Raw genomic sequence first — 115,343 nt, forward strand, 5'->3', positions numbered from 1 at the left:
CGCGGTGGAGCGGAAGGGCCAGGCTCGCGAACGTCGCGAGCGACGAAACGAAGAGAAGCGAGCGGAGCATGGGGCCAGTCCTCCATGACTTGTGAGCCGCCGCGGCCTGGACGAAGGAGCGACCTCGAACCGAGGAGCGCGCCCGAAACGTTCAGTTCGCGGCGACGAACCGCCTGCGTCGCATCGTGCGGACGCAGGACCGGACCACCGCTCTGGTTCTATCGACGACCGCCGGGGCCGGCGACCAGAGCGATTCTGCTCTCCCCCCGATGCATGCGGCATGCCGGCGTTTCCGCGTCGGGCACGCGAGCGACCCGCAGCGAGGGAAGAGGGAGAGTCTGGGACGGAATCGCGACCGTTGCAGCCCCCGCGGAGCGACCGATCTCTGCCGCTGAATTCGTGAAGAAATTCTGAAGCCGAGCGCTGTCGACGGCGAAATCGGGCTCGCGCGCCCCCCCGTTTCGCCCGCCGGTCCCCTGGGGCGCCCTCAACTTCGCCGCGCACACGCTTAGAAACGAGGCGCCGGAATAATCGTCACTCCGTCGCCGTCGCGGCTTCCAACTTCCATCGCTCAGGCGGCAGGTTGAAGGCGTGGACGATCACTTCGCCCGCCCGTTTTCCCGGGACCGTGAGGATGGCGCCGACCTCCGGATGCGCGGCACAGTAGGCCGCCGACTCGTCGATGCCCATCACGTAGAGCGCCGTCGCGACGGCGTCGGCGGTGGCGCCGTCCGGCGCCGTGACGGTCGTGCCGTAGATCCCCTTCGCGGGATAGCCGCTCCGCGGATCGAGGATATGTCCGTAGCGTTCGCCCTGGTGATAGAAGGACTGAAACGCCGCCCCGGAGGTGCCGAGCGCCTGATCGACCAGCGTCAGCACGCCCAGACGCGTGTCGGGACGTAGCGGATGCACGATGCCGATCGTCCAGCCGGTCGACTTCTCCTTTTCGCTGCCGCGCGCGACGACGCTGCTGCTCCCGCCCTGGAAGAGGAAGTCGTTCGAGCCCTGTCGCTGCAGAACGTCTGCCGCGCGATCGAGCGCGTAGCCTTTGCCGATCGCGCCCAGATTGATCTCGAGCCCTTCGATGTCGTAGGCGATCGTTCCCGCCTCGCGATCGAACCGAACGTGGCGATATCCGACCCTGCTTCGGGCTTCTTCCAGCGCGTCGGGCTCGGGCACGCGGCCCCGGCGATCGTGGAAACCCCACGCCCGGATGAGGGGCCCGGCCGTGAAATCGAACGCCCCGCCGGTCTGTTCGGCGAGAGCCAGTCCCCGCGCAAGAACCTCCGCCGTCTCCCCTTCGACGCGAGCCGGCGCACGGGCCGCGGTCCGGTTAATGCGAGTGACGTCGCTGTGCAGGCGATAGATGGAGAGCAGGTTCTCCAGGTGGTCGATCCGGTCGAACGCCTCCATCGCCCGGTCCGCCGCCTTGTCCCGCTTTACCGGATCGAGCAGGTGCTCCATCCGCAGCAGGAGCGTGAACTCGCACGCCATCGCCCGCCGGGCGACCTCCAGGTAAATCCCTTCGCCCTGGGCGCGGGTCGCCGTGGGGGGAGCCAGTTCCTCGGCCATCGTCCGGCCGATCCCCTTCATCGCCCCGCGCACGTTCAGCCCGGCGAGAAAGTCGCGACGATCGGACCGGCGGGAGGACATACGGAAGGACTTCCACGCAGCGCCCGAAGAATCGGTCGCTTTAGAGAGCGGTGACTTTCGCGACCGCAGCGTAAAGTACGGACTGCTCGACGAAAGGCGAAGTGACGATGGACGAACGCGACAATCCAATTCAGCGCCGACCGAGCAGCCCGTTCGTTCAACTGATCAAGCTTCTCTTGTTCGGATTCGCCGTTTCCCTTGCCTTGCTCCCGCTGGCCGGCGTGGCGGTACTCGCGCTTGAATCGCTCGGAGTCAGACTACCCGACAGCGACTGACGCCGTCTCAGCGAGAGACTATCTGGAACGTACGGCTGATAAGTTGGATTCGGGCCTCGACTGCGATACAGTTGCATTCTAGAGCGATCACGCCTCCGGACGAATGGACGCGCGGCCGCGGATGCTTCTCTTCGCCCTGTGTCTGACCGTCATGAATCGCCCCTCGTCACCATTTCTGGCCGCCGCGACGCTGGTCGCGTTCGCGATTTGCGGCGTTTCGACAGCCCAGGCCCAGCGTGGTCCGCGACCCGCTGCGCGCGCCGCGAAGCCGATCTTCAACGATCGCGAGGTGTCTCGCATCTTCTTCGACGACGTCTTCGCCGAGGGGCTGGAAGGCGAACGGCCCGCGAACCTGAGCGCCGGGCCGATGATCGCCGCGGGCGGACCTGCCGGGGGAGCGATCGCCGGCGCCGAATCGCCGGGGGGCTACTCCGGCGACTGGAAGAGCTTTCTGCCCGCCTCGGTGATCGAGGACGAACTGAAGGCGATCAAGCTCAAGGTCGACCAGGAAGTCACCATTCCCACCAAGTGGAACGGCGGGGGCTACCAGGAGGGTCGCCGCCACTTCTCGATGGCCGCGTCGATGTTCGGCATCATCACGGAGTACGACGGCGACGTGCGGTGGAAGAAGGAAGCGGCCTACCTGCGAGACCTGTTCGCGCGAAGCGCCGCGAACGCCAAGGTCGGCACGCCGCAGTCCTACAACGAGGCGAAGATCCGCAAGCAGGACCTGACCGACCTGGTCGGCGGAGCGACGATCTCGGTCTCCGGAAATCCGGAACCGAAGACCGACTGGGGCGCGACCGTCGACCGGGCGCCGTTGATGCAGCGGATCGATATCGGTCAGCAGGAAAAGCTCAACGCCGCCGTCGCCAGCGAAGCCGCCTTCAAGGCGAACAAGGAAGACCTGATGCACGAGGCGGCCATCTTCGCCGCCCTCGCCCAGATCCTGAAGCAGGAAACCATGCCCGACGGGACGGACGAGAGCTACGTCGAGTACTGCGACGAACTGCTGACCGGTTCGACGATGATTCTCGACGCGATCAAACTCGACAATTACGACCAGGCGAGCAAGGGCGCGAGCATGATCAACACCTCCTGCTCGAACTGCCACGACCTGTATCGCAACAATTAGCAGGTCGCTGCAAAGGGCAGCGAGCCTGCTCGCGAGCGGTCTTAGCCGCGCGACTTGCCGGGCGATTTCATCATCGTGGGATGCCCGGCGTCGGGCTTGAGCGGCCAGAGCTTGGCGATCCCCGCCTCCGCCGCTTCGACGCCGGTGACGTACTTCCCCGGATTCATCCACCGGGAGATCAGGTCTTCGTCCATCCCGAGATACTCCGCGAGGAGCACGTCGGTCGCCTGCTCGAAGGTGGCGAAGTGTCGCGCCCACTCGGCGGCTTCCGCGGGGCGGATATTCTCCTCGCTCTCCCACCGGCTGGGGTGAAACAGGAGGACGCTGAAGGGGGTGACGTACCGTTCGCTGCACGCCGCGAACGGCCAGAGAGCCGCCGAGGAGCATTCTCCCGTCACGATCGCCGTGGCGTTCAGCCGGCGGAACGTGATCAGGCTCATGATCGACACCCCCGCGTGGGGGGAGCCGCCGGGGCAGTCGAAGTAAAGAATGCACGAACCGCCGAACGGCACGTCCAGAATCTGCTCGCTGATCGATCCGCCATGTTCGGTCAGATCGCCCACGACCGCGATTTCGTGAATGTCCTGCATTTTCGCGCTTTTAGACATAATCCCCGCGTCAGTCCGAAGAGAGGGCGTCGCTCCGGTCGAAATCATTCAAGGAAAACCGGGGTTTTGTATAATAAAGCGGTCGTCGACGAAAGCCGCCGTCTGCTAACGGCTTCGGGCGAACCCGCTCGTGCCGTGCCGGCGTTCCCTCGGACCGCCTGACTTCTCCCCGTCGCAACGAACCCGTACCTACCGTCGGACGATCCGCATGGGCATCCGCGTCTTCTGCCCCAACGGGCACCGGCTGAATCTCAAGTCGCATCTGGCCGGCAAGCAGGGGATCTGCCCTCACTGCGGGATGACCGTCGCGATTCCGTCGCTGGATAAGGCGGAAGAGCTCGGCATGCTGAAGAATCCCCGCGCCGCGACGCGGGAGAAGGTCGGCGCCGGATACGCGGCGGGCGACGCCGGGTACGAGGGCCATCCGATGACGGCCACGCTGGCCGGTCCCGCTGAAGGAGGCGTCGCGGCCGCTTCCAGCGCGGGCGCTCCCTGCGAACCGAGTCTCGCCTCGCCCTACGCCCGGACGAACGGTACGCCGGGCAACGGCGCCGCAGGAAACGGCGCTTCCGCGACGCATCAGGAGGATAGGACCGCTGCGAGTCTTGACGATGGCGGAATCGAGATCCCGCTGAAAGGCGACGCCTCGCCCGCACCGGTGAAGCGAACCTCGTCGTCGGCGGTCGACGCTGCGGCAGCCGCAGCGGAAGCTGCGCCCTCCGCCGACCCGGCCGTGAATAAGGTCGACCCGGCCGCGAACGAGGTCGACCCGATCGCGGAGAATCCGCAGGCCGTCTGGTACGTGAGGACGCCGCAGGGGGGACAGTACGGTCCCGCCGCGGGCGACATCATGCGGAAGTGGATCGCGGAAGGTCGCGTTCAGGCCGACTTCTGGGTCTGGCGGGAAGGCTGGGCCGACTGGCAGAAGGCCTCGGCCTCGATCCCCAGCCTGCAGCGAACCGGTGCCGTCGCCGCGCCTGTCTCGCCGACGACCGGAGGCGTTCCGTCCGCCGCGAACGGTTCCCCGGCGGCTGCAATCGCGGCTCCTTCCCGTTCGAGCGTCTCCGCGCCTTCTAAACCTGGGGAGCCGAGCGCTCCTGCCGCGACGGAAGCCGCTCCCACGCCCCGGATCGCGCGAACCCGCCGCCGGGGCATTCATCCCCTGGCGATTCTCGCGGTCGTCGGTCTCGGCCTCGTCTGCCTGGCGCTCTTCGGCGTCCTCGTGGCGATGCTGGCAGGGGCGATTTAGAGCGTTTTACTCGCTACTTCCCGATGCAGAAGCGGGAGAAGATCCGGTCGAGCAAATCGTCGGTGTAGACGACGCCGGCGATCGAGCGGAGTTCCCACAGCGCTCCGCGAAGTTCGCTCGCGACCAGCGTCTCGTCGTGACCGGACGACGCTAATTCCTCGGCGCGTCGCAGCGCCTCGATCGCGCGGCTGAGGCTTTCGGCGCCGCGCAGGGCTGTGGCGGCGACCATTCCCGCGTCGCTCGCAGCAGGACCGAGCGCCAGGGCGACGGCTGCCCGCCGGAGCGCATCGACCCCTGTGCCGTCGCGGGCGCTCGTCTCGAATCCTGCGAAGGGAAGCGACGCTCCCGCCGGGGAGTCGCACTTCGTCCAGACGACCAGATCGTCGTCTCGCCGCTGGGCCCAGACAGCCCGTTCGGCGGGCGTCGGAGCCCGCGACGCGTCGAAGCAGAGCAGCCGCACGTCGGCCCGGCTCGCCTGTTCGCGCGACGCGACCTGGGACTGCCGGTCGATATCGTCGAGCGGCGTCTCGGACTGTCCCGCCGTATCGACGAACTCGACGGCGATCCCGTCGGCGACGCCGGCGGCGATGACCCAGTCGCGGGTCGTGCCCGCCTGACTCGACACGATCGCGGCGTCCTGCCCGGCCAGCGCGTTGAGCAGGCTGCTCTTTCCGACGTTGGGCGTTCCGACCAGAACGATCCGCGGGGTGCGTCCAGCCGCGCTGCGAAGGCGAATCTGCGAAGCGAGCGCCTGCAGGCGTTCCCGCGCGTCGCGAAGGCCGGCAAGCAGCGACGTTCGGTCGATGAACTCGATATCTTCGTCGACGAAGTCGAGCCCCGCCTCCAGGTGCGCGAGCAGTTCGAGCAGGTTCTCTCGCATCTCGCGAATCGGCAGAGCGATCCCGCCTGCGAGTTGAGAGAGCGCGGCGTCGAACTCCGCCTTGCCGCGGGAATCGATCAGCCCCAGCGTCGCCTCGGCCTGGATCAGATCGATCCGCCCGGCGAGAAACGCGCGGAACGTGAACTCGCCTGGCTGAGCCAGCCGCGCGCCGGCCTCGCGGAGCGTCGCGACCGCCTGATCGAGCAGCGCGGGAATCCCGTAGAGGTGCAGCTCCGCGGAAGGCTGACCCGTGTAGCTGCGGCGGTCGGGCCAGACGAAGATCCGCGCCTTCGCGAGCCCCCAGTCGGCGCCCAGACGGATGGTTCCTGGCCTGGCGCTTGCGCGAGCGAGCTGACCGAAGGGCTCGCCGTCATCCGCCGTGCAGGCGAGGTCGAGGGCCGCGAGCGTGCCGGGCCCGCTGACGCGAATGATTCCCCGTAGCGCCCCGCCCGGAGGCGAGGCGATCGCCGCGATCGTGTCGTCGACGTCTCCGAACATGGTCGATGCAGGGGTGGAGCCGGGCGTTGCCGTGTGCCATGCCCACGTCGCGATCGCCGCGTGGGCATGTTAGGTTCGACCGGCCCTTAGCATGCCCACGCTTCCTGCGGAGATGTGGGCATGGCACACGTAACAGCGACCGCTCGTAGAAGCCTGACTACCGGCGCGTCTTGGACCGGCGCGTCGTCCCGTACTTGCCGGAGGACTTGCTGGAACTCGGCTTGGCGGGCGTCGGTTTGGCCGGCGCGACGACTCCGGCGTCACCCTCTGCGGGAGCGACGGGCTTCGACTTGGGCAGCAGCTTCCGCTCGGTGATGCCCCACAGCGACGACGTGATGAAGTAGATGCAGAGCCCCGAGGGGACCTTGAAGAACATCACGCCGATGAACAGAGTCATGTAGCTCATCAGCTTCTGCTGCATCCGCGTCTGCTCGTCCGTCGCGGGGGGCATGAGCAGCTTCTGCTGCACGAGGAACAGCGCGACCGTCACGAGGGGCAGCAGATTGAAGTAGGGCCCCAGCCAGCCCGTGTAGCCGAACGCCCACTCGGGCCACGTGCCCCAGTACGCGAGCTTGTCCGGCGCCGCGAGGTTCGACGCCCACGAAAGCCCCGGGATGAACGAAGCGCCGCGAAGCTCGATATCGGTCGACAGCCCGCGATAGAGGCCCAGGAAGATGGGGATCTGGATGAAGATCATCCAGCAGCCGCTGAACGGGTTGTAGTTGTGTCGCTTGAAGAGTTCTCGCTGGGCCTTGCCGAGCTTCTCGTAGTCGTCCTTGTACTTTTCGCGCAGGGCCTTCATCTCGGGGCCCAGCTCCTGCATCTTCCGCGCGTTCATCGCCGCCTTGCGACCGAGCGGGAACATCAGCGCCCGCACGCAGATCGTGAGCAGCATGATCGCGAGCGCGTAGTTCCGCAGGAACGACTCGAAGAAGTGGAGCAGCCACAGCAGCGGTCGCGAGACCAGGCCGAACCATCCGTAGGAGATGGAGGCCTCCAGACCGTACGCGGTCAGGATCTCCGTATCCTTCGGTCCGAAGAACAGGCGATAGGAGCGCTCGAACGGTTCGGCGGCGGAAACGGCGAACGGCTGCGACGTGAGCAGGAAGCTCGTGTTCAGCAGCTTCTTCCGGTCGGCAACGACGTTGACGGTTCCGCCCGCCGCCTGAGCCTTGAGTTGGTAGAAGGGCGTCGGTTCGGTAACGCCCGACGGCAGCGCCGGCGCGGGGGGAACGATCCCGGCGAGAAAGTACTGCGAATCGATGGCCGCGTAATTCAGTTGCCCCAGCGGTTCGGTCGGCGAAGTGACGCCGGTGAAGACCACGTTTCCCGCGGCGTCCGCCGGATCGGACAGGTTGCCGAAGATCTCGGGAGCGCCGAGAAAAATGTGACCGGTGGCGACCGTGTCGTACGCCAGGTCCCGGGCGCCGAGCGCCGTGAACATGTGGGACGGGTGGATCTTGGTCAGGTACCACCAGCCTTCCGACGGAGCGCCGGTCGGCCCCTGCAGCACGAACGCCAGATTCGCCGCGGCGTCCCCTTCGGTCTCGACGCGAATCGTCATCTTCACGTCGTAGGCGGTCGACTTGGTCGCCCCGTCATCGGTCGGCTTCGTCGGGCGAAGCTCGTACGTTTTGACGACCGCGATCGGCTGATCGATCCCGAGGGCCTTTCGCTCGGCCGCGTTCAGCGCCAGCCGGAACGAGATCGAAGTCGCCGGGCCCGAGCCCTCTTGAGGAACGACCTCCCAGTTTCGATTCCGCATCGACTCCGCGGCGCGAACGACCGCGCGACGGCCTTCGATATCCTTGCCGTTGGCGAGATGCAGCAGGAAGGACGGAGGATCGTTGAGCGAGGTCTGTTCGTTCTTCTCGACGCGGACGACCTGCATCGGCGCCCGCGTGAGCGTCGCCTTGACCTTGGCGACGCCGGGCTTCCCCGCAGTCGTGCGATTGACGGTCAGCGTCACGACGTCCCCCGGCTTGGCCGCGCGGAGCGCCTTCTGCCAGTCGTCGACCCGATCGATCGCCTGATCGTTCCAGGCCACGATGACGTCGTCGACCTGCACGCCTGCGAGCGCGGCGGGCGTTCCGGCGCCGACGGTCCGGACGCGGACGCCTTCGACGGCGTCGTTGATCACGTCGAGATGGCCCAGGTAGGCGAGCGTCTCTTCCAGCTCGCGGTACTTGGGATTCGAGAGTTCGACCCGATAGACGGCTGCGCCCCGATTATCGAGCGTGACCAGAAACGGATACCCGCTCTTGGGATCGACCGACCCCATGGTCAGGAATTCCCGCGGAGTCGTGGGGGAAAGCAGAGCTTCGTCGCCGACGGCGGCCGGATCGGCCTCTTCGCCCGATTCGCCTTCGCTCGCTGCGTCTTCGCCGGAAGCGCCCTCGCTGGAAGCGTTGGGCGTCGCCTCGTCATCGGCGGGCGCAGCGTTCTCGGCGCCGGGCTGTTCCGGATTATCCGGCTCGTCGCCGTCCGCGACTTCAGCGTCTCGCCTGGCGACCTCCTGGTTCGCCGGCGGGAGGTTCTTCCGCGGCGGCTTGGGGAGCAGGTAGACGTCGATCAGCGCATAGACGCCGATGACGGCGATCGCGGAGACGATGAAGATGATGAAACGCTTTTCCACGAATCCGATTCTCTGCGGCAAAAGTTGCGCGGGGGTCGCTCTGTTCCACTGGCGCCGTGTGCCATGCCCACATCGCGAAGCAGGGTGGGCATGCGGTGTTCGGTCTCCAGGAAGCGACGTTCTAGGCCGGTTCCGTCGTCATTCGAGCGTTCGATCTCGCTCGTCCAGCATGCTCTCCAGCCTCTTCCAACCTACCCACGCTGCTGGCGCGACGTGCGCATCGTACGCACACCTGCAGCCCTCGAAGGTCGATCCCTCAGTGTCCTTCGCGAAGCCGGTCTCCCTGGGCGCGATCGATTTCGGGAATGGCATGGATCTTCGCGATCGTCTTCTCCCGGTCGTACTCGACCCGGCGATAGACGACCGACTCTCCGTCGAAGATGACGTAACAGGCGCGGGGGTCGCCGTCGCGCGGCTGACCGACGCTGCCGACGTTCACCATCCACTTGCCGTCGCCGTGAAAGCGATAGGGCCCCTGCAATTCCGATGAACGGGTGAACTGTCCCCGCAACGTGAACACGCCGGGGACATGGGTATGTCCCTGGAAGCAGAGTCGCTGGATGGCCTGAAAGATTTTGACGTATTTCGGTTTGCAGTGAACGTCTTCCGGGAAGACGTACTCGTTCAGCGGATTCCGTGCCGAGCCGTGGACGTAGAGCACGTTCTCTTCGCGGAGCGTTCGGGGGAGCTTGCACAGGAACCGCATCCGCGCGAGGCACGACTCGCGTTCCTGGGGACTGTCGTCCTGGGGAAGTTCGACCTGGGCCCTCGTCCAGTAGATCGCCTTCTCGGCGCCGGCGCTGAAGCCCTCGGGATCGAACAGGGCCGCGCTGTCGTGATTCCCCAGGATCGTGCGTGCGAAGGGGCGGACCAGGTCGACGCACTCGCGGGGGTTCGGTCCGTAGCCGACGATGTCGCCCAGGCAGTAGTACTCCTCGACGCCTTGCGACCGCGCATCGGCGAGCGCCGCCTCGAGGGCTTCGAGGTTCCCGTGAATGTCGCTCAGAATGGCCCGTTTCACGGAGAGAACTTCCCGCCTGCGACGACGCCCCGCGAGGGTGAGCCGTCCGGTGTGCGATCTCGTGCGGTCAGCGCACAGGGGCGGAAGTCATCTCCCGCCGAAGAGCCTGCTGCCGAGGTTGTCGTCCAGTTCCGGGGTGGCGTAAATCTTTCGCGCGGTCCGTTCGACGTCGTACTTCACGCGTCGATACGTGAGCGAACGGTTTTCGAGGATCACGTAGCAGGCGCGGGGGTCGCCGTCGCGCGGCTGACCGACGCTTCCCACGTTGACCATGAACTTCCGGTCGTCGAAGACGAAGTCGCCGTCGATTTCGTTGCCGTACTCGAAACAGTATCGCCCGTCGTCGTCGCAGAACACGCCCGGCAAGTGGGTATGTCCTTGGAAACAGATGTGTTCGATCCGGCTGAACAGCGCTTCCATCTTTCGCGGATCCATGACGTCCTGCGGAAAGACGTACTCGCTCAGCGGATCGCGGGCGGAGCCATGCACGAAGAGCATGTCCCGCTCCGTCACGGACTTGGGCCGTTCGCCCAGGTAGTCCCAGCGCTTGTCGACCGAGTGGCGTCCACCGACGGCCATGTCGAGTTGTTCCCGGGTCCAGAAGATGGCGTTCAGCGCCATGTCGTTGAACCCGTCGGGATCGAAGAGGGCGGCCTGATCGTGGTTGCCCAGGATCGTCACCTTGCAGCGATCCATCACCAGGTCGAGGCATTCGACCGGGTTGGGACCGTAGCCGACGATGTCCCCGAGGCAGTAGATCTCGTCCACCCCTTCGCGATCGGCGTCCTCGAGCACCGCCTGAAGCGCCTCGAGGTTGCCGTGGATATCGCTGATTAGGGCGCGTCTCACGAAGCGGAACTCGCGGCAGGGTCGGCGGATCGGGTGGCGTACGTCGGCGAACGCTGCATCTTATTCGGCCTATCGGCGCCGCTCAATGGCCGCAGCGCGGCCCGGCGGAGCGCTCCGGCGCCTGTTTCCGAACGCCGCATGCGCTTTCGTTTCGACCCGAACGGTTCGCGACGCCGTTACGAGCGGACTATCTGAACCGACTGCTTCGATCGAACTCCTTCGCGTGAAAAGTCTTCGCAGATCCCGCTTGCCTTTTCTCTCGCCTAATGCCCCAAGTCGGCCCTTTCCGATATCTCCCGCTAGGCCGCAAGCATGCAGGTTCGCGAGCGGCCTCCGTCATCAAGCTCGAAGCCGGCGATGCGCTGGCGCCCGGAGACTTCCCGAATCGGAGGTCTCGCGGTTCGGTCGAATCGTCCAGTGACCGCCGGTTTCGCCGGCGATCGACCTCGTGGACGAAGCCACGACCGGGTCGTCAGGCGCCGAAGCCGAAGCGCAAAGCCGCACCCACCGGACCCCCGCCTGGAGCTTGATGCGTTCCCACTTTCCCAGCCGAACGCGGCGCATCGGAGGATATACGGAATGAAACGAAACTGGTTAACCGCCTTCGTCGGAACGATGCTCTGGGGCGTCGGCGGTCTGTTCGCGGCAGGGGGCGTCGCCCCGCTGCACGCGTCGGAGCCCGCCTACTGCGTCTGTCCGTACTTCGCGGAGGACTTCGACAATACCTACGCCTTCGGATCCGACTGGTACTTGCTCGGGCCGGAATCGAAGGAGGCGGACGCCTTCCTCGCGGCGCTCGACGCCGCCGAAGACGCGGCGGAAGAAGCGAACAAGGCGAATCCTCCCCGGCGCGAGATCGTCCCCTCGCCCCTGCCGCTGGAGAAGGCGAACTGCCTGATCGACAAGTCGACGGGCGAGAGCTACGCCCGGTACCTGGTCGAACAGGTCTACAAGCTCTACTTCGCGGAGAAGGACGCTCCGTCCGTCGCGTCGAACGATGAGATCGTCGCCGATCCGACCGATGACGCCACGCTGCTCTGCCCCGCGGAGCAGGACTATCTCGACTGGCGCCTGGACGCCCTCGGATACGACGATGTCGCCCCCGCGGCGGACGAACCGGTGAGCGAGGCCCTCGCCTCCGAGGCGTCGCAGTCGATCGAGGCGATCGCAGCCTCGCAGTCGATCGAGCGGCTGGAACTGAAGCCCGCGCCGCAGGCGAAGTACGACTGGGAAGCCTACGAGTACGACTGGTGCGGGGCCGACGATCCCGCCTTCGCCTCGCAGGAAGAGAAGGTCGCCGTCGCCGAAGTCGAGGCGACCAAGGCCGAGAAGAGCGACGCGGAGACGAGCGCCGCCGAAAAGAGCTACGCCCAGGCCGAACGACTGAGCGCGTTCGAAGAGTACGCGATCTGGGAACAGAACTACGGCGACTGTGCCGAAGCGGCTGAAGCCTGGGCCGCGGTGCAGAGGCTGGAAGATCAGTTCGCCAACTACTGGGACAACGTCGTCCTGTCCGGCGAGATTTACGTCGCCCCCGCTGACCAGGCCGACTCCATCGCGTCGATCGTGCTGAACGGCTCGCCCTCGACCTGCACGCCGACGGTCAAGGCCACGCTGGTCCGGGACGAGGACTTCGCCGCGCCGGGTCAATACGTCGCGACCGTTCGCGAAGAAGCGAGCTATCCGCTCGAAATCCTCGCCTCCTACGGCAAGAACCTGAACCTGTCGGACGAGGCGGTCGCCCGCATCGCGACGAGCCGGGTCCAGGAAGCGACGGAACTCTCGACGCTGAACGTCGCGACGCAGCCCTTCTTCGCTTTCGGCGAGACGGCCCGCCGGGCGATCCGCGACCTGGTGCTGAGCGCCGACGAGCGTGCGACCCTTCGCCAGGTCGCCGGGAAGAACGGCCAAAGCACGCTGCGGTAACGCCGCGAACAGATGTTGCGAATAGCAGCAGCGCCGCGAAACGCTACACCCGCGATCGCCCCGCGAGACCCGGAAAATTCGCGCAGCGACGCGTTCCGAAATCCTCCCGAAAGCCGGCCGACACGATTCGGCCGGCTTTTTCGCGTGATTCCCCTTGCATCCGGAGGGGTTTGCGAGCGATGAGAAAGAATCGCGTCTTCCGAAGGCCCGGCGGCACAGTAACTGCTTTTGATCGGTGCCGCTGCCGCGCGTGAGGATGGTCGCGCGGTGTTAAGCTGGGGTAAACAAGCGGCGTCGGGGAATTTTTCTTGGCACGCTCGCGACCCTTCGGATAGACTTGGTTCTGTCCGCAAGTATCGTAAATACGCGGCATTGGAGACCCCGGACGGGGTTTTCGGGTACGCGAGGGGAGCCGGAAGGGCGGATCATGCCGCCTTTGGCGGATTCGCTCGCTGCCGGCGTGCCGATTCGATCGCTCGACGATGTCCCGCTGCCGAGATGCTCGGCGACGGGAGACTCGCAATCTTTTCCGTGCTTTGGAGCGGCTTGATGTACTCCCGACGCCGTTGGCTCTCGCTGGCGACTGCCTGCACGCTGGCGATCTCTTCTCCGGGATTCACGCTGTCGACGAACGACCTTCGGGCCGCTGAGCCGACCTCTTCGGGAGTTCCGGCACCTGCGCCCGGGACGCAGATGCGGTCCTTTCGCGGCGCCGACGGACAGCAGCATTTCGCGCTGTCGATGGTCGCCGGCGAAGCGGCCGGCGAGGCCGTCCGGACGGACGTCGCCGTCCTGTTCGACACCTCGGCCAGTCAGGCCGGGATCTTCCGCAACGACTCGCTCGCCGCGCTCAGGGCGATGCTCTCTGCGATGGAGCCCGGCGCGAAGGTCGAAATCTTCGCGCTCGACCTTCAGCCGGTTTCGATGACCGACGGCTTCGTCACGCCCGACCAGGCGGCTGAAGCGGGTCTGCGTCGTCTGGATCAGACCGTTCCGCTGGGCGCGACCGACGTGCGGCTCGGCCTGGAGCTGGCTGCCGACGCCCTGTCGCAGTCGCAGGCTCCCCAGAAGGCGATCATCTACATCGGCGACGGACTTTCGTACGCCGACGTCCTGCAGCCGGAAGAGTTCTCGGCGACCGTGGACCGGATGGTTCAGGAGCGGATCGCCGTCACCTCGTACGCCATCGGCCCGAATCGCGACGTCCACTTTCTCGCGGCCCTGGCCAATCACACCGGCGGTCTGATCTATCTGGACAGCGAACAGGCCGACGCTCCGATGCAGGGAGGCCTGGGTCTGGCCAAGTCGCTGGTCGGGACCGTCTACTGGCCGACCAGTCACAACCTGAACGAGCAGTTCGCCAGCGTCTATCCGTCGCGCGTCCCGCCCCTGCGGTCGGATCGCGATTCGATCGTCCTGGGCACGTTCGCGGGCGAAGGTCCGTTCGAGCTGTCGATGACCGTCGCTTCCGCCGCCGGCGAAAAGGAGCTGAACTGGACCGTCACGCCGCAGGATCACCCTGACTTTGCGTTCCTTCCCCGTGCGATCGAGATGGCTTCCGCCGACGGGGGCATGAGCCTTCCGACCGTCGGATCCGTCGGCCTCGGGGAAATGGCGTGGGTGATGAACAAGGAAGCGACGACGCTCGCGAAGCTCAGCCGTCAGGCGCTCGCCTCGGGCGACGAAGAGGCCGCGGGTCGTCTGGCCCAGGCGGCGCTCGAAACCGATCCGGAAAACCTCGAAGCGTCCGCCGTTCAGGGCGAAGTCCAGCAGACGAAGCCGGCCGACGCGGTGGTCTATCCCCTGCTGCAGCCTGATCCGTTCGGCGGCCCCGCCCCCGATAACGCCGATCCGTTCGGCTCGACGCCTGACTCGAACGCGGAGGCGGAAGTCGCCCCCGCGCCGAAGGCTGTCCCCGGCGCCGGCGGCGGCGTCGAAGGCGCGCCCGGTACGACCGGCAACCTTCCGACCCTTCCCGGACCGGGCGCCGCACCGGCGGCTCCCGGCGTTCCCGCTGCCGGAGTGGCGCCGAGCGTCCGCGTTCCTGCGGCTCCTCGCGCGGTTTCGTCCGCTCCCGGCGGTCTGCTTTCGAGCGTCGCCGAGGACCGTCTGGCGATTTCCGAACGAGCTTCCGCCGACATCGCGAACCGCCTGCGGCTCGCCCGCGACCTGATGGGCAGCGATCCGCAACTGGCGGTCGACGACCTGAAGCTGGCGCTGACCGACGTGGAACGCGCGGTCGACGTCGATCCCAGCGTGCGGGCCCAACTGATCGATCAGATCACGTCGGCGATCATCGACGCGCAGGCTCGCGTCGTCGTCGTGGACGACTCGCGGATGCGGGCCGAAGAGGCTCTCGCCGCGGGCGACGAACGACTCCGTCTGCTCGCCGCGTCGCAGCGTCAGCAGGAACGCGTGCAGCAGCTCTTCGAGCGCTTCAACGCCCTGATGGAAGAGCGTCAGTTCGCGGAGGCGGAAAACGCCATCGCCATCCCCCTGCGGGAACAGTTCCCGGATCTGCCGGCGGCGGAATCGGCCATGTGGTGGTCGCAACTCGCCGGCAACATCGACCGGAACGATCGCCTGCGTCGGGCCAAGCAGCGGAACTTCCTGGACGCGATGTACCAGGTCGAGCTGTCGCACATTCCCTTCCCGGACGAACCGCCGATCGTCTATCCGCCGGCGGAACAGTGGGAGCAGCTCACGCTGGCCCGTAAGCAATACAAGTCGGTCGACCTGGCGTCGCCGGGTTCCGCCGAAGCGGATATCATCGCCGCGCTCGATCAGGATACGAACCTCGACTTCCTCGATCAGCCGCTCGAAACGGTCATGGACGCGATCGAAGCGCAGCACGGCATCCAGATCGAACTGGACGAGGCGGGTCTCGAAGAGGCGGCGATCACCAGCGACGCCGAGGTCACCGTTCAGCTTCAGGGGATCTCGCTCAGGTCGGCGCTGCGGCTGATGCTCCGCGATCTCGATCTGGCTTACCTGATCCGCGACGAAGTGCTCGTCATCACGTCCCGCGATGCGGCGGAACTCGAAGTCGTCTCCCGGGTCTACCCGGTCGGCGACCTCGTGATGCCGACCAGCCCCATGATGCTGCAGGGCATGAGCGGCATGGGCGGCGGACAGTTCGGCGGCGCCAACATGAACGGCGGCGGCATGGGCGGCGGCGGCATGGGCGGCGGCATGGGCGGCATGGGCGGCGGCGGCATGGGCGGCGGCTTCGGCGGCGGCGGCATGGGCGGCGGCGGCTTCGGCGGCTTCATGCAGGTCCAGGATGACGCTCTCCGGCTGGGCGGCGACGCCGAGACGAAGCCTCTCCCCGCGGCTCCCGCGAAGAACGCTCCCGCTGGCGCTCCTTCCTCGAAGGCTCCCGCCGCGGCCCCGGTCGCGACCGCTCCCAAGCGGGCTCCGCAGGTGTTGACCGTCCGCATCGACGGCGGCGACGCGGCCCAGGCGTGGGACAACCTGTTCCTGTCGCAGCGACCCGATCCGGCTGACGTTCGTCAGACGGCCCGGCACCTGATGAAGACCAAGAAGTACGACGAGCTGGTCGGCATGCTGGAATCGGCGATCCGCCGCGGACAGCCGCAGCCCTGGATGTACGAGGCGATGGCCCTCGCCATGCAGGCGAACGGCTCTCCCGCCGCGGACCTCGAACGCGTCCTCATGTCGGCGATCGACTTCACCCGTTCGTACGACGACGCGGTCTTCGCCTCTTCGTACATGGCGAAGGTCGGGCTCGAAGCCCGGGCGCTGAAGACGCTGCAGGAAGCCTCCTACCTCGTCCCGGAACGGCCCGAAGCCTACCAGGTCGGCCTCGCCATCGCGGACGAGTCCAAGAATGACGAGGCCCTGCAGTGGGCCTGCTCCGGCCTGCTCCGTCAGTCGAGCGCCAGCTCTTCCAAGCAATGGCAGGATCGCGCACTTCGGACTGGTCTCGCTGCCGTCATGCGGCTGCAGAAGTCGGGCGACGTCAGCGGCGCGCGAGCTTTCGCCGCTTCGCTGAATGGGGCGCTCGTTCGCGACTGCTTCATCCGGGTCAGTTGGACCGGCGACGCCGACGTCGACGTCTTGGTTCAGGAACCGACCGGAACGATCTGCTCGCTGCATCAGCCGCGGACGCGGGCCGGCGGCGCCCTGCTCAAGGACGCATACGCCGTCGCGGGTCAGCAGCCGGTCGACGGCTATTCCGAGGAGTACGCCTGCTCCGAGGCGTTCCCCGGAATGTACCGCGTCTACATCAAGAAAATCTGGGGCGACGTGACCGCGGGCAAGGTGACGGTCGACGTCTACAAGTACTACCGCACGCCGCAGGAACAGCACGAGCGCCAGCAGATCTCCCTGGTCAAGGGCGACGCGATCGTGCAGTTCCGGCTCGAAGAAGGTCGTCGTCAGCAGGAAATGGCCGACGAAACGCTGATCGCGCACGCGACCAAGCATCAGGAAATCGGTCGCGCCATCCTGCTGCAGCATCTGGCCCAGGCGGAACAAAGCCGGACCAGCGCTGAGTACTACTCGGCGGTCGCCACCTCGGACGCCGCTGCCGCGGGAACGCCGGATTACGGAATCGGAAGCCGTCGCGCGGCCGGTTACCGTCCCGTCATCACGCAGATCCCCTCGGGTATCAACATGACCGCCATGGCGGTCGTGTCGGCCGATCGTCGCTACGTCCGAATCACGTCGATCCCGACGATCCAGAGCCTCGGTCAGGTGTCGACGTTCAACTTCGTCACCGGCGGCGGCTCCGTCCAGAACGGCGGTAACGCCAACGGAAACGCGGCGGCCAATGCGAACGCAGCGGCGAACGCCAACGCGGCGGCCAACTAACGGTCGAAGCTGAGCGTGCGAATCTTCGACTCCCGCGGGTCCGTCCGGCCCCGCGGGAGTTTTTCTTTGCGCTCGCGCAGGAACGGCGCCGACGCCCGTTCGAGCGGTCAGGCATCGGCGCATGAAAAAACGCCGCTCGGCCGGCGAGGCCCTACGGCGTTAACGTTCGATTCAGCGTCGAGACGGAACCAGGTAAAGCCGCGAGTCAAGACCTCGTTCTACTCAGGACTTACCTGGCTCGACTCTCATCGCCTGCGGCGGAGCGGAGGGCACGGGACTCGAACCCGCAACCGATTACTCGGCACTTCATTTCCAATGAAGCCGCTAACCATTCGCTTACCCTCCGGAACAACGAGACACCATCATATCCAGCCGGTTCGGACCGTCAATGCGACTGCGAGCGCAAGCGCAGCGATAGCCTGCGCTTGGGTCGCCGGACGACGTAGGCCGCCCCCGGAATCCCGCCCGGATCGCGGAACGCCTCGGACCACAGGAACCTGGGCCGAAGCTCAATCGAATGACCGCGCCCGTAAATTCCGGAAGTCGAGGTTCGTCGTCGGGTCGTGGGCCTGAAGCTGGATCGTACCTCGCTCGGTGCGCATGCCCTTTCGCGGGTTCGCGTCGGCGGGACGTTCGTCCGTCCAGTCGGTGACCTGCAATCCGTCGACCCAGACCGCGATCCGGGGACCCTCCGCGACGATGGTCTTGTAGAGCCACGCCTCGTCATCGGCCGGCACCCACCGGGCATCGACGCGGCGGAAGATGCCGCCCGTGCCGCAATCGACGGGCCGCGAGCGGTCGCCTTCCTTCACGGCGTTGTGAATCTGGCTCTCGTAGCCGTTCATCTCCTCGCCGGGGATGCAGCGAAAGAAGATGCCGGAGTTGAGCGCCGGGGCGTTGGTGCGGGCCTCCGCCTGCAAGACGAAGTCGCCGTACGCTTCCCGGCTTTCGATCCGCCCCTTGCCCCCCTCGACGTGCAACTCGCCCGCCTCGGTCAGTTCGAACTTCGCGGGGCCGTCGAACGTCTGCCAGCTCTCGTCCAGTTCGCCTCCCTGTCCAGCAACAGGGAGCATCGGCGTCAGTCCGAGCGGCTTCAGGCGAATGTTGCGGTAGGCGACCTCGCCCGAATTGTGCTGCAGCGCGACGCTGCCGGGCGGCAGAGGCTCGGGCGCTTCGTATTCGCTGGCGAGATTCCCGTTGAGGTAGACCGCGACGCGGCCCCCTTCGACCGAAATTCGATAGGCGTTCCACTGATCCGCCGGCGCGTCGACGGGACCCTCCGCCTTCACTCGCTGCACGATCGATCCGGTCGGGAAGGGATTGTCGGCCGGCGCGATGTTGATTTCGTACGCTTCGGTCGCCGGATTCGAGCGGAAGTCCCGCACGTGCAGAAAGACGCCCGCGTTCGTTTCCGCCGGCGCTTTCCATTCGAGTTCCAGTTCGTAGTCGGCGAACGGAACGGTCGTGCAGAGCAGACCGGCAGGCCCGTCGCTGACCACGATCGCGCCCTGGTCGACTCGCCAGTCGCAGTCGGCGATCGTCTCCCAGCCGAACAACGTCTCTCCGTCGAAGAGCGAGATCCAGCCTTCCTGCAGCAGGTCTTCCGGCAAGGTGATCGGATCGGTCAGCGGTCCGGCGGGAAACCTCTTCGGCCCCGTTTCCCTGGCGTTCGCCGCTTCCGCGGAAGGGGCGCCGGCCTCCTTCGCTCCGGCGTCTTCCGCCGTCAGCGTCGATGTCGCCGTCGACTGAGCAGACTCGGGCGAAGGCGTCGCTGCAGGAGCGGTTCCGGCACCCGGCTTCAGGGGCGGGGTCTGGCTGCAGCCGGCGATCGCGACGGCGAAGACGAGCGTCAGAACCGAGCCGCGAAGAGATCGCAGATCGGAGAGCATGGAAGCGAACATGCGAGGCGTTCGGAAGGCGGGCGGAGACGAGAGACCGCGAGCCTCAGCATACCGTTCGCGAGCCTCGCCGCCGAGAAGCGGGGCTTGCTCGCTTCGCACGAACGATCGCCTTCGTACGAGACACGGAGGGCTCACGCCCTCCGCTCGCCTGTGAGATGGGATCCTGTTACCGCCCCAGCAGTTCGAACGACTCGAGGACCTTGTCGCGGTGGCGGCTGCCGAAGACGAGGATCACGAGCTGCGTCATGATCTGGCGCTCGTCGGAGGTGAGGAAGGCTTCGCCGCCGCCCGCCTGGGCGATGCTGGCGAACTCGTCGAGCGGGCTCTCCCTGCGGCAGGTGACCGTGCTGACGATCCCCTTCTGCCGCACGTGAAACGCCGAGGCGACGCTCACCGCCGTGTCGACGTTCTCGCGGTGGGGCGGCGCGTCGCCGAAGAGCAGGATCACCTTCCGCGAGCCCTGCCGGAAGTCGTTGTTCTCGACCGCCCACTGCAGACCCTTTTCCACGGCTTCGGGGATGTCGCCGCCGCCGTTGGCGTCGATGCCGGCCAGATACCGTTTGATCTCGTCAACGTCGCTCGTCAGGGGGAGCCCCTTGACGTCGTAGCCGTCGTGAAGCGAATCGTCGCGATAGGTGCAGATGCTGATCCGCGTCTTGGGGATGAGCTTCATGAGAGCTTCGCCGATCCGTTCGACCTGGCTCTTCACCTCGTCGATTTCGCCCCCCATGCTGGAGGTGCTGTCGAAGACGATGACGATGTCGAGGCCGTCGCGACGAAGCTGCTGGACCAGCCCTTCCCAGCCGCCGCTCCCGCCGCCGCCGCCGCCGCCGCCGGTCGCGGAGCCGCCCATGCCGGCGCTGAAGCCGGTTCCGCCGCCGCTCCCCCCCGCGCTGAGCGTCGCGGTCGTGGGGCTCACCTCGAAGGCCGTGTCGGCGGAGACCGCCTCGACGGGCGCGATTTCCAGTTCCATCTCGGCCGAATCTTCCGCCGTGCTCTCCAGCGCCCCTTCGGCGGTGAACTCCATCCCGCCGGCGGAGTCGGACAGACCCGACCCGGGCAGCGATCCGATCAGCACGTCGTCGCCTTCGCCCGGCAGACCGTCGCCGCCGAACGAGAGGAGCCCGATCATCAGCACGACCGTCAGATGGAAGACGAGCGAGCCCATTCCCGAAATCGTGTTGTCGAAGAGCGTCCGCCAGTGGAGCCGGCGGTCGTCGAGTTCCTCGTCCGTCAGCACCACCGGCGCGCCGCAATGAGGGCACTGCACCCCCTCCGCGGCGAACTCCCGGGACTGGTGGAACAGGCGCTGACAGGTCGGGCAGACGATTTCCACGATACGTTCCGTTCGGCAGGGCCCCTGCGAAATCAGCCGCTGGCGACGGATTCCGGTACCTCGATTCTTTCCTTCGGGATCGGCATGTCAAGCGAAACCGCTTAGCGGGAGCCGTAAGGGCGTTACGACCGATTCTGCGGATCGCGACTTTCCGTTCTCGCTGGCTTGGGGCGCTCCAGACATTAGAATCGGTGCCGTCCCTATTTTCCCGCCTGCCTTGACTCGCCTCTTCTGGAGATTCGCCTCATGACGACCGCCCGTTGGACTTCTCGCTTCCTCCTGCTCCTCGCCGCGACGCTGGCGCCGGCGACCTGCCTGCGGGCGGAGGTCAAGCTGCCCGCGTTCTTCTCGGATCACATGGTCCTGCAGCGGGACGTTTCGCTCCCCGTCTGGGGCTGGGCGAAGCCGGGGACGAAGGTCGTCGTCGAACTTGCCAGCACCGACGGAAAAGGGGCGAAAGTCGAAAGCCAGGTCGGCGCCGCGACGGAAGGCCAGACCGAATCCCGCTGGGAAGTCGCTCTCCCGGCTCAGTCGGCGGGCGGTCCGCACGTGCTGAAGGTGACCGTCGGCGAAGAGGTCCGCGAGATTCAGGACGTCCTCGTGGGCGAAGTCTGGATCTGCTCCGGTCAGTCCAACATGGAATGGACCGTGAATCGCAGCGCGGGCGGACCGGAAGAGGCCGCCGCGGCGAACGATCCGATGCTCCGCCACTTCAAGGTGGCGCTGACCACGGCGACCGAGCCGAAGACGGACGTCTCCGGCGCCTGGACCGTCGCTTCGCCGGAGACCGTCGGAAACTGGACCGCGGCCGGCTACTGGTTCGCGAAGGAACTGCGGAAGGAACTCGGCGTCCCCGTCGGCCTGATCAACACCAGTTGGGGCGGCACCCGCGTCGAGGCCTGGACCAGCCGCAACGCGCTGAACGAGATCGCCGACCCGGGCGTCGTCGAACTGCTGAAGTGGTGGGACGACCGGACCGATCGTTTCGACGCGGCTGCCGAACAGGCCCGCTACGATCAGCAACTGCAAGACTGGGCCGTGAAGGCGGAAGAGGCGAAGAACGCGGGTCAGCCCGAACCGAGAAAGCCCCAGCCCCCCTACGATCCGTCGCGCGACCAGCATCGCCCGGCCTCGCTCTACAACGCGATGGTCGCGCCGCTCGTGCCGTTCGCCGCGCGCGGCTTCCTGTGGTACCAGGGCGAATCGAACGTCGGCCGCGCGGTCCAGTACCGCACGCTCTTCCCGGCGATGATCTCGAACTGGCGAGCGGACTGGAAGGACGAGAAACCCTTCTACTTCGTGCAGCTCGCCCCCTTCCTGTACGGCGGGCAGGATCCGGAACTGCTGGCCGAACTGTGGGAGGCGCAGACCCTCACGACCAAGGCGCTGCCGAAGGTCGGCCAGGCGGTCATCACCGACATCGGCGACCTGAAGGACATTCATCCCACGAACAAGGCCGAGGTCGGTCGGCGGCTGGCGCTGCTCGCCCTCGCGCACGACTACGGCAAGGACGTTCCCTTCTCCGGCCCCGCCTATCGCGAAGCGAAGGTCGAAGGCTCCGCCATCCGCGTCTCCTTCGATCACGCCGAGGGGCTGACGTCTCGCACGGGCGAGCCCCTCGATCACTTCCAAGTCGCAGGCGAAGACGGCAAGTTCGTCGCCGCCCAGGCGAAGATCGACGGCAGCGACGTGGTCGTCTCGTCGCCCGAGGTCGCTCAGCCGAAGTACGTCCGCTTCGGGTGGACCAACGTCGCGGAACCGAACCTGGCGAACGGCGCCGGCCTCCCCGCGTCGCCCTTCCGGACCGACGATCTTCCGGCGAAGACTGCCGGCAAGTTCACGCCGTAGGCGGCGAGAGAGAATCTCCTTCGGGTGGCACTGGCTCCGCCAGTGTTGCCTTGGCAAGAGGTTGAAAAATTTGGACGGCTCGCTTCCAGTTCGACACTGGCAGAGCCAGTGCCACCCGAGAGCAGCAGGGGTAGCTGGTTGCAATCGACGGCCTATTTAATTAAGGTCGTTAACTAATAGACTTCTTCTCGACGAAGGAACCTCTCCCATGCTTCGTCCGGCTGCTCTCGTTTTCCGGCTGACGCTTGGCGCAAGCCTGACGCTCGGCGTTCCGCTGTTCGCCCAGCGACCGCCTGCCGCGCCGGCGGATCCGCCCGCGACCGGTAGGGCCGGCGAGTGGAAGCCGGTCGAGGGCAAGCCCATGACGAAATGGGCGGCGGAGGTCTCGCCGGAGAACCCGCTGCCGGAGTACCCGCGACCCCAACTGGTTCGCGACGAGTGGCTGAACCTGAACGGCCTGTGGGACTACCGCATCGAGAAGCTGCCGACGGCGAACGACGGCGCTCAAGCCGAGCCCGTTCGCTCCGGCAAGATCCTCGTTCCCTTCCCCCTTGAATCGGCGCTCTCCGGCGTGGGCGGCAAGCTGCTGCCGGACGAGAAGCTGATCTACGAGCGAGAGTTCGAGATTTCCTTCACCGGGATCACGGATCCGACGACTGGCCGTCCGCTTTCTGGCCGTCGCGTGCGCCTGCACTTCGGCGCGGTCGACTGGAAGTGCAGCGTCTACCTCGATGACGAACTGCTCGGGACGCATGGCGGCGGCTTCGACCCGTTTCTTTTCGACATCCACGTCGACGCCTTCGGCATCGACGTGGAACCGGGACCCAGCCCGTACGGAACCCCGGTGTCGAAGAAGCGTCGCCTCCGCGTCGAAGTCTGGGATCCGTCCGACGCCGGTCATCAGCCGGTCGGCAAGCAGTCGCTGAATCCGCACGGCATCTGGTATACCGCCGTCTCAGGCATCTGGCAGACGGTCTGGATCGAGCCGCTGCCCAGCGTTTCGATCGACAGCCTCGACGTCGTGACGAAGCCGGCGGACGACGGGTCGTGGATCGCGACGATCACGCCGAAGCTTTCCGGAAACTCGCCGGAGGGCTGGGCGGTGGAGGTCGAGGCGACGGGCGCCACGCTTCACGAGCGAGAGAGCGCCACGTTCGAGCCAGGAGCCCTGAAGGCCAGCGCCGCCGCCGGTCAGCCGATCGTGCTGACGTTCGACGAACCGAAGCTCTGGTCGCCCGACGAGCCGTGGCTCTACGAATTCGAGGCTCGCGTGATCCCCGCTCGCGGTCAGGAAGCGAACGCCGCTCCGAAGTTGCAGCCTGTCGATACGGTGAAGAGCTACCTCGGACTGCGCGAGATCAAGCTCGCCATGGCCGAAGACGGGCACCGCCGCATGTTCCTGAACGGCAAGCCGCTGTTTCAGTTCGGCCCGCTCGATCAGGGATGGTGGCCGGACGGGCTCTACACCGCGCCGACCGACGAGGCGCTGGCGTTCGACGTCGAAATCACCAAGAAGCTCGGCTTCAACATGGCCCGCAAGCATGTCAAGGTCGAGCCCGCGCGGTGGTACTGGCACTGCGACCGGCTGGGCCTGCTGGTCTGGCAGGACATGCCCAGCGGCGACAAGCGGATCAATCCCGAACAGCCCGACATCACGCGCAGCGCCCAGAGCGAACTGGCCTTCCGCCGCGAATGGAAGCGAATCATCGACGCGCTCGACAGTCATCCGTCGATCGTCGTGTGGGTTCCCTTCAACGAAGGCTGGGGGCAGTTCAAGACGAACGAGATCCTCGCCTGGACGAAGAGCCTCGACCCGACGCGGATCGTCGACGGACCGAGCGGCTGGGCCGACCGGGGCGAAGGCGACATGATCGACATGCACAACTACCCCGGTCCCGGCATGTTCGACGAACCGGAGGGCCGAGCCACCGTGCTGGGCGAGTTCGGCGGGCTCGGTCTGCCCGTCGCGGGACATCTGTGGGTGGAACAGAACAACTGGGGCTACCGCACCTACAAGACGCCGCAGGAACTGGAAGAGAACTATCGCCGCGTGATCGGCGGCCTGCGACCGCTGATCGCCCGCGGGCTCGCCGCCGCGGTCTATACCCAGACGACCGACGTGGAGATCGAGGTCAACGGCCTGCTTACCTACGACCGCGCGGTCGTGAAGCTGCCCGAGAACATCCGCGAACTGCATCAGACGCTGTACGAGGCTCCGCCGAAGATCAGCGAGGTTCTGCCGACCTCGGAGAAGACGCCCCGCACGTGGAGCTACTCCTTCGACGAAGCCGCGCCGGAAGGCTGGCAGACGCAGGCCGCGAGCGGCGAATGGAAACAGGGCCCCGGAGGCTTCGGCACCGAAGCGACCCCGAACGCCGTCGTCCGCACGACCTGGGACGGTCCGCAGGTCCGCATCCGGCAGGAGTTCGAGTTGTCGGAGGTACCCGCCGGTCGTCTCGCCGTGCGTATGTTCCATGACGAGGACGCGACCGTCTGGCTGAACGGCAAGCAGATCCTGTCGGTCGCCGACTACACCGACGGCTACCGCACGTTCTCCACCGAAGTCAGGGCGAAGGACGTTCTGAAGCAGGGGAAGAACATCCTGGCCATCGAGTGCAAGCAGACCCGCGGCGGCCAGTTCATCGACGCCGGGATCGTGGTGATCGGCGAGTAAGCGAGCGAAGCGGTGTTCGTCGTGTGCCATGGCTGGCTTGTCCAGCCGTGCGCCTCGGGCGCCGGCGATCCAGTCGAACGAATTCGGCGCGAGGTCATGCGTCGTTGAAAGCGTACCGGACGTGTACGAACGCGTCCCCGCCTCGGCACGGCTGGACAAGCCAGCCATGGCACACCGGACCGCTCCGTCCTTTCGAGAGCGAGCGGCGATTCGCTATCGGCCGCGTCCCAGGGGCCTCCGACAAGCTGCGTCCGCGCTGGCTAAGACAACCAGCGCCACCCAGGGGCGAGAGATCGTGCATGCACCCGGCTTTCGATTGCTCTGAGCGGTCTCCTTCGGCAGAATGATCGAACGGCTTGCGAGGTAGACTTCGCTCGCAAGCCGCGCCTTCGTTCTCTCGCCGATCGACCTTTCCCATGCACGTCGCCCGCCTCGCGCTTGCGCTCGCCGTCGCGACGACTGTCGCCGCCTTGTCGGCGACGCAGGCGTTCGCCCAGACGCAGGTCGCCGTCGATAAGCGGGGACAGTTCGAGGGGAAGGTCCGCTCGGTCGGGCCAGGCAGGCTGGTGGTGATGACCGAGAAGGAGGGCGAGGTCGTCTTCCGGATCCAGGGGAAGAACGACCGAGGCATCGCGCTCGCCGGCGGGGCGGGCATCGTCAACGAAGCGGCCGTCGTGAAGGTCGCGGGCGAGATTCCCGAGGCCGACGTGCCGGTCGGCGCGGTGATTCGCTTCGAGGGCGCCATGAACCGGGCCGGCGCCTTCGAGCAGGAACTGGCATCGTTCGAGCTGCTCGACGATCAGGGAACCCAGGCGGCGGTCGAGATCCTCGCGCCCGCGCCCGAGCCGACCGGCTACGCGAAGGTTCGCGTCACCGCGCCGATCGTTCGACGCCGCAACGGGCGACTCTACTTTCAATTGCCGCAGAACGAGGCGACGCGGAAGTCCCTCGTCTTCGTCGCCCCGGCGGAGAACGCGACGGCCTCGCTGACGAGCGAAGATTATCAGCGGGCGACGCCCGGCTCCCAGGCGTCGATCCGCGCGATCCATCTGAACACGGGCGACTGGATCGCGATCGAAGCGACGATCGAACTGGCGACCGAGACGGCTGGCTCGACCATCGGCGCGGGCGTCGACGAGCAGCTCGTGGCGAAGTTTCGGAATCTCTCGGACGAGCCGAGCCCGCCGCGCGACGTCCGGTCGCAGTTCTTCCTGCTCCATACGGATCTCTCCGACCGCGAATCGCAGATTCTGCTGGCCAAGCTCGAACGGATGGTGCGACTGGTCAGCGCCTACTTCGGGAAGCCGCCTGCTCAGCCGATCGAGTGCTACGTCGTCCGCGACCTGTCGCAGTGGCCCGTCGAGGAGATGGATCCCTTCGGCGTGCAGCAGATCGCCGACGGCGCGGGCGTCACCCGCAGCGCCCGGCTGGGAAACCAGCGCATGGCGATCGTCTACGCCTGCGACGACCATGGCGTCGTGCAGCACGAGGCGATGCACGCCTATTGCAGCCTGACGTACGGCTCGACCGGGCCGACGTGGCTCTCCGAAGGGGTCGCCGAACTGGGCAACTACTGGAAGGAGGGACGCCTGGACGTGCAGGTCGATCCGGTCGTGATTACCTACCTGCAGGGCGTGCAGCCCAAGAAGCAGATGCTGGAGATCGTCGCGCCGGGCCAGACGACCGGCGACTCCTGGCAGAACTATTCCTGGCGCTGGGCGCTCTGCCATCTGCTGGCCAACAACCCGAACTACGGCGATCGGTTTCGCGCGCTGGCGCTCGGCCTGATGGAGCAGCGGGAAGGGGTCAGCTTCGAAGCCGTCTACGGACCCGTCGCGCCGCAGATTTCGTTCGAATACGAACTGTTCCTGCAGCAGCTCGACAACGGCTATCGCGCGGATCTCTGCGCCTGGGAGTGGAACGGGAAGTTCAAGCAACTGGCGCTCGATCGCCGCCTGTCGGCCAAGATCCAGGCCAAGCGGGGGTGGCAGGCGTCGGGCCTGCGGGTCGAGAAGGGCGTCTCCTATGACGTCGCCGCGGTCGGCCAGTGGACCGCCGGGACGGGCGCCGAGCCAGTGACGGCCGACGGCGACCCGCAGGGGGCGGGTCGACTGGTGGGAGCGTTCTACGACCAGTTCGCGCTCTCGGAAGAGATCGACCTGGGCGCCAAGGCGACCTTCGTCGCGCCTGCGGACGGCGACCTGTTCCTCCGGTCGAACAACGCCTGGAACCGCATCGCTGAGCATGAAGGCGAAATCGAGGTCTACCTTCGTCGCACGCCCGCCCCGGCGCCCGCGGCTGAGAAGTCGGCGTTCGAGCTGGAATAAAGGCGCTAGGCGATCTCTCCCGTAGGGCAGGCGCCCCGCCTGCCGCCGCCTCGGCAACCAAGTTCCGCGCGGCAGTCAAAGACATCCCTCAAAGGCATACGATGGCCCATCAGCGAGAGCTTGATAGCTCCATCATCATGCGCCTCCAGGAGACTGCGCGAATCACGCCGGAGGCCTCTCTGCTGGTAGACGAGTTAAAGCAGATCCTGCAACGAGATTTTCACACGCTGGACGTTCTCAGGTACCTTATGGCCGCGTTCGATCTGAAACTGCTCGACGCAAGAATGGTCGAGCGACTGAAACTCCTTGGGGGAGCCTTCGGAGACGCCGAGGTCGATGATGCCTTACGTCCATTGATTACGGCGGCAGTCGCGAAAGGGGAAAGCTCTGCTGGTTGAGAACCTGGTTGCCGCTGCCGTGGCAGGCGGGGCGCGTGCCCTACGAGATTCACGACACGATCAACGACCTCGCATGACGCTCGACCTTTCGACCGAACTTCCGCTGGTCGACCTGGACGCTTACTTCGAGCGGATCGGGTACGACGGGTCGCGAAAGCCGACGCCGGCGACGCTGGAAGGGATCGTGCTGCATCATGTCCGTTCGATCCCGTTCGAGAACCTGAATTCGCTGCTCGGGCAGCCGGTCCGGATCGATCTGCCGTCGATCCAGGCGAAGCTCGTCTTCGATCGCCGCGGCGGATACTGCTACGAGCAGAACCTGCTGTTGCTGCACGTCCTATGGCTGCTCGGCTACCGGGCGAACGGGCTAGCCGCGCGGGTCCTGTGGGGGCAGCCCGACGGAGCGCTGCCGCCCCGCTCGCACATGCTGCTGCGGGTCGAGATGGCAGGCAGGCCGTTCGTGGTCGACGTCGGTTTCGGCGGCATGACGCCGACGGCGCCTCTGCTGTTGCAGGCGGGCGTCGACCAGGCGACCCCGCACGAAGCCTTCCGCCTGGTCGCGCGGGGCGCCGAGTTCGAGTTGCAAACCTACCTCGGCGAGAATTGGGCGAAGGTCTATCGCTTCGATCTGCAGGAACAGGCGCCCGGCGACTACGCGGCGGCGAACTGGTGGGTCTCTACGCACCCCGATTCGCTCTTCACGCAGAACCTGTTCGTCTCCCGCGTCGACGACGGCAAGCGGATCGTCTGCCTGAACGGCGACGTCGCCTTCCATCGTCCCGGCCAACCTTCAGAGAAGCAGGAGCTTCGCGAGTTGCCTAAGCTCCGCGAGTTTCTGGAGCGGGAGATTCGTCTCCCCCTCGCGGGTCTCGACCGCTTCGACGACGTCGTGACGCCCGTCCTCGGGAAGCGACCATGGTAGTGCGCTCTGATTGGCCGTCGAAGGGCTGCTCGAGTCCATCGGTCGAGGTAGGCGCCGGTAATGTCGAACCCCTATGAACCGCCTCAGGCGAACCCTCCGGCGCTGCCCTCAAGAGCGCGACGGAATTTCGTCAGTTTTCACGGTTTGCTCTACCTGCTCTTCGTGTCGGCCTTTCTGACGGCACTAGCGATCATGCTCGTGGCCCTGGTCGCCTTCGTCGCCCATCGTCTCGGTGGAACGTAGTACGGCCGAGGCCAACACTACGAAGAGACTTGCTCACGCTCCCACGCGATGCGTCGGCACCGGGCGACCGGGGCGGAAGCGCTGCATCCGGTCGATGGAGCATTCGAGGCCGAGTTTCGCGGCGAACTCCTCCGTCGCTTCGCGGACGACCCGTTCCAGATCCTCAGGCGCCGTCGCCACGCGGGCGTTCACGATCAGATCGGCCTGGGAGACGGCGACGCCCGACGCGTGCGAGAGTTCCGCCGTGCCGTCGGACGAGACGAGGTTCGCCATCGCGTAGGCGTCGCCCCCCTGCCCCAGCGCCTTCAAGTGCGCGGGCTCGGCGGAGATCTCGGCCAGACGCCTGCCGAGCAGACTCACGAGTTCGACGATCGCTTCGTCGAGGGCGAACGTCCCTTCGTGTTTCGCGGCTCCCACTATGCAGTTGAGCCAGCCGAGTTCGGCTTCGCCCTCGGCGTAGATGTCGTAGTCGACGTCCATCATCTTCGCGTGGTCCGCCGCCGGCTTGGCGAGCGCCTCGACCAACGCGTCGAAGCCTTCGCCCGTGCGAGCGCTGTAAAGCAGCGACGGCTTGTCCGGGTAGCGGCGACCGAGCAGTTCGATCAGCTCCCGGCGCTGGTCGTCGTCGAGCTTGTCGATCTTGTTCACGACGATCAGGTCGGCCTCTTCGATCTGCTTCAGGAAGATATAAGCCGCCTTGGGCGAGAAGCCGACGCCCTTCTCGCCGCGGAGGATCTTCAAGCCATGCTCGGGCTTCACCAGCGTCGCCAGCGGACTGACTTCGTAGGAGTCGCCGTAGAATCGTTTGAGCGGCTCGATGACCGTCGCGATCAGATCGGTGCAGCTTCCCACCGGCTCGGCGATGATGATCTCCGGCGCCGTCGCCTTGGTCAACTTCGCCGCGGCGTCGACCAGGTCGTTAAACTTGCAACAGAAGCAGGCGCCGGGAACTTCGCCGACGTCGAAACCTTCCGCCGCAAGCGCGCCCGTGTCGACCAGATCGTGGGCCTGATCGTTGGTGACGATCGCGACCCGCTTCCCTTCGTGCACGAAATGCTTCGCCAGCCGCGCGATGGTCGTCGTCTTTCCGGCGCCGAGGAATCCGCCGATCATGACGAAGCGAACGCGGGGGGAAGACATGGCTCTGAATCCTGCAGCGGAACCCTGGCGGAAAGCGTCCGAGCAGGGACGACCTCCCCATCGAACGCGATCCGTCAGTATATGCTGACGATCGTGCGAATGTCCCAGCGACAGCTCTTGTAGGGCAGGCGCCCCGCCTGCCACGATCCGGGTTTACGCTGAGATGGCAGGCGGGGCGCCTGCCCTACGGGAACACCTTCATCGCTTAGACGACCCGCTCAGGAACCGAAGTTGAACCGGGAGCCCCTTCGTAAACTCGCTCTGGAACTGGCTGCGGAGGCGCACGACGTTCTGCCGGAAGGGCTTCCCGTCGCCCCGGCGGAACACGATGCGAACGTTCGCCAGGCGGTCGAGCGGTCGCTGGCGGACGGTTTCTGGGCGAAGTACGACGGCCCGAGAGGGAGGGATCTGGAAGGAGCGCTCGCGGAACGCTTCGGACACCGACGCGCCCGGACGTGCTGTTCCGGGACGTTCGCTGTGGAACTGGCGCTGCGGGCCCTGCTGCTCGAACCGGGAAACGAGGTCCTGCTCGCCGGTTACGACTATCCGGGAAACTTCCGCGCGATCGAGGCGGTCGCCGCGACGCCCGTGCTGGTCGACGTCGAGCCCGGAACGTTTCGCCTGTCGATCGAGAAGCTGGAAGCGGCCCGGTCGGATCGCACGCGGGCGGCGATCGTCTCGCACCTGCATGGCGACGCGGCAGACGGCGCATCCATAAGAGCGTGGGCGGACCGCAGCGGCGTCGTGATGCTCGAAGATTTCTGCCAGGCGCTCGGCGCCGAGGCGAACGGGCGCGCGATCGGCAGCTTCGGCCATCTCTCGGTCGTCAGCTTCGGCGGCTCGAAGACGTTGACCGCCGGTCGCGGCGGAGCCGTCCTCGTTTCCGACGAGACGTTCGCCCAGCGGATGACCATCTTCGCCGACCGCGGCAACGACGCGTATCCCCTCTCGGAATTGCAGGCCGCGGCCCTGCTGCCGCAACTGGCGACGCTCGACGAACTGAACCGCCGACGGCGTGCGAGCATCGAACGTCTGTCCGCTTCGCTTGCGGTCGGCAATAGAACGCTCCGTTGCACGAAGTCTTCGCCTGCGGTTACCCCCGCGTTCTATAAGTGGGGCCTGCTGCTGGCTGACGACGTCGTGGACCTTCGCGAAGACGCGCTCCGATGCCTGGAAGCGGCTCGACTGCCGGCGGGCGAAGGCTTTCGCGGATTCGCGCGACGGGCCGGTCGACGATCGCGCGTGTCGGGCGACCTGACCGAATCCGAACGAGCCGCGCGGAACTCGATCGTGATTCATCACACGGCGCTGACGACAGGCGAAGACGTACTTGCGTTCTACGCGTCGGCGCTGGCACGCTTGGCGCAGGCGCTGGAAGCGTCGAAATAGACAGGTCGCCTCTCTTGTTCGCTCGCCTTCATAGATGACGAGTGTGTGCCACGGCTGGCTTGTCCAGCCGTGCAGAATGGGGCCGCAGCAAGCACGGCTGGACAAGCCAGCCGTGGCACACGAACCATCTCATCAAGCTTCGCTGTCGATCGACGAGATACCGAATGAAAGCGCTGCTCAGCAACGACGACGGAATCGAGGCTGCGGGCTTGGCCGCGCTGGCGGAAGCGGTCGCGCCTTTCTTCGACGAGGTCGTCGTCGTCGCGCCGCACAAGTGCTGGTCCGGCTGCGGTCATCAGACGACGACCGGTTCGCCCATCGACATTCGGGAGGTAAGGCCCAACTGGTGGGTCGCGCAGGGGACGCCGGCGGATTGCGTGCGGCTGGCCCTGCTGCACCTGGCGCCGGACGCCGACTGGGTCTTCTCCGGAATCAATCACGGAGGCAACTTAGGCGTCGACGTGCATATGTCGGGCACCGTCGCAGCCGCGCGTGAGGGTTCGCTCTTCGGGCGACCCGCTGCCGCGTTCTCGCACTACCTGAAGCGGGAGCGCACGATCGACTGGGCGTTCGCTTCGCAGATGGTAAGCGCTGTCTTGGCGACGATCCTGAAGGAGCCGCCGGCAGAGGGCTTCCTCAACGTCAACCTGCCGCACATCGATAGCGAGAACGGCCCGCCCCAGATTCGCGAATCACCCCTTGCGAAGGAGCAGTTCCGCTTTCGCATCGAAGCGAGCGACGGCGCCCTGCTGATCGGGACCGATTATCACGCCCGGCCGCGCGGGGCGGGATCGGACGTCGATACGTGCTTCGGCGGGGCGATCAGCCTCACACGACTGCCTGGCTGAGCCGAAGGGCGACGGTAATCGATCGACCTGTCGACGACTTCCTGAAGATCGAGCGGAGCAGCCCTGGCAAGTTGCCTGGAGCTCTCGAACGGAGCCGAACTCCGGACGACGTGGATCTGCTCTCCACGTTGGGTCACACGTTGCGTGACGTCCGAGTCATCTACCGCTGATCAAGAGCCGATCGCTCTGCCGCAGCAGCCGATCGCCATGCCGGGACGATCGCTCCTGACGCTCAGGAAGCGTTACGTTCCGGGAACGGGAGCGTCGCGATGCGACGACCGAGCGGTCCGGCGAGCGCCGTCGCTTCGACCTCGAACGTTTCGCCGGCGGCATCCTGGAAGTCTTCCAGTTCGCCGCGGAGGACCCGATAGCCGTCGGGGGCGTGGATGCCGATCGAGACCCGGTTCTTGTTGATCCGGTTGATGGTGACGATCACGTCGTCGCCGATGCGGATGGTTTCGCCGGCCTTGCGACTGAGAACGAGCATTAGATCTTCCCTGATTCGTTCGTAGAGTGAGAGGAGGTCGTTGACGGTAGAGAACTGTTTGCAACCCCTATGCCGATTTCGCGGCGCCGACCCGATTCTTTCGAGGCTTGAGAGAAAACAACCGAATCTCGCGAAAATCGTTAACGGCTGTCGCAAAATGCTGCACATCGGACCCCGCGTTTCCGTATCGCCTGGCCGATGCAACGCAAGCGCTGTCTCGATTTGCGACAACTGTCTCAGCTTTGGATGGGCCGCGAACGACCACTGAACGCCCGGAGTCCGATCATCCGGTCGCGCTGCATCCACCTAGGCCGGAGGCGAATCGCGACAACCCGGCGCCCCGCTCTATTTTCTTGAGAAGGTCCTGCACCTTTCCGATCGTAGGGACGATAAGAGCCGACGAATCCGACTTCTCGTCGCTCCCGGTCGTCCGATGCTTTCCTGGCTCTACTATCCCGTTCGCTCGCTCGCGGCTCCCTTCTGGGAAGACGCCGGCGCGCATTACGCGGCGCTGGGGGCCGCGATGGGAGCCGTCCTGGGGATCGTCCCCAAAGACAACCTGACGTCGCTGCTGCTGGCGACGCTGCTGCTTACGCTGCGGGTGAACCTGGCTACCGCGGGAGCCTCCGCCCTGCTCTTCGCCTGGATCGGCTGGCTCTGCGACGGACAGCTGGACCTGCTGGGCGCCGCCCTGCTGGAACACGAGCGGACGTATCCGCTCTGGAACGCCTTCTTCGCGCTCCCCTGGGCGGGCTGGACCCGGCTCGATAACACGATCGTCGCCGGATCGCTGCTGGCCGGACTCGCCGCCGCCTGCCCCGTTTACGTCGCCGTGAGATTGATTCATCGCTGGACCGCCGCGCCGGTGGATCGGGCGCTGCGCAGCCGGGCGTGGGTCCGCGAGGCGCTAGGACCCGAATTCATCGGACGGGGCATCGCCGCGCCCGGAACCCTTGCGTCAGGCGGCCGCGAATGATTCGCTGGAGCTACCTCCTTCCGCGAATCGGCGTCGGCGTCGTCCTCGGCGGCGCGGTCCTCTTCGGCACGGGCCCCGCCCTGCGGTCGTTCGTCTGTACCTCGCTCCGCCAGGGGCTGGGCGTCGACGCCCAGGTCGATCGCGTTCGATTCGACCTCGCCGCCGGAGCCTTCGTGGCGGAGAACGTCCGCCTGGCATCGCCTTCGTCGAAGGACGCCGTCTTCGTCATCCCGCAGGCGACGCTCGATCTCGACGGCGCGGCGCTGACTCGCCGGCGCTTCGTGGTGGATGAAATCTCCGCGACGGGCGTGGAGGCTTCCGCCGACGAAATCCTGGCCTCGATCGGCCGTACGCGAATCGACCTGGCCCCGCCCCCGTTCGCGGCGCGGGATCTGGCCGAGGCGCTGACGAGCGTGGAACTCGACGTCGAGACGCTCCTCCGCGAATCGTCCACCTACGTGACCGGCGAGCGGATCGTCGAGGAATGGGAGACCCGGCTCGAACTGCTCAAGCGTCGGGCGAAGCTGCTCGAAGCACGCGTCGCCCTGCTGGAGAAGGAGTCGTCCGAGCTTCGGGCCAACCCGCTCCGGGCCGTCGATCGGTTGGCGGCGATCGCCAAAGAACTGGAGAGCATCCGGACGGAATCGGACACGCTCGTCAAGGAACTGAAGGGTCTGCCCAAGCAGATCGAGGCCGATCGCCTGCGACTTCGCGGGGCGAAGAACGCCGATCTGGCGAAGCTCCGCGCGATTCCCGAAGCGATCAAGACCGAGCCGCGGCAGATCGCGGAAAGCCTTATCGGCGAGGATCGGCTGGAGACGGCCAAGCTCGCTTACCGCTGGGCGATCGCCATTCGCGAACTCGCGAACCCTGAGCTCGAACCGCAACGGGCGGAGGGGCGTAACGTCTTCTTCCCGTCGCTGTCCGGCGAACCCGATCTGCTGGTGCGGCGATTCGCGTGCGACGGCACGATGCAATCGGGCGACGACCGGTATCCGTTCGCCCTCGTCTGCACGAACTGGACGCCCCAGCCTCGCCGCATGACCGAGCCGCTGGTCATCGACTTCTACGTCGAAAAGCCGCTGCCGACGCGGGTCCAGGCGGTCATCGACCGCACGACCGACCGCCCCCGGGATACGCTGCTGGTCGAGGTCCGTTCGACGCAGCCCGTCCGCTTCGAACTAGGCAAGGAAACGGCCTGGGCGCTGGCCGCGTCGGCCCAGCAGGTCATCTGCACCGTCCACGCCGAAATCGTCGACGATCGGATCGAAGGCACGGCCGTCCTGCGGCATCAGGGAGTAGCCCTCGACCCGGTGGGCGAAAGCTCGCAGCGCAGCGAACTGGTCGCCGCGATCGGCGAAGCGGTATCGACGATCGACGCCTTCGACGTCGCCGTTCGCTTCGAGGGAGAGCGCGAGTCGCCGAAGTTCGAGTTCGCGACCGACCTCGCCGACCGCCTGGCGCCTGCGTTCGAGAAGGTCGCGACCGAGCGTCTGGCCCGACGCCGCGTTCAGCTCGAATCGCAGCTCGCCGGGTCGTTCGACGCGATCGAACAGCGGGTCCTCGAACGGGTGAAGCAGCGCAACGGGGAACTGGCTGCCGCGGTTCCGAAGCTCCCCTCGCTGGCGGAGCTCGAACGGACGGTCGTCGATCGCATCAGCCCGAAACTGAACCTGCCCCGCGAAGCGCTGAAGCTGCCCAACCTGCTCCGGCGGTAAGTTGCCGGTCGAATGGCGAGCGTAAGCGATCGGCTTGTAGGGCTGGCGCCCTCGCCTGCCATTGCGGCGGGTACCAGCTTCGTGGCAGGCGAGGGCGCCAGCCCTACGGAACGCTACCTGACTGCGGCGCCGGAAAATTCGAGGCCGGTGACAGGCGCTGGGGGCTTCTGCTCCTGAAGCGTCTCGGTCGGAACGAGCCCTGCCCCGGTCGGCTGAAGACCGTCAGACTGCGGCTCGAAATCCCCCGCCTGAAGCTGGAGACCGGGCGGCGTCGGTTCGACCTCGGCCAGCCCGGCAGGGTTCCCCGCTTCCTGCTGGATCGGTTCGTCCGCCTCCGACGGCGGCAGCTCCCGCGGCGGGTTTTCCGATCGCGGATTGGCGCTCACATCCGCGGAATACCAGTTAATCGGTTGCGATTCGTCGGCTGCGACGTTCGCGCTAGCCGGCAGGACGTTAGAGGCGACCGCGGGAAGCTCAGGCGGCGTCGCCATCGCGCCGGGGAACGTCGCGACGGGAGCCGCTGCGACGGGGCCGATCGGCTTGCCCATGTCTGCCGCGTCGATCGGCACGGACGAAATCAGCACCGCGCCGGCAGGCAGCGGAGGCCGCGTCTCGCCCAGGGTTCGTACGATGGCGGTCGACGCCGTCGACGTCGCAGCGCTCGCGGCGACGGGATCGCTGGGAGCCGCCGGAGCGTCGACCAGCATCTTCGCGATGCGTTCGGCGGGAAGCGACGGATCGCTGACGTACAGGGCGTAGTTCGCGATGGCGAGGTTGTAGTCACGTACCGCGGCGAGGAACGCGATCCGCGCGTCCCTGCAGCGATCGAAGGCCGCAAGGTACTGCTCGATCGTTACGCCGGCGGCGTTGCGGGCCTCGGCGGCATGAGCGGCCGCTTCGCCTCGCGCGGCGGCGATCTCGCCCGTTTCCGCGATCAACTGGTCGAGGTCGATCGCGTCCCGCGGCGGTCGACGGGAACTGTAGATGCCCAGGATCTTCGTGTCGTACGGCCCGATGAACGGTCGGTCGGCAGGAAGCGGAAGGGGCGATCCGAGCGCCGATCCGTGACGCGCGGCGAGCTCTTCCCGCTGGCGGCGAAGTTCCATGCGAGCCTCGGCGACGCGCGCCCGGGCGGCGGCGACGGCGCTCCGCTTCAACGGCGAGTCGGGCGCCGGACTGTTTTGCAGCGTCGAAAACTCTTCCTCCGCGAACCGCACGTCGAGCAGCGCAACCGCGGCCTTCCAGTACTCCTGAACGGCTTCCGTCCGACGGGATCGCGACGACGACTTCTGCACCAGGTCGACCAGGCTCAGCGGCGAACCGTCGGCAGCGACCGACGCAGGGAGCGAATAGGCCCAGCCGAGCTGCGAAGAACCGGCTTCGAACGCCCTGCGAGAAAGCGGGGTCGGGGGAACGTAGGCGGGTTCCTGTCGAACGGACGGAGCCGCGTCGTTGTTCAGTTTCTCCAGCGTCGGAGCCATCGACGCGGCAGGCGCCGAGCCGGGACGCGAAGTCGACGGCAGCGCGGAGGGCGGAAACGTCGACGGCGGAAGGACGGGCGCCGAAGCCGCAGGCGGTATACCGCCCACGCCTGACCCGCCCACGCCTGACCCGCCCACGCCTGAACCGCTCGGGCCGATACCTCCGCCCAGAGAGCCGCCGCCGAAGTCGTTCATCCCCCGCGTACTGCCCGGCAAGGAACCAGCCGGCGGCGTCGAGCCAGGCGGGAACGTGCCGCCGCCCGGAGGCATCGTCGGCGAAGCATTCGACGGCCCGACGCTCGGCGAACCGCCGCCCGGCGAACCGCCGCCGACGCCGGGGGAACCGAATGAAGAGCCAGCAGCGCCCGAGCCGCCGAGTCCCGGCGAACTGCCGCCGACAACGGAGCCGCCGGACGGGGACGTTCCGATGCCCGGGCCCGCGACGCCGGGGCTCACGGCGCCGGAGGCGGGCGACCCGGACTGTCCGACGCGCGGAGCGTTCGCGCCCGAAGGCGTGCTGGCGGGACGTGCGGCGGCGGGAGTTCCTCCGCCCAGGAGCGACGAAGGGGGAGCGCTTCCGGTCGATGTTCCGGCGGAAGGTCGCGTCGCGGAGGAACCCGCCGACCCTGTCGATCCCGAACCGGCGCCAGGTGCCGCCGCGACGCGGGGCGTGCTGAAGCTACTGGGGGCGGAGGGACTCGTCGCGGCAGGAGCGCTGGCGCGGCTGCTCGCCCCGAAGCTGGGGGGAGCGGAGGCGGAGTTCGGTCCCGCGCCCGATCCGGCAGGCGGCATCGTAGGAACCGTCGACTCGCCAGCGGGCTGGAAGTCGGACCCGCCCCCGAAGGACGACGAAGCGGGCGGACCGGACGAGGGCTCGAACGAACCGCCGGAGCCGACCTGACCGAGAACCGCACACAGCAAAAGGGCGTACATCCCTGTACCTCCGCGTCCGAAAGACGACGGTCCGACAGGCGCTTCCTGCGCGCGAACCGACGCGACGACCAGCGTGGCCGAAAGCGTCAGGCGAAGTCAATAAGAGTTCGGAACGGCGAGCTTTTCCGGATCACTCAGACGCAGGCTCGTTTTCGCGTTCTCGTCGAACGCGTTCAACGACTGCGAGGCACTCGGCGAGGCCCATGCTGAACGCGTCCCGAAGAACTACGCTTGCCTCGAAAGCGTTGTCGCTAACCGTCAGTACGGCACGACAGACTTCTTCCGCTGACTTCCCGGATCGAGCCAGCGTCATGCCTCGGATTTGGCTTTCCGAGTAGGAATACTCGCCGTCGCTTACGGCCATTCGGCGAAGCCGCGGCGGCGGTAGACGCTGTAGCGTTCGAGCGCGCTCTGGATGATGGGATGCGCGGCCCGGGAATCGAGCAGGTCGTCGACCTCGACGCTCTTTCCTTCCAGGATCTTGTAGTCCTGGAAGAACCGCCGGAGCATCTGCATGCGGTGGATCGGCAGCTCCGACCCTTCCATGTAGCTGTTGTACGCCGGGTCGTGGACCGCGACGGCGACGATCTTATGGTCCTTCTTGCCGGAGTCGACCATCGTCATCAGGCCGATGGCCCGTGCGGTGATCAGCGTCAGCGGAGCTACCGGCTCCTGACACAGGACCAGCACGTCGAGCGGATCGTCGTCTTCCGCCAGCGTCTGCGGGATGAAGCCGTAATTCGCCGGATAGTGAACCGACGAATAGAGCATCCGGTCGACCTTGAGCAGGCCGGTCCGCTTGTCGAGTTCGTACTTGATCGAGGAACCGGTCGGGATCTCGATCACGCACGTGAACTCGTGCGGGAGCTTTTCCCCGGGGATGACGTCGTGCCAGGCGTGAGTCATGCGTCAGGTCGAATGAAAGATGCAGGAACGCCCGGTTTCGCCGGGAAACGACATCGTAGCAAATGCGCAGGCTACCCAGACTACCCTCCGGCAGGATCTGCCGGCGAGCCGATCACTTCGCTCGGACGAACCGCTCGACAGCAGGTCTCGCGCGGAGCCCGACGAAGCAAACTTACCGCGCCGTTCGCGGCCGGTCGGACAAAGCGTTCCAGGTCGGCGTCGTCTGGCTAGAATCGCCGGCATGACCGCGCCTTTCGCACCGCCTCCGTCGCGCCCTGTGATCGCCGTCGTGGTCGCGATGCTGGCGGTCGCGGTCGCGATTCCGTTCGCGCGGCGAGACGACTGGTCGGGATGGGTCGCGTTCGTGACGCTGATCGCGGCGAATGCGGTCCTGTGGGGCCTGCTGACCTGGGGATTGATCCGCCGCTGGCGAGAGCCGCCCGCGTCAGAATGAAGGTTCAGCGCTTCGTCGTAGGCATTACCGAAAAACTTCAGACTGGCGATCGATGAGCGGAACGAAACGGATTCTGGTGACGGGCGGCGCGGGCTTTCTCGGTTCGCACCTGTGCGAGCGGCTCGTCGCCGAAGGGCACGACGTCATCTGCGTCGATAATTTTTTCACCAGCCAGAAGGGAAACGTCGCCCACCTGCTGGGGAAGCCGAACTTCGACCTGATCCGGCACGACGTCATCCACCCGCTCTGGCTGGAAGTCGACCAGATCTACAACCTCGCCTGTCCCGCGGCGCCCGGTCATTACCAGTTCAACCCGATCAAGACGATCAAAACGTCCGTGATGGGGGCGATCAACGTCCTGGGCATGGCGAAGCGCTGCCGGGCGCGCGTGTTTCAGGCCTCGACCAGCGAGGTCTACGGCGACCCGGAGGTCCATCCCCAGCCGGAATCCTACCGCGGAAGCGTCAACCCGATCGGCCCCCGGGCCTGTTACGACGAGGGGAAGCGCGCGGCGGAAACGCTGTTCATGGACTACCACCGCATGAACGGCGTGAATATCCGGATCGTCCGGATCTTCAACACGTACGGTCCGCGGATGCATCCTTACGACGGGCGCGTCGTTTCGAACTTCATCCGCCAGGCCCTGCAGGGCGATCCGATCACGATTTACGGCGACGGCTCCCAGACGCGATCGTTCTGCTATCGCGACGATCTGGTCGACGGCTTCCTGCGGATGATGAACGGGCCGGACGACTTCATCGGGCCGGTGAACCTCGGCAACCCGGGCGAGTTCACGATCCTGGAACTGGCCGAGCTCGTGATCGAACTGACGGGCTCGAAGAGCGAACTGGTCTATCAGCCGCCCGTCCCGGACGATCCCTCCCGGCGACGCCCGATCATCGACCTCGCGAAGGAAAAACTCGGCTGGGAACCGAAGACGCCGCTGCGCGAGGGCCTCGCGCAGACGATCGACTGGTTCAAGTCGATCAAGCTCTCCGACTATCGCCCCCCCACGCCGAATTACTGACCCGTCTCGTTCGGAACAGCCTGGGCAGCGTCAGGCGGGCGCTGCGTCGTCGTCTTTCCCGGCTGCCTCGCTCGCCAGCGCATCGGGGTTGCGGCTGGTGGGGTCCGAGGATTCTTTCGCCGACAGGATCGTCTGCGGCGACTCGTCCTGCGCGGTTGACAGCAGGGCGAGGATCGCGTCGCCCGCCGCCGGCTTGCGAACGACGTCCGGCGTGTAGATCTGCAGTTCGCCGTTCTTCTTCAGAAGAAACAGCGGAACGGCGCGGTCGGCGTACTTCTCGGTCCACTCGGCGAACGTGAATTCGTTCGACAGCCTCGTGGTCTTGAAGACGGCGCCCTTCTCCCGCAGCTCCTCGATCCGCGAGAACGTCAGGTTGGGCGAAAACAGAAATCGCCCGCGCTGCGTGGAAGGAACCTTTTCCTGGCGACCTTCCGAGCGACCGACGTCGAACGGAAGCTGGTAGGTCTGCTCTCGCCCGAAGTATTCCACGAAGCGCAGGCAGGCGAGCGAGTTGACTTCGTCGTTGCGGGTGATCGCGATCAGACGGCCGATTTCCGCCAGATCGATCTCTTCGTGGGCGTGTTCCGAGAGGACGCTTCCGTGATAGGTCGACAGGCCGCTGAGCCTGGCGGCGTTGATGTTCGTGCGACTGGAGTCCACCACCAGGACGGGGCACCCCTGTTCCTTCAGGGCCTTGGCCAGTTCGAGCCCCCATTCGTGGGCGCCGAGCAGCAGCACGCCCTTCGCGCTTCCCCCCGTGACGCCGAGACGCTTCGCGAGTCGCCCGGCCGTGAGCCCGTAGACGGCGACCGTCCCGATGATCACGACGAACGTCGCCGGCGCCAGGCGACGGGCTTTGTCCGCGATCTCTTCGGTGACCGGCGTGTGCCCCGCTCCGCGATCGGGGGAAAGGGGTTCCGCCGAACCGTCATCCCGCGCCACGACGGCGGGCGGGTTCTCGACGGCGAGCCCCGGCTCGGGATTGTGTCCCTGTAGTTTCAGCGCAAGCGCCGAAGCGACCGCCGCGGCGACGACCCCGCGCGGCGCCATCCACGACAGGAACAGCTTCTCCCGCAGTTTCAGATCCGAACCGAACGTCGACGCGAAGATGCAGGCAGGGCGCACGATCAGGATCGCGAAGACGAGGAAGGCGAGCGCCGGGAGCGCGGCGTCGGCCAGATCCTGGAGCGCGAGCCGCGCCGCGAGCATCACGAACAGGGCCCCGATCAGGAGATCGCGCAGCGCCTCCTTGAATTCGACGATGTGCTTGATGACGACCTGCTTCTGATTGGCGAGCAGGATGCCCATGCAGGTCACGGCGAGCAGGCCCGACTCCGCCTGAATCAGGTTGGCGCCGGCGTGGACCGAGAGCACGATCGCGAGCGCGAAGGAGCTATGCAGGCTGTCCGGGACGAGGTAGTTCTTCAGCGCGATCACGGCGACGAACGCCCCCAGCGCTCCGAGCACGATTCCTGCCAGCAACGTCAGAACCACGACGCTCGCGATGCGCGCGGCCGGCTGATCGAACCACGAGAGGCCGAACATGGCCTCGAACAGCAGGACCGTCAGCGACGCCCCGATCGGGTCGATGACGATGCTCTCCCACTTCAGGAGGGCGCCCACGCGTCGGTCGGGACGGATATGCCGCAGCAGGGGCCCGATCACCGTCGGCCCCGTCACGACGAGGTTCGCCCCGAAGAGCGCCGCGAGCGACCAGGGGACGGCGAGCAGGTAGTGCGCGCCGATCGTGCATCCGATCCAGGTGACGATCGCGCCGACCGACAGCAGCCGAAAGACGAGCCAGCCGTAACGCTCGAACTCTCGAAATTGCAGCGTCAGGCTGCCTTCGAAGAGAATGACCGCGACGGAGGCGGAGACGATCGGCTGAAACGACGGCCCGAAGAGTTCGTCGGGGTAGAACAGCCGGGCGCCGAACGCCCCCAGGATCGGACCGGCCAGCAGTCCGAACGACAGCAGAAGCAGGATCGACGGGAGCTTCAGCCGCCACGCGATCCACTGCGCCGCGACCGCCAGGAGAATGATTCCGACGAGCTGAACGAGTTCGAGATGCTCCAAGCGACGGGTCCTGCGCGATCGGTAACGGCTGGGAGCGAGAGGGGTAGAGAGTCAGTTTGTGGTCTGTCATCTTCTCCTCCGGGCGCCACTGGCTCCGCCAGCGCTTCCGGAGGCCGGATCGCTCGTGTTGGACGACCATTCAAGCTTCGGCACTGGCGGAGCCAGTGGCACCCGAAACTCTTCGATCAACCCAAAAAGAGACCGATCGATGAACCACTGGCGTGGGCGGTCGTCACCTTCCGTCGATTACTCGGCCTTCGCCGCGGCGAGTTCCTTCCTGAGCGATTCGACGACTTTCTCCGAAAGCGCCTTCGATCCGTCGTCGGTGAAGTGAACGTTCGCCGGACGCTGGATCTTCTCGAGACGCTCGGCAGCGAACGCGAACAGATCGTCGACCGCCGCGCCGTGCTTCTCCGCCAGTTCCTTCGCGACGGCGTTGAACTTCGGCACGTCGGACGGAGCACGGTAGGGCCTCACCTTCCCTTCGGGAACGGGGGTCGTCGTCGCGACGATCAGCTTGGCGCCGGTCGCCTGGCACTTGGCGAGGATGGCGTCGTACTGCTTGCGATACGTTTCCAGGTCGACCTGATGCGGGTCGTTGGGGTCGTCGGTATTGGTCTTCGTGCCCGGCTTCACGTGCTTCAGGTCGTGCAGACCGAAGTTGACGTGGATCACGTCCCAGTCGCCTCCTTCGCGGGCGAGCCAGTCGTCGATCTTCGCGACGCCGTTCGTCGTGTCGGCGCAGTTCTCGTGCGAGCCGTCGGCCTTGAGCGGACGGTAGACGAACGCCTCGCCCTGGAGCGTCTCCTGCACGAACGGCGTGTAGCCGATCGAAATCGAATCGCCCAGGATCAGGATCCGGGGCTGATCGGAGGGAGCGGTTTTCGCGGGCGGCTCTTCCGCGAACAGAACCGGCGCGGCGACCGCCATCGCGAACAGGAACGCCGGCAGCGAGCGACGGCGGAGAACCTTGGCAGGGATCATGGCACTTCCTTCATTCGGCGGGTTCGTAGGTCGCTTCGAAGATATCTGGCTTGCAGGCGTAATGCTCCCCCTGCACGCCGGTGATGATCCAGTCGCCCGGCGTCACCTCGTGCTTCGACTTCGTGCTTTCGAGCGTGTGGATCGCGAAGCCGGTAGGGCTCGTCGGATCGACTTCCACGGCCGGGTGATCCCCCAGACGGAAGAACTGGACCGCCTCGATCACGACGGGCTTTTTGCGGAACTTGGGCATGGCGTGGATGATTAGCGAGCCCGTTTCGCGGGCGGGGTCGGGCGGAATTCCGGGTTTTCGCGAGGCAGTTTCGCGCCGGCGTCAGCGAGGATCTGCGAGAGCTTCGCGTCGAGTCGGCTGACGTCGTCGGGACGGTCTTGAGCCAGGTCGTTCTCTTCGGAGGGGTCGCCCGCCAGATCGAACAGTTCGAACGTCGGCCCTTCGTACCGCTTGATCAACTTCAGGTCGCCGTCGCGAAGGATGCTATAGGGGGCGACGTCCTGCTGGCGGTAGTGCGGAAAATGCCAGACCAGGGGACGTGCCGAAATCGGAGTCCGTCCGCCCGTCTTCGCGAAATCGAGCAGCGAGACGCCGTCGAGGGGTCGATCCTCCGGCGCGGCCACGTCGCAGGCTTCGAGAATCGTGAGCGGAAGGTCCATGCTGATGGCCGGCGTCGCGGACTCCTGCACGGGGACGGTTCCCGGCCAGTTCACGATCAGCGGAACGCGAATTCCCCCTTCGTACGGATAGCCCTTGCCCGATCGCAACGGGGAGTTGTTCGTCGGGCCGAGCAGGCCGCCGTTGTCGGACGTGAAGATCACCAGCGTCGACTCGCGCAGGTTCAGTCGATCGAGCGTCTCGATCAGGCGCCCCGCGGCCCGATCGACGCTGGCGACCATCGCTGCGTAGGCGGCGTTCGTCTGCACCGCGTCCGGCATGCCGGCGATCTTCGCCTTCCAGCGATCCGCCTCCTCAGGCGGCGCCTGAATCGGCGTGTGAACGCAGTAATGCCACAGCGTCAGAAAGAACGGCGAGGGTTCGCCTCCGTCGGCGTCGCTCGCGTGTCGTTCGATGAAGCTGACCGCCTCGTCGGCTTCGCGATCGGTCAGGTACTGACCCGGCTGCTTCGACGGCAGCGTCGGAATGCCGTCGGGATGCTTCTGATCGGTATAGGGATCGAAGTAGCTGGGGGGCTGGCCGTAGTCGCAGCCGCCGAAGTTCTCGTCGTAGCCCTGTGTGGTGGGAAACCAGGCCTCGTCGCCGAGGTGCCACTTGCCTATATGGCCCGTCCGGTAGCCGGCTGCGCGAAGGAGTTCCGCGACGGTGACCTCCTCGTGCTCCATCCAGTAAGGATTGGGCGGACAGAGCAGACGATTCTTCGGACCGCCGACGTATTCGGTCGGGTTGGCGTCGGGCGTTCCCAGGCCGCCTCGCTGCGGCGCCGGGCGAATCCAGTCGGTGACGCCCGTCCTCGCCGGCATCCTCCCCGTCAGCATCGCCGCCCGCGTGGGGGAGCAGACCGCGCACGCAGCGTACGCCTGAGTAAACCGCAGCCCTTCCGCGGCCAGCGAATCGATGTGGGGCGTCTCGTAGACGACGCTTCCCTGGCATCCGAGATCGGCCCACCCGAGGTCGTCGACGACGATCAGGATGACGTTGGGTCGTTTCGGCTCGCTCTCGGCGGCCGCCGACGTCGCGGCGCCGATCGAACCAGCGAGGAGGACGGCGAGCAAGAGAGGAACCGCATGCCGCTTCTTGCTTGTCAGTCCGAATCGGGCGTTTCCGGCACGGCTGGACAAGCCAGCCGTGGCACACAGGTCGTCACCGATTCGGACCATTGAACCATCCTCGCGCGGAATCAGGAGAAGAACCGGTCGCTTGCATCGGCCGCCGGCGGAGGTCATTTTATTCGCCGGCGACCTGCGGGGGGCTTCTGCCGAGGACTCCCGTCGCCTTCCCTCCCACGCGGAACGAGAATCTCATGAAAACGACGCTGCTGGTCGCCGCCGCTCTGCTCGCCGGCGCGGCTGCCTCGACCGATCTCGCGAAAGCGGAAGAAACCGCCGCGCCGCAGATTTCGACCCTCGCCGGTTCGGGCAAACCTTCGACGCCGTCCACTCCGGAGCGGGCGCCGCTGCTGAAATTCGACGTCGACAACCCCTTCGGCATCGAGCCTTACTCGCCCGGCGTTTACTACGCCTGCGAATTCGGCGGCCACCGGATCCTCAAACTCGACCTGAACGAGGGCTTCGTCGAAGTCGTCGGCGGAACGGGCGAACCTGGCCTCTCGGGCGACGGCGGATCAGCCCTTGAAGCGACGTTCAACCAGCCGCACGAGATCCGTCGCGACGAGGCGGGCGCGCTCTACATCTCTGACACGTTCAACCACGTCGTCCGGAAGCTCGATCCGCAGACCGGCATCGTCACCACCATCGCCGGCACGGGCGAACCGAACTTCTCCGGCGACGGCGGACCGGCGACCGAGGCGACGATGCGGCAACCCATCAGCATCGCGCTCGACGGCGAGGGCGGCCTCTACGTCGCCGACATCGGCAACCATCGCATTCGCCGGGTCGACCTGGCGACGGGCGTCATCTCCACGATCGCCGGGACGGGGGAGAAGAAGTTGCCGACGCATGGTGGCCCCGCGAAGGACAACTCCGTCGTCGGACCGCGGTCGCTCTTCTGCCAGGACGGACTTCTGTATGTCGTGCTTCGCGAGGGGAACAGCGTCTACAGTCTCGACCTCGCAACCGATCGCTGGAACCATCTGGCCGGCAGCGGGAAGAAGGGTTACTCGGGCGACGGCGGCCATCCGCTCGAAGCGACGTTCGACGGGCCGAAGGGAATCGCCGTCGGCAAAACGAGATCGAACGGAGAGCCGGGCAAGATTTACGTCGTCGATACGGAGAACCACGCGATCCGCGTTCTCGACCAGAACGCGAACAGGGTTTCGACGCTTGCCGGAAAGGGCCCCAAGCAGGGGACGTTCGGCGGCGACGGCGGCCCCGCGAGCGCCGCGACGCTCAAACGCCCCCACGGCATCTGCCTGACGCCCGAGGGCGACGTCCTCGTCGGCGACAGCGAGAATCACCGCTTCCGGAAGATCGATCTGCCGTAGGCGCACGCGCGCCTCTTCCTGAGCGGGGGGTGAAAACCCCCGCGGACTTTCGTGGCGCGATCGATCCGACTTTCGGCGAGCGGAGGGTGTGAGCCCCCCGTGGTACAGGAACTCGAGCGAAGTTCGGAAGACTCGGAGGGCTCACACCCTCCCCTCGCCGAATACGTGCCGCTCAGAAGGGATTTTCGATCTCGACGCGGCTTGTAACTCCGCGTAACCTCCCCGGCGAATCCTCGCATCCATCCGTCGTTCCGGACTCCGTCATGTTCCAGGCACTGCTCGCTCACGCCACTTCGACCGAATGGAGCGCGATCGGAATCGCGTTCGCCGCGGGAACCGTCTGCGGCGCGCTCGCGACGGGCGGTCTGGCGGTCGGCGCCAGGTTCTTCCGTCGCTGATCGGTCGCACCGTCGCGTTCGCGTTCTCTGCCGCTCCCCGGGAAAGGAATCCCGCTCATGCACGTCCTCCGCTCCGACTGTCAGGTCGCCTCGCTTCTCCCTGTTCCTTCGCTTCGCCAGGGAGCAGCCGCGGCGTCGGTCGTGCTGGCGCTGGCCTTCGCCGCCCCGGTCGTCGCGATCGACTTCCGCGTCCAGACGAAGATTTACGTCCAGAACGAAGAGAAGGCGGTTAGCGAGACGACCACCGTCTTCAAGCAGGGCCTCGTCTACGATTTCCCCGCCGGGCCCGAGGCTGCCTGGACCATCATGGACCCGTATCAGAAGCGGTTCGTCCTGATGCGGGCGGATAAGAAGCAACGAGCGAACGTCTCGTTCGACGAATTGATCGAACTGGTCGACAGCTATCGGAAGATGGGGATCGAGGATGGCAAGACCGCCGTCTTCGACCCGAAGCTCGCCGAATCGCTGGAAGAGGAGACGAATCGCCTCGTCCTGCAGAACGAAGCGATGAAGTATCGGGTCAAGGCGTTGCAGCCGACGGATCCCGCCGTGCCCGATCTCTATCGCTCGTTCGGCGACTGGTTCAGCCGGCTGAACGTTCGCTACGCCGGATCCTATCCGCCATTCGGGCGCCTGAATCTGAACGAAGCGATGCAGAAGCGGGGACTGATTCCGTCCGAGATCGAATGGACGGTCCTGCCGCAGGGGCGGATGCTGGAAACTCGCACGCTCCGCTCGACGCACGAGTACCAGTGGACGCTCTCCACGAACGACGTGAAGAAGGTCGAACTGGCCCAAAGGCAGCTCGTCGAGTTCCAACAGGTGGAGTTCCGCGAACTGATGGGCGAAGGCGAAGTCGCCGAGGCGAAGTCCGGCGAAGCGAAGCGGTAGGGTTATTCTGAGCGGAGAGCGTCAACCCTTCGAGCGCTGCTCCGCTGCAACGACGGGAACTCGGAGGGCTTACGCCCTCCGCTCAGGGTTGGAACGGGCGGTCGCGCCCGTTTACGATGGCGAAGGTTCGCGGAGCCGCACAGGCGCCGCGCCCTCTTCTTTCCCGCCATCGCGAGTCCCGCCATGACGTTCTCTTCCTGGTCCTGGAATTCCCGGACGCTTCCCGCGCGCGCTGCGCTGCTTGGCGTCCTTCTGCTGTGCGGCAGCGCTGCCGCGCAAAGCGGCGGCGGACCGAAGATCGAGCTCAAGCCGTCGGACGGCGGCGTCGACGTCCTGCTCGACGGCGAACTCTTCACGCGCTACGTGGAGAACTCGAAGTCGAAGCCGATCCTCTACCCCGTCATCGGACCCAGCGACGCGCGCATGACGCGCAGCTGGCCGGTGGAAGAGGCTCTTCCCGGCGAGAAGACCGACCATCCCCATCACCGGTCGTTCTGGTTCGACCACGGCGACGTCAACGGCGTCAGCTACTGGATGGAGGAGGGAACCTACGGCACGATTCGCCATGCCGATTATGTCACCGTCGGCGGCGACGACGGGAACCTGCTGACGGTCGATACCGAGTGGGTCGATCCCGACGGGAAGGTGGTCGTCAAGGATCGCCGCTGGCACAAGTTCGGCGCGAAGGAGGGCCTGCGGTGGATCGACTTCCGGGTCGAAGTCGAAGCGGTCGCAGACGAGGTCACCTTCGGCGACACCAAGGAGGGCTCGTTCGGCGTTCGCGTCGCCGAGGACATGAAGGTCGACGCCAAGAAGGGGGGCGAGATCTTGAACGCGAACGGCGAAAAAGACGGCGAAGCCTGGGCCAAGGCAGCGCCCTGGGTCGACTATCGCGGCCCGGTCGGCGACCAGCAGGCCGGCATCCTGATCATGAACGCGCCGGAAAGCTTCCGTTACCCGACGCACTGGCACGTCCGCACGTACGGCCTGTTCGCCGCCAATCCGTTCGGCATCCACGACTTCACGAAGGCGGAAGCCGGCGCCGGCGATCACGAGATGAAGAAGGGCGAGACCTTCACCCTGCAATATCGCGTCGTGCTCCACGACGGAACGCTCTCGCCCGAGAAGCTGGCCGAACTGTTCGAGCAGTTCGCGAAAGAGTCGGCGAACCTGTTCTAGCCCGGCGTTCGATCTCGAATCCGAGCGTATCTTGCAGTTCGCCCGTCTCCACGGGTGGCCCCGATTGCTGTGCAATCGGGGTCGCCGAAGGCGACAAGAGGATTCGACCCGCCGACGGAAGAACGCGACCGATCCTGAACGAGGTCCGGCCGCCCTCCTCTCGCGGCTGACGCCGCCCCGATTGCAAGCAATCGCGGCCACCCAGCGAATTGACTTACGTGCGAATCGCGAACGCGAAGCCTGCTCTAACCGAGCGGGCTTTTTTCGTTTCCTCGATGCCGTGCAGAGCGGGATCGCGGCTCCCGACCGGCAAGCTGGACAATCTAGGAAAAACGCGTCATGGAACAGGGCGTCCCATCCGAATTTTTCCTCTCTTAACAAAGCGAACCCAGTCGCCCCATCTTACCGATACGGTAGGTGTCAGCAGGCCGTTCATCTTTGCCTGCTTTGTTCATCTTGCCTTCCGTCCCGGTTAATCATGAAATCCAACGTCGCCCGGATGCCCAGCCTTCGCGACCTTCGGAAATACGTCAACGAGACCCTTTGCCAGCTAAGCGACTTCGAACCGGGCGCCTTCCGCTTCACCGAACGGATGCTGGTTCGAGGCGAGCGTCCCTGCGGAATGATCTACTGCGTCCACGGTCCCCGAAACTGCAAGCTGACCGCGATCTGGGAAACCGAACGCAACCAGGTGTTGTTCTACGGCTCCGCGGGCGAACGTCTGGGTCGCACGACCATCGACGAAGCGCCCTCGCTGAAGCCTGAATCGGTCGCCGCTCCTGCCGCCCGATTCGCCCGGCCCCGCCTCGCGGCGATGGCCTGATCCCGCTTACGACCGCTACGCGAAGAACGAACCGGGCGCTTCCGGTTCGTTCGACCTTCAAGAAATAACAACGTTCATTCGAAGTGTCGTTCGACAAGGAGGTGGAACATGCTCGTGTTGTCCCGCAAAGAACGTGAACGGATTCGGCTCGGAGATTCGATCGTGGTGACGATCGTCCGCGTCTCCGGCGATAAGGTCCGGCTGGGGATCGAAGCGCCTCCCGGCCTGCTGATCCTGCGCGAAGAACTGGGCATCGCTGACGAGCGAGCGCCGGTGAGAGACGCGGCGGTCGCCGCGCAGGGTTAGCGCCAGCCTCGGGTTTCCTCGAAGGCCGCTTCGCCGCAGGGATGCGACGACGACCGGCGACGAGGAACGACAGGCTGAAGGAAAGACTGCCGACGGCCCGAACGCGCGGGGGCCGTCGGCAGAGCGGGCAAGCAGTACGGGCCGAACGCCTACGGCTCGCGGAACTCGACCAGAGTTCCCCGCAGGTCGCGACGCAGCTCCGACCAGTTCTCGATCGGCAGATCGATCCGCACGAACCCGCACGTCGGCAGATCCAGATTTTTGCCGAGCAGCCTGGAAGCCAGCTCTTCGAGCCCCGGGTTGTGTCCGATCAGCAGGACCTCCCCCGCTTCGCCCGTCTCCCCGACCGCGGCCAGCAGGTCTTCGACCTCCGCCAGGTAGAGCGCCTTCATCCGCTCGCCGGGCAGCGACCTTCCGAGTCCCGCCTGAAGCAGATCGTACGTCTCCAGCGTGCGTGCCGCCGTCGATACGTACGTCACGTCGGGCGCGAATCCCTCGCCCGCCCAGCGGCAGAAATCGGCCACCTGCTCGCGACCCCGCGGAGCGAGCGTGCGATCGAAGTCCGACTTCGTCGAACCGTGCGGCGCGGCCTTGGCGTGACGGAGAATCGATAGCCGCTTCATAGTACGCTCGTCGATCCAGCGATCTGTCGAAGTAACGGAATCCGTCGAGCGTCCGTCAAGATTCCGTCCGCTGGTGGGGCTGGTACATCGTGCGGCGCGAACGCTCCGCCTGACGCACCGCTTCGACGGCTTCGTGCCACAGGATTTCCTGACTCCGGATGCCCGGCGCGTCGGCGGACCGTTCGGTCGCCGGCGAAACGTAGGAACCGTCAGGTTGCAGCACGCGGGCTTTGACGTCGTCCTGAAAGAAGACTTCCAGGAAGTGCAGCAGCTTGCGCTTCGCCTGTTCGTCCTCGATCGGGACGAGCAGTTCGACGCGACGGTCGAGATTCCGCGGCATCCAGTCGGCGCTGGAGATGAACACCTTCCTCTCGCCGCCGTGATGGAAGTGAAAGATTCGGGCGTGTTCCAGGAACCGGTCGACGATGCTGGTGACCGTGATCCGCTCGGAGAGCCCCGGGACGCCGGGCCTTAAACAGCAGATGCCGCGCACGTTCAGCCGGATCTCGACGCCCAGTTGCGAAGCGCGATAGAGCGCCTCGATCAGTTCCTTGTCGACGAGCGAGTTGATCTTTACGTCGATCCGCGCGGCGCGACCTTCGGCAGCGTTCTTCCCTTCGGTCTCGATCAGTTCGAGCGCCCGGTCGCGGAGGCTCATCGGCGCGGCCGCGATCCGGCGGTACTGCATCGGCTGCGAATAGCCGGTGATGGCGTTGAAGAAGCTGACCGCATCGGAGGCGAAGTCCTCCCGCATCGTCAGGTAGCTGACGTCGCTGTAGATGCGGGAAGTCAGTTCGTTGTAGTTGCCCGTGCCGAAGTGGACGTACCGCTGCATCCCGTGCGGCTCGCGGCGGACCACCAGGCAGGTCTTGGCGTGCGTCTTGAGCCCCTTCACGCCGTAGACGACGTGCACGCCCTCCGTTTCGAGGCGCCTCGCCCAGTCGATGTTTCGCTGTTCGTCGAAGCGGGCCTTCAGTTCCACGACCGCCGTGACGTACTTTCCCTTCCCCGCGGCGCGGCGCAGGGCGTCGACGATGGGGCTCTTGCGACTGGTGCGATAGAGCGTCTGCTTGATCGCGACGACGTCCGGATCGTCGGCCGCCTCTTCGATGAAGCGGACGACCGGTTCGAAGCTGTCATAAGGGTGAAACAGCAGCACGTCGCCCTTCGCGATCGTCTCGAACATCGGGACGGTAGAGTCGATCGACGGAGGCTGCTGCGGCGCCCAGTCGCGCTCCTTCAGATGATCGAAGCCGGTGAGCCGCGTCAGGCCGAACCAGGCGGAAAGATCGATCGGCCCCGAGACGCGCTGCGCGTCGCCGGGCAAGATCTCCAGCGTCTCGATCAGGAAGTTCGCGGTCTCGTCGGACGTCTGATCGGGAATCTCCAGCCGGATGCAGTCGCCGCGGCGACGTGCCTGCAGCACGTCCTGCATGTCGGCCATCAGGTCGCCGGCCAGATCCTCCCGCAGTGTGATGTCCGCGTTCCGCGTCAGTCGAAAGGGGACGCATTCCAGAATCGTTTCCTGCTCGAACAGCCGTTCCGCATGCGCGTGAATGACGTCTTCGATCAGGACATAGGAGTAGCCGCCGTCGGAGGGGACGGTCACGAACCGCGAAACGATCTCGCCCAGCGGGATGACGGCCATCCGCGGCGAGTCGTCGTCCGGCTCGGCCTTCAGGCGAACGCACAGATTGACCGTCTGATTGGGCAGCAGCGGAAAGTCGTCCGCCTGCGACACGGCGATCGGCGACAGGATCGAGTAGACGTCGTTCTCGAACGTCTGGGCGACGGCGCGGGTCTGCCGATCGTTGAGCGCGTCGATCGCCAGTCGCTGCACGCCCGCCTGCGCGAGGCCCGGTTCGATGTCCTCCAGAAACGTCGCGTACTGCGCGGCGACCATCTTCCTCAGCCGGCGTCCGATAAGCTCGAGCTGCTGCGAAGGGGAGTATCCCGCCTGGTCGGGCTGCGTCGAGCCGCGTTCCGACAGAAGCTTCAGTCCGCCCACGCGGACCATCACGAACTCGTCGAGGTTCGAGGCCGTGATCGCGAGAAACTTCAGCCGTTCGAGCAGCGGGAGCGTCTCGTTATTCGCTTCGTCGAGCACGCGCTGGTTGAACTCCAGCCAGCTCAACTCGCGATTGAAGAAACGCGGCTCGGACCCGGAGGGTTCGGCGGCTGCGGGCGCGGGGGTCCCTGTCTCCGGAGCGTCGTTCATTCGTGACCCCTCGGCGCGATGACGCTTTTGACCGACCGTCGCAGGAAGACCTGCATGCCGAACACTTCCTCGAAGAGGGAGACGTTGTGCTTGATCGCCATCTGTTCGAGCGACAGATCCTCGACGTCGGGCGTCGCCAGGATCAGTCGCCCGCCGCGGCGTTCGCAGGTGAACGCGCTGATCCGCTGACTTCGCGACTCGTCGAGCGCCAAGGCCACTCGCATCATCGCCGCCAGCTTGGAGACGGCGGTTCGCCGTTCCCGCGGCAGGTTCCAGTAGGTGTCGTGCGACGGCATGGGCGACGACCGCCGGTGATAGCGGGCCACCATCGCGACCAGCCCCATGTCCTGCTGGCTCAGGCCGAACAGCTCGCTGCTGCGGAGCAGGTAGAGCGTGTGCTTGTGGTACGACCGGCTGTTGACGTAGAGCCCCACCTCGTGCAGCAGCGCCGCGAGGTGCAGGATCAGTTCATACCTGGACGACAGGCGATGCAGCGGCTGCAACTCGCGAAACAGCCGGGTCGACAGGTCCGCGACATGCTTCGCGTGGGCGAAATCGATCTCGTACCGGCGGCCCAGCTCCATCGCCGAATTGATCACCTGCCGGCGGAAGTCCTCGGTCCAGGCGTCTTCGCCGGCGACCTCCCGCAGCAGGCCCTCCCGCAGATTGACCGACGTGACGAGCACGTGGTCGAGTTCGAACGACTGAGCCAGCGTCGCGTAGGCGAGCAGCGCGGGGCCGAGCGTCTCCGTATCCTGAAAGCTGATGTGGTAGCGCTGCACGACCTCTTCGGGAGAGAGCGAGACGATCAGGTTCGCCAGCGTCGACAGCCGCCGCGTCGGCACGGGGGTCAGCCCCGACGCGTGCGGCGTGCATTCCAGCGCCGAGGCGGCGAACCGCATGTCGCCGCCGAGCGCGACGATCCGCAGCGGATCCTGAATCGGAATCTCCTGACGGATGAGCTGGATCGTGCGGCGGATCTGCGAGCGGAGATAATCGCGAACGCGATGCTGCGGCGTCTGCATCGTTTCGAGCGAATATTGCAGCCGCAGCGATCCCAGGCGGTAGGAATGCGACGCCTCGATATCGCCGTCCTGCATGAGCAGGACTTCGGTGTTGCCGCCGCCGACTTCGACGACCAGGGTATGCGCCCCCTGAAGCTCGGGCTCCGCCAGCACCTGCGGACGCACGCCGTGGTAGGTGATGCGGCTCACCTCGGCTTCGTCGAGCGGATCGACCTCGATCCCGGTCGCCACATAGATCCGGTCGAGAAAGGCGAGACGGTTCATCGCCTCGCGCACGGCGCTGGTGCCGACCGCGCGGACGGCGTCGGGCGGGATCTGGTACTCGTCGAGCTTCTTCCGAAACGACCCCAGAACCCGCACGCAGTCCTCGATCGTCGCCTTCTCGATGAAGCCCCGGCGGAAGGTGTCTTTCCCCAGGCTGACGGCCTGGACGAGACGTTCCAGAATCCGAACCGATCCGCTGGCGCGATGCTCGCCGATCGCCATCCGGACGGCGGTCGTGCCGATGTCGATGACTGCCGCGAGCTTCGGAACTTCGCCGTCGATCGGCGGCTCGGCGGCGCTGCGCGGCGACGGATGCGAGGGGTTCATCGGGAGTCGGAGAACGACGCGAGAGCCGGGATCGGGGGACGACCTCCGATCTTAGCAGCTTTCGTTCCGTCCGCAGGAGCGCCGCATCGGACGCGCCTCGGGACCGGTCGTACCGTCGACTCTTTTCGGACGTCTGCCCTCAGAACGGGCCCTCGATGATTGCGGCGCCAGCGCCGGCGCTTAGAATGGCCCACGCTGCCGGGCCGGCGCGTCGACGATCGTCGCGTCCTCGCCATGCCCCTCCGATTCGATTCTTCGCGCCTCCGCTCGCCGTCCTGCCGGGAGATCGCCCCTCGATGCTGACGTACCTGCGCCTCTGCGTGATGATGTTCCTGCAGTACGTGACCTGGGGCGCCTGGTTCGTCACGCTCGGGAGCTACATCGGCGCGAACACGCCCACGATCTTCTCGGAAGGGTTCATCGGCGTCGCCTACGGCACCGCGGCGATCGGCGGCATGATCGCGCCCTTCTTCGTCGGCATGATCGCCGACCGGTTCTTCCCCAGCCAGATCGTGCTGGCGGTCTGCCACCTGCTGGGGGCGGCGATCCTCTGGTTTCTGCCGACGTTCGATACGCAGACGCCCTTTTACCTGATGCTGATTCTGTACTTCGTCACGTTCATGCCGACGCTGGCGCTGACGAACTCGATCAGTTTCCACCACCTGAAGAACCCGGGCGTCACGTTCCCCTACGTTCGCGTGCTGGGGACGATCGCCTGGATCGTGGCGGGCGTGTTCATCGGTTCGATCGTCACCGGAGCGGACGGCGACTGGGCGCTCTTCTTCAACTTCGGCGAAGGTCGTCAGCTTCCCGTCGGCGCGACGCTCGCCGAGGTGCAGGCGATGAGCGCGATCGAGAAGACCGCGATCCCCATGCGGATCGCCGCGGTCCTGCAGGTGGTGATCGGGCTGTATAGCCTGGTTCTGCCCCACACGCCGCCGCCGGCGAAGGGGGAGAAGATCACGGTCGGCGACATCCTCGGCTTCGAGTCGCTGAAGTTGATGAAGCGCTGGTCGTTCGCGGTCTTCGTGATTGGTTCGTTCCTGGTCTCGATCCCGCTGCAGTTCTATTACAACTACACCAACTTCTTCCTGAACGACGTGGGAGCGCCGAACCCGGCCTTCATCATGACGTTCGGGCAGATGTCCGAAATCGGGTTCATGCTGGCGATGCCGCTCTTCTTCCGCTTCCTGGGCGTGAAGTGGATGCTGCTGGTCGGCATGGCGGCGTGGGCCGTTCGCTACGTACTGTTCGGTTTCGGCGCCGCGCCGATGAACCTCTACCTGCTGATTCCGGGACTGCTGCTGCACGGCATCTGTTACGACTTCTTCTTCGTGACGGGGCAGATCTACGTCGATCGCGTCGCTTCGCCGAAGATACGCGGCGCCGCGCAGGGCTTCATCACGTTCGTGACGCTCGGAATCGGCGCCTTCATCGGGGCGAATCTGGCCGGCTTCGTGCAGACGATGTTCACGACCGTTTCGGGGGCCGAAGCGACGATGAACTGGCTCGGCTTCTGGCTAGTCCCGGCGATCTTCGCCGCGGGCGTGACGCTGCTATTCGCCTTCACCTTCTTCGACACAGCAGCGGATCAGGCAATCGACAAGGCGGCCGACGAGACCAAGCCGGAGATGCCGCCGCAACCCGAACCGGGTCCGGGCGCCAAGCGTCTGCCGTCGTCGGCGTGAGAGGCAGTCAATCGATCGACGAACTCGGGGGGTTCACACCCGCCGCTCGCCTGAAGCATCGAACTCGAAGTCAGCTTCTCACGGATAATCCTCGCCGCCGGGGTGAAACGGATTGCACTTCGCGATTCGCCAGAGGCCCAGGAAGAAGCCCCGGAACGCGCCGTACTTCCGCACCGCCAGAATCATGTAGGCGCTGCACGTGGGGTGAAAGCGGCACTGATTGCCGATGAACGGACTGAGCGTCCACTGATAGACGCGCACCAGGCCGATCAGGATCCACGACGGCGCCGCGACGACCGCGTGCAACGCCGTTCGCAGGAACGAGGCTGCCGGGTTCATCGCGACGCCTCCGGAATCCGCCTCGCTAATCGCCAGGCGAGCCGCTTGAGCGAGTCCCGCACCGCCGCGAATTCGGGCTCGGCATCCTTCTTGGGGCGGACGACCAAGTCGATTCCGACGGGCAGTTCGCCGTGCTGCAGGCGGAACGATTCCCGGATCAGGCGCTTCCAGCGGTTGCGCACGTTCGCCTTGCCCGCCTTCTTCGACACAGCCAGCCCGAGCCGCGTGCGACCGAGATCGTTCGCCGTCGCGTTCACCACCAGCACGCCGTCCGCCTGGTAGAGCTTGGCCGCGAAGACGCGGTCGAACTCCTCCTGCTTGAGCAGCCGCATCGCCTTCGTGAAGCGGTGGGAGGCATCTTCGTTAGGATGATCGGTCACGGCGTTTTGACGGCGCTTCAACAGGAATTCGTTATATTCCGCTCTTTTCGGGTGGCACTGGCTATGCCAGTGTCGGAAGCGGGAAGCGGCCCTCCATGATGGTCGATCTTGACCCGGGAGAACACTGGCGGAGCCAGTGCCACCCGAAGGAGCAGTCGATCGAAGCGATTGCTCCACCGACCTGCGCCGCCAGATCACCGATATCGAAATCGCTCGCTGCGGCGGACGGTCCAGACGCCGAAGTTCAGGACCAGCAGCACGGCGAGCGCCGCGATCAGGAGGCCGTAGGTCGAGGGCAGGTTCGTGCCGAACCACTCGCCGAACGCCCAGGCGCCCAGCAGCAGGACGACGAACGCGACCCGCAGCGCGACGCTCGCGACCTTCCAGATCGTCCGCTCGTGGCGACCGTCGATGGCGTCGATCACGATCGCGGCGCAGGCTCTGCAGATCAGCGCCGTCCCGTCGGGCGACTCGACTAGTTTACGTTCCACCGAGGCAGGCTGTCCGCAGTAGGTGCAGCGCCGCTCGTCCGCTTCGGGCTGGCTCGCCTCGACCGGCGACGCGTAGGGATTCGATTCGCGGTCGGCCAGATCCATCGCTTTACCGAGTCGCTTTCCCTGATCCATCGCAGGCGACGCCGTCCGTCTCTACCCCCGATGCTCGATCCAGGCTGCCCAGGAGTGATCCTTGTTTCCGACGTAGGGCGCCTTCTCGAACACGGATGGATCGCCCAGCGTTCGGGGATCGCCTTCTTCCCGCAGCATCTGCTCCATCCGTTCGCGCAGGCTACGTTTCGTCTCCGCCAGCGCGGGATCCGCTACCAGATTCTTCACGCAGAAGGGATCGTCGGCCAGCCGGTAGAGTTCCTCTTCGGGACGCTTGCCGAAACAGAGCCGGTAATGCTCGCCGAACTTCGTCGTGAGGAGCTGTTTCGTCTCGCTGGCGTCGCAGTTTCCGTAGCTCGTCTCCGGATTGCCGACGGGCCACCGATCAGGATAGAAGTTCCGTACGTACAGCCACTCTTCGGTCCGGATCGCACGGACGGGATAGCCCGCGTCGTCGGGCCGCCCCAGGTCGTGACGCTCCTTCCCGATCAGCATCGTGCTGCGACCCTTGTCGATCCATCCGGACGCGGAGCTTTCCAGCACGTCGACGAAGCTGTGACCCGTCATCATGTCGGGCTTCGCGATGCCGGCGACCTGCAGAAACGTGGGCGCGAAATCCCGGACGTTGATGAAGTCCTCGACCGTGCGACCTGGCGCCTGGACCTTGCCCCAGCGAACGGCGAGGGGAATGCGGTAGCCCCGTTCGTAGATCTGGCCCTTCGCCCGCGGCAGCGGCTCGCCATGGTCGGACGTCACCAGGACCAGCGTGTTGTCGAGTTCGCCCGCCTTGTCGAGCGCGGCCAGCATCTGCCCCAGGTGGCGGTCGAAGTGTTCGACTTCGACGGCGTAGTCCAGAAACTCCCGGCGGATATCGTCGTTCTTGGGGTAGTAGGGCGGCAGTTCGACGTCCTGCGCGTTCTTGCCCGCGTCTTCGCCGATGCCCGCTTCGTACCCCAGATGCGGTTCGACGGCGCCGTACCAGAAGCAGAAGGGCTGCCCCGGCTGGCGCTTCGCCAGGAACGCTTCGAAGTTCGCGGCGTAGTCGACGTTACCCATCTCGCGATGCGGCGGCTGGGTCTTGACGTCAGAGTACGCAGGTCCGGCGGGATTCCGCTCGAAGCCGCCCGCCTTGAAGTCGCCCGGCCCCCAGCCCTTGCCGGTGAAGCCGACGTGATAGCCGGCGCTCTCGAACAGGTCGGGATAGACGGGCCAGTTCTTCGGGAACAGGCTGAAGTGGACGCACGCCTCGCCCGTCTGCCAGGAATTACGCCCCGTCAGCAGGCTCGCGCGGCAGGGGGAGCACTTCGGATTCGACGTATAGCCATGCGTGAAGAGCAGGCCCTCTTTCGCGACCCGATCGAACGCGGGCGTCGACGTCCAAGTGCATCCGTACGCGCCCGCGTGACCGTAGCCCCAGTCATCGGCGATAGCGATCAGGATGTTGGGTCGCGGCGATTCCTGTGCCTGCGCGGAAGCGTCCGAACCGCTTCCCGCGCAGGCGCCGAGCGCGGCGACGAAGAAGAGCAGCAGCCCCGAGGGCCATCGCGGCAGCGTCATGGGAAACCGGGTCTTCGGGAGCGGAGCCGTAGCCAGAGCGGACCGTTCATCCTGATCGCCTGCGAGCCGCGGGGCAAGCCGCAGGACACGGCCGCATTGGGAGCGGCGCGCCTCCGTCGTCACGCTGACGCGGTCTCTCCTGCCGCTCCGAGAAAGGTCGAGAAAAACCTCTCCGATCGATTGAACAACTTCCGATGGAAGGCAACAATATTAAGTAAGCGACGTTTACAAAAGCGTCGCCGGCTTCTTCTCCCTGCGTCCCAATCGGGGTTCTCTCATGTCCACCTTCGCCTCTGCGCGCCTGCGTCGCGCCTTTACGCTGGTCGAGCTGCTGGTCGTGATCGCGATCATCGGCGTGCTCGTCGCGCTGCTCCTGCCGGCCGTTCAAGCGGCGCGCGAGGCGGCGAACCGGTCATCCTGCTCGAACAATCTGAAGCAGATGACGCTCGCGGTGCATAACTTCCACGACACGAACCGGGCCCTTCCCCCGGGACGGAAGTACGACCTGTGGGACACGTACACCTGGACCGAGTACGTCCTGCCGTTCATGGAGGAGCAGGCGGTCTACGACGGCTACTGGACGATCGCGTCGAAGCCGATGGTCAATTCCTATCCCGGTCCGAACGGCCCCATCGGCAACGACCAGCGCCTCCGCGACAGTCGGCACGCGATCATCGACGCGTTCAACTGCCCCAGCGACGGCGGACCGAAGGCCAACGAATTGAATACTGCCGAGTACGGCAACTATCGCGGGAACTACCGCGGCTGCACCGGCTCGGGCGATATGTACGGCAATTCGACCGACGCGACGACCGGACCGTGGGGCCCGGGCGTCTTCGGCGTACTGGCGAACCAGAACCTGGAAGAGGTGACCCACGGCTCGACCATGGCGGTCGCCATCGACGGCACGAGCAACACGCTCTGCCTGTCCGAAGGGATCAAGCCGACCATTTCCGGCTGGGGCGGTCCGATGGGCGCCATGCTCTACGGCAACATGGGGGGCGGCCTGTTCTCCGCTTCCCTGGGGCCCAATTCGACCAGCCACGACCGACCGATCGGTCCCTGCCCCGGACAGCAGGGCGACCAGATGTATCCGCCGAACATCTGCACGTCGCTGGGCGGGAACGCCTGGTGGACGCCGAGCGGAGCGGGCTCCCACTGCGCCGCGCGCAGCCGTCATCCGAGCGGCGTGCAGGCCTCGATGCTCGACGGTTCGGTTCGCTTCGTCGCGGAGACGATCGACCTCAACGCCTGGCGCAGCGCCGGGACCCGGGCCGGCAGCGAGAGCGTCCAATTGCCGTAACGGCACGGACGCTCGGAGACGATTCCTGGCGAGCGGAGGGTGTCAGCCCTCCGTGGGAAATCCGACAGGCTCATTGCGCGAGCAGCTCTTCGTAACTCTTCTCCTCCTCCCCCACTTCCTCGCATGCGTAACTTCGCCTTCCGAACCGCGGCTGCGCTCCTCGCGGCTGCTTGCTTCGCCTCCGCCCTCGGATGCAGCGACTCGAACCTGGGCAGCGTCACCGGCGCCGTCACCTACGAGGGGCAGCCGATCGAGAAGGGCTCGATCAACTTTCTGCCCGTCGACGGCAAGGGGGCGAGCGCGGGAGGCGAGATCGTCGCCGGGAAGTACGAAGTCGAGGAAGTTCCTCCCGGCCAGAAGATCGTCGAGATCATCGCCGTGAAGGACGTTCCCTTCGCCCGCAGCAGCGAGGAGATGGCCCAGCGCGCCGCCGAGGCGCAGCGGCGGGGCGACAACAGCGGCCTGATCGACCCCGCGGACATCGTTCCGCCCGACGCCGTCGGCAACAACGCGACGCATGAGGTCAAAGCGGGCGAGCAGACGCTGGATATCAAGCTGACGAAGCCGGGAGCGTGATCGTTCCGCTACTCGCAGCTCCGCGCGCCCGACGCGCCGACCGGCGCGACCTCAGATCCCCTTCAGGATCGTGAGCCAGCGTTCCCACGCGGCCTTGCGCCCGGCGGCGTTCTCTGCGGAGGCATCCGGCGCTTCGCCGGCCCGCAGGAAGCCGTGACCGGCGCCTTCGTAGATGACCGGCTCGTACTTGACGCCGGCGGCCTTGGCCAGTTCTTCGGTCTTCGGAATGCCGGCGTTGATACGAGCGTCGTTGCCGCCGTAGAAGCCGTAGATGGGAACCTCGATCTTCTCGAACTCCGCGGCCTCGGTCGGCCCGCTGCCGTAGAAGACGAAGCCCGCCTTGATCTCGTCGCCGGCGTTCGTAGCGAAGCGGAACGTCTGACCGCCGCCCCAGCAGAAGCCGCAGACGACGACCTCGCCGTTGCAGGCGGGCAGGCTCTTGGCGTAAGCGACCGCCGCCTTGAGGTCCGCCGTGATCTGGTCGGGCGGAAGCTTCCCGATCGCGCCGCGGGCTCCATCGCCCCCTTCCAGCGAATCGGTCCCGCCGCCGTCCGGACCCATCCCCGAAAGAAGATCGGGCGCGATCGCGATGTAACCCTGTTCCGCCAGTTGATCGCTGACGCCTCGGACCCAGTCAGTCAGCCCGAAGATCTCGTGAATGACGATCACGGCGGGCGCCTTGTCCGCGACTTCGGGGAAGGCGATGAAGGTCTTCACGTCCCGGTCGCCGTTCTTGACCGTGACCCATTCCAGATGCCGGGGGGAGTTCTCCAGACGCTCCTTCGCCACGGCGTTGGGGTCCTGGGCGAAAGCGGAAGAACCGATCGCCAGCGCGGCGAGCGGCGCGAGCAGAGCGAAACGACGAAGACCAGGCGAAAGCATCGAAGCATCCTCTGAGGAGAGCGACTGGCCCGCGGCGGGATCGCCCCGTCTGCGCGACCGGAATCGTTGCCCTACCAGTAAAGGACCGCCGGGGCGCGGAAACAAGCGGGAGGAGCTTTCTTCATGCGGGGCTATCGCATTCCCAGGCGAGCGGAGGGTGTGAGCCCTCCGGGTCTGGAGCGAAACAAACCACGCAACCGTCGAAGCGCCGAGAACCCTGGTATCGACATCGGTGGCAGGCGGGGCGCCTGCCCTACAAGAGAGATCGAGTTCGCCCTACTTCGCCGTCTCTTCGTACAACGGCAGGTGGCGGTACTCGACTTCCAGGGAGAGCAGGTTCATCGCCGTGACGTAGATCCGTCCGCCGTGCGGGCCCCAGCGATCGGGAATCGGCGACAGCGGGTGCCAGCTTCCCGCGAACGAGCCGTCCGGAATCTGCGTCTCCAGCAGCATCGGATGCAGGCGCTCGTGCCACTGCTTCCAGTGCTCGCCCCCCATGTGGTACATCACCTGCGTCGCGTAGTACCAGTAGTACGTATCCCGAGGATTCTTCCCTTCGCGATACTGCTGCGCCGTGCCGTGCTCGGGCAAATTCTGAAGCAGGTAATCGGCGCCCGCGCGAAGCTGCGGGTCGTCGCGACGCCAGCCGTAGTACATCCGCATCAGCAGGCCGACCGACGTCATCGTCACGGTAGGCGAACGACCGTGACGCTGTTCGGGCGTGTCGGCGGCGAACGCGTTGTAGCGGAACAGGTGCGGCTGACCGCGGACCTGCGAGTAGTCGAGCCAGCGCTTCACGCCGTCGTAGGTCGACTCCGGCACGTCGAGCCCCGCCAGGTCGCCGCTCTTCAGAGCCATCGCCATCCAGCCGCTGACCGACGTGTCGGCGCCGTACCCCGGCGTATAGCGCCAGCCCCCTAGCTGCTTCTCCTGCGACTCGACGACGAAGTCGAGCGCCTTCTGCGCCGGTTCGCGAAGCGCCGGATCCTGCGTCATGCCGTACGCTTCGCACAGCGCCAGCGACGCGATGCCGTGCGAATAGAGCCAGGCCGCGGCGCTGTCGGCCTTCTGCGGCACGTACAGGTCGCCGTTCGCCTGCTGATGCGACACGAGCCAGGCGATCCCGCGCTGCACCGATTCGCGATAACGATGCTCCCGGTGCGTGTAGCCGGCGCCCTGGATGGCGATCAGCGCGAGCGCCGTCGCCGCCGTGTCGCTCGTCATCGCGGCGCTCTCGCTCTCGTAACCGATGCGGCCTGCGCCGAACCGGTCGAGGCTCCAGCTTCCGTCGGGCATCTGATGCCGCACGAGGAACGCGACCCCTTCCTCGACCGCCCTCTCCGTCTGCGGCGAAAGATCGCCCGTCGGGTCGCCGCCGGGCGGCGTCATCTCGGGGCGGTTGCGTCCGCTGAACGAAGGCGCGGCGAACGTCGCCGTCACGTCCAGGCTCAGGTTGCCGCGAGACTGCTTGCCGGGGAAACGGCTGTCGGTCGCGATCAGGATCGGAACGTCGGAGGTCGTCGCGCGGGGCGAATCGACGCCTGCCGCGGGAGCGGGTCGCATGCCGAGTCCGCCGATTCCATCCGGCGCCGGAACGAGCGCCAGCGTGCCCCCCGACGACTGCCGGGAGAGATCGCCCAGGTCCGACGGTCCGGGCGAACCGGCTGCCTGCGAACCCGTGCCGGTCTGTGCAGGAACCGGGACCGGCGCTGCCGCGACGCTCGTCGCCGGCGCACGCGTCCCCGACGAAGCGCGAGCGAGCGTCGGAACTTCGCCGACTTCGCCGATTTCAGGCGAATCGCCCCCGCCTGCGCCGGTGCGGGGTCGTGCGGCCTGCGTTCCAGCCGGGGCCGTTCGCGGCGCCGAAAGATCGTCGACCTGCGGAGCGCCGCCCGTCGCGGCAAGCGCCGTCGTCTGCGCGCCGCCGGAGAGTCGCGACGCCTCGGCGGGACCCGCCTGGGGGAGCGACATTTCCGCGTTCGCGGCGCCGCCCGGAGCGCCCGCGAGTTCGATCGTCGGCGCCTGCGCGAACGCGGGCAGCGAGGGGTTGCGAGCCGTGCGCGCGGAAGTCGCTCCGCCCCCCGGCGCCGCGGGACCTGACGCTCCGGCGGACGATTCGGCGCGTCCGATCGCAGCGGCGGCGATACGCTCTCCGCCGGTCGCTGCCGCGGGAGCCCCGGGCGCGGCGACGTTCGACGCCGCGAGCGCTCCGCCCGTCTGGCCCGTCTCGGTCTTGGCCGGTCCGCCCGCTTCGCGTGCGAGAGCTTCTACCGTCGGACCGTCCGTCGAAGGCGCTCCGCCCGGCAAGGAAGCGACGGGGGCCATCGTCGACGGCGCGATCGATCGCGCCGCGGACGAAGGTCCCGCGCGGTCGAGCGTCGGACTGGCGGAGGCGATGGCGCCGATCGACGGCGAGGCGGAAGAGCCTTCGACGCGTGCCGGTCCGCCGCCCGCGATGGCGGAGGCAGGCGAATCGGCAGCGACGCCTGTCGGTTCGGAGGCTGCGAGCGCTGCCGCGAGGCCGGAAGCCGATCCCGTGGGCGCGCGGGCGACGGTCGTCGCTGCCGGTCCGGCGGGCGTCGGAGCAGCGTTCTCTCCTCCAGTCGTTCCGCCCGCAGCCGCAGCCGGGGGAAGCTCCGCCACCATCGTTCCGCCCGGAGCGGAGGGACCGCTGGCAAGTTCCGCCCGGCGCGGTTCGCGTGCGACTGCGCCTGCCGTTCCAGGAGCGCCGCCCGTCGCGAGCGTTTCGGAAGGAATCGTTTCGCGCGGCGCGGTGCGGGCGATGGCTCGCTCGCCCGGGCTCTGCGCGGGAGCGGCGGAACCTGCCGTACCTGGTTCTCCCGCGGAAGCCGGACCGCCGGAGAGGGCGGACGCGGTTCCCGGCGACGTGCGTGCGATGGCGGTCGCCTGTTCCGCCGGCTGAGTCGGCGCCGTCGAAGCCGCGCTTCCGCGAGGAGCGGACGCCTCCGGCGCCTGAACGGCGGAAGCGATGGCGGGCCGCGGCGCGCCTCCCGCTTCGCTGCGGGCGAGAGGTTCCGCCTGGCTTCGCAAGTTCAGGGCCGGCTGTCCGCCCCCCGCGCCGCGTGCGGCGCCGGTCTCCGGCACGATCCGCGACGCGCCCATGTCGAGTTCGACCGAACCGCTGGCGGCGGTGACCGCGCCCTGCGACGCGTCGGCGAGAGCGTTCGTCAGCGCGGCGCTCGACGAGGCGCTCCGTTCCGACGGAGCGCTCGATCCGGCGCCGTTCGGCAAGGGAACGTTCGTCGCCGCGACGGGCGAAGCGGGCGCCTGCTGATCGGCGCGGGACTGACTCACGCGAGCCATCTCCGACGGAGTCACCGCCGGGCCTTCGGGTCCCGTCTGCGTCGCTTCCGCGCGAGCGACCGATCCGGAGGGCGTCGGCGCCGACTGGCTGGGATCGGCTTCGCCGCTGCGACCGACGTTGGCTGACTCGCCGGACCCTGCCGTTCCCGCGAACGAGCGGGCGAGCGACGTCTGGGCCGCCTCCAGTTCCGGCGCGTCGGTCGAACGCTGGGACTCGGCGAGCGCGGGACGGTCGACGTTTTCCGGACTGACCGGCGACGCCGCGAAGGTGGCCGTGCGCGTGGGCGAAGTCACGTCGTCGGTCGGGCTGGCGAGCGACGGCGACGTCTCGCCCGGCGCGGCACGCGCGACGGCGCTTTCGCCCGGTTCGCCTTCGGTCGGCTGCTCGGTCGCGAGGGACTCCTGCACCGTGGAGGCGAGCGACGATTCGCCCGTCTCCTTCGTCATCTCTTCCTGACCCGGCGCCAGCGCGAGCGCGGCGTCCGTCGGCGGACCCTGCGTCGATTCCGTCGGCACGTTCGTCGAAGCGATGCCTGGCGCTTCGTTCGCCGTCGTCTCCGTGCGGGCCATCGAGGAGGGAGCCTGCGCCACGCCCGGTGCGGATTCGCTCTCCGGCAGACGCTGGGCCAGATCCGCCGACTGCGGCGCATCGGACGACGCGGCAGCGTTCGCCGCGGAGGCGCTCTCCGACCGAGCGAGCGCCGAACCGGTCTCCGCCTTCGTCGTCGGCGTCGCTGCGGCCGCGACGGCGGAGGAAGGCGCTTCGGACTCGGCAGCGTTCGGACTCGGCGCCGTCTGCGCGATCGCCGTCGACGAAGTCGCCGGGGCGGCCCGTTCGGTTCGCTCAGGCGACGGTGAGTTCGCCGTGAGTTGCGAATCGGTCGACGGCGCGGGCGTAGTCCTCGCGATCGGCTGCACCGCTGACGGAGCGTTCTGAGCGGAAGGTTCGGCGGACTCGCTCATCGCGACCGCGGAAGCCGATGCCGCCGTACGCGGAAGGTCCGTAGCGCCGGGAGCCAGATCGCCGGCCGCCGCTTCGCTTGCGGGCGCCTGCGCTGCCGCGACGGGGGCAGCGACCGGGCGGTTCGCCGCCACCGACGCTCGCGCGGGAGCGGCGCTCGCCGACGCGGGAGTAGGTTCAGGAGCCGACTGGGCCGTATCGCTCCGCGCGATCGTCCTCTCGGTCGGCGCGCTCGGCGAAGGAGCGTCCGCCGACTCCGTTCGAGTCGGCGCTGCCGCCGCCTCGAACGGGCGCTCGACGGACGCGTCGGCGACCTGCATCGCCGGCTGCGATGCCGCTTCCCGGGCGGCGGCGCTGGGCGTCGTCACGTCGGCGACCGCCGTCGTCGCGGCGCGCGGCGTGGTCCGCTCCTGTCGCGTCGGCGAAGGCGTCTCCACCTGGGCGACCTGTGGGCGCACTTCAAGCTGTTCCGATCGCCGGGCCAGCGCTTCGGCATCAGGCGTCTCGGTCGTCTCCTCGGGTTCGACCTCCGACCGCGTCGTCGCCGGCGCCGCCGTCTCGGTGCGGGAAGCGTCGGCGACCATCGACTGCGTCGCGGGCGCCTGCGACTGGCTCTGCGGAATCGGAATCGCCTCCGCGGCGACGTCGATCCGCGGAGCATTCTCCGCCGGCGAGTCGCTGCGGCGCGCGAGCGAAGCGGCTGCGGTGGTCGGCGACGGCGCCTCGGCGGGGCGAGATTGCACCCGGGCGACCGCCTGTTCGTACGGCGTCTCCGGCGTTTCGACCTCCGGCTGGCTCGACGACGCCGGCGCCGGTTCGTTGGATTGCCTCGCCATCGGCGTCGCCTGCGCCTGGGGAGCGTTCGCGGCGCTCGCCTGCTGCGCTGCGGCATCGGCGGCGGCGACCTGCGTGGAGGGGCGGCGGTCGTCGTCGCGCGTCTGACGGCTCAGTTGCGACGGCGTCGCGGCGAACTTCGGAACCGCTTCGCCGGGAGTCTGCCGGGAAGGAGCTTCCGGTTGCGGCTCGCGAGTCGGCGTCGGCTCGGGCGCGCTCTTCGTCGGCTGCGGCGGAGTCTCCTGCTCCTCCGGCATCGGCACGGGCGTCGGCGTTTCGAGCTCGGTCGGGCGTTCCTCCGGCGCCGGCGTCGGCACGGGCTCCATCCAGGGAGGAACCTCTTCGTCGGGCCGCGTCTGACGCATCGCGTAGTCGGCGATCTTGACCGGCTTGCGGGCGACCTTGGCTTCGTTCGGCTTCTTCGCGTCAGGCAGCGTCTTCTCGAGGATGTTCGTGCCGGCGAGCCCTGCGAACATCGCGAGGTGAATGAAGATCGCGACCGCCAGCGCCAGTTGCAGCGTCCGCCTGACCCACCGGCGATCGATGAGCGTCGCGACCAGCGTGGCGACGAGGGTCACGAGCGCGATGAGGATCAGACTGGGAACGATCAGAACCCAGAGCGCGCTCCCCCAGAAGTACGCGATCGCGATGCCCGAGACGAAGCCCGCCGTCACGATGATCGCCAGATTCACCGGCCAGACGTGCGACTCGAAATAGTCGCCCGTTTTAGCGGGAATCTTGCGTATGACGCGACGCTTTTTCATGACCGGACGGAACTCGAACTGGCTTGCGGCTGATTCGTTACTTTTCGCGTGCGTCTCTTCGTAGGGCGGGTCATTCACCCACCTTTTTCGACCCGACGTTCTGGGCGGCGGTGGGTCGATGACCCACCCTACTACAGCCACTCGCCTTAAATCGTGAGTCTCAAGAGGGTGCCACTGGCTTTGCCAGTGCTGGACCAAACGGCTCGGTCGGACATGCTGGGCGATCGAGCCAGACGCGGCACTGGCTGAGCCAGTGGCACCCGGTCCCCTTCGGCGACCCACACGTTCAAGCGAGTCGCTGTACTACAGATTCGTTTACTGATTCGTTGCGGATGTCTTTTCGGCGATTGCGACGGGGTCAGCCTCCTTCGCCCGAGGTGACGGCGCTGTAGTCGTAGATGCCGACTTCGTTGCAGACGTTGATGACTTCGATCGGGGCCTGGAAAGGGGTGCGACCGTCCGCGCGAATGATCACCGACTGATTCACCGGATTGCTCGCGGCAGCCCGGCGGAGGATGCCGCGCAGCTCTTCCAGATTCACTTGCTGATCATTGACGAAGTAGCGCCCCTGCACGTCGATGTTGACGTAGACCTCGCTCGGCTCGGCGATCAGCGGCATGGCCTCGCTCGCCGCCGGGACGTTCAACGGCAACTGATTCTCCAGCTTTTCGAACTGCGTCGTGACCAGGAAGAAGATCAGCAGCAGGAACACCACGTCGATGATCGGCGTGAGGTTCAGCACGCCGAGCGCGTCTCCCTTTTTGATTTCGACCGCCATGAGGGACGTTCCGGAGACGCTGCGGGAGTGACGGGTCGTACGAAGCGAGAGAAAGCGGAGTCAGAGCGAACGAATCAGACCGGCGAACCGACCGGAGGCGCGGGCGGCGAACCGGCGTACGGGGCGTTCTCCGTGCGATCCGTGCGGTCGGCGTCGGTCGAGTCGTCCGACTTCGTGAACCGGACGCGACCCTCGTAGCGCTCGACCTGCGGCAGCAGATGGAACAGCAGTTCCTCGACTTCCAGGAACAGCGTCTGAATCCGCGCCTCGAACAGGTGGGCCGCCGAGGCCCCGACGATCGCGACGACGAGTCCCGCCAGGGTCGTGACGAGCGCGATGTAGATCCCTTCCGCCAGGTAGGTCCCCTTATCGACGCCCATCGGAAGCTGCGTCGTGTCGTGGAACGCCAGGATCATGCCCCACACCGTCCCGAGCAGCCCCAGCAGCGGCGCGACCGCGGCAGCGAACGTCAGCCAGCGAACGTTGGCGTAGAGTCGATTGGCCTCGCGGGTCGAAGCTTCGCGGACGGTCTGTTCGACCTCCGAGTGGGGGCGTCCGATTTTCAGCAGCATCGCGCGAATGACGTTCGCCGAAGCGGAGGGATAGTCTTTGCAGAGCTGGTACGCGTGCCGGGGATCGAAGCCCCCGCGGTTGCCCAGATCGGAGAGTCCGTCGACCAGGCCGCTCGGCAGGACGCGTGCGCGACGGAGCGAGATCGCCCGCTCGACGCTGAACGTCGCGACGAGCACGGAGAGAAAGCCGATCGGGACCATGAAGATCCCGCCCGACAGCAGCAGCGAAAAGAGATTGAGGTCGCTCCCGCCGTCGGCCGAAAGCGCGGCGTCAAGTTCCTCCCCCTCCGGCACGTTCAGAATCCGGGGCGTTTCCGCGCTCGGTCCGCCCGGGGGAACGTCCTGGGCGACAGCGAGTTTCGGCGCCAGAGAAACCGCGATGGCGAGGCCCAGCGACATCGCAAACGCGAGCCGCACGCCGCGGGGCGTAGTGAGGGGGAAAGATCGATTCGCGACCGAACGCATATCTATCGCTCCGAAGGCGCGCCAAGAGGCGATCGCCGGAACCTGTTAGTTGACTAAAACGATCATCCCGTGTGCCACGGCTGGACAAGCCAGCCGTGGCACACGGGCATCTTCCCTCTGGTTTACCTGCCTCAAGATCCGACGCTGGCGGCGATCTCGTTCGCCCGCTTCGTCGCCGCGGCGGCGAGCGAGTCGTCAGGATACTTCTCCGCGACCAGGCGGTAGTACTTCAGCGCCTCCGCGAGGAGCGTCTGCTTCGCCGGGCCTTCCGCGTCGGAGGCCTGCACGTCGCGGCACCTTGCCGCTTCGAACGCGGCCTTGGCATGCCACACCTTCACGTCCGCCGGCGCCGCTTCGCCGCCGTATCCGAACAGGCAGCGGCGGAACTCGTCGAAGGCCTCTTCATGCTTCTTCTGCACGAACAGGACTTCGCCGACGAAGAACTGCGCCTCCGCGCCGACGGCGCCCCGCGACCTCTCCGCAGCCACGCGATAAGCGGCGATCGCCTCGTCCAGCGCCGCGAGACTCTGGTGCGCCCGACCCGTTTCGAAGAACGCCTGCGGCGCGGCCTCGTCGTCAGGGCGCTTCTCGGTGACGTTGGCCAGAAGCTCCAGCGCTTCTTTGTACTGCTTGAGCTGGTTCGCCGACTGACCTGCGTGCAGGTAGAGCAGCGTCGTCAGCTTCGGGTCGGTCTCGTGCGTGACCTTCGCCTCCGCCTGACGGAAGGCCGCCAGCGCGGGCTCGTATTCCTTCAGCTTGAAGCGACTCTCGCCCAGCATGAACAGCCCGTCGAGAGCGAAGGCGCCGGAGGGGAACTTCTCCGCCAGCGACGCGAACGCCGTCGCCGCCTCGTCGAACTTCTGAGCCTGGTACTGCGACCAGCCGAGCTTGTAGGTCGCCTTCTCGATCAGTTCGTTCGCCTTCGCCCCTGCGAGCGCGGCGGCATACCCTTCCGCGGCGGCGGCGAAATCCTTGGCGGCATACTTCGCCTCGGCGACGTGGAAGCGGGCCTCAGGCGCGAACGGGCTGTCGGGATGCTTCTCCGCCAGTTCCGCGAAGACGGCGACCGACGGTTCGGCCTGTTCCGGAATCGACTTCAGCGCCCACGCCCGTTCATAGAGGGCGGCGTCGGCGGCGGCGTAATCGGGCATTGCGACCAGCGCTGCGGCGAACGCTTCCGCGGCCTCCGCCGGCTTGTTCGAAGCCTGCAGGGCGAGGCCCTTTTCATGAAAGGCCTGCGCCTGACGTTCGGGAGGCAGTTCGCTCTTCATCGCCGCTTCGAGATCGGCCAGCGCCGCGTCGGGCTTGCCTGCCTGCCGTTCGGCGGAGGCCTTGGCGAGCGTCGCGTCCAGCTTCAGCGTCGAATCGGGATGCTTCTCCAGCAGCGTCGCGAACAAGACGCTCGCATCGGCGAAACGCTTCGCCTGCAGATCGGCCCAGCCGGCGCCGTAGAGCGCGAACGGGACGAAAGGCGATTGCGGATGGCCCTCGATGACCTGGCCGTAGGCAGCGCGCGCCGGATCCCACGCCTTCGCGGCGGTGTGGGCTTCGCCCTGACGATAGCGGGCCTGATCGGTAAGCGAACTCTGCGGGTAAGCCGTGAAGAAGGCGTCCAGTTCCTTCAGAGCTTCCGCCGGCGCGTTCTTCGCGAGATGCGTCCTGGCAAGCAGCAGCCGGGCTTCGTCCGAACTGGGACGCGCGGCGTCGGCGGCGAGCGAAGTCTGCAGGCTCTTCAGCGCCGCGTCGTAATCCTTGAGATGAAACTGCGAGGCGCCGACCAGGAACTGTGCCTCCGCCTTTTGCGGAGCCGCCTCGAGCGCGGGCAACAGTTCGCCGGCTGCCGCGAGCGCCTCGTCGTACTTCTTGTCGAAGTAAAACGCCGTCGCGCGGCGAAGCTGCCAGGCGGTCTTCTTCGCGTTCGCTGCGAAGTCGGTCGCCAGCTTCGCGAACGCCTCGGTCGCGGCGGCATACTGTCCGCGGAGAAGTTGCGATTCGGCGGCGATCTCGCGGACGTCGGCGATCAGAGCGTGACTGGCGTGCGTCTCGACGAAGCGCCTCGACTCGGCTTCCGCACGCTCGTACTCCTTCAGTTCGAACGACGCGAACGCGGCGTTGTAGATCGCCTGTGCGGCGTCGGCATGCTGCGGGTTCTTTTCGACGAAGGCAAGATAAGCGTCGTGCGCCGCGGCACGCTGCTCCGGAATTTCGTAGAGCGCGTCGGCCCGGTCGATCGCCAGGGAGGCGGCGAAGGGCGAGTCGCCCAGCGCCGGATCGGCGAGCGTCTTTTCGGCGAGCGCCGCGGCTTCGGCGAACTTCTGCTGCCGGATCAGGATCCGGGCGTTCCAGTGGGCGGCTTCAGCTTTCGCGGCTCCGCCGGCTGCGAGCACGGCGTCGAACGCCTTCGTTGCGGCCTCCCAGTTCTCCGCCCGGTAGTACATCTGACCCGCGGCGAGTTGGGCGTCCGCCGCGTAGGCCGATTGGGGATACTTCGCCACGACGCTCGCGTACAGCGCGCCCGCTTCGGCGAACTGTCCCAGCGACGCCTTCGCCAGCGCCTGACGGAACAGGGCGTAATCGGCGGCAGGATAATCCGGCTTCGCCGCGGCAGCCGCGAACAGCTTGTCGGCTTCGGCGATCTGCGTCTTCGCCTGCTCCGGGGCGCCGGCCTGCGCGGCGAGTCCCAGTTGCAGCAGGGCCTCGCCCCGCCGCATGGTCACTTCCGGCGCCAGTTCGTCGTCCGGACGTTTGGCGAGGAACGCGGCGTAGACCTGCTCCGCTTCGGCGTAAGCCTTCGTCTCTTCCAGCGCGACGCCGAGGGCATAGGCCGCATCGGCATTCAGCGAAGAATCAGGGAACTTGTCGACCAGTTCGCGATAGTGCGGAACGGCGTCGCTCTTCTTGCCGCTGAGGTAGAGACTCTCGGCCAGAAAATAGAGCGCCTGATCGCGCTTCGTCGCCTTGTCGGCGGGATACTCCTGAAGCTGCTTCGTCAGCGTCGCCGCAGCGTCGGCGAACAGCTTGGCCTTGGGGTCCGCTTCGGGCGAGGTCTTCGCCAGCGAGAACTCCAGCCAGCCCAGGTTGAGGAGCGCATCCTCTCGCAGGTCGGCCTTGGGGTAAGTCGTCGTCAGCGCCTGGAGATTCTTGCGAGCCTCTTCGAGCTGATTCAGGCTGATCTGCGAGACGGCGAGGTAATACGTCGCCTTGGGGACGAGCGGATCCTGCGGATGGCTCTTGAGGAACTTCTTCCATTCCTCCGTCGCCAGGTCGAAGGCCCCGCCGTTCTGATACTCCGCGGCTCGCGAGAACGCGGCCAGACCTTCCGGCGAAGACTTTTCGTTCAGCTTCGCCGCCGCCGGGGACTGGCCTGCCGGCTGTGCGGGAGGGGCGCCCTGACCGCTGGCGACGCCGACGAACGAAGCGAGTCCGAGCGATGCCGATAGACCGACCGCGCCGACGGAACAGGAAAAGCGGCGAAGCATCGACGAACTCCGAAGGCGCATGGGCGACAGCGACGCGGGCGGGAGCGACCGCTTCAAATGGATCTGCGGTCGGCCTGTCGTTACGCGCGATGCCGTGAAAATGGGAAAGATCCGGCTCGCGCGGGGCTGAAAGAGGCGAAGTCGTGCATTATACCGGCCCCGTGCGGCGAGTCGGCCATTTCGCTCGATACGGGAGGAGGCTCCGCCGATCGTGGCAGGAGGGGCGACGATATACTGGGCTTTCTGCATCCATTTCGTCGTCCCCGCTCCCGGTCATCTCGCCCCTCGTGAAAACCTGCCTCGTCACCGGCGGCGCCGGGTTCATCGGATCGCACCTGATCGAGCGGTTGCTGGCGGACGGCCATCGCGTCCTCGCCGTCGACGACGAGTCGACCGGCGCTCGCGGCAATCTGACCGGCGTCGCGAAGAACCCCCGGTTCGAGTACGTCGCCGGGGACGTCGCGGATCGCGAGTTGATGGCGGGGGTCGTCGACCGGGCGGACGTGATCTACCACCTGGCGGCGGCGGTCGGCGTGGCGCTGGTGGCGAAGGACCCGATCGCCTGCATCGAACGGAACGTCGAACCGACGCGGTTTCTCCTCTCGCGGGCGACCGAGCGGATTCGCGAAGGGAAGGACGTGCGGTTCTTTCTGGCCAGTACGAGCGAGGTGTACGGAAAGAACCCGAAGTCCGTCTGGTCGGAGGACGACGACCTGGTCTTCGGACCGACCACCCGGGCGCGCTGGTCGTACGGCGCCTCCAAGGCGATCGACGAGTTTCTCGCCCTCGGACACTTCCGCCAGCATGGCCTGCCTGCCGTGATCGGCAGATTCTTCAACGTCGTGGGACCGCGGCAGTCGGGCGCCTACGGCATGGTCCTGCCCCGGTTCGTCGATGCGGCGCTGGCGGGAAAGCCGCTGGTCGTGCATGACGACGGGCGACAGGTCCGCTGCTTCTCGCACGTTCACGACGTCATTCGGGCGGTCGTCGGCCTGACGGAGAACGCATCCGCCGCAGGACGGGTCTTCAACATCGGCAGCGACCGACCCGTTTCGATTCTGGAGCTTGCCCAGCGGGTGATCGCCGCGACGGGCTCCGCTTCGACGGTCAGCTTTCAGTCCTATTCCGACGCTTACGACGCCGACTTCGAAGACGTGCGACGGCGGGTGCCCGATCTGACGCGGCTGAAGCAGACGATCGGCTGGGAGCCGAGCTTCGATCTGGATCGAATCGTCGGCGACGTCATCGCCTGGCGGAAGGCGCTCCGGGCGGGAGAGCCGGCATGACCGGCGCGGAAGAAGGAAGCCGCATCGTCACGCCGACGACTGCCGAGGAGGCCCGGCAGGTCGTGCAGGAGGCCGCGGCGCGTCGCGAGGCGATTTATCCCGTCGGCGGCGGACTGGCGCTGGACGAACTCCTGCCGAAGGTGCGACCCGGGATCGATCTGTCGCTCACGGGGCTCGACCGGATCGTGGAGTTCTCGCCCCGCGATCTGACGATCACCGTCGAAGCGGGCGTAACTCTGGCGAAGCTGGCCGAGACCGTCGACGAAGCGGGGCTGCTGTTCCCGTTCGCGAGCAAGTTCGACGAAGCATCGACGATCGGCGGACTGCTGGCGACCGCATGGAACGGCCCGCGGCGCACCGGGTGGGGGAACCTCCGCGACTACGTCATCGGCGTGCGGGCGATCGACGGGCGGGGCGTCGCGTTCAAGAGCGGCGGCAAAGTCGTCAAGAACGTCACCGGCTACGACTTCTGCAAGCTGCTCGTCGGAAGCCGGGGCACGCTGGGGGTGATCACGGAGGTGACGCTCCGGCTGAAGCCGCGACCGGAAAGCGCCGATGCGGCTTTTCTGACGGCCCGCGAGGGCGCAAGCCCGGCGGCGCTGTGCAAGGTTCTCGATAAGCCGGCGATTCCCTACTCCTTCTACGAACTGTTCTTCGTCCCGATGTTGCCTCGGAACGACGTCGCCGTGTCGGTCGCACTCGGGTGGGAGGGGCCAGAGGAAGAGACGTCCGCCGCGAAGAACTTCGTCGAAGAGCTGCTGCGCTCGCGAGCCTTGCAGCGTGACGCAGGCGCCGAAGGTTTCAGCGTCGACGGTCATCTCGGTTCCGACAGCAGACTGGCTTCCGAATGCCAGTTCGCGCTGCTCGTTCAGATGCCTCCGTCGAGCCTGCTGCGGATCCTTTCGGCGCCGCACGCGTTCGATTCGCTTTCGCGCGAAGCGCCTCGAATCCAGCTTCGACCCCGCGACGGACGCATGCTGGCCGAATTCGTAGGGCCCGTTGAAGGGGACCGGATGATTCAGACGCTGTCGATGCTTCGCCAGGAGGTCGGCGACGAGGGCTACGTCACCGTGCTGCGCGATCGAGTCGGAATCGCTCCCACGCGGGAACTCCGTTTCGGTCGCACGACGTCGCCGCAGTTCCTGATGGACCGGGTCAAGGCGGCGATGGATCCGCACGGGATTCTGAACCCGGGGCGGTACGTGTTCGCGGACGCGGCGAAAGAGACGATCGCGGGCGCGTGACAGGCGAGCGGAGGGTGTCAGCCCTCCGTGTCCCATGCGTCGAGATCGCTGGAGCGGCGAAGATCTCGCGGCAGGCGCTCGATCGCCGAGTCGAACTTGCGATCCGGGAACTCGGAGGGTTGTCACCCTCCGCTCAGGAAGATCGGTAAACGAAAAAAGCCCGGCGGAACGTTTCCGCCGGGCCTCGAGATTCGCCAGTTCAGACTATCGCGACCCAGAAGGTCGTTTCGCCGCTGATCGCCGCTCAGGCGGAGATCAGTTGCAGCAAGCGGTTTCGCAGCAGGGCGCCGGGCAGCAGACCGTCACCGGAACCTGCTTGCACACGGTGCGAGGAACGCAGCGGGTGACCGTGTAGGGGACCTTCTTGCAGATCGTCTTCGGAACCGAGACGGTCTTCGTGGTGCAGACCGGCTTGCAGACCGTGTAAGGAACCTGCTTGGTCCGGACTTCGCACTCGATGCGGCAAGTCGTGTAGGGGACCTTCTTCACGCAGGTCTCCGGCACCATCTTGCAGACCTTGTAGCAAACCTGCTTGGTGTGCGTTTCGGGAACCATCTTGCAGGTGGTCCAGCAGACCGTCCGCGTATGGGTTTCCGGAACCATCTTGCAGGTCGTCCAGCAGACCGTCTTCGTGCGGCACTCGGGAACCATCTTGCAGACCTTGTAGCAGACCTGCTTGGTGTGGGTCTCGGGAACCATCTTGCAGGTCGTCCAGCAGACCTGCTTCGTGCGGCACTCGGGCACCATCTTGCAGACCTTGTAGCAGACCGTCTTCGTGCAGGTCTCGGGGACCATCTTGCAGACGGTGTAGCTGCAGGTCTTGGTCCGCTGTTCGGGGACCATCTTGCAGACGGTGTAGGGGATCGTCTCGACGACGTTTTCACGCTCGTAGCGGACGCAGTTCACGGTCTCGACCCGGGTTTCCGGAATCCAGACGCGCTTGCAGCAGACGCGGGGCGGGCACTGTACTTCGACCGTGCGGGTTTCGCCGGGGCAGTAGACGCAACGGCAGGTGCAGGGATCCCACGTCCAGGTGCCGGGCTCGCGGACGCACTTGGTGACGACGGGGCCGGCGATCTCCGTCCGCTGGGTTTCCCAGCGACCGCAGTTGATCGTGACTTCCTTCGTGTAGGGAACCTTCTTGCAGATCGTCTTGCAGACCTGACGCTCGCGCTGTTCCTGCACCGGCACGCAGACCGTGTAGCAGATGTCGCGGGTGCGGGTCTCGTAGACGGGCTTGCAGACCGTGTAGCAGACGTCCTTCGTCCGGGTCTCGACGACCGGGCGGCAGACGGTGTACTGCACGTCCTTGACGTGCTTCTCGTAAACCGGCTTGCAGACCGTGTAGCAGACGTCCTTGGTGCGGGTTTCCCAGACCGGCTTGCAGACCGTGTAGGGAACGACCTTGGAGTGCTTCTCGTAGACCGGCTTGCACACGGTGTAGGGGACGATCTTCGAGTGCTTCTCGTAGACCGGCTTGCACACGGTGTAGCAGACGTCCTTCGTCCGGGTTTCCCAGTGAGGACGGCAGACCGTGTACGAGCAGTCGCGATAGCAGGTCTCGTAGACCGGCTTCTTGACCGTGTACTCGCACGTCTTGTAGCACGTCTCGCGGACGTACTCGACGCAGTTCACCTGCTTCTCTTCGCAAACCGTCTCGTAGCAGTTGCGATAGCAGGTGTATTCCTGCTTCTCGTAGACGGTCTCTTTGCACGTCTTCATGACCGTGTGGCAATGCTGACGCGCCGTGCCGTAATCGCACGGGTCGCAACAGCCGGCCTGAGCGTAACTCGCCGCGCCGCAACAGGCGGCGTAGGCGTAGCTCGACGACAGGGCGACGAGAATCGCCGCCGCCGCCGCGCCGTACTTGGTAACCATGTTTCGATCTCCTTCGCTGACGAATCTCATCTGGAAATGTTCCGTGTGCGCCACGACGCCCTGGCGCGAGCCGGCCGGTTCCTTTCCCTGGAGCTTCGTCTTATCCCTCGTGGATCCGCATCCCTCGCGGATCGGAACTCTCTTCGGTCACGGCAGCGCTTGGTATCGCGCGTTCGCCTGCGGAGCGGTTCCGGTGGGAACTATCGTCCGGGTTAGGCGATCTGCTTTAAGTTGACCGGTCAGAGCGTTCCTGTTCTCGCCCGTGATCGCAACGGTCGGCGAAAGCGAGAGCTTCGACGGGTCCGGGTGCAATGGGGGCTCTGGATAAGCACGGCTGGCTTTGTCTAAGAATCGGCCACGGTTAAGGGCCTGAGCAGCAAAAGGAGGCAAAATGGGACGGCGACGACGTTGCCTGTCGGCTTAGGCGGTTTTTTCCGAGGGCGCAATCGCGCCGGGTCGCGGAACGTGGAATACCGGGACGATTCCGGCTCGCTTTTTTGACGCGCGCTGCACTGCGACCTACATCCATTGCAGTTCCATGAAGCCGACGTGCGGGGCAGCCGTCGGTCGATCGCAGCCCGCAGCCCGCAGCCTGTTCGAGGTGTATCCCGCCATGTCGCACATTCCCGCTAACCTGGGTTCGAAGCGTCGTCGATCGGCCTTCACGCTGGTCGAGATCCTGATCGTGGTCGTCATCATGGCCGTCCTGGCCGCGACGATCATTCCCTCCTTCTCGAACTCCGTCGCCGACGCCAAGATCAACACGGCGACGTTCAACCTCAACACGCTCCGCTCGCAGATCGAGCACTACCGTGCCGAGCACGACGGCAAGGTGCCCACCGGCGCCACGCTGCCCGAACTGTTCGCCAAGACCGACAAAGACGGCGCCGTCGGAACCGGCGTGACCCACGTCTACGGCCCCTATCTAAGGGCCATTCCCGAAAACACGATCAGCGGAAGCAAGGCCGTGAAGCTGGTCACCGGAGCAACCGCGGCGCCGGGCGACGTTACCGCCAGCAACGCCGGCGGCTGGCTCTATAACGCCACGACTGGCGGCATCTGGATCGACCACGACGTCCATTACGTCGAATAATCGGGCTCGACGGACCGGCGCCGGCGAACGGTACGAGTTCAAAGGGGGGCGTCGTCTCGAAAGAGGCGTCGCCCCCTTTTTCGTTTTCGCGAGGCATTTCGGGCGTGCGACGATCCGTCCCTTCCGGAGGAACGCCCGGCGTCGGGCCCGAATCGGCCCCTTGTCGCAGGAAGCAGGCGGTTAGAATGAGTCGTTCGGCGATCGGGCTGATCGCCGTCTTCCTCGGAAACCGCTCGCGCGATGACTGCTTCGTCCGAATTCGAACTGCCGGTGATCGGCGCCCCGTCTGTCGGTATCGCTGGCGGGGGGTGTGCGACCGGATCGGGTTGCGTCTCGGCCGCGATCGAGATCGACGACTACGATCCGACCGACCGGCTCCGCCGGCATGCCTCCGGTCGCACCGTCAAACCGATCGAGCGCCCCCGGCTCCCCCGCTGGCTGAAGCGGGAGGTTCCCAAGGGAAACGCCGACCACCTGACGAACCGCGTGCTGGACGATCTGCGGCTGGAAACGGTCTGCGAGAGCGCGAAGTGCCCCAACCGCATGGAGTGCTACTCCCAGCGGACCGCGACGTTCATGATCCTGGGCGCCGTCTGCACCCGGTCATGCAGCTTCTGTGCGGTCGCCCGGGGAACTCCCGAGACGGTCGAGTCGGACGAGCCGGAGCGTCTGGCCGAAGCGGCCCATCGCCTGGGGCTGGCCCACGTGGTGATCACCTCGGTGACGCGCGACGACCTGCCCGACGGCGGCGGAGAGCATTTCGCCCGCTGCATCCAGGCGGTGCGGGCGAAGACCGGCGCGACGGTCGAGGTCCTGACGCCCGATTTCATCGACTCCCCGGCAGGCCTCGACGCCGTCATCGCCGCGCGTCCCGACGTCTTCAACCACAACATGGAGACGATTCCGCGCCTCTACCGGCGGGTGCGGGGCAAGAAGTCCGACTACGCCTGGACGCTGGAACTGCTCCGCCGGATTAAGGCGGCGGATCCGACGATCAAAACCAAAAGCGGCCTGATGCTGGGGATCGGCGAGACGCGCGAAGAGTTGCTCGATGCGCTGGCCGACCTGCGGACCGTCGACTGCGACTTCCTGACGCTGGGACAGTATCTCCAGCCCGACTCGACCCGCTACCTGGCCGTCGACCGCTACGTTCCGCCCGAAGAATTCGCCGAACTCGGTCGGTTGTCGAAGGCGATGGGCTTCAGGCAGGTCGCCAGCGGCCCCTTCGTCCGCTCGAGCTACCACGCCCGGGAAATGGCGGAGTCGTTTTAGGCCGTCTTTCGTTCGCGTGTAGCATCCGTTCCTGGCGAGCGGAGGGTGTAAGCCCTCCGTGTTTCAGCCATCGACGCAGCGGAAGCGGGTACAAGGTTCCTGGCAGGCGAGGGCGCCAGCCCTACGCAACGGGAACGTTTTCTACTCGCTCGCCGGCGGTTCGAAGTCGAATTCCTTCCACTTCATGGCCCGGCGGAAGGGCTCGATGCGGAGGGCCTGTTCGCCGTTGCGGAAGATGCGGACGGTGCCGTTCGATTCGCTGACGACGACGGCGATGGCTCGCGTCGTCTTGCTGATCGCGGCGCCGGCCCAGTGCCGCGAACCGAGCCCGTGCGAGATCGAGATCCCCTTCGGATCGGTCTTCACGATCCGGCAGGCCGCGCGAACGAGTCCGTCCGCCGTGACCAGGAAGGCGCCGTCGAGTTGGGCGACCTCCTTGATCGACTCGCGATTGCGAGGATCCTTGATCGAGCGTCGCGCGGCGTCGTAGCCCTTTACCGGGTCGAAGCCCGCTTCCCGGGTCTGACGCAGGACCCGGGGCGTATCGCCCACGATGAACATCGTGCCGACCGGCTTCGCCTCGCGGCCTTCGCGACCGATCTCGACGGCCAGATCGACGACGGCCTTGAGCGTATCCAGCGGAACGTGCGATTCGAACTGTCGCAGGTCCCGGCTGGTGAGCCGGCCGAGATGTTCGTGCAGGCGGATCAGGCTGACGGTGTCGATCTTTTCGACCTCGAAGCCGCTGTAGACGGCCACCACCCGGGCGCCCGTCTTCAGCAGATCGTCCGCCGTGAATTCCAGCAGCGTCTGCGTCAGGCGGTCATGCACCGGCGCGTCCTCGGTCGCCAGCAGCACGTGCGGAATATCGAACGCTTCGATTCCCGCCAGGGCTTCGGCGCTGTCCGCCGCGATCAGGAGCAGCCGCTCGCCGACGACTGCCTTGAGCTTGTCCCAGTCGAGCGCCGCTTCGACCGAAATCAGGATCGCGTCCGCATCGGCGCCGTCGAAGAGGCGCAACGCCACTTCGAGGAGCGCCTGGAACTGCTTTCCGAACTTCGCGGGGTTCATGCAGCGGGAGTCATGCAGCGGGACGATCCGCGCGGACCGGCGCCTGGGACGGGAACCAGGGCAAAAAACGCGGAAAAGCGACGCGAGCGGGCGTCGCAATCCTACCTCACGCTGAAAGCGCCGGCCACCGCGAGCCCCGTTTCGAGCCCGCTTTCGCGAAAAAGGCGATCCGCCGGGACCGCCTTGCCCCCGATCGCGAGTGCGAAAGTCTGACTTCCGACGGTGGCCGCTTCCGCCGTCAGCCCTTGATCAGCGGATCCCCGACGAAGCGGGTTCAGCCGCATCCGACTCCGCCGCCAGCGCGGCAGGCGCGAGCAGCCCCTGGCCGTACGTCCCCTCGAAGACGTACCGCTGGTACAAAACGAGCGCCCGCAACGCGTGTCCCTTCGGCCCGACCTCGAATTCGTAATCCGGGTTCGAATTCAGGGCGTCGACGAGGAACCGGACCGACCGCACGATCCTGGGATCGGTCAGCCGCTCTTCCGGAAGCGAGTAGACGAGCCATTCCAGAATGTGGCCCGTCGTCTGCACCTTCCGGTCGAAGTCCGGCGCGTTGGCCCGCCGTTCGAACCAGTCGGTGCTGAAGCTGCCGTCGGGGTTCTGGAGAGCCAGGGCGTACTGCTGGAAGTCGTCGATAAACGTCTTCGCACGGGCGAAGTGACCGTTCATCGGCCTGCCATGCGCCTCGCGGGAACGCATCGCGTAGGTGACGCCCATGAGCCGATGCGTTCCGCCGCAAGCCGCGCCGACGATCGGCTGGGCCAGTTCTTCGGCCAGCACCCGTTCGAGGTTCCAGCGTCCGTAGCGCGGCGTGTTCCAGGTCGCGTCGGCGTCGAGGTAGTGCGAAAAGGCGATCAGCTTGAACGTCAGTTCCGACTTCGGAACGCAGGTTCGCTTTTCGTACTCGATCAGATCACGAATCGTGTAGCGATAGTCGTCGATGCGGATCTCGTAATCGCGATCGATCCGGCACTGGGCCAGCATGGCCAGGAACTGCCCCGCGTGTCCTTGCACGCCCGGCCCGACGTACATCCCCATCTCGCCGTTCTTCTGGAAGAACAGCTTCTGCTTCCGGCAGGCCCCGTTCCAGCAGAGGTAGCCGATGGAGTTGACCTTCTGGTTGCCGACGATGGTCTGAGCGTCCACGCCCCAGGGGAGGAACGCATGCATCATGCCCCAGGGGCTCCGCGTCGCGGAGTTTTCGTACAGAACGCTATAGCGCCTCAGACAGCGATCGACGTCGGCGCGGAGCCGCGCCGTTTCCGGCGACTCGACCGGCCTGACCTCGTTCGTCCGCCCAGGAGCGCTTCCCCCTTCGCCGTCGATGACGACGGGGTCGATTCGAATATCGTTCGGACCTGGTCCGTCGGTCAGATGGATGACCGTCGGCTTGGGTCCAGCGGAGACGCGGGGGCGAACGCCGGAGGCGGTGACGATCGGAGCGGTCGTGGGCGAACCCACAGGAGAACCGGGCGCCAGGCGAACGGCGGCCATCGCTCCCGATCGTTCGCCCGCGCCGGCGTCGCCCGGATCTCCGGGATCGCCGTCGAGGGTCAGCAGATCGGCCTCGGCGACCTGGTCGGCGTCGAGCCGCGTCGGTTCGCCCGTCGCAGGCGCCTTCGTTTTCGCAGACGTCGTCTCTTTCGCAGTCGGGGGCGAGCCCGGCGGAGGGACCGGTCCGCCGACGGCAGGAGCGTCAGCGGGTCGCTCCTTTTCCGAAGGGCCTTCCGGTTCGGTCGCAGCTTCTGGAGCGTCCGCTTCCGGGGCGACGTCGTCGCCCGCCGGATCCGATGCGGGAGCGGGAGCCGGGTCGACGTCCGATTCAGAACCGGGCGCTTCCGGGGCGGCGTCCGCCGGCGGATCTTCGACGATTCGAATTTGCGCCTGCGCGGGCGTTTCCGCGCCCGCCCAGCACAACCCGCACGCTGCCAGCGTCACGAAGAGTCGTCGCCGACGCCGTCCGAAAAGTTCGTTGCCCCGCGACGTCAGATTCGTTTCGCTCATGCGGTTCGCGTCTTACCGACGTCAAGAAGTAATGGCGGCACGGTCGCGGCGGGGAGACGCCGAAGGCGGGATGGGCAGGCGAGTCGCCGAAGCGATAGGCGTCAGTAGAACGGACTCCAGCCCTCGAACCAACTCGCCTGACGAATCTCCGGTTCTTCGCCGGCAAGATAGGCAGTCCAGGCGCGTCGATCCTTTCCGAGCGGCTTGCCCGTCGTCGCTTCCAGCGTCGCCATCGTGCGGAACTGAATCGCCGGATCGTCGTCGTCCAGCAGGCGCTCCATCGTCTTGAGCGTCGGCTCGTTGGGATCGCCTTCGAGCGCGCGAATCGCCGCCAGGCGGACGTCGACGCTGACGTCGCTTTCGGCCAGGTCGCGCAGCCGGGCCTGAGCCTCCGGCACGTCGCGCCTGTGGAGCGCATCGCATGCGGCGGTCCGGACCAGCGAGCTCCGGTCGCCCGTCGCCTGGACGAGAATCGCGGCCGCGGCCGGCTCCTGCGCCAGTCCGAGGGTCTTCAGGTACTCGAGCCGGAGCGTCTGATTCGTTTCGTCGCGGAACTTCTGTCCCAGGTCGGCGATCGCCGACTCCCGTTCGGCAGGCGACAGGTTCGGCAACGCTTCGCGCAGGCGAACCTGCTGCTCTCGCAACGCGTGAATGGTCGGGCCGTAGCTCTCTTCCTTCTTCCAGTGATCGATCGCGTAAGGCGAGATCCAACCGGTCGAATAGAGCGGCCCCTCGGCGCAGCCCGTCCCCAGCAGAGAGCCGGCGACCAGCGTGCAACCCAGAGCGATCGTGCGCAGACCCGACGAATCCTTCCGGACGCTTGGCGCGATCGCGCTGGCGCACGACGAAACCGCCGGCCTGCGACGTTCCCGATGGCGTCCCTGTGGTCGCATACGATCCCTCGAATGACGGACGTCCTGCTCGCGTCGCGTTGCGCCTGCGATTCGTGTCCGATCGGCGGCGCCCGCGCTCCGGCGACGGCGCTGCTCCGGGCGGGGAGAGTAACCGATCGACCGCTAGCGAACTAGGGCGAAATCCTGGTCAGGAGCGCTATTCAAAAGTCCTGCAGGGCGGGAAAGGCCTCCTACGGAGCTCCCTCGCGCAGGGTTCGACGACGTTCCTTGCTTTCCCCATCGGCAGCGATCGGCCTTCAGTCCAGCATGCCTCGGCGCTCGCGTCAGATTGAAGCGCCTTTCGGCGAACCCTACACTTAAAACGCCTATCGCGCAGCTGCAGCGGCTCGTTCGCCGAACATGCCCGGATTCGTAGCGCCGCGCACGCTAAATGTCAGTGCGACACGCACTGAACCGCTATCCGTCCGGCCCGCCTCGCTTCAGGAGTTCGCAGCATGGTCGACCCCGCGAAACATGCCGATCGACGCGGCTGGATAGAAACGGTCGCTCGCTACATTCCCGGATTCCGCGGCTACCTGGAAAAGGAATACCGCCGGGAGAGCGACCAGCTCCTGCGCAAGTGGATGGTCGACGAGTTGCACAAGGCGAAGGCCGCCGTCGACGACGGGATGCAGGGTCTCCTCTCCCGCGGCGATCTCGACTCGCTGCCTGCATGCGAGCGCCTGCACAGCCGGATCGACGAACTGCAGAACCAGCTTCGCGGCGCCGTCGCCGGCTATTCCGGCTGGTTCGACTTCGTTCAGGTCGACGAAGCTCGTCTCGATGCGGTCTACGCGCACGACGCCGCGCTGATGAAGTCGGTCGAATCGTTCGTCTCCGAAACGAAATCGTTCGCCTCCGCGCCCGACACGGCCCTGGCGACCGACCTGCTCGGCAAGGTCGGCAACGTGATCGAAAGCTTCGCCGAGCGCGGTCGCATCCTCGACGGCATCGGGGCGTAACAGGCGAGCGGAGGGCGTCAGCCCTCCATGTCGCACCTGGTGCACGCCCGATCGAGACCACGGAGGGCTGACGCCCTCCGCTCGCCTGACAAGTCATTCACCAACGATCTATCGAAGGTTCGCCATGAGCTGGGGCTTCAAACGACTCGAGGTCATCCAGTTTCAGGACCCGACCAACCGGACGCTCGTGCAGCGTTATCCGGAACAGGGGACCGCCGCGATTCAGCTCGGCGCGCAGCTCATCGTCGAGCAGAGTCAGGAAGCCGTCTTCTTCCGCGACGGCAAGGCGATGGATACGTTCGGGCCGGGGCGTTACACCCTGAGCACCCAGAACGTCCCCGTCATCACGGCCATCCTGACGACGCCCTGGGAGAAGTCGCCGTTTCAGGCCTCCGTCTTCTTCGTCGGCAAACAGACGTTCATCGATCAGAAGTGGGGCACCGCGGAGGCGATCACCGTCCGCGACGCCGACTTCGGCATGGTCCGCCTGCGGGCCTACGGTAAATACGCCTTCCGCGTGATCGATTCGGCGACCTTCATCAACACGATCGTCGGCACGCAGGGGAAGACGACCGACGAGCAGGTCACGAACTATCTCCGCGCGGCGATCGTCAGCCGGCTGACCGATCTGCTCGGCACGTCGAAGCTCAGCCTGCTCGATCTGCCGTCGAAGTTCGACGAGATCTCCGCCGGCACCCGGGCGAAGGTGGGCGAGGAGTTCCGCAAGTACGGGCTCGAACTGTCGGAGTTCTACGTCAGCGCGATCACGCCGCCCGAAGAGGTGCAGAAGGCGATCGACGCCCGCAGCAGCATGGGCGCCATCGGCGACTTGCAGAAGTACACCGTCTACCAGGCGGCGAACAGCATGTCCAAGATGGCCGAGCAGAGCGGCGACGGCGGCGGGCTCGGCGCCGGGGCAATGGGTATGGGCATGGGCGCCGGATTCGGGATGATGTTCCCCGGAATGATCCGCGAAGCCATGCAGTACGCCGGCCCCAATCAGGGGGGCGGGAACCAGGGCGGCCCGAATCCGGGCGGCCCGAACCAAGGTGGCCTTGGCGGCGGACAGACTCCCCTTCCCGGCGGTCCGGCGTCGGGCGGACCTTCGCCGATCGGAGCCGCCGCTGCAACTGGCGGACTGGCCGGGCTCAGCTTCGACGATCTGCAACGGGTGACCAGTCGTCCCGCCGTCGATCCGCGGCAACTGGTCGAAGCGGTCGCGAACTCTTCCAACTGGAAGCTCGACAAGTCGAAGGAGCCGTGGGAGATCACGGTCGCCATCAACGACCTTCGCAAGCAGGTCGTCCGCGTCCGCTTCGACCGGGCGGACGACTCGGGTGCGTCGATCCTGTCGTTCAGCTCGTCCTGCGGCCCGATGGACGAAAAGAACGCCTCGGCCCTGCTGAAGTACAACACTCAGATCCTGCACGGCGCCTTCGCGATCGAATCGACCCCCTCCGGCGATCAGGTCGTGCTCCAGTGCAACGAACTGGCCCAGACCACCAGCGCCCTCGACGTTTCCCGCGCCATCAGCCAGCTCGCCTGGCAGGCCGACAAAGTCGAGGAGAAGCTGACGGGGGAAGATAAGCACTGATTCTCTTCCTGTAGGGCTGGCGCCCTCGCCTGCCATTTTCGCAGGTACCAGGTTTCGTGGCAGGCGAGGGCGCCGGCCCTACAGGCATTCGCACCGCATGACGCCGGATCCTTCCGAGATCACATCGACGACCGGCGACGCCTCTCCGCTCGATCCTGCCGGCTGGCTCGCGCGGCACGGCGACTATCTCTATCGCTATGCGATGAGCCGCCTGCGGGGCGCCGAAGCCGCGGAAGAGGTCGTGCAGGAGACCTTCGTCGCGGCGCTGAAGGCGAAGGGCCAGTATTCAGGTCGCGGCGCCGAGCGGGCGTGGCTGCTCGGCATCCTGAAACGCAAGATCATCGACACGATCCGCGCCCGGCGTCGCGAATCGGCCCGCGGAGGGACTGAAGACCAGGGGGGCGATCCGACCGAGGCCCTGTTCGACGAAACGGGTCACTGGCGGCAGCACCCGAAGTCCTTCGAACTCGGCCCGGAGGCGAATCTCGAACGGGCGGAGTTCTGGGCCGCCTTTCGCGCCTGCCTCGGCTCGATTCCCGCGCGGCAAGCCGAGTTGTTCTCGCTGCGGGAACTGGACGGGCAATCGACCGAAGAGATCTGTAAGGAACTGGCGATCACTCCGTCGAATCTCTGGACCCTGCTCCATCGGGCCCGGGTGGCGCTCGCCCGGTGTCTGAAACCGCGGATGGAGGGGGAAGCCGCACGCTCCGCCGACGACGGAGCCTCCGCATGATCGACTGCAGAAACGCCGCCCGACTGACCAGCGAATCGCAGGACCGCCGCCTGACCTGGCGGGAGCGGTTCCAGCTTTCGTTCCATCTCGGCCTGTGCGAGATGTGCCGCTGCTACGGCCGGCAGTTGAGCCAGATCCGCACGCTGCTGCGGCTCTGCCGAGAACGCGACCCGGACGCCCCGCTTCCCTCGGTCGAACTTTCGCCCGACGCCAAAGCCCGGATCGCCGCAGCGATGGAGCGGGAGGGGAAAGCGTAGTAACTTCGCTCCGACTCGCCCGGAACTCGCCCTACTCAGCGAGCAGCGCCCGGACCTGACTTTCGGAGCGCGTCTTCATCAACGCTTGTATCTCCGTGCGGCACGCTCGCCAGCCGTCCCTACGAGCGTCGTTGATCTCATCGGGTGCGCCGATGATCCACGGGGCGCCCAGGTCTGACTCGCCTTCTGGCTCATAGCTCCAGTAGCTCACCTCCCCCGATTTCCAGTCGGCGACGAAGACGTCTGCGCAGTCATTCCATCCGCTGACGAATGATTCGCGATACAACTCGCTGCCGTCGTGTTCCGTCGGATCTCCTCGTTTCCAGATAAGAACGATCTTCCTCTGAAAGGTCTTTGGGACGTCGATCATCGTGGGAGCGAACGCCGGATCAGCGGACCGGGGAGTCTTGTAATCTTCGGCAACGAGATAAATGGTGACGCCGACCATGACCGCGACGAAGATCGCCGCGGCCGTCACGACTGGTCGTGCGATTCGATCGTTCATCTCGAACTCTCGCCGTCCATCGAGGTGAAGTCTGTCCTCAAGCTTCTCCTCACTACTCTCTCCGTTCTCCTCTCTTCCTCTCACTCTCCTCCCCGCTGAAGGTTCTTCTCCTTCGGCTGCATCATGGCAGCGTCGAAGAAGGTGTCGCGGTCGCGGATGATGGCCTGGGGGATCAGGACGTCGGTCTCGGTCCGCATGGCGGGGTTCTTCTTGACGGCGGTGCCGATCGCCATGACTTCGACCAGGCCGCTGGCGAACTCGTGAATGAACAGCTTCACGCCGATCACGCCGTCGGCGCCGATGGTCGTGGCGTCCTGGTGGATCAGGCCCAGGCAGTTGGCGCGGGCCTGGTAGATGAGCTGCGTCACGGAGCCGACTTCGCCGCGCGAGAACGATCGAAAGAAGGCCCCGATCCCCTGCGCGATGCCGAGCGAATAAACCGACGACGCCAGCAGCAGCTTCAGCGGCTGGTACCCCAGGTGGTGCAGGTTCCAGAGCTCCTCGCCCGTCAGTTCGCTGGTGACGGGAATCGCGGGCGTGCCGAGCGCGGGGTGGTAGCTGCCCGTGCCGACGAGGAGCATTTCCCGCGCGCCGCCGCCAAGTTGGATGATCTGCGTCTTGATGTCGACGACGGCGTTGGCGCCGTAGCCCTTGGCTTCGGCCTCGATCCGTTCGAGCGCCAGGTGCCGCGTCCGATTGATCATGTCGGAGTATTCGCGGACCTCGCCCCCCGCCATGCCGCTGATGGCGCCGGTGATCCCGCGCCCCAGACCCAGGGCGTAGGCGACGTTGCCGATCGCGAAGTGTCGCGGCTGGTACCCGGCGTCGAGGTGGCAGTAAAAATCCTGACCCGAACAGGCGGTCGTGAAGAACGGGCCCTTCGAGGAGTCGCCCTTCACCGCCGAACCGATGGCGATGAACTCCTTCATCCCGGCGATGTCTTTCAGATCGGAATAGACGCCGGTCACGCCATGGGCGCCCTGCTGCTGAGCCTCCTGTTCCAGCCGGGCGAGCGCGGCGTGACGCCCCTCGCTGATGAGCTGCGTCAGGTTGACGATCTCTCCGCCGGCGATGGTCCTTAGACCGCTCGACAGGTTGCCGATGAAGCCCAGCGACTGCACGCTGTTCCCCACCACGACGCTGCCCGGCGCGTATCCCTTTTCCGCCAGGCAGTACCACTCGTTGCCCGAGAATCCGCTGATGATCAAAGCGCCGTTCTCCCCTAGGCGTCGCATCGTTCCGTTCATCGTCCGAACGTCATCCGTGCCGACGATGGTAGCATTGTGCAACGGGAGGTGGGAGAACGCCCGAAACTGACGACGATTCGCGAAGTGAACGGCATGGCCGGCGTCGTCGTCGGCCCGGAACGAGCACTGGGAATCTCGCCGGAGCGATTCGGCGTTCAGAGACCGGGAAGCAGGTAGGGATCGCATGCCGCTGACCCGAAGCGAACGGCGATCGGCAGCATTCGGCAATGCCGAAGCCCGCGTTCAACTCGCCCCTTCTCGGGAACCCGATTCGCCAGCGCCGTTCGTCCGCCTGTCCTTCCATTCGGGACGTCGCTGAACGGCTTTCCGTAACGGCCGGCGAGTATTCGTTCCAAAACGCAGGCAGCCGGCACCTCCGCAGCAAGGGAGACGCTCTGCTCGGTATACGCCGGGCGCGAACTACGGGCGTTATAGGCACCGATCCGCCAGTCACATACTACGCAATGGCATTCAATCAATCGACGTAGAATGCTTGTATAGTACGGCGAGAAAAGTCTCGATCCGTGCATGCGGCGGGAATCTGACGCGACTCTACTAGCGTTCGCTACTACGACAGGTCGCCGCGCGGGGCGCGGCGACCGTACTGGATGCTGATGCGATCCGCCGCACGGCGTCGCGACGGCGGAAGATCGCGCACGCCGCCGAATGCGTTGGCGGGTCGACGCGGCTCAGCGCCGCATTTCAGCAGCTGCCTTCATCGGCGTCGCATTTGGCACGATGTAGATCGGCGAAGGGCAGCAGTAATCCTGCGGCAGCGAGTAGAAATAATCCGAAGCAATCGGATCGGTTCCTCCGTTGACGTCGTACGCGACGTAGCTGACTCGAACGGAGTCCTTCGGCACGCAGAAGTTGACCTTGTAGCCTGGTTTCAGGCAGGGGAAGGTCACCGTCTCGTAGCGGTGCGTGAGCACGAGCTTAATCGTGGCTCCCGTGTCGTTCACGACGCAATCGTAGTACTTGATCGGCGTTGGACAGGGCGGGCAAGGGTGACAGTGGACGTGGCAGATGGGCTTGTAGTAGCAATACGAGTGCGAGTGGCAATGTCCCCAGCCGGCGAAGGCCTCCGCAGCGCCGAGGAACGAGCACGCGACTGCCGCAGCGACAAGCAAGGTCCGAATCATAGTTCCAAACTCCTAAGGCAAAAACAGTAAAGGTGAATCTCCCAAGCACGTGGGTTCTAACATCGAATCCGACCGTTGCAAGTGAAAATCATCAGAAACGCCTGTATAGTAGGATAGCGAATGTGCGGAATCTGCGACGGCTCGCGGCCGGTGTCGCCGGCTTCCACGCATCGAGCGAGTTCGAGTTCGGGACCGCGCGATCGGAACTCAGCGGGGCAGGCAGTCGAGGAAAGTTCGACCCGCCAGTCGCGTTCCCCGGGGTGCCATAGCCCCGGCCTCACCTACAGTGATGGAGAGACGTCAGCCCGTTCCGGAACGACTTGGCCGAAAATGAACCTAACTTTCTTGCTCTCCCGAGTCGCGATCGGCGTCGCCGCCTTGACCGCAGAGGTCGGCCTCGCGAAGCCTGCGATTGCCCAAACGATCGACGTCACGACCGCGGAGCATGTGACGCGGGAGTTCGAGGGGGAGCGACCGGCGCCGCCGAGACGCGCGGATCTGGACGCGACGGTCGCCGCGATCGTCGAGCGGTCGAACGCCTTTCGGACGCAGGAAGGACGCGAGACGCTCGCCATCGATCAGACGCTGCAGGAGACGGCGCAGAAGTTCGCCGACTACATGGCCGAGAGCGACCGGTACGGTCATCAGGCCGACGGACGGACGCCCAGTCAGCGGGCGAAGGCGCAGGGCTACGACTACGCGATCGTGCTGGAGAACATCGCCTTCGCCTACGATTCCCGCGGCTATGAGGCCCCGGCGTTGTCGGAGCAGTTCGTGCAGGGCTGGATCGACTCGCCGCCCCACCGCGAGAACCTGCTCGATCCTGACGTCACGCAGATCGGCGTCGGCGTCGCCGAAAGCCAGACGACGCAGCACTACTACGCGGTGCAGTTGTTCGGCAGGCCCGGGTCGCTGTCGATCGAGTTCTCGATCTTCAACGTCACGCAGACGCCGATCCCCTACGAGGTCGGCGGCCGCGCGTACACGCTCGAACCGCGCTACGCGAGGACGCACACCTTCGGACGACCGCCGGAGGTGACGTTTCAGTGGCCGGAGGAGTCGAAGCAGCAGCCGACCGTCGTCGAACCACAGTCCGGGACTCGCTATCGCATCGAAGCCGGCGAGACGGAGGGGAGCTTTCGGCTCGTGACGACGCGGGAAGAGCCCGATGAGCAGCCGGACGCTCCTGCGGCCGAAACGCCAGTTCCGACTCCGCCCGCTTCCTCCGCGCCGGCGCCGGAGAATTGAGCGGCGTTCACAGGTCGAAGAACCATTCGGCCAGCCAGAGCGTGCCGAAGATGGCCGCGGCGCTGACCCACAGACCCACGCCGTAAAGGCGCAGCCGCACGGCGATCCGCCAGTGTTCCCAGACTTACTCCTCCATCGCGAATAGGCCGAGCAGCCAGGCGGTCGCGAAGATGCCGCCGCCGAGAACCCACAGGCCGACGCCGGCCAGTCGCAGGCCCGCCGCCAGAAGCCACTGATCCCAAGGCAACAGAAACGGCCCGCCGATCAACAGCACGCCCACGCCGACGCAGCCCAGGATGAGGAGGCCGACGACGAATTGCCAGAAGATCGGCGGCAGCGGCTCGAAGTGGGTGTAGATCCAGAGGGCCTGCCAGAAATCCACGGGCTTCCGCGTCGGGCGCGGCTCCTACAGGCGGAGTAGTCGGGGAGGAACCGCGACTGTCGTTCAGAGGGCAGCGGGTCAGCTTGCGGCGCAGTCTTCGGCTAAAAGCCGAGCGCCGAACGCAGTAAGTAGGCAAGCCACATCGCTCCCCAGGTGGCCAGAAAGCCCAACGCCAACACGACCTTCGCGACCGTCGCCAGGTAGCGAATGCGAATCCAGACGCTCTGGCCCGCCCACCAAGGTCGGAAAGCAGCCGAGAAGGGAACCGGAAGCGGATAAAGGGGAACTTGCGGAATCTCGCCAGTCATCTGGGTAGCGTCGCTCGCCGAAGGCAGGGCTTCAAACGATCCACTGCCTGCTATTCGTCGCGAACGCTACCTTCTTGCGCTTCGCACGCGACGTCAGGACCCCGGCTGTCGCTTGGCCCGGTCTTTTTTTCGCGGCGAGTTGCTCGCCCCGGCGTTCTGTTTCTTCGGCGACTCCTGTCGCTGGGCGACGGCGACCTTGCGGAGTTCGGCTTCGATCTCCGCATACGCCGGATCGCCCGCGAGGTTCTTCGCTTCGCGCGGATCGGCCTGCATGTCGTAAAGCTGGGCCGTCTCTTCGTCGCCCCACCAGGTGTAGCGATATTGCTCGGTCCGGACGGAGTACCCTCGGCGCTGGGCTCCGCGATGGACCTGCGTGACGGCGTGCTCCTTCACTCGCGTCTGCGGATCGTGCAGCGTCGGGACCAGGCTCGTACCCTCGACGTGCGAAGGAGCCTCGAAGCCGCAATAGTCGGCGAGCGTCGGATAGAGATCGATCAGTTCCGCCACGCCGGGCGCCGTCTGCCCCGCGCTCTTTCCGTCGGGCAGCGCGACGATCAGCGGCACCCGGGCGGAATTTTCGAACACGCTCATCTTCTGCCACAGGCCGTGGTCGTACATGTGGTAGCCGTGGTCGCTGGTCATCACCACGATCGTCTCGTCCGCCAGGCCCTGCTCCTCCAGCGCCGCGAGGACGCGTCCGACCTGCGCGTCCATGAAGCTGATCGAGGCCCAGTACGCCTGAATCGCTTCCCGGCGGAGGTCGTCGGACATCCCCTCCTGTTCCTTCTTGGCGCTGCCGTAGGCAGGCGCGGGAACGCGCTCGCGATCGGACGCGGAAAGCTCGGGAAGTTCGATCGATTCCTTGGGATACTTCTCGAAGTACGCCTTCGGCGCGACGTACGGCGTGTGCGGACGATAAAAGCCGACGGCGAGGAAGAAGGGATCGTCGCCCTGCTGCTTCAGCAGTTCGATGGCCGCGTCGGCGCCGATGGCATCGGTCTGCTCGGCGTCGGTTCCTTCCGCCGCGAGCCAGCTCAACGTTCCGCCGTAGCTGCCCGGCACGAGCGAGAAGACCTTGCCCTCTTCCGTCTTGTCGCGACCGATCGGATTGACCGTCTTGTCCCAGCTTTGCGGATCGTCCAGACCGCTGGTCCCGATCTGTCCCGGCACGCCGTAGTGATAGAGCTTGCCGACTCGGGCGACGAAATAGTCCTGCTCGCGAAAGAACTGCGGCAGCGTGATCAGGTCGGGATGAAACTCCCGGAAGTGCGGGGACCCGCCGTAGGCGCCGTCGGTCGCCCTGCCCGGGTTCGTATGAACGCCGGAGGAATCTGGTCGCAGCCCCGTCAGGAAGGACGTGCGGCTGGGGCTGCAGAGCGGGTACTGACAGTACGCCCGCTCGAAACGGACGCCCCGCTTCGCCAGGGCGTCGATGTGCGGCGTCTCGACCCGGGGATGGCCGTAGCATCCGAGATCGCAGTTCAGATCGTCCGCGATCAGGAACAGGACGTTCGGGCGGGCCGGCGCGTCAGGCTCCGCGGCGCTCGCCGTAAGACGCAGGTCAGTCGCCCCGAGACCAAGGGCGAGCGGGAGAGCGGCCAGAACCGTTCGCAGCAGACGAGGGCGTAACATGATGAGAAGATTCCCGCAGAGAAGTGAGAGAGCGGCCCTACAGCCGGAACGATCCGCCCGCCGATGATGCCGCCCGCGGGGTCGGTCGATGAATCGACGACGCCCGACAGTCGTCATTGAAGAACGGGCGAGCGGCGCCAGCAAGCTCTCGCCGGAGGCGTTACGACCGGAAAGCGCGGACGGGAACTCGCGTACAGGGCGGCGGAAAGCGCCTATTCGGGGCTCTCTCGGCGCTTAGAATTCCCTTGAATACAATCGATAAAGCGGAACCCGTGCAGGCCCGGACCGTCATTTCCGGCACTGCGGGGCGCTATCATGGCGTGCCATCGGCATTCGTCGAACTGCGCTTCGTGATCTGCGCCCCGTGACCTGCGCCTCCTGACCGGAATCTCGTTCGTACTCGTCGCTCTCGCGGAATTCGCGGGGCCTTTCTCTTTCGCTTCCGCCGCTTTCTTCGAGACCTCTGCATGTCCGAACGACCGGCCGACAACGGGCATCATCCCGGCGGAGTGAAACGCGTTCTGACGATTCCCAGCGAACCGGAAGCCGTCACCGATCTCGTGCACGAAGCGCTGGAGTATCTCGAACTCTACCAGTGGGAAGAGAAGGAAGTCTTCGGCATCCACTTGGCCGTCGAAGAGGCGGTCGTCAACGCCGCGAAGCACGGCAACAAGTACGACCCCGCGAAGCTGATCAACGTCGTCTACGAGGTCTCGCCGGAAAAGTTCGACATCCGCGTCGAGGACGAAGGGCCGGGATTCGATCCCGAAGCGGTGCCCGATCCGACGCTCGACGAGAACCTCGACAAGCCGAGCGGCCGCGGCCTGCTGATGATGCGGATGTATATGAACGGCGTCGAGTATCTCGGTCGCGGCAACGTGATCCAGATGCACAAGATCCGCGGCGTGCAGCCCGAAGCGCTGTTCGACGACGACGACGACGATGACGACGTCTGGGCCGACTGACGAGCGGTCTACGGCCGGCGTCATGCGTGGCGCCGAGGGCAATTTCGTCTGAGCGGAGGGTGATAACCCTCCGAGGACCGAATCAAGCGTCGAGCCCAACCTCGGGGGACTTTCGTCCCCCGCTCAGGAAATCGACGACACGGAAGATCGAACGTTCCGCAGTTCGACCGCTACGGCAGTTGCGTCGCTTCGCCGCCGTTACGAGAGCCAGCCGCGCGCCAGACGACGACGTCGATCGTGTCAGGCACGAAGCGGACCGAACCGTCGCACAGGCAGACCTGGACGCCGCCCGAGTGAAAGCTGCGAGCGGCCTTGAAGGCTGCGTACCGCGAGTAGCAGTCGACGTTCGTCTTGGAGTTGGGCGTCTGTCGATGCATGTACCCGGTGTCTCCGACGGCGCCGTCGGCCCAGGACTTGCCCCGCGTGAACTGAACGACGGCTCCGTCCGAGTTGCAGCTGCCGCTCGCGGAGTCGTCCAGCGTCGGGGCGTTCGCGTCCCAGACCATAGCGAGCTGAAAGTTCCTCGTTCCTCGAACGGCGCCCAGCGTGGAGCTCGCCGCGCCCTGTCCGACGGGAGACTCGCTGAACATGGCCGTGTTCGACAGTCCGTCCGTGATCGAGGCGAGTTTCAGTCGGGAGTCGGTGAAGAAGACGCCGTCGTTCTTTTCGTAGACGCCGCCGTTGATGCCCGATCCGTTGTTCCCGGCATAACTGTTCGGACCCCAGGCGACATCCCACTGTTCTCCCGGATCGGAGGGGCAGCGGAACGACGGAACCACGATCTTCACCACGTCGACGGCTGAAGGATCGACGACCACCGTCGGCGGCGGCGAATACAGAGCCTTCGACAGGTCGATCGCGTTGTAGACGTTCGACTGTTCGAGAAACGGGGTCAGCATCGCGAATTCCGACCAGCGATAGAACGACTTCTGCGTCGCGGTCGCCGTGCTCGGCATCGGCGCCTTGACGTTGTCGCGCTGCGACGGCAGGTACTTGAACGAGGCGACGTGATTATGTGCGGCGATACCGAGTTGCTTGAGATTGTTGCCGCAACTCATGCGGTTCGCCGCTTCCCGCGCCGCCTGCACCGCAGGCAGTAGCAGCGCGACGAGTACGCCAATGATCGCGATGACCACCAGCAACTCGACCAGGGTGAATCCCGGGGTTCTCCGGGAACGTGAAGAGCTCATGTAGTTGAAGACCTTATGTCGGTCGCCGCGCAGTTCAGGCGGCGTGATTCGAATGAGAGAAAGAAAGACGCGGGGGCGATCCGTTCGTCCGCGCCCCTGCGTCGGTCGAAGCATCCAGTGCGTGTCGCACTCACATGTAGCGTTCCCGGCGATCTGAATCGCCGCGTCGTCGGCGCACGGGCCGCTACCCTTTCGCGAGACGCGCTCTATCGATCAGGGAAGCTGCGTCGCTTCCCCGCCGCTGCAGGTTCCCGCCGCACGCCACACGACGAGATCGACGGTGTCGGGAACGAATCGCACCGAGCCGTCGCCCAACGTCGCCTGGGCGCCGCCCGCATGGGCGCTTCGGGCGGCGAACCACCCGAAGCCGTTCTTCATCACGTCGGCGATCTTGTAGTTCGGCGTCGCGTACGTGTTGAACGTCGAGGTATGCTCGCGTCCCCAGATCCAGGACCCGCCGCGGAAACCGTGCCAGCCCGTTCCGCCCGCGGCGGCGACGGCCAGATCGGGATCGTGACCGGGGGCGGTCGTGAAGCCCTGGCCCGGCGCTCCCATACCGCCTCCGCCGTACTGCCGCATCTGGCGCTTGCGATCGAGCGGCTGAGCGCCCGTGGAGTCCTGCCCGAGACCGAGCAGCGTCTCCGATACGAGAACCGTATTGGAGGATCCGTCGGTCATCGTCGCGAACCGGGTCTTGGACGCCCAGAAGAACATCCCGTCGGTCTTCGCACGCGTGTCGTACGTCGTGCCGACGCCTGACCCGGTGCAGACGACGTAGTTCGTCCCCGCGAACGTCGCCGAGTTGTACGCGGTGAAGATCCCGTCCTGTCCGTCGCTCGGGCAGCGAAAGACCGGCAGTTCGGTCGCGGCGACCGTCCGATGGACGGGGTTGAGCGTCTGACTTCCGCCCGACCCCTGCATCAGGGCGACGTCGAAGTCGACGAGGTCCTGCAAGTTCTGCTGTTCCATGAACGGCAGAAGACGACACTGCACCGAGAACCCGTACGTGCTGGAATCCGAAAGTCCCGGAAAGCAGCGATACGAGTCGTGATAGTTGTGCAGCGCCAGGCCGAACTGCTTGAGATTGTTCGAGCAGCTCATCCGGTTGGCCGCTTCGCGGGCGGCCTGCACCGCGGGCAGCAGCAGCGCGACGAGGACGCCGATGATCGCGATGACCACCAGCAACTCGACGAGCGTAAAGCCGTCGCGACGTGCGCGCAGACTCACAGACATAGGAGGGACTCCTTGAAAGATCGAAGACGAAAGACCGTCGGCCCGACTGCGTCGTACGCAGACTGCGTCATTCGCAGCAGGGGCAGACCTGCGGCACGTTCAGCACGAGCGTGGCGCCGAACGCGGTCTTATCGAATCCGTCTCCCTTTCGTTCCGGCGCTGCGTGATGCAGCGAGACCAGCACGAACGTCCCTTCCTTCGGCGTGAAACTGGCTTTGCCGTTCTCGTCCGTCATCCGTTCGAACTCGTCGTCGAACCCTTCCTGGAGCTCTTGCCCCCTCGGAATGAACGACAGCTTCGCGTTCGGCAGCGGCTTGCCTTCGAACAGAACCTGAACGTTCACCGGAGCGCCGGGGCCGAGCGTCGCCGGGTGCGAGAGCAGGACGATCTCGAGCGGGTGCCCGAGCGGTTTGGCGAACAGCTCGTCCCCTCCCAGCGACGGATTGTCGAGACTCTCCGCGGCGAGGAAGTAGGTCTTCGCGCTCTTGATCGCTCGCGTCGTGTTATGGAGCGTGTCGAGCGTATGCACGACCGCGTGGACGCCCGGTTCGCCCGGGACGAACCTCGCGGAGTAGTACCCTTCCTTCGGCGCGTAGCCCAGGTCGACCAGTTCGCTCTTCAGGTCGTAGGACTTCCCGCTCGGCGTGAGAACCGCCAGTGTGCAGGGTTCCAGGGAGATCTTGCTGGCAAGCTTGAAGTCGCGGTGGTCGTTGCCGTGATTGCCGAGCATCAGATCGGCATGGACGACGTCCGCCACCCGGACCAGCGACGTCTGCGTCTGGACCCAGGTATCGTGACCGAAGGCGAAGGGGCTCGAAACGAAACAGCAGAACAGGGCGGTCGCGAAGACCGGATTGAAATCGAATCGATAGCTCATGGATATCCTCGTGGCGTAAAGCGACTGCGGCGAGCTGCGCGAGCGCAGTGGATTCCAGCCGTCCGAACGACGGAGGAACACGGCGCGCAACAGGCCTTCAGCGCATGGAATTGACGGAACGCAGCGAGCCGTCGAGGATCATCCAGGCGGGCCGACGTAGCGAGGTCGGCAGGAAGCGAACGTCGCCTGGGGGGCGGGAAGCAGCGCGGAGACCGTCGTCTCCTGCGTCCATTCGATCGCGAGCGCCGGCACGAAGGGTTGCCCCGTACCGGTCCAGCTCGTCGCGACGCCGCGACACTTCATCGCCTGCAGCAGCACGATGCCCGTCGCTTCGTCCTTCGCAGAGCCGGCCTCTTCGCACTCGCCATCTTCTCCGCACGATGAGGCAGGGCGGGCGACGCTGCAGCAGGTCGCCTGCTTCGAAGTCGCCTTCTGAGCGCTGCAACACGATCCCGAAGCGACGCTGGCCGTCGTCGGTTCGCTCGCCTTCTTCGCGCAGCACGATCGCTTCGCCGGCGGAGCGTCGTCCGCGGGATCCGATCGCTGCTCCTCCGGATCGAAGAGGGGCGTCCCGGCGGGAGGCGTCACGCCGTTGGCCCGCGCCCAGGCGAGCTTTTCGTCCAGCGTGAAGCAGCAGCAGTCCGTCCAGCACGCGGCAGCCGATCGACAGCCGCACGCATGCGATTGGCACGGAAACGGGGCGCCGAACTTGTCGGGGGGCATGCCTGCAGGAAGCGGCACGCCCGACGTCACGATCGCGAACCAGACCGTCGCGGCCCAGACGTACGCCCGGCGCAATCGATCCGACCGGAACGGTCGGCGGGGAACGAACGCCCGCAAGGGATCGAACGCCGCGAGGTTCATCGATACGGCAGGAGGGGAGGGAAGTAGCGGATGTTCCTAGGGTAGTGCCCCCTCGGCGCCGGCGCCAGCATTCCGAGGGGCGTCGAATTGACGCGGCGGCGGCGATCCGCGCCGTTTCGTGCCACGCGGCGAGCGATTCGGCCCTTCGCGTCCGTCCTCGCCCCAAAACGCGGCTTATGCTTTCCCGAACGTTGACGCTCGGCCAGGACCGGATCGACGAGGGGTCGTCGTCGAGCCATCCGGTCGCTGAATTCCGCCAGGCGTCCCCTTCCCGCCTTCTTCCGTCGATGAGCGATCCAACCGACGTCAACGAATCGCTCGACCTGGTCGGGGTCGAAGTCGAGGATTTGATCGTCGGTCGCCGGCTCGACGACGCGATTCACGATTCGCGCGGCGTCTTCCTGCTGGCCGCCGGGGCGGTGATCACCCCCGAACTGAAGCGTCAGCTTCGCAGTCACGGAATCGACGACGTTCAGATCACGAAGTCGGACGCGCATCGCACCACTTCCACGACGCTAGACGAGTTCGTCGACGATCTGCCGCCCGAGTTGCCGCAGACCGAGCTGACCAGGCGGCTCGACGAGATCGTCGAGAGCGAACCGCTCGAACTCCGGACCGACGGAGTTCCGCTCCGCGATCGCCAGGAGCATCGCCGGCACGAATACGACGATCAGATGCGGCAGCATCTGCACGATCAGCACGGCAGCGTCTGCCGGGGTCTGGCCGACGCGCTCCGCGCGGTCGTCGCGGGCGAAACCGTCGGCGCCGGTCGGATCTCCCGCTTCGCGTCGAGCTACCTGAAGCACCTGATCAACGATCCGGACATCGTCCTCAGCGTCGCGGCCGAGGCGGTCAGCGGAGAGACCTCCTCCGACCAGGCGCTGAAGACGGCGCTCTTCTCCATGGCGCTCGGCGCGGAGATGGGCTGGAGCGAGGAAGACGTCCGCGACGTCGGCCTGATCGCGATGGTCCAGGACTGGGGGATGGAGCTGGTCGATCCGCGCATCCGCGAAGCGCCGCGTGCCCTGAATCGGCACGAGACGTTCGAGCTGATGAAGCATCCGATCTATTCGGTCGACCTGCTGGCTCGCCTGACCGCGCCGCCGAAGATGACGACCGTCGTCGCCTATCAGGTCCACGAACGCGTCGACGGTTCGGGCTATCCCCGCGGTCGCGAGGACCGCATGATTCACCCCTTCGCCAAGACGATCCAGGTCGCCGACGCTTACGTGGCGATGACGTCGTCCCGGCCCTGGCGCGAAGCGATGATGCCCTACGCGGCGCTCGAATGCCTGCTGCGTCAGGCGAAAAAGCGTCAGGTCGACGGACGCGTCGTCCGGGCCCTGCTGCAGCTCATCTCGCTTTTCCCGATCGGCAGCTTCGTTAGCCTCTCCGACGGCAGCGTCGCGCAGGTCATGCGCCGCAACGGCGACGACTACACGCGCCCGCTGGTGAAACGCCTGCAGGACGAACGCGGGCGAAACCTGCGAGAGCGCGAGCTGTGCGACCTGGCGGAGCAGGGACTCTCCATCGCCAGCGCGCTCCCCACGCCCGGCCGGGCCGAACGCCGCTTCGACGAATCGACGCTGACCCGCTACCTGACGCCGCCCTCGACGGATCGGGGCCAGCGCGTCGTCCACGCACCGGCGTAGAGCGCTCCCCGGGACCTACTTCCCAGCCGTCTGCTTCGACAGCACGTCCAGCATGGCCGGAACGAACAGCGGCAGATCGTCGGGCTTGCGACCGCTGACCAGGTGGCCGTCGACCACGACGGGGGCGTCTTCCCAAATCGCGCCGGCGTTCTCCAGGTCGTCCTTGATGCCGGGCGAGCCGGTGACACGTTTGCCGCGATAGATCCCCGCGGAGATCGCGATCCAGCCGCCGTGACAGATCGCAGCGACCAGCTTGCCCTCCTCGTGAAAGCTGCGGACCAGCTTCAGGACCAGCGGGTCCCGGCGGAGCTTGTCGGGCATGAACCCGCCCGGCAGCAGCACGCCGTCGAAGTCGCGAGCCTCCATGTCCGGAATGGCGGCGTCCGAGACGCACGGATATCCGTGCTTGCCGGAATACTTCTGCCCGGCGACGGGCGCGGCGACCGTCACCTTGGCGCCCGCCTCCATGAGCCGGTACTTCGGATACCAGAGTTCGAGATCCTCGTAGATCTCTTCGACGAACGTGAGGATGCGGTAGGTCGGGCGGGACGTCATGAGGCAGCTCCTTCTTAGGCAAGGTCGGCAGCGCCGAGAGTCGCGCCGCCGCTGCGTTCATGCTACCCGAGTCTCGAAGATCGCGGCCGCTCAACGCTGAAGTCCGCCACCTGCCGGATCGAGAGAACTGGGCGACGAAGAACCTTCGGGAGCAGCCAATTCGGTCTTCATCTCGGCCAAAAGCTCGACTAGCTCCTTCTGTTCTCGAGCCGTCTCCATTGCCAGTTCACGAGTTCGCTGGAGATCGTACTCCTGCAGCGCGAACTGAAACGCCGCCTGATCCAGTTCATCGGATGAGGCGTCCCGCTTCCAGGCATCCGCCAACGCCTTCTCTTTGATGAAGTAATCGTCCTGCTCTGTCCGCAAGTGCTGCTGGAGCCTTGATGAGAATGCGATTAAGGCTCTCGACTCGGCTTCTGCGGTGCGCCGTAGCCAGCCGACACGGTCCAGTCCTTGCTGACGACCTGCATCCGCGGGGTCGATCGCTTTCAGATTCTCCGTCGTCGCCTTAAGCTCCGATCGCAGTTCGTCTACAGAGTAGGCGAGCGCGGGCCGTTGCGTTTCGCGGGACACCGGCGGAATCCAGCCTTTCTCGAATGCCGCATCGACGGAACCGGCCTCGCCGCGCATCTGAGCGCCGATTCTGTACAAACGCAGAAGTTGGTCGGCGAGCTGTCGCTTTATTTCTGGATCCTTCGCCGCGTCGAGTTGCGCTTTGACCGATCGAGAAGTCTGTTCGGCAAAGAACAGCAGCCGGCGAATATCGTCCCGCATCGCGGAAGCTTCGCTCTCGTAGATCTCGATTGTTTTCTTTACGCCGTCCTCGGCGGCGTCGGCAGGACTGATCGAGGAGAGATGGGCTTTCATCTCGCGAATCGCCTGCTCCTTCGTTCGCAGCGCCGCAGCGGTCTCGCGGACTTGTTTCAGAAAGTCCGGACCCTGGACGGCGTCTTCGGTCGTCGACTCCGCGGCCGGATCGATCTCCGCTGCAGCGCGAACGCGTTCGAACTCGTAATAGAAAACGCCGCGCGCAGGGGCGACGTTTGCGAAAGAGGGACCGTTGCCGGGTCCCTGCACGACACGCAGCGATCCCTCCTTGATCTCGTAGCGATAGCGGAACGCCCGTTCGACGAGCGACGGACCTGACGGCAGGTCCGTCACGCGAAACGTGCGGAACTCGTTTGGCGCGTCGTCCAGGTACTCGACGACGTAACGGAGGTCCTCCCGCCCCTTTCGTCGCACGACCAGGTTGTCTCCCTCGAAGACCCATTCAGTTTCAGCGATGTTCGAATCGGGGTGGTCGACGATCTTATGATGCGTCATCCGCCACGTTCCCTGTAGGCCAGGAGGGGCGGAAGCCGATTGGGATCCTTCCTCACGATCAGGCGTCGCGGCAGGACCTGACTGCGGGGACGCATTATCTATTCGCTCGAACTCGAAGAGTTGATCGGAGCGGTCGGGAGCCGCGACCTCGGGAAAGCTCGTCGCCTCCGGTGAGCCCCGCATGACCACGCGCAGTTCCGTGCCGCGGATCTCGTACCGCGCTAACCGGCGCTCTCCTCTCCAGGCGGCTGACGATCCGATTCTCGTGAATGCACCAGGGATCTCGTCAGAATGCTCGATCTGGAACACGAAGCGGATCGGCTCGCCGACCTTCTGAGGCCTTGTCTCCGTCAACGTATTTGCGTCGAAGGTCCAGGTTATCTCAGCTGTCGGGGGCAGGAAGCTGTCTCCCAGCGACGGCGACAGACGGGTGACGCGCCAGGAGCCCTGCAACGCGGTCGGGTCATCGCTCCGCTCTTCCGCCGCGCTCGACCATTCACGATCATGATGCACGTCCAACTTCGGCAGCGACGCCAATGCCCGCTCGTACTGCTGCAAAACGACCTCCTGCCGCGCGACGTCGGACTGGGCGGCCTTGAGTTCGGCCTCGACCTTGACGAGTTCGCCCTGCGGCATGGCGCCGGTGTCGACGAGCGTCAGCGTCCGGTCGTAGCTCGCCTGGGCGCCGCTGAGCTTCGCCTTCAGCGATTCCAGTTCCAGCTTCAGCGCCTGCTGCCGGGCGTCGAATTCCTGCCGCAACAGCTCGAGTTGCCGGCGGATCAGCGCCAGACGCACCTCTGACCCGTCGGGCGTCCCGTCGCGTTCGATCGCCTGTGCCTGACCCGTCAGTTCGGCGATCTCCCGGGCCAGCGACGTCGCTGCCGCGAACGCGTCGCCGCGGCCCTGAACGTCGGACGCCGTCCGCTCAAAATCCGTTCCGCCGTCCCCTGCCCTCTCCGCGGCGTCGCCCGCAGGAATCGATGCGACGTCGGCACGCGGCGACGAAGGTTCTTCGCCCGCCGTCTCCGGCCATTCGAGCGCCGGGTCGAGCAAGACCTCCATCCGCCGATCGATCACGGCGTTCTCGATCCGCTCGCGTCGCGCGAGGTTCTCTTCGATCTTCGCCAGCCGGTCGCGCAGGTCCGCCGCCTCTTCGCGTTGCAGCGTCAATCGCAACGCGAACGCCTGGGCGACCGCCCGGCGGAGGTCGTCGACCTTCTCCCGGCGTTCCCGATCGGATGCCGCCCGGGCTGCCTCCGCCGCCCTCTGGACGTCGGCTTCGACGCCCGTCAGATCGGACCGCAGCTTCGCGACGTTCGCGGCCCGATCAGGCGGCGCCTTCGCAGCCGCGTTCTCGGCCCCGGGCGTCGCTGCGACGGGCTGATCGAGTTTCTCCAGCAGCGCGATCGCCGCCTGGACGTGCGCGTACTTCGTCGCGGGGGGCGCCGACAGGATAATCGAGTTCGTCCGGTCGTCGCTGGCGATTCGGATCGCCGGATCGAGCTTCAGCGATTCCAGCAGCTTCGCCGTTTCGCCCGCCGACGCGTACTGAAGTTGAACGACGACGGTTTGGGATTCGTCAGCCGGCGGCTTCACCTCTTCGCCGACCTTACTCACGCGGACCTGCACGGTCGCCTCGGGGAGCGTCGCCTTGACGATCTTCTCGATCGACTCGGCGGAATCGAACGGCGCCGTGCCGGACATGGAAGCGCCCAGCGCTCCCTGGAACTGCTGGTTGACGAAGCGAACCCGCGGGTTCGCTTCGCTTATCGCCCGCTGGACGATCGCGAACTGGTCCTCCGTCGCCGGATGCCATTGAATGGTGACCGCGGCGGTCGCCTGATCGTCCGCGGCAGCAATCGCTTCGACGGCGCGGGCGGCGTCGCTCGCCTGTCCCAGAGGCGACGCCTCGTAGGCACGAATGAGCACGCCCCAGTCGATGGGGAACTGGGCGGTCAGCGCCTGCTGGGTCACCGTTCCGGCGGAAGGCCCCAGCGATCGAGTCGGCGGGCCGTTCGACGCCGGGCTGATCACGATCGCCAGTCCTTCGACGCCGGGGAGCGAGACCGGCACGACCGCCGACTGATCCGACCGCAGCACGAGCGAACCGACGTAACGTTCGGACTCCCCGGTCGGAGCAGCCGCGGCGCCGTCGTCGCTCTGCCGATCCTCCTCGCTTCTGGCTCGCCAGCCTACGATCGCCACGTGATCGGTTCGCGGACTGGGCGGACTCGCTTCCGCGGCGTAGGGACTGGAGGGATCCGCGGTCGGCGGCGGGAACGACTTCTCCATCGCGACGGCCAGCAGGTACCAGGTCGCATTCTCCCGCGTCCCGTCGGCCGCTCGTTCAGCGAACGAAACCTGGACGGCGCCGAGCGCTTCGACCCCCTGGTCGGCCAGCTTCAGATCGACGGCCCGCGCCGCGAGAGTCTGGCGAACGAGGCCGAGCCTCTGCATATCCTCCGTCAACGAACGAGCGCCCTGCTGTTCGAAGACCGACGCGTATCCCGCGCGAAACAGGGAGGTCCCTGCCTGCTTCAGATCGAACACCTGCTGCGACGTCGACCTCGCCAGTCGATCCGCCGCGGCGCGATCGCCGGCCTTCGTCCAGTCGTTCTCGATCAGCAGGAACTTCGCCGCGAAGGGGGACGACGGAGGGGCCTGTGCAAGCTGCGTGATAATCCTTCCGCCTGGAAACTCCTGAAGCGTGACGCTCGCCATGCGACCGAACGCCTCCCGCAGTCGACGATCGCTTGACGCTAGATCCGCATCAGAGGGCGGCGCGACGGACCACGTCGATGAGCCGTCGCCGCGCTTCCCGGATTCGCGAACGTCGAATCCTTCCGCTTCGAGGGTCTCCCGAATCGACCCCGGTTCGAAACTCGGATGCAACTGAACTTCGAATCGCCACGACGGAACCGGTTGGCGGGGCGGCGCTGCCTGACCGATCGGCGCGTCGGGCTCGACCGAAGGCGCCGGAGGATCGAGAGTCGCAGGCGATGCAGCTGGTTCGGCCCCGGACGGCGGCGACGGCTCCTGGCTTCGAACTACCGCGCTCTGCGAGAATGCGACGAGGATCGCCGCCGCCAGCACGTGCGAGATTCGCGATCGATGGTCGAGCATCGGTTCGTTCCTTCGGACAGAGAAGATCGGCTGCGAAGAGCGAGTCGGCATCGGGTTCATCTTCGTTCTCATGGCGCTTCGAAGAGCTTCACGCTCTCCGCCTCCAGGCGTTCGACTTCGTTTCGGATCGAGTTCAGCGTCTCGGCATCGGCGTCGCCCCAGTCGACGGCGTCCTGATGCGTAGGGGGTTCCGTCGTGGAATCGCCTGGCGATTCCGGACCAGCGAGCCCGATCGACGGACCGCTGGACGCTGAAGATCCTTGGAGATCGGGACGACCGAGCGCCGCGAAGGTCGCCAGCGCGATCGCGCCGCTCACCAGCAGCGCCGTCGATCCGCCGATGAGGGCCAGCCTCTGCTTGCGATCGAGGAACCGACGCTTGGGCTTCGCGACGAGCCGGGCGACCTCGTCCGGCAGCGGGGTCTTCGCCGGGTCCTGCAGATGAGCCAGGCATTCGCCGAACACGCGAGTCGCTTCGGCTGCGCTGTCGAACCGGGCGGTCGCCTCCTTCGCGTGCAGCTTGGCGATCAACGCCGCCAGCCAGTCGGGAAGCTCCGGGACGATCTCCCGCAGCGGACGGGCGGTCTCGTCGGTGATCCGCCGCAGCACGGCCAGGCTGGTTTCTGCACGGAACGGAGGTCGTCCCGCCGCCATCGCGTAGAGCGCGCTGCCGAGGCTGAACAGATCGCTCCGGGCGTCGATCGACTCCCCGCGAGCCTGCTCCGGCGACATGTACTGCGGCGTGCCGCTGACGGCGCCGGTGCGGGTCAGGCTGGCATCGTCGGCCGCGCGGGCGAGACCGAAGTCGGTCAGCTTCAGCCGCTCGACCCCCTCTTCCAGCAGGATGTTCGCCGGCTTGACGTCGCGATGGACCAGGCCCTGGGCATGCGCCGCGGCGAGACCGGCAGCGACCTGATGCCCGACGCGAAGAATCTCCGCCGTGCCGAACGGTCCCACGCGATCGATCCGCCGTTGCAGCGATTCGCCGCGAACGTACTCCATCACCAGGTAGGGGAGCCCCTCCCGCTCGGCGACGGCGTGGATGGCGACGACGTTTTCGTGCACGACCGCCGCGGCTGCCTGCGCCTCCCGGGCGAAGCGTCTTCGCGCGGTGGCTGACGCCGCCAAGTGGGGCGCCAGGACCTTGATCGCCACGAAGCGGTTCAGCGCGCGGTCGTGTGCCTTGAGGACCACGCCGAAGCCGCCGCGTCCGACCACGCCGACGATCTCGTACGTTCCGAGTCGCCCCAGCGAATGCAGATCGTCCGTCGGCGCGAGACTCGAAAGGACCAGCGCCGTTTCGTCGGGATGCCGACGATCGAAGTTATCGAGCGATCCGCCCGGCCGGCTGACGTCGGCGGCATGATCGAGTTCGTCGTCGGTCAGCCAGACCTTCACGTCGTTCCATTCCAGATCTCCGGCTGCCGAGCGCGACAGAGCCTCCCGGCACGCAGGGCATTCGTCGAGATGAACGGTGAGCTGCGATTCCTCCTCGGGCGTCGCCGACGCGTCGAGGAAGCGTTCCAGCGATTCGGGAGAGCAGGCCATGCGCGGCGCGGTCATCGACTCTCCTCCCCGGCTGGGCCGTGCATCGGCGATTCGCCTTCCCGTTCTCCGCCTTCCAATTCCGTGGCCCGCTGACGCAGACGCTTCATGACCCGGCTACGAGCGGCGTAGACGGCGCCGATCGACTTGTTCATCTCTTCTGCCGCCCGTTCGCAAGATTGCCCGAGGGTCGTCGTCCGCCGAAAGATCTCCCACGTGTCGGCGTCCACTTCGTGCTCCACCTGCCGCGCTGCGTAGCGGAACATCTCCCGGCGACGTTCGAGTTCCAGCGACTCGGTCAGCCGTTCATCTTTTCCGGGACGACCTGCGAGCAGTTCGATGCCGCTCGATCCGCCCCGCGCCCGATCGCGAGGCGCCCTCGTCAGTGCGTTGAGGACAGCATTGCGGGCGATCGTGCGGAGCCAGCCACGGAAGCGAACGCCCGGCTCCCGACGTTCCCAGCGTTCGACCGCCTGCGACACGGACAGCAGCGTCTGCTGGGCCAGATCCTGGGCGTCGGCGTCCTGCAGGCCTGCGCGTCGGGCCAGTCGATAGGCGACGGGCCAGTAGATGGCGACGAATTCCTGCCAGGCCTCGCGATCCGCCGGATTGCGGACGCGGGCGAGCAGGCTGTCTCGCGTTTCTGCCGTCTCGTTCACAAGCGCGGATCCTTTCGCTCTAGTGAACACCGGCCGATCGCGGTTCTGACGCGGAAGGCGGAAAAAATTCGCGGTGTCCGCCGCAGCGACAGCCTGAGGAGAATGCGATGGAGGCGGAACAGCTTGCCCGGATCGAGCGATTGCTCACGGAGATTCGCGATCTTCAGCAGGCCCACTTCGACCGGTACAAGGAGTTTACCGGGCGGCTGATGGAGTCCGACCAGCGGAGCCAGCAGTTCCTCGCCGAACAACTCGCCTACCAGGACGAATTGCGAGTCTTCATGCGGAACTCGCAGAAGATCGCAGCCCTTTCGTCGATCGGTATCGCGATCCTGATAGCCGTCGCTATCTTCGGGGCGCTGCTGGTGTCGCAATTGTCGTCATGAAGGAGTCGATGGACGGAGCGAACTTGACGGAGACAGAGAGCGCCGTCCCGCGCCGCTGGTTGTTCGTCTGCGGCAAGAACCTTCGGCGAAGTCCGACCGCCGCGGCGATCTACGCGAACGACCCGCGGGTCGAAGTGCGGTCGGCCGGCGTCCGTCCGCAAAGCCGGCGGATCGTGACGCAGCGCGATCTCGACTGGGCGACGCTGGTCGTCGTGATGGAGCGCAAGCACGCCGCTCGGCTGCAGGAGCGGTTCACGCATCGTCCGCTGCCGCCGATCGTCTCGCTCGATATCGAGGACGAATACGAGCTTATGGACGAGGAACTGGTCGAGCGAATCCGGCAAGGCTGCGAAGAGCTTCTCGACGGTGCATAACGTCGCCTGAGTCGCCGGCGTCGTGCGGTTCCCAGGGGCGAGCCTCCCGCCGATCTGTCGAAGGCGAACGTCGGCTGATAGGATTCAACCCGTCTCTCCTCAGGAACGAAGCGCCATGGACGATGCCTCCCCGCAGTGGAAGCCGGTCGACGAAACCTCCCGCCGGATTCTCGGCGTGATGATCGAGAAGGCGAAGACGACGCCGAACGCCTATCCGCTGACGCTCAATTCGCTCACGACCGGCTGCAACCAGAAGAACAACCGCGACCCGGTCATGACCCTGGAAGAGGAGATCGTCGAGGACGTCTGCGAACGCCTGCGCGAAGCCGGGGCGCTCGTGCAGATCGAAGGCTCGGGTCGCGTCAGCAAGTACCGCCACAACCTTTACGACTGGTTCGGGGTGGAGAAGGTCGAACTGTCGATCCTGGGCGAGCTGCTGCTCCGCGGCGCGCAGACCGTCGGCGACCTGCGCCAGCGGGCGAGCCGCATGGATCCGATCGAGAGCCTGGACGAACTCTCCACCCTGCTCGCGAAACTGCAGGAGAAGGGGCTCGTCGAAGCGCTCTCTCCGCCCGGTCGCGGACAGATCGTGACGCACACGCTCTATCTGCCGCACGAGCGGCAGTGGGTCCGCAAGCGTCACGGCCTGGCGCCCGACGCCACCTTCAGCGGCATCGGGACGAGCGTCGCCGGATCGCCGGTAGCAGCATCGCCAGGCGGAGCGCCGCAGGCAGCCCCCTCGCAGGTCAGCGAACCGGAACGAGCGCCTGCCCCGACGCCGGCTCCCGCGCGGCCGGATATGCCCGTTGCGTCCGCCCCGACGGCGCCCGAGCCCGAAGAATCGGCTCCCTATCGGGCCCCGCTGTCGCCGTCAGCCGCCCGGCAGGAACAACAGTCGCGTCAGCAAGCGCAGGAGCCTCGCATCACGCGCGAAGAGTTCGACGAACTGGTCCAGAAAGTCGCCGAGCTCGAAGCGACGGTCGAGAAGCTCTCCGACACGATCCGGTCGATCATTTCGTAACCGTCATGCGTCTACGGCGTCGGGTCGTCCGCGACGAGCAGGAAGCAGAACTTCGCCAGCGGCCAGGCCGCAGCGACGGCGGCGAAGTAGAGCGCCGTCAGGCCCGGTCCGAACAGCGGGCCGCAGAGCATCGTCTTCGCGAGCGTTCGCGTCGTGACGATCGCGGCGATCAGCGACCCGCCCTGCACGGCGAGCGGGACGATCGGCACGGGCAGCGAAAAAACGCCGAGCGCGTCCGCGAGCCAGAACCCGACCGCCGCGAGGAACGGCAATGGGTAGCAGAGCAGGAAGGTCGTTCCGAGGGCGCGGCCCGCGAACGACCCGGCAGCGGGACCTTCGTTCGCCGAAGCGTCGAGCCCGGGAGCGGCGTACGGATTGACGATGGGATTGGCGATCATCTCGCTCCTCTCCTCAAGGCGGGAACGCCCGGGATCGCGAAGTCGATCATCCTGCTTGCCCTATTGTAGACGCCGACTCTGCGAAGCGAACCGTTCGCGTTCCGACTCCGCGATAGAATCGGCGGCGAAGCGTGCCGGCCCCGTCTCCCCTCTCCCGAAGAACTGCCGTGGCTCCTCGACTTTCCGCGTTCCCGAAGTGCTACCTCGACGCCATCGCGGGCGACAAGACGATGACCGTCTTCGAGTGGATCGAGATGGCGAAGTCCCTCCCCGCGGAGGGACTCGAAATGTACGAGGGCTTCCTTCCCAGCCTGTCGCACGACGACGTCGATCGCGTGGGAGAGGCGATCTCCGCCGCGGGCTTCGCGATGCCGATGCTCTGCTGCTCGCCCAACTTTACCGACCCTGACCCCGACGGACGCAAACGGGCGGTCGAGCGCCACGCGAACCTGATTCAGGTCACCCGGCGACTCGGCGGACCGGGCGCCGTTTGCAGGGTGCTCAGCGGGCAGCGCTATCCGGAGGTCACGAGGGCGCAGGGGGTCGCGTGGGTCGTCGCGGCGATCGAGGAGTTGCTCCCCGTCGCGAAGGAGCACGAGATCGTGCTCGGCATGGAGAACCATTACAAGGACGGCTTCTGGACCTATCCGGAGTTCGCCCAGAAGAAGGACGTCTTCCTCGAGATCGTGAACGCCATCGGCGACCGGACGAACTTCGGCGTGCAGTACGACCCGTCGAACGCCGTCGTCGCCGGCGACGACCCGGTCGCGTTGCTGGAGCAGGTGGTCGATCGCGTGGTGAGCATGCACGCCAGCGATCGTTACCTGGCCGAGGGCGCCAGCCTGGAGGACCTGAAGCAGTCCGACGGCACGATCGGCTACTCGCCCCACCTGCTGCACGGCGTGACGGGCCGCGGGCTGAACGACTACGACGCGATCTTCGGCCTGCTCGCCTCCGTCGACTATTCCGGCTGGATCAGCATCGAAGACGGCATGAACGGCATGGGCGAAATGGAAGAGTCCCTGCGGTTTCTGAAGGCGAAGGTTGAGGAGTACTTTCCGCAGGGATGAGCAGCGCTCCTCCGTCCCAGGCGAGCGGGGGATGTAAATCCCCCGAGGTCTTCGCGACTCTTGCGATTGGGATTCGAGGACTTCCGTCCCCGCCTGACCATTCAGAAGTCGCCGCAGAATGGAGACCGCTCGCTCCCCGGGCTATCATGGCGGGCGAAACGCGTCGCAACGAAGAAACGCTCTCGCCGCGACGCCCCCTCATCGCCTTTCCTCCGCCGGGAGCCCCCCTCATGCTTGCTCATTCTTTCGGACGCTGCGTCGTCGCCGCGTCGTTGTCGCTCGTTTTCGCCGCCGGGACGCTGATCGCCGGTCCGGCTCACACCGATCAGAAATCGGCGGGCGAAGATTATCAATACGTCGGCGAGTACGTCGGCACGATCGAATCCGAAGGCAAGCAGCAGAAGATCGGCGTCCAGGTCCAGGCGCTCGGTAACGGCAAGTTCCTCGGCGTCGGCTACCTGGGCGGACTGCCGGGCGAGGGCTGGAATCGCGAGGAAGTTCGCCGCGTCGAGGGGATGAAGACCGACGAGGGCGTCGTCTTCGAACTCGAAGGCGTCCGTTCCGTGGTGAAGGACAACACCATCTCCGTCTATCTCCTCGACGGCAACCGCCGCGTGGCGGAGATCCAGAAGGTCGTCCGTCAAAGTCCGACGCTGGAAGCCAAGCCGCCCGAGGGCGCGGTCGTGCTCTTCGACGGCAAGAGCGTCGACCAGTTCCCCGGCGCGAAGATGACCGACGACGGCCTGCTGATCGCCGGCGCGACCAGCAAGGAGAAGTTCGGCAGCCACAAGATCCACGTCGAATTCCTGCTCCCTTTCATGCCGGAGGACCGCGGTCAGGCTCGCGGCAACAGCGGCCTGTACCTGCAGGGTCGCTACGAGGTGCAAATGCTCGACTCGTTCGCCCTGACCGGCGAAGACAACGAGTGCGGCGGCATCTACACGGTCGCCAAGCCCGACGTGAATATGTGCTTTCCGCCGCTGACGTGGCAGACGTTCGACGTCGAGTTCCACGCGGCGAAGTACGACGGCGACAAGCTGGTCGAAGAGCCCTGGATGACCGTCAAGCACAACGGCGTCGTCGTTCACGAGAAGGTCAAGCTTCCCAAGGGCGAGCCGACCCGCGCCGCGCCGGTCCCTGCCGGCCCCGAGCCCGGACCGGTCTACCTGCAGGACCACGGCAACCCGGTCCGCTATCGCAACATCTGGGTCCAGCCGATCGAGTGACGTTCGGCGACCTTCGGTTGGTTTATTTAGGAGCGAAGCCGATGAGCGATCCGCAGGGAAACGTCGAGCGACTGAAAGCGGCCTACCAGCTCTGGCACGCGTCGGGCGGTCAGGACGCGTCGAAGTGGGTCGAACTCGCGGCGGACGATATCGCGATGTTCTCGCTCGCGCAGGGGGCGACGCCGGAGTTAGAGTTCTCCCGCCCGGCGTCCGGCCCCGGATCGCTCGCCCGGTACCTGGAGGCGCTCCAGCGGGACTGGGAACTGCTAGCGATGCTTCCCACGGAGTTCGTCGTCGATGCCGACGACGAACGGATCGTGATGTTCGGAACGGGTCAGGTCCGCTTTCGCCGCTCGGGCAAGGTCGCCGAATCGCCGCTCGTCCACTACTGGCGCTTCATGGACGGCAAGGCCGTCGAGTTCCGCGAGTACTACGACACCGCCGGCGCCTTCGCCGCGGCAGCGCCGGATCCTGCATAAGATTCGCCGCCGCTTACCGCACCGGCGGCTTCCCCAGCATCCGCCGAAGAAGGCCGATCTGGCCGGCGTGGATCATGATGTGCAGCGGGCAGAGGTAGAGGCCGCCCATTTTCGTCGCTTCCACGGCGTAGGGCATGTCCGCCGGCTCGGCCAGTTGTTCCGCCGTGAAGGTGGGCAACTCGACCTGAATCTGGTGCAGGATCTTCGCCAGCGTCTCCCGCAGCGCCTGCGGGGAGACGTTCTTCTCCGGCGAAGGGTCGGGCGTCGAGCCCTTGCTGTACATCTTCCGCACCGCGGAGGGCATCAGGTCGAGATCGACCGGCTGACGGCCCCGGACGCGGAACAGGCACAGGCCGTATTCCGCCATCGCGATGTGCCCGACCTGCCAGGCGAGATGCGTCGGCGCTCCGGCCGGCATGGCGAACCATTCGTCGTCGGAAAAGTCAGCGATCAGGCTGTCGAGGTAGACGCGGGCGAACTCGATCTGCCGCAGGACGACTTCGGCGGGAAACGCATCGGCGGGCATGCAGAAACTCCTGAAAGGTACGACGGCGAGCGCCCGGACGATCGACGGCGCCGCGGCGAACCTATCGTACCGCCGGACGTAGAAAGCGACGACGCGAGGGGCCGAACGCGAGGGCGTCAGGCTTTGCCCAGCTTCTCCAGCGCCGCTCGTTTTCCAGATAGAGCAGGTTTCTCCTCCGAAAATCAGCTTCTTCGGGGAGTACATTCCCCTCCGCAAGCCGATCAATCCATCGGAAAAGCGTTTGACAAGCGATCTTCGGGCCGCTTACGCTACGCCTTACTACTTCTGGGGACAAAACCAGAAGTCGTCAACGGGCGAACGCCTCGCGAACTCAGCGGGCTTCCGCCCGAGACCAACGCGGGCTTCGGCCCGTGGCGCCGGTGAAAGTCCGGCGACCCCGCCTCTCCGCAGGGAAGTGAAATCTCGGAACGCTCCCCATCGGGAGACTTCGATTTTTCGATTCCTGCCCCTACCGTACTACCGAAGCCCTGGCTTCCCGCACGCATCTTCTGCCTGCGCGCCTGCCTTCGGCCCTACCTCAATCGTTCCTCAGGAGCCTCGGACGATGCACTGCAACGGCAACTTTCTGTCGCGCCGCAATTTTTTGACGGTGGGAGCGATCGGCGGTCTGGGCCTCAGCCTGGGACGCTATCTGCAGATGCGTTCGGCGATGGCCGAACAGAAGAGCTACGACTTCGTCGATTCCAAGGCCGACAGCGTCATTCATATCTTCCTGCCCGGCGGCAGCGCCCAGCAGGAGACGTTCGATCCGAAGCCCTTCGCGCCGCTCGAATACCGCGGCGAACTCGGCACGGTGAAGACGAACACCGGCGAAGTCTTCTGCGAGAGCATGGCGAAGGTCTCGCAGGTCGCCGACAAGATCTGCGTGATCCGCTCGATGACGCACAACGAGGCGGCTCACGAGCGCGGCACCCACAACATGTTCACCGGCTACAAGCCGAGCCCCGCGCTGACGTTCCCCAGCATGGGCAGCGTCGTGAGCCATGAATACGGCCCGAAGAACAACCTGCCGCCGTACGTCTGCATTCCGAACACTCCGAACATCTACGCCGGTACGGGCTATCTCAGCTCGTCCTACGCGGCGTTCGAACTCGGTTCGGATCCTGCAGCCAACGGCTTCAAGGTCCGCGACCTGAGCCTGCCGGGCGGCGTCAGCGACGAGCGCTTCGCCCGCCGCCGCGAAGCCCTGGCGACGGTGAACGACCGTTTCGTCTCGGCGACGGAATCGGACAACGTCAAGGCGATGAGCACGTTCTACGAACGGGCTTACAGCATGATCAGCTCGCCCGAAGCCCGCGAAGCCTTCAACATCGAAGCGGAAGACGCCAAGCTCCGCGACGAGTACGGTCGCAACACCGCCGGTCAGCGGATGCTGATGGCCCGTCGCCTGGTCGGCGCGGGCGTCCGCTTCGTGTCGATGACCTACGGCGGCTGGGACATGCACTCCGGCATCGCCGGCAGCATCCGCAAGCAGGTGCCGGAACTCGATCAGGCGCTCGCGACCCTGATCAAGGACCTCGATCAGCGCGGCCAGCTCGAGCGGACGCTGATCATGGTCTCCAGCGAGTTCGGTCGTACGCCCAAAATCAACAAGGACGCCGGTCGCGACCACTGGCCGAAGGTGTTCAGCGTCATGCTCGCCGGCGGCGGCATCAAGGGAGGCACGATCTACGGCGCCTCGGACGCCACCGCAACCGAGCCCGAATTCGACCCGGTCAGCCCGGAAGATCTCGCCACGACGGTCTATCGCCAGCTCGGCATCGTCGCCGACAAGGAACTGA

93 protein-coding genes and 1 tRNA gene (2 of these 94 running past the window's edge) are annotated in these 115,343 nt (G+C 66.1%); 44 read left to right on the top strand and 50 right to left on the bottom strand.

What is annotated here, in order from left to right; genetic code table 11:
• Positions 1 to 70, bottom strand: partial view of a hypothetical protein gene (locus tag SH602x_RS08500; RefSeq protein WP_479476377.1) — the 5' end (the start) only. Its footprint begins 1,016 nt before the window's first position; 70 of the gene's 1,086 nt are visible here — the first part of the coding sequence; its start codon is at positions 68 to 70; its stop codon lies off the left edge, out of view.
• Between the two features lie 464 nt (positions 71 to 534).
• Positions 535 to 1,653: an FAD:protein FMN transferase gene (locus SH602x_RS08505; protein WP_479476378.1), complete on the bottom strand. Its 1,119-nt coding sequence runs from the start codon at positions 1,651 to 1,653 to the stop codon at positions 535 to 537.
• 107 nt (positions 1,654 to 1,760) lie between these two features.
• Here SH602x_RS08505 and SH602x_RS08510 point away from each other — a divergent pair, with 107 nt between their 5' ends.
• Both SH602x_RS08510 and SH602x_RS08515 read left to right on the top strand, forming a co-directional pair.
• Entirely contained in the window at positions 1,761 to 1,928 is a 168-nt protein-coding gene (locus tag SH602x_RS08510; RefSeq protein WP_479476379.1) for a hypothetical protein, read from the top strand.
• 151 nt (positions 1,929 to 2,079) lie between these two features.
• On the top strand, positions 2,080 to 3,063 hold the full coding sequence (locus SH602x_RS08515) for a hypothetical protein (protein WP_479476380.1): 984 nt from the start codon (positions 2,080 to 2,082) through the stop codon (positions 3,061 to 3,063).
• Positions 3,064 to 3,104: 41 nt separating this feature from the next.
• Here SH602x_RS08515 and SH602x_RS08520 read toward each other — a convergent pair whose 3' ends face one another.
• Positions 3,105 to 3,653, bottom strand: a complete 549-nt coding sequence (locus tag SH602x_RS08520) for an ATP-dependent Clp protease proteolytic subunit (protein ID WP_479476381.1) — start codon at positions 3,651 to 3,653, stop codon at positions 3,105 to 3,107.
• Between the two features lie 226 nt (positions 3,654 to 3,879).
• On the opposite strand from SH602x_RS08520, the gene SH602x_RS08525 reads away from it, so the two are divergent.
• Positions 3,880 to 4,920: a DUF4339 domain-containing protein gene (locus SH602x_RS08525; RefSeq protein WP_479476382.1), complete on the top strand. Its 1,041-nt coding sequence runs from the start codon at positions 3,880 to 3,882 to the stop codon at positions 4,918 to 4,920.
• 13 nt (positions 4,921 to 4,933) lie between these two features.
• Here SH602x_RS08525 and SH602x_RS08530 read toward each other — a convergent pair whose 3' ends face one another.
• From SH602x_RS08530 to SH602x_RS08545, 4 genes are all read right to left on the bottom strand, one after another.
• Positions 4,934 to 6,298: a tRNA modification GTPase gene (locus SH602x_RS08530; protein WP_479476383.1), complete on the bottom strand. Its 1,365-nt coding sequence runs from the start codon at positions 6,296 to 6,298 to the stop codon at positions 4,934 to 4,936.
• Between the two features lie 157 nt (positions 6,299 to 6,455).
• Positions 6,456 to 8,933: a YidC/Oxa1 family insertase periplasmic-domain containing protein gene (locus SH602x_RS08535; RefSeq protein ID WP_479476384.1), complete on the bottom strand. Its 2,478-nt coding sequence runs from the start codon at positions 8,931 to 8,933 to the stop codon at positions 6,456 to 6,458.
• A gap of 256 nt (positions 8,934 to 9,189) precedes the next feature.
• On the bottom strand, positions 9,190 to 9,954 hold the full coding sequence (locus tag SH602x_RS08540; protein WP_479476385.1) for a metallophosphoesterase family protein: 765 nt from the start codon (positions 9,952 to 9,954) through the stop codon (positions 9,190 to 9,192).
• 87 nt (positions 9,955 to 10,041) lie between these two features.
• Entirely contained in the window at positions 10,042 to 10,803 is a 762-nt protein-coding gene (locus SH602x_RS08545) for a metallophosphoesterase family protein (protein WP_479476386.1), read from the bottom strand.
• A gap of 579 nt (positions 10,804 to 11,382) precedes the next feature.
• Here SH602x_RS08545 and SH602x_RS08550 point away from each other — a divergent pair.
• Both SH602x_RS08550 and SH602x_RS08555 read left to right on the top strand, forming a co-directional pair.
• Positions 11,383 to 12,729, top strand: a complete 1,347-nt coding sequence (locus SH602x_RS08550; protein WP_479476387.1) for a hypothetical protein — start codon at positions 11,383 to 11,385, stop codon at positions 12,727 to 12,729.
• Positions 12,730 to 13,422: 693 nt separating this feature from the next.
• Positions 13,423 to 17,565, top strand: coding sequence for a DUF2135 domain-containing protein (locus SH602x_RS08555; protein ID WP_479476388.1), 4,143 nt, complete (start codon positions 13,423 to 13,425; stop codon positions 17,563 to 17,565).
• A gap of 263 nt (positions 17,566 to 17,828) precedes the next feature.
• On the opposite strand, the gene SH602x_RS08560 is transcribed toward SH602x_RS08555, so the two are convergent.
• The 3 genes from SH602x_RS08560 to SH602x_RS08570 form a co-directional block, all read right to left on the bottom strand.
• Positions 17,829 to 17,910 (bottom strand) — tRNA-Ser (locus tag SH602x_RS08560).
• A gap of 164 nt (positions 17,911 to 18,074) precedes the next feature.
• The gene (locus tag SH602x_RS08565) at positions 18,075 to 19,466 is read right to left on the bottom strand and encodes a 3-keto-disaccharide hydrolase (RefSeq protein ID WP_479476389.1); all 1,392 of its coding nucleotides are present in this window, start codon (positions 19,464 to 19,466) and stop codon (positions 18,075 to 18,077) included.
• 166 nt (positions 19,467 to 19,632) lie between these two features.
• Positions 19,633 to 20,802, bottom strand: coding sequence for a vWA domain-containing protein (locus SH602x_RS08570; RefSeq protein ID WP_479476390.1), 1,170 nt, complete (start codon positions 20,800 to 20,802; stop codon positions 19,633 to 19,635).
• 246 nt (positions 20,803 to 21,048) lie between these two features.
• Between SH602x_RS08570 and SH602x_RS08575 the strand changes: the two genes are divergently transcribed.
• The 5 genes from SH602x_RS08575 (at position 21,049) to SH602x_RS08595 (ending at position 28,971) form a co-directional block, all read left to right on the top strand.
• A complete protein-coding gene (locus SH602x_RS08575) occupies positions 21,049 to 22,650 on the top strand; it encodes a sialate O-acetylesterase (RefSeq protein WP_479476391.1) in 1,602 nt (533 codons plus the stop codon).
• Positions 22,651 to 22,858: 208 nt separating this feature from the next.
• Positions 22,859 to 25,324 carry a glycoside hydrolase family 2 protein gene (locus SH602x_RS08580; RefSeq protein WP_479476392.1) on the top strand — a complete coding sequence of 822 codons (2,466 nt, stop codon included), beginning with the start codon at positions 22,859 to 22,861 and terminating at the stop codon, positions 25,322 to 25,324.
• A gap of 416 nt (positions 25,325 to 25,740) precedes the next feature.
• Positions 25,741 to 27,651: a hypothetical protein gene (locus SH602x_RS08585; RefSeq protein ID WP_479476393.1), complete on the top strand. Its 1,911-nt coding sequence runs from the start codon at positions 25,741 to 25,743 to the stop codon at positions 27,649 to 27,651.
• Between the two features lie 101 nt (positions 27,652 to 27,752).
• The gene (locus SH602x_RS08590) at positions 27,753 to 28,049 is read left to right on the top strand and encodes a hypothetical protein (protein WP_479476394.1); all 297 of its coding nucleotides are present in this window, start codon (positions 27,753 to 27,755) and stop codon (positions 28,047 to 28,049) included.
• Between the two features lie 73 nt (positions 28,050 to 28,122).
• Positions 28,123 to 28,971, top strand: coding sequence for an arylamine N-acetyltransferase family protein (locus SH602x_RS08595; protein WP_479476395.1), 849 nt, complete (start codon positions 28,123 to 28,125; stop codon positions 28,969 to 28,971).
• A 276-nt stretch (positions 28,972 to 29,247) separates the two neighbouring features.
• Here the strand turns inward: SH602x_RS08595 and SH602x_RS08600 are convergent, their stop codons facing one another.
• Positions 29,248 to 30,354 carry a GTP-binding protein gene (locus SH602x_RS08600; RefSeq protein ID WP_479476396.1) on the bottom strand — a complete coding sequence of 369 codons (1,107 nt, stop codon included), beginning with the start codon at positions 30,352 to 30,354 and terminating at the stop codon, positions 29,248 to 29,250.
• A 231-nt stretch (positions 30,355 to 30,585) separates the two neighbouring features.
• On the opposite strand from SH602x_RS08600, the gene SH602x_RS08605 reads away from it, so the two are divergent.
• Together SH602x_RS08605 and surE are read left to right on the top strand one after the other, a co-directional pair.
• Positions 30,586 to 31,743: a DegT/DnrJ/EryC1/StrS family aminotransferase gene (locus tag SH602x_RS08605; protein WP_479476397.1), complete on the top strand. Its 1,158-nt coding sequence runs from the start codon at positions 30,586 to 30,588 to the stop codon at positions 31,741 to 31,743.
• Between the two features lie 164 nt (positions 31,744 to 31,907).
• Positions 31,908 to 32,591 carry a 5'/3'-nucleotidase SurE gene (surE, locus tag SH602x_RS08610; RefSeq protein WP_479476398.1) on the top strand — a complete coding sequence of 228 codons (684 nt, stop codon included), beginning with the start codon at positions 31,908 to 31,910 and terminating at the stop codon, positions 32,589 to 32,591.
• Positions 32,592 to 32,823: 232 nt separating this feature from the next.
• On the opposite strand, the gene SH602x_RS08615 is transcribed toward surE, so the two are convergent.
• Positions 32,824 to 33,078, bottom strand: coding sequence for a carbon storage regulator (locus SH602x_RS08615; RefSeq protein ID WP_479469001.1), 255 nt, complete (start codon positions 33,076 to 33,078; stop codon positions 32,824 to 32,826).
• Positions 33,079 to 33,511: 433 nt separating this feature from the next.
• On the opposite strand from SH602x_RS08615, the gene SH602x_RS08620 reads away from it, so the two are divergent.
• Positions 33,512 to 34,054 carry a TIGR03546 family protein gene (locus tag SH602x_RS08620; protein ID WP_479476399.1) on the top strand — a complete coding sequence of 181 codons (543 nt, stop codon included), beginning with the start codon at positions 33,512 to 33,514 and terminating at the stop codon, positions 34,052 to 34,054.
• The gene (locus SH602x_RS08625; RefSeq protein WP_479476400.1) at positions 34,051 to 35,772 is read left to right on the top strand and encodes a hypothetical protein; all 1,722 of its coding nucleotides are present in this window, start codon (positions 34,051 to 34,053) and stop codon (positions 35,770 to 35,772) included. The genes SH602x_RS08620 and SH602x_RS08625 overlap by 4 nt, the downstream gene beginning before the upstream one ends.
• A 113-nt stretch (positions 35,773 to 35,885) precedes the next feature.
• Here SH602x_RS08625 and SH602x_RS08630 read toward each other — a convergent pair whose 3' ends face one another.
• On the bottom strand, positions 35,886 to 37,253 hold the full coding sequence (locus SH602x_RS08630; RefSeq protein ID WP_479476401.1) for a hypothetical protein: 1,368 nt from the start codon (positions 37,251 to 37,253) through the stop codon (positions 35,886 to 35,888).
• Between SH602x_RS08630 and SH602x_RS08635 the strand changes: the two genes are divergently transcribed.
• Positions 37,225 to 38,154 carry a hypothetical protein gene (locus tag SH602x_RS08635; protein WP_479476402.1) on the top strand — a complete coding sequence of 310 codons (930 nt, stop codon included), beginning with the start codon at positions 37,225 to 37,227 and terminating at the stop codon, positions 38,152 to 38,154. The two genes, SH602x_RS08630 and SH602x_RS08635, sit on opposite strands and share 29 nt — an antisense overlap.
• A gap of 386 nt (positions 38,155 to 38,540) precedes the next feature.
• On the opposite strand, the gene SH602x_RS08640 is transcribed toward SH602x_RS08635, so the two are convergent.
• Positions 38,541 to 39,092 (bottom strand): inorganic diphosphatase, encoded by a 552-nt coding sequence (locus tag SH602x_RS08640; RefSeq protein WP_479469006.1) that lies wholly within the window; start codon positions 39,090 to 39,092, stop codon positions 38,541 to 38,543.
• A gap of 241 nt (positions 39,093 to 39,333) precedes the next feature.
• Between SH602x_RS08640 and SH602x_RS08645 the strand changes: the two genes are divergently transcribed.
• Complete coding sequence (locus SH602x_RS08645) at positions 39,334 to 39,546, top strand: hypothetical protein (RefSeq protein ID WP_479476403.1); 213 nt, start codon at positions 39,334 to 39,336, stop codon at positions 39,544 to 39,546.
• A gap of 52 nt (positions 39,547 to 39,598) precedes the next feature.
• The gene (locus SH602x_RS08650; RefSeq protein ID WP_479476404.1) at positions 39,599 to 40,573 is read left to right on the top strand and encodes a UDP-glucuronic acid decarboxylase family protein; all 975 of its coding nucleotides are present in this window, start codon (positions 39,599 to 39,601) and stop codon (positions 40,571 to 40,573) included.
• A gap of 30 nt (positions 40,574 to 40,603) precedes the next feature.
• Here the strand turns inward: SH602x_RS08650 and SH602x_RS08655 are convergent, their stop codons facing one another.
• From SH602x_RS08655 to SH602x_RS08670, 4 genes are all read right to left on the bottom strand, one after another.
• Positions 40,604 to 42,649 carry a cation:proton antiporter gene (locus tag SH602x_RS08655; protein ID WP_479476405.1) on the bottom strand — a complete coding sequence of 682 codons (2,046 nt, stop codon included), beginning with the start codon at positions 42,647 to 42,649 and terminating at the stop codon, positions 40,604 to 40,606.
• A gap of 246 nt (positions 42,650 to 42,895) precedes the next feature.
• A complete protein-coding gene (locus SH602x_RS08660) occupies positions 42,896 to 43,633 on the bottom strand; it encodes an SGNH/GDSL hydrolase family protein (RefSeq protein WP_479476406.1) in 738 nt (245 codons plus the stop codon).
• A gap of 10 nt (positions 43,634 to 43,643) precedes the next feature.
• Positions 43,644 to 43,883 (bottom strand): hypothetical protein, encoded by a 240-nt coding sequence (locus tag SH602x_RS08665; RefSeq protein WP_479469011.1) that lies wholly within the window; start codon positions 43,881 to 43,883, stop codon positions 43,644 to 43,646.
• A gap of 11 nt (positions 43,884 to 43,894) precedes the next feature.
• On the bottom strand, positions 43,895 to 45,376 hold the full coding sequence (locus tag SH602x_RS08670; protein ID WP_479476407.1) for a sulfatase: 1,482 nt from the start codon (positions 45,374 to 45,376) through the stop codon (positions 43,895 to 43,897).
• Positions 45,377 to 45,624: 248 nt separating this feature from the next.
• On the opposite strand from SH602x_RS08670, the gene SH602x_RS08675 reads away from it, so the two are divergent.
• The 6 genes from SH602x_RS08675 to SH602x_RS08700 all read left to right on the top strand — a co-directional run bounded on the left by SH602x_RS08675 (position 45,625) and on the right by SH602x_RS08700 (position 50,361).
• Entirely contained in the window at positions 45,625 to 46,764 is a 1,140-nt protein-coding gene (locus tag SH602x_RS08675) for an NHL domain-containing protein (protein WP_479476408.1), read from the top strand.
• Between the two features lie 263 nt (positions 46,765 to 47,027).
• The gene (locus SH602x_RS08680; protein WP_479469014.1) at positions 47,028 to 47,162 is read left to right on the top strand and encodes a hypothetical protein; all 135 of its coding nucleotides are present in this window, start codon (positions 47,028 to 47,030) and stop codon (positions 47,160 to 47,162) included.
• Positions 47,163 to 47,219: 57 nt separating this feature from the next.
• Positions 47,220 to 48,053 (top strand): hypothetical protein, encoded by an 834-nt coding sequence (locus SH602x_RS08685; protein ID WP_479476409.1) that lies wholly within the window; start codon positions 47,220 to 47,222, stop codon positions 48,051 to 48,053.
• Between the two features lie 183 nt (positions 48,054 to 48,236).
• The gene (locus SH602x_RS08690; protein ID WP_479476410.1) at positions 48,237 to 49,232 is read left to right on the top strand and encodes a DUF6807 domain-containing protein; all 996 of its coding nucleotides are present in this window, start codon (positions 48,237 to 48,239) and stop codon (positions 49,230 to 49,232) included.
• A gap of 478 nt (positions 49,233 to 49,710) precedes the next feature.
• Positions 49,711 to 50,055 (top strand): hypothetical protein, encoded by a 345-nt coding sequence (locus SH602x_RS08695; protein ID WP_479469017.1) that lies wholly within the window; start codon positions 49,711 to 49,713, stop codon positions 50,053 to 50,055.
• A 108-nt stretch (positions 50,056 to 50,163) separates the two neighbouring features.
• On the top strand, positions 50,164 to 50,361 hold the full coding sequence (locus SH602x_RS08700) for a carbon storage regulator (RefSeq protein WP_479469018.1): 198 nt from the start codon (positions 50,164 to 50,166) through the stop codon (positions 50,359 to 50,361).
• 149 nt (positions 50,362 to 50,510) lie between these two features.
• Here the strand turns inward: SH602x_RS08700 and SH602x_RS08705 are convergent, their stop codons facing one another.
• From SH602x_RS08705 to SH602x_RS08715, 3 genes are read right to left on the bottom strand one after another with little or no spacing between them, the layout of a single operon-like run.
• The gene (locus tag SH602x_RS08705) at positions 50,511 to 50,984 is read right to left on the bottom strand and encodes a SixA phosphatase family protein (protein WP_479476411.1); all 474 of its coding nucleotides are present in this window, start codon (positions 50,982 to 50,984) and stop codon (positions 50,511 to 50,513) included.
• A 55-nt stretch (positions 50,985 to 51,039) separates the two neighbouring features.
• On the bottom strand, positions 51,040 to 53,202 hold the full coding sequence (gene ppk1, locus SH602x_RS08710) for a polyphosphate kinase 1 (protein ID WP_479476412.1): 2,163 nt from the start codon (positions 53,200 to 53,202) through the stop codon (positions 51,040 to 51,042).
• Complete coding sequence (locus SH602x_RS08715; protein ID WP_479476413.1) at positions 53,199 to 54,818, bottom strand: Ppx/GppA phosphatase family protein; 1,620 nt, start codon at positions 54,816 to 54,818, stop codon at positions 53,199 to 53,201. The genes ppk1 and SH602x_RS08715 overlap by 4 nt, the downstream gene beginning before the upstream one ends.
• Positions 54,819 to 55,114: 296 nt before the next feature.
• Between SH602x_RS08715 and SH602x_RS08720 the strand changes: the two genes are divergently transcribed.
• On the top strand, positions 55,115 to 56,506 hold the full coding sequence (locus SH602x_RS08720; protein WP_479476414.1) for an MFS transporter: 1,392 nt from the start codon (positions 55,115 to 55,117) through the stop codon (positions 56,504 to 56,506).
• 78 nt (positions 56,507 to 56,584) lie between these two features.
• Here SH602x_RS08720 and yidD read toward each other — a convergent pair whose 3' ends face one another.
• From yidD to SH602x_RS08740, 4 genes are all read right to left on the bottom strand, one after another.
• A complete protein-coding gene (yidD, locus tag SH602x_RS08725; protein ID WP_479476415.1) occupies positions 56,585 to 56,845 on the bottom strand; it encodes a membrane protein insertion efficiency factor YidD in 261 nt (86 codons plus the stop codon).
• A complete protein-coding gene (rnpA, locus tag SH602x_RS08730) occupies positions 56,842 to 57,246 on the bottom strand; it encodes a ribonuclease P protein component (protein WP_479476416.1) in 405 nt (134 codons plus the stop codon). The genes yidD and rnpA overlap by 4 nt, the downstream gene beginning before the upstream one ends.
• Before the next feature lie 173 nt (positions 57,247 to 57,419).
• Complete coding sequence (locus SH602x_RS08735) at positions 57,420 to 57,851, bottom strand: hypothetical protein (RefSeq protein WP_479476417.1); 432 nt, start codon at positions 57,849 to 57,851, stop codon at positions 57,420 to 57,422.
• 21 nt (positions 57,852 to 57,872) lie between these two features.
• A complete protein-coding gene (locus tag SH602x_RS08740) occupies positions 57,873 to 59,387 on the bottom strand; it encodes a sulfatase family protein (protein ID WP_479476418.1) in 1,515 nt (504 codons plus the stop codon).
• A gap of 277 nt (positions 59,388 to 59,664) precedes the next feature.
• On the opposite strand from SH602x_RS08740, the gene SH602x_RS08745 reads away from it, so the two are divergent.
• Positions 59,665 to 60,690: a DUF1559 family PulG-like putative transporter gene (locus SH602x_RS08745; protein ID WP_479476419.1), complete on the top strand. Its 1,026-nt coding sequence runs from the start codon at positions 59,665 to 59,667 to the stop codon at positions 60,688 to 60,690.
• Positions 60,691 to 60,813: 123 nt separating this feature from the next.
• Complete coding sequence (locus SH602x_RS08750) at positions 60,814 to 61,266, top strand: hypothetical protein (RefSeq protein WP_479476420.1); 453 nt, start codon at positions 60,814 to 60,816, stop codon at positions 61,264 to 61,266.
• A 51-nt stretch (positions 61,267 to 61,317) separates the two neighbouring features.
• Here SH602x_RS08750 and SH602x_RS08755 read toward each other — a convergent pair whose 3' ends face one another.
• From SH602x_RS08755 to SH602x_RS08775, 5 genes are all read right to left on the bottom strand, one after another.
• Positions 61,318 to 62,148, bottom strand: coding sequence for a dienelactone hydrolase family protein (locus tag SH602x_RS08755; protein ID WP_479476421.1), 831 nt, complete (start codon positions 62,146 to 62,148; stop codon positions 61,318 to 61,320).
• 276 nt (positions 62,149 to 62,424) lie between these two features.
• On the bottom strand, positions 62,425 to 68,031 hold the full coding sequence (locus tag SH602x_RS08760) for a hypothetical protein (protein WP_479476422.1): 5,607 nt from the start codon (positions 68,029 to 68,031) through the stop codon (positions 62,425 to 62,427).
• Positions 68,032 to 68,389: 358 nt separating this feature from the next.
• Positions 68,390 to 68,809, bottom strand: coding sequence for an ExbD/TolR family protein (locus SH602x_RS08765; protein ID WP_479469028.1), 420 nt, complete (start codon positions 68,807 to 68,809; stop codon positions 68,390 to 68,392).
• 74 nt (positions 68,810 to 68,883) lie between these two features.
• Positions 68,884 to 69,780, bottom strand: coding sequence for a MotA/TolQ/ExbB proton channel family protein (locus SH602x_RS08770; protein WP_479476423.1), 897 nt, complete (start codon positions 69,778 to 69,780; stop codon positions 68,884 to 68,886).
• A gap of 197 nt (positions 69,781 to 69,977) precedes the next feature.
• On the bottom strand, positions 69,978 to 73,325 hold the full coding sequence (locus tag SH602x_RS08775) for a tetratricopeptide repeat protein (protein ID WP_479476424.1): 3,348 nt from the start codon (positions 73,323 to 73,325) through the stop codon (positions 69,978 to 69,980).
• Between the two features lie 287 nt (positions 73,326 to 73,612).
• On the opposite strand from SH602x_RS08775, the gene SH602x_RS08780 reads away from it, so the two are divergent.
• Both SH602x_RS08780 and SH602x_RS08785 read left to right on the top strand, forming a co-directional pair.
• Entirely contained in the window at positions 73,613 to 74,611 is a 999-nt protein-coding gene (locus SH602x_RS08780; RefSeq protein ID WP_479476425.1) for an NAD-dependent epimerase/dehydratase family protein, read from the top strand.
• Positions 74,608 to 75,855, top strand: a complete 1,248-nt coding sequence (locus SH602x_RS08785) for an FAD-binding oxidoreductase (RefSeq protein ID WP_479476426.1) — start codon at positions 74,608 to 74,610, stop codon at positions 75,853 to 75,855. The genes SH602x_RS08780 and SH602x_RS08785 overlap by 4 nt, the downstream gene beginning before the upstream one ends.
• Positions 75,856 to 76,110: 255 nt before the next feature.
• Here SH602x_RS08785 and SH602x_RS08790 read toward each other — a convergent pair whose 3' ends face one another.
• Positions 76,111 to 77,733 carry a hypothetical protein gene (locus SH602x_RS08790; RefSeq protein WP_479476427.1) on the bottom strand — a complete coding sequence of 541 codons (1,623 nt, stop codon included), beginning with the start codon at positions 77,731 to 77,733 and terminating at the stop codon, positions 76,111 to 76,113.
• Between the two features lie 613 nt (positions 77,734 to 78,346).
• Between SH602x_RS08790 and SH602x_RS08795 the strand changes: the two genes are divergently transcribed.
• Positions 78,347 to 78,826, top strand: a complete 480-nt coding sequence (locus tag SH602x_RS08795) for a type II secretion system protein (RefSeq protein WP_479476428.1) — start codon at positions 78,347 to 78,349, stop codon at positions 78,824 to 78,826.
• A gap of 240 nt (positions 78,827 to 79,066) precedes the next feature.
• The gene (gene lipA, locus SH602x_RS08800; RefSeq protein WP_479476429.1) at positions 79,067 to 80,098 is read left to right on the top strand and encodes a lipoyl synthase; all 1,032 of its coding nucleotides are present in this window, start codon (positions 79,067 to 79,069) and stop codon (positions 80,096 to 80,098) included.
• Between the two features lie 141 nt (positions 80,099 to 80,239).
• Here the strand turns inward: lipA and SH602x_RS08805 are convergent, their stop codons facing one another.
• From SH602x_RS08805 to SH602x_RS08815, 3 genes are all read right to left on the bottom strand, one after another.
• Positions 80,240 to 81,169, bottom strand: coding sequence for a DNA integrity scanning protein DisA nucleotide-binding domain protein (locus SH602x_RS08805; RefSeq protein WP_479469036.1), 930 nt, complete (start codon positions 81,167 to 81,169; stop codon positions 80,240 to 80,242).
• 249 nt (positions 81,170 to 81,418) lie between these two features.
• On the bottom strand, positions 81,419 to 83,173 hold the full coding sequence (locus SH602x_RS08810) for a hypothetical protein (RefSeq protein ID WP_479476430.1): 1,755 nt from the start codon (positions 83,171 to 83,173) through the stop codon (positions 81,419 to 81,421).
• Positions 83,174 to 83,274: 101 nt separating this feature from the next.
• Positions 83,275 to 84,066, bottom strand: coding sequence for a HEAT repeat domain-containing protein (locus tag SH602x_RS08815; RefSeq protein ID WP_479476431.1), 792 nt, complete (start codon positions 84,064 to 84,066; stop codon positions 83,275 to 83,277).
• A gap of 455 nt (positions 84,067 to 84,521) precedes the next feature.
• Here SH602x_RS08815 and SH602x_RS08820 point away from each other — a divergent pair, with 455 nt between their 5' ends.
• The 4 genes from SH602x_RS08820 (at position 84,522) to SH602x_RS08835 (ending at position 87,612) form a co-directional block, all read left to right on the top strand.
• Entirely contained in the window at positions 84,522 to 85,028 is a 507-nt protein-coding gene (locus SH602x_RS08820) for a hypothetical protein (RefSeq protein WP_479476432.1), read from the top strand.
• Between the two features lie 124 nt (positions 85,029 to 85,152).
• Positions 85,153 to 86,622, top strand: coding sequence for an SPFH domain-containing protein (locus tag SH602x_RS08825; protein ID WP_479476433.1), 1,470 nt, complete (start codon positions 85,153 to 85,155; stop codon positions 86,620 to 86,622).
• Between the two features lie 97 nt (positions 86,623 to 86,719).
• Positions 86,720 to 87,355 (top strand): sigma-70 family RNA polymerase sigma factor, encoded by a 636-nt coding sequence (locus SH602x_RS08830; RefSeq protein WP_479476434.1) that lies wholly within the window; start codon positions 86,720 to 86,722, stop codon positions 87,353 to 87,355.
• On the top strand, positions 87,352 to 87,612 hold the full coding sequence (locus tag SH602x_RS08835; protein ID WP_479476435.1) for an anti-sigma factor family protein: 261 nt from the start codon (positions 87,352 to 87,354) through the stop codon (positions 87,610 to 87,612). The genes SH602x_RS08830 and SH602x_RS08835 overlap by 4 nt, the downstream gene beginning before the upstream one ends.
• A gap of 31 nt (positions 87,613 to 87,643) precedes the next feature.
• On the opposite strand, the gene SH602x_RS08840 is transcribed toward SH602x_RS08835, so the two are convergent.
• The 3 genes from SH602x_RS08840 to SH602x_RS08850 form a co-directional block, all read right to left on the bottom strand.
• Positions 87,644 to 88,090 (bottom strand): hypothetical protein, encoded by a 447-nt coding sequence (locus SH602x_RS08840; RefSeq protein ID WP_479476436.1) that lies wholly within the window; start codon positions 88,088 to 88,090, stop codon positions 87,644 to 87,646.
• A 107-nt stretch (positions 88,091 to 88,197) separates the two neighbouring features.
• Complete coding sequence (locus tag SH602x_RS08845) at positions 88,198 to 89,364, bottom strand: heavy metal-binding domain-containing protein (protein WP_479476437.1); 1,167 nt, start codon at positions 89,362 to 89,364, stop codon at positions 88,198 to 88,200.
• A 689-nt stretch (positions 89,365 to 90,053) separates the two neighbouring features.
• Positions 90,054 to 90,506: a hypothetical protein gene (locus SH602x_RS08850; RefSeq protein ID WP_479476438.1), complete on the bottom strand. Its 453-nt coding sequence runs from the start codon at positions 90,504 to 90,506 to the stop codon at positions 90,054 to 90,056.
• A gap of 330 nt (positions 90,507 to 90,836) precedes the next feature.
• Between SH602x_RS08850 and SH602x_RS08855 the strand changes: the two genes are divergently transcribed.
• Entirely contained in the window at positions 90,837 to 91,754 is a 918-nt protein-coding gene (locus SH602x_RS08855) for a CAP domain-containing protein (protein WP_479476439.1), read from the top strand.
• Positions 91,755 to 91,878: 124 nt separating this feature from the next.
• Here SH602x_RS08855 and SH602x_RS08860 read toward each other — a convergent pair whose 3' ends face one another.
• From SH602x_RS08860 to SH602x_RS08870, 3 genes are all read right to left on the bottom strand, one after another.
• The gene (locus tag SH602x_RS08860; protein WP_479476440.1) at positions 91,879 to 92,136 is read right to left on the bottom strand and encodes a hypothetical protein; all 258 of its coding nucleotides are present in this window, start codon (positions 92,134 to 92,136) and stop codon (positions 91,879 to 91,881) included.
• A 101-nt stretch (positions 92,137 to 92,237) separates the two neighbouring features.
• The gene (locus SH602x_RS08865) at positions 92,238 to 92,444 is read right to left on the bottom strand and encodes a hypothetical protein (RefSeq protein WP_479476441.1); all 207 of its coding nucleotides are present in this window, start codon (positions 92,442 to 92,444) and stop codon (positions 92,238 to 92,240) included.
• Between the two features lie 93 nt (positions 92,445 to 92,537).
• Positions 92,538 to 94,076 carry a sulfatase gene (locus SH602x_RS08870; RefSeq protein ID WP_479476442.1) on the bottom strand — a complete coding sequence of 513 codons (1,539 nt, stop codon included), beginning with the start codon at positions 94,074 to 94,076 and terminating at the stop codon, positions 92,538 to 92,540.
• 467 nt (positions 94,077 to 94,543) lie between these two features.
• Between SH602x_RS08870 and SH602x_RS08875 the strand changes: the two genes are divergently transcribed.
• Positions 94,544 to 95,041 (top strand): ATP-binding protein, encoded by a 498-nt coding sequence (locus SH602x_RS08875; RefSeq protein ID WP_479476443.1) that lies wholly within the window; start codon positions 94,544 to 94,546, stop codon positions 95,039 to 95,041.
• Between the two features lie 170 nt (positions 95,042 to 95,211).
• Here SH602x_RS08875 and SH602x_RS08880 read toward each other — a convergent pair whose 3' ends face one another.
• From SH602x_RS08880 to SH602x_RS08895, 4 genes are all read right to left on the bottom strand, one after another.
• Positions 95,212 to 96,231: a DUF1559 family PulG-like putative transporter gene (locus tag SH602x_RS08880; RefSeq protein WP_479476444.1), complete on the bottom strand. Its 1,020-nt coding sequence runs from the start codon at positions 96,229 to 96,231 to the stop codon at positions 95,212 to 95,214.
• Between the two features lie 213 nt (positions 96,232 to 96,444).
• Positions 96,445 to 97,464 carry a DUF1559 family PulG-like putative transporter gene (locus tag SH602x_RS08885; RefSeq protein WP_479476445.1) on the bottom strand — a complete coding sequence of 340 codons (1,020 nt, stop codon included), beginning with the start codon at positions 97,462 to 97,464 and terminating at the stop codon, positions 96,445 to 96,447.
• A 67-nt stretch (positions 97,465 to 97,531) separates the two neighbouring features.
• The gene (locus SH602x_RS08890; protein ID WP_479476446.1) at positions 97,532 to 98,341 is read right to left on the bottom strand and encodes a DUF4198 domain-containing protein; all 810 of its coding nucleotides are present in this window, start codon (positions 98,339 to 98,341) and stop codon (positions 97,532 to 97,534) included.
• 138 nt (positions 98,342 to 98,479) lie between these two features.
• Positions 98,480 to 99,205 (bottom strand): hypothetical protein, encoded by a 726-nt coding sequence (locus tag SH602x_RS08895; protein ID WP_479476447.1) that lies wholly within the window; start codon positions 99,203 to 99,205, stop codon positions 98,480 to 98,482.
• A gap of 287 nt (positions 99,206 to 99,492) precedes the next feature.
• Between SH602x_RS08895 and SH602x_RS08900 the strand changes: the two genes are divergently transcribed.
• Positions 99,493 to 100,857 (top strand): HD-GYP domain-containing protein, encoded by a 1,365-nt coding sequence (locus tag SH602x_RS08900; protein WP_479476448.1) that lies wholly within the window; start codon positions 99,493 to 99,495, stop codon positions 100,855 to 100,857.
• Between the two features lie 15 nt (positions 100,858 to 100,872).
• Here the strand turns inward: SH602x_RS08900 and SH602x_RS08905 are convergent, their stop codons facing one another.
• The 4 genes from SH602x_RS08905 to SH602x_RS08920 form a co-directional block, all read right to left on the bottom strand.
• Positions 100,873 to 101,412, bottom strand: coding sequence for a type 1 glutamine amidotransferase domain-containing protein (locus SH602x_RS08905; protein ID WP_479476449.1), 540 nt, complete (start codon positions 101,410 to 101,412; stop codon positions 100,873 to 100,875).
• A 90-nt stretch (positions 101,413 to 101,502) separates the two neighbouring features.
• Entirely contained in the window at positions 101,503 to 105,456 is a 3,954-nt protein-coding gene (locus SH602x_RS08910) for a secretin N-terminal domain-containing protein (RefSeq protein ID WP_479476450.1), read from the bottom strand.
• Positions 105,457 to 105,926: 470 nt separating this feature from the next.
• Complete coding sequence (locus tag SH602x_RS08915) at positions 105,927 to 107,420, bottom strand: serine/threonine-protein kinase (RefSeq protein WP_479476451.1); 1,494 nt, start codon at positions 107,418 to 107,420, stop codon at positions 105,927 to 105,929.
• Complete coding sequence (locus SH602x_RS08920) at positions 107,417 to 108,061, bottom strand: RNA polymerase sigma factor (protein WP_479476452.1); 645 nt, start codon at positions 108,059 to 108,061, stop codon at positions 107,417 to 107,419. The genes SH602x_RS08915 and SH602x_RS08920 overlap by 4 nt, the downstream gene beginning before the upstream one ends.
• Before the next feature lie 107 nt (positions 108,062 to 108,168).
• Here SH602x_RS08920 and SH602x_RS08925 point away from each other — a divergent pair, with 107 nt between their 5' ends.
• The 3 genes from SH602x_RS08925 (at position 108,169) to SH602x_RS08935 (ending at position 109,842) form a co-directional block, all read left to right on the top strand.
• Positions 108,169 to 108,447 (top strand): hypothetical protein, encoded by a 279-nt coding sequence (locus SH602x_RS08925; RefSeq protein ID WP_479476453.1) that lies wholly within the window; start codon positions 108,169 to 108,171, stop codon positions 108,445 to 108,447.
• An 8-nt stretch (positions 108,448 to 108,455) separates the two neighbouring features.
• Positions 108,456 to 108,821 carry a protein tyrosine phosphatase gene (locus SH602x_RS08930; RefSeq protein WP_479476454.1) on the top strand — a complete coding sequence of 122 codons (366 nt, stop codon included), beginning with the start codon at positions 108,456 to 108,458 and terminating at the stop codon, positions 108,819 to 108,821.
• A 115-nt stretch (positions 108,822 to 108,936) separates the two neighbouring features.
• Entirely contained in the window at positions 108,937 to 109,842 is a 906-nt protein-coding gene (locus SH602x_RS08935; RefSeq protein ID WP_479476455.1) for a DUF480 domain-containing protein, read from the top strand.
• An 11-nt stretch (positions 109,843 to 109,853) separates the two neighbouring features.
• On the opposite strand, the gene SH602x_RS08940 is transcribed toward SH602x_RS08935, so the two are convergent.
• On the bottom strand, positions 109,854 to 110,240 hold the full coding sequence (locus tag SH602x_RS08940) for a hypothetical protein (RefSeq protein WP_479476456.1): 387 nt from the start codon (positions 110,238 to 110,240) through the stop codon (positions 109,854 to 109,856).
• A 167-nt stretch (positions 110,241 to 110,407) separates the two neighbouring features.
• Between SH602x_RS08940 and SH602x_RS08945 the strand changes: the two genes are divergently transcribed.
• From SH602x_RS08945 to SH602x_RS08955, 3 genes are all read left to right on the top strand, one after another.
• Positions 110,408 to 111,310, top strand: coding sequence for a sugar phosphate isomerase/epimerase family protein (locus tag SH602x_RS08945; protein WP_479476457.1), 903 nt, complete (start codon positions 110,408 to 110,410; stop codon positions 111,308 to 111,310).
• A 230-nt stretch (positions 111,311 to 111,540) separates the two neighbouring features.
• Positions 111,541 to 112,536, top strand: a complete 996-nt coding sequence (locus SH602x_RS08950; protein WP_479476458.1) for a 3-keto-disaccharide hydrolase — start codon at positions 111,541 to 111,543, stop codon at positions 112,534 to 112,536.
• A gap of 41 nt (positions 112,537 to 112,577) precedes the next feature.
• Positions 112,578 to 113,015 carry a nuclear transport factor 2 family protein gene (locus tag SH602x_RS08955; RefSeq protein WP_479476459.1) on the top strand — a complete coding sequence of 146 codons (438 nt, stop codon included), beginning with the start codon at positions 112,578 to 112,580 and terminating at the stop codon, positions 113,013 to 113,015.
• Between the two features lie 13 nt (positions 113,016 to 113,028).
• On the opposite strand, the gene SH602x_RS08960 is transcribed toward SH602x_RS08955, so the two are convergent.
• Positions 113,029 to 113,541: a DinB family protein gene (locus SH602x_RS08960; protein ID WP_479476460.1), complete on the bottom strand. Its 513-nt coding sequence runs from the start codon at positions 113,539 to 113,541 to the stop codon at positions 113,029 to 113,031.
• A 565-nt stretch (positions 113,542 to 114,106) separates the two neighbouring features.
• On the opposite strand from SH602x_RS08960, the gene SH602x_RS08965 reads away from it, so the two are divergent.
• Positions 114,107 to 115,343: the 5' portion of a DUF1501 domain-containing protein gene (locus SH602x_RS08965; RefSeq protein WP_479476461.1), read on the top strand. Its footprint extends 68 nt past the window's final position; 1,237 of the gene's 1,305 nt are visible here — the first part of the coding sequence; it begins with the start codon at positions 114,107 to 114,109; its stop codon lies off the right edge, out of view.

This window comes from Lignipirellula cremea, assembly GCF_056501455.1.

Bases quoted from the DNA above. Each gene is read 5' to 3' on its own strand.
- SH602x_RS08505 (WP_479476378.1), bottom strand. From the start codon at position 1,653: ATGTCCTCCCGCCGGTCCGATCGTCGCGACTTTCTCGCCGGGCTGAAC.
- SH602x_RS08510 (WP_479476379.1), top strand. From the start codon at position 1,761: ATGGACGAACGCGACAATCCAATTCAGCGCCGACCGAGCAGCCCGTTC.
- SH602x_RS08515 (WP_479476380.1), top strand. From the start codon at position 2,080: ATGAATCGCCCCTCGTCACCATTTCTGGCCGCCGCGACGCTGGTCGCG.
- SH602x_RS08520 (WP_479476381.1), bottom strand. From the start codon at position 3,653: ATGCAGGACATTCACGAAATCGCGGTCGTGGGCGATCTGACCGAACAT.
- SH602x_RS08525 (WP_479476382.1), top strand. From the start codon at position 3,880: ATGGGCATCCGCGTCTTCTGCCCCAACGGGCACCGGCTGAATCTCAAG.
- SH602x_RS08530 (WP_479476383.1), bottom strand. From the start codon at position 6,298: ATGTTCGGAGACGTCGACGACACGATCGCGGCGATCGCCTCGCCTCCG.
- SH602x_RS08550 (WP_479476387.1), top strand. From the start codon at position 11,383: ATGAAACGAAACTGGTTAACCGCCTTCGTCGGAACGATGCTCTGGGGC.
- SH602x_RS08555 (WP_479476388.1), top strand. From the start codon at position 13,423: ATGCGGTCCTTTCGCGGCGCCGACGGACAGCAGCATTTCGCGCTGTCG.
- SH602x_RS08565 (WP_479476389.1), bottom strand. From the start codon at position 19,466: ATGTTCGCTTCCATGCTCTCCGATCTGCGATCTCTTCGCGGCTCGGTT.
- SH602x_RS08575 (WP_479476391.1), top strand. From the start codon at position 21,049: ATGACGACCGCCCGTTGGACTTCTCGCTTCCTCCTGCTCCTCGCCGCG.
- SH602x_RS08580 (WP_479476392.1), top strand. From the start codon at position 22,859: ATGCTTCGTCCGGCTGCTCTCGTTTTCCGGCTGACGCTTGGCGCAAGC.
- SH602x_RS08585 (WP_479476393.1), top strand. From the start codon at position 25,741: ATGCACGTCGCCCGCCTCGCGCTTGCGCTCGCCGTCGCGACGACTGTC.
- SH602x_RS08590 (WP_479476394.1), top strand. From the start codon at position 27,753: ATGGCCCATCAGCGAGAGCTTGATAGCTCCATCATCATGCGCCTCCAG.
- SH602x_RS08595 (WP_479476395.1), top strand. From the start codon at position 28,123: ATGACGCTCGACCTTTCGACCGAACTTCCGCTGGTCGACCTGGACGCT.
- SH602x_RS08600 (WP_479476396.1), bottom strand. From the start codon at position 30,354: ATGTCTTCCCCCCGCGTTCGCTTCGTCATGATCGGCGGATTCCTCGGC.
- surE (WP_479476398.1), top strand. From the start codon at position 31,908: ATGAAAGCGCTGCTCAGCAACGACGACGGAATCGAGGCTGCGGGCTTG.
- SH602x_RS08615 (WP_479469001.1), bottom strand. From the start codon at position 33,078: ATGCTCGTTCTCAGTCGCAAGGCCGGCGAAACCATCCGCATCGGCGAC.
- SH602x_RS08620 (WP_479476399.1), top strand. From the start codon at position 33,512: ATGCTTTCCTGGCTCTACTATCCCGTTCGCTCGCTCGCGGCTCCCTTC.
- SH602x_RS08625 (WP_479476400.1), top strand. From the start codon at position 34,051: ATGATTCGCTGGAGCTACCTCCTTCCGCGAATCGGCGTCGGCGTCGTC.
- SH602x_RS08630 (WP_479476401.1), bottom strand. From the start codon at position 37,253: ATGGCTCCGACGCTGGAGAAACTGAACAACGACGCGGCTCCGTCCGTT.
- SH602x_RS08640 (WP_479469006.1), bottom strand. From the start codon at position 39,092: ATGACTCACGCCTGGCACGACGTCATCCCCGGGGAAAAGCTCCCGCAC.
- SH602x_RS08645 (WP_479476403.1), top strand. From the start codon at position 39,334: ATGACCGCGCCTTTCGCACCGCCTCCGTCGCGCCCTGTGATCGCCGTC.
- SH602x_RS08650 (WP_479476404.1), top strand. From the start codon at position 39,599: ATGAGCGGAACGAAACGGATTCTGGTGACGGGCGGCGCGGGCTTTCTC.
- SH602x_RS08660 (WP_479476406.1), bottom strand. From the start codon at position 43,633: ATGATCCCTGCCAAGGTTCTCCGCCGTCGCTCGCTGCCGGCGTTCCTG.
- SH602x_RS08665 (WP_479469011.1), bottom strand. From the start codon at position 43,883: ATGCCCAAGTTCCGCAAAAAGCCCGTCGTGATCGAGGCGGTCCAGTTC.
- SH602x_RS08675 (WP_479476408.1), top strand. From the start codon at position 45,625: ATGAAAACGACGCTGCTGGTCGCCGCCGCTCTGCTCGCCGGCGCGGCT.
- SH602x_RS08680 (WP_479469014.1), top strand. From the start codon at position 47,028: ATGTTCCAGGCACTGCTCGCTCACGCCACTTCGACCGAATGGAGCGCG.
- SH602x_RS08685 (WP_479476409.1), top strand. From the start codon at position 47,220: ATGCACGTCCTCCGCTCCGACTGTCAGGTCGCCTCGCTTCTCCCTGTT.
- SH602x_RS08690 (WP_479476410.1), top strand. From the start codon at position 48,237: ATGACGTTCTCTTCCTGGTCCTGGAATTCCCGGACGCTTCCCGCGCGC.
- SH602x_RS08695 (WP_479469017.1), top strand. From the start codon at position 49,711: ATGAAATCCAACGTCGCCCGGATGCCCAGCCTTCGCGACCTTCGGAAA.
- SH602x_RS08700 (WP_479469018.1), top strand. From the start codon at position 50,164: ATGCTCGTGTTGTCCCGCAAAGAACGTGAACGGATTCGGCTCGGAGAT.
- SH602x_RS08705 (WP_479476411.1), bottom strand. From the start codon at position 50,984: ATGAAGCGGCTATCGATTCTCCGTCACGCCAAGGCCGCGCCGCACGGT.
- ppk1 (WP_479476412.1), bottom strand. From the start codon at position 53,202: ATGAACGACGCTCCGGAGACAGGGACCCCCGCGCCCGCAGCCGCCGAA.
- SH602x_RS08715 (WP_479476413.1), bottom strand. From the start codon at position 54,818: ATGAACCCCTCGCATCCGTCGCCGCGCAGCGCCGCCGAGCCGCCGATC.
- SH602x_RS08720 (WP_479476414.1), top strand. From the start codon at position 55,115: ATGCTGACGTACCTGCGCCTCTGCGTGATGATGTTCCTGCAGTACGTG.
- yidD (WP_479476415.1), bottom strand. From the start codon at position 56,845: ATGAACCCGGCAGCCTCGTTCCTGCGAACGGCGTTGCACGCGGTCGTC.
- SH602x_RS08735 (WP_479476417.1), bottom strand. From the start codon at position 57,851: ATGGATCAGGGAAAGCGACTCGGTAAAGCGATGGATCTGGCCGACCGC.
- SH602x_RS08740 (WP_479476418.1), bottom strand. From the start codon at position 59,387: ATGACGCTGCCGCGATGGCCCTCGGGGCTGCTGCTCTTCTTCGTCGCC.
- SH602x_RS08745 (WP_479476419.1), top strand. From the start codon at position 59,665: ATGTCCACCTTCGCCTCTGCGCGCCTGCGTCGCGCCTTTACGCTGGTC.
- SH602x_RS08750 (WP_479476420.1), top strand. From the start codon at position 60,814: ATGCGTAACTTCGCCTTCCGAACCGCGGCTGCGCTCCTCGCGGCTGCT.
- SH602x_RS08755 (WP_479476421.1), bottom strand. From the start codon at position 62,148: ATGCTTTCGCCTGGTCTTCGTCGTTTCGCTCTGCTCGCGCCGCTCGCC.
- SH602x_RS08760 (WP_479476422.1), bottom strand. From the start codon at position 68,031: ATGAAAAAGCGTCGCGTCATACGCAAGATTCCCGCTAAAACGGGCGAC.
- SH602x_RS08765 (WP_479469028.1), bottom strand. From the start codon at position 68,809: ATGGCGGTCGAAATCAAAAAGGGAGACGCGCTCGGCGTGCTGAACCTC.
- SH602x_RS08770 (WP_479476423.1), bottom strand. From the start codon at position 69,780: ATGTCGCTGGGCCTCGCCATCGCGGTTTCTCTGGCGCCGAAACTCGCT.
- SH602x_RS08775 (WP_479476424.1), bottom strand. From the start codon at position 73,325: ATGCTTCGCCGCTTTTCCTGTTCCGTCGGCGCGGTCGGTCTATCGGCA.
- SH602x_RS08785 (WP_479476426.1), top strand. From the start codon at position 74,608: ATGACCGGCGCGGAAGAAGGAAGCCGCATCGTCACGCCGACGACTGCC.
- SH602x_RS08790 (WP_479476427.1), bottom strand. From the start codon at position 77,733: ATGGTTACCAAGTACGGCGCGGCGGCGGCGGCGATTCTCGTCGCCCTG.
- SH602x_RS08795 (WP_479476428.1), top strand. From the start codon at position 78,347: ATGTCGCACATTCCCGCTAACCTGGGTTCGAAGCGTCGTCGATCGGCC.
- lipA (WP_479476429.1), top strand. From the start codon at position 79,067: ATGACTGCTTCGTCCGAATTCGAACTGCCGGTGATCGGCGCCCCGTCT.
- SH602x_RS08805 (WP_479469036.1), bottom strand. From the start codon at position 81,169: ATGAACCCCGCGAAGTTCGGAAAGCAGTTCCAGGCGCTCCTCGAAGTG.
- SH602x_RS08810 (WP_479476430.1), bottom strand. From the start codon at position 83,173: ATGAGCGAAACGAATCTGACGTCGCGGGGCAACGAACTTTTCGGACGG.
- SH602x_RS08815 (WP_479476431.1), bottom strand. From the start codon at position 84,066: ATGCGACCACAGGGACGCCATCGGGAACGTCGCAGGCCGGCGGTTTCG.
- SH602x_RS08820 (WP_479476432.1), top strand. From the start codon at position 84,522: ATGGTCGACCCCGCGAAACATGCCGATCGACGCGGCTGGATAGAAACG.
- SH602x_RS08825 (WP_479476433.1), top strand. From the start codon at position 85,153: ATGAGCTGGGGCTTCAAACGACTCGAGGTCATCCAGTTTCAGGACCCG.
- SH602x_RS08830 (WP_479476434.1), top strand. From the start codon at position 86,720: ATGACGCCGGATCCTTCCGAGATCACATCGACGACCGGCGACGCCTCT.
- SH602x_RS08835 (WP_479476435.1), top strand. From the start codon at position 87,352: ATGATCGACTGCAGAAACGCCGCCCGACTGACCAGCGAATCGCAGGAC.
- SH602x_RS08845 (WP_479476437.1), bottom strand. From the start codon at position 89,364: ATGAACGGAACGATGCGACGCCTAGGGGAGAACGGCGCTTTGATCATC.
- SH602x_RS08850 (WP_479476438.1), bottom strand. From the start codon at position 90,506: ATGATTCGGACCTTGCTTGTCGCTGCGGCAGTCGCGTGCTCGTTCCTC.
- SH602x_RS08855 (WP_479476439.1), top strand. From the start codon at position 90,837: ATGAACCTAACTTTCTTGCTCTCCCGAGTCGCGATCGGCGTCGCCGCC.
- SH602x_RS08865 (WP_479476441.1), bottom strand. From the start codon at position 92,444: ATGACTGGCGAGATTCCGCAAGTTCCCCTTTATCCGCTTCCGGTTCCC.
- SH602x_RS08870 (WP_479476442.1), bottom strand. From the start codon at position 94,076: ATGTTACGCCCTCGTCTGCTGCGAACGGTTCTGGCCGCTCTCCCGCTC.
- SH602x_RS08875 (WP_479476443.1), top strand. From the start codon at position 94,544: ATGTCCGAACGACCGGCCGACAACGGGCATCATCCCGGCGGAGTGAAA.
- SH602x_RS08880 (WP_479476444.1), bottom strand. From the start codon at position 96,231: ATGAGCTCTTCACGTTCCCGGAGAACCCCGGGATTCACCCTGGTCGAG.
- SH602x_RS08885 (WP_479476445.1), bottom strand. From the start codon at position 97,464: ATGTCTGTGAGTCTGCGCGCACGTCGCGACGGCTTTACGCTCGTCGAG.
- SH602x_RS08890 (WP_479476446.1), bottom strand. From the start codon at position 98,341: ATGAGCTATCGATTCGATTTCAATCCGGTCTTCGCGACCGCCCTGTTC.
- SH602x_RS08895 (WP_479476447.1), bottom strand. From the start codon at position 99,205: ATGAACCTCGCGGCGTTCGATCCCTTGCGGGCGTTCGTTCCCCGCCGA.
- SH602x_RS08900 (WP_479476448.1), top strand. From the start codon at position 99,493: ATGAGCGATCCAACCGACGTCAACGAATCGCTCGACCTGGTCGGGGTC.
- SH602x_RS08905 (WP_479476449.1), bottom strand. From the start codon at position 101,412: ATGACGTCCCGCCCGACCTACCGCATCCTCACGTTCGTCGAAGAGATC.
- SH602x_RS08910 (WP_479476450.1), bottom strand. From the start codon at position 105,456: ATGGCGAGCGTCACGCTTCAGGAGTTTCCAGGCGGAAGGATTATCACG.
- SH602x_RS08915 (WP_479476451.1), bottom strand. From the start codon at position 107,420: ATGACCGCGCCGCGCATGGCCTGCTCTCCCGAATCGCTGGAACGCTTC.
- SH602x_RS08925 (WP_479476453.1), top strand. From the start codon at position 108,169: ATGGAGGCGGAACAGCTTGCCCGGATCGAGCGATTGCTCACGGAGATT.
- SH602x_RS08930 (WP_479476454.1), top strand. From the start codon at position 108,456: ATGGACGGAGCGAACTTGACGGAGACAGAGAGCGCCGTCCCGCGCCGC.
- SH602x_RS08935 (WP_479476455.1), top strand. From the start codon at position 108,937: ATGGACGATGCCTCCCCGCAGTGGAAGCCGGTCGACGAAACCTCCCGC.
- SH602x_RS08940 (WP_479476456.1), bottom strand. From the start codon at position 110,240: ATGATCGCCAATCCCATCGTCAATCCGTACGCCGCTCCCGGGCTCGAC.
- SH602x_RS08950 (WP_479476458.1), top strand. From the start codon at position 111,541: ATGCTTGCTCATTCTTTCGGACGCTGCGTCGTCGCCGCGTCGTTGTCG.
- SH602x_RS08955 (WP_479476459.1), top strand. From the start codon at position 112,578: ATGAGCGATCCGCAGGGAAACGTCGAGCGACTGAAAGCGGCCTACCAG.
- SH602x_RS08960 (WP_479476460.1), bottom strand. From the start codon at position 113,541: ATGCCCGCCGATGCGTTTCCCGCCGAAGTCGTCCTGCGGCAGATCGAG.